The sequence below is a fragment of the Streptomyces sp. NPDC096324 genome, assembly GCF_044763015.1.
GTDB lineage: Bacteria > Actinomycetota > Actinomycetes > Streptomycetales > Streptomycetaceae > Streptomyces.
Map to the genome: position 1 here is coordinate 1 of NZ_JBIWFK010000008.1, position 115343 is coordinate 115343.

The following is a 115343-nucleotide window of genomic DNA, read 5'->3' on the forward strand; positions in this document are numbered from 1 at the left end:
CCAGTACCGACACGATGTCCTCGACGGCTGCCTCATCGGCACCGGCCTCCGACGCCAACCACCATGACGACATCACGCATTCAAGGTCAGTAGGTGTCCATAAGGACGGGCTCGACGCTACGGCGCCTTCGCGATGAGTCGATATCGGTGGGGGTCTCGTCGGGGTGCGACTGCGGTCCCACGGGCAAGATGACTCCTTGAGGCTGGCCTGAGCCTGATCGCGGCAGCAGTTCGCGTTCTGCTCTGGTCGAATTCCAAACGTCCGTGACGCCCGCCCTGTGCCACTGCCAAGAGTCACCGGACGAGCCACAGCCATGGTCGTGAGAATCACCGGTTTGGCCAACCGGCGATCCGCCGCTATGTTGCCGCGCTGCTTCGGCCACCCAGACCCATGGAGCTGTGGCGCCTCCTCCTTGAGGCGGGATACGAGGGGCCTGGGCCAGCTGACCCATGGCGGCGCGTGGTCCGACTTCCGGTCGAGAGCCTTCGCTCCTGACTGCCGTTCAGACCGTCTGAGTGACGGTGATCACGGACGTCCTTCGGGGGTGCTGCGTAGGCTTGGGCGGTCGCCCCGGTGGGGTCCGCGTGAGTGGACGAAGTCCTCCCCGGCTACCTGACGGGACGTCAGAAAAGTCAGCAAGTGGTCAGCATGAGTCCTGAAAAACCTGGGGACAGCTGCCCGAACATGCGACTGGTTGTAGGGTGCGGAAACAGCCCTTGACCTGCAAAAATGCAGGCAGGGAGCCTACTTGTGGGAGTGCCTCGATGTTGCGTACAATGTTCAAGTCCAAGATCCACCGTGCCACGGTCACCCAGGCCGACCTGCACTACGTCGGATCCGTCACCATCGACGCCGATCTGCTCGACGCCGCCGATCTGCTGCCCGGCGAGCTCGTTCATATCGTCGACATCACGAACGGCGCCCGCCTGGAGACGTACGTCATCGAGGGGGAGCGGGGCTCCGGTGTCGTCGGGATCAACGGAGCCGCGGCGCATCTCGTGCACCCCGGTGACCTGGTGATCATCATCAGTTACGCTCAGGTGACCGACGCCGAGGCGCGGGCGCTGCGGCCGGCGGTCGTGCACGTGGACCGTGACAACCGGATCGTGTCCCTCGGCGCGGACCCGTCCGAGCCGGTACCGGGCTCGGACCAGGAGCGCAGCCCGCAGGCCGTGCCCGTCACCGTCTGAGCGACGGCGCGGCGGTATCGCAGGACCCCAGGACTCAAGGACCCGAGGAGTGCCCGTGAGCGACATCGAGATCCGCGACGACCGGCCGGCCGGCCGCCTCGAGGCGTTCGCCGGAGGCCAAGTGGTCGGGCACATCGAGTACTTCGTCCTGGAGGAGCCCGCGCGGGCCCTCGTCCCGGTGCACACCATCGTGGAACCGGAGCACGAGGGCCGGGGCATCGCCGGCTCCCTCGCCCGCGAGCTGTACGGCATCGCCGCCCGCGAGGGTGTCGTCGTGGCGCCGCTCTGCCCGTACGTCGTGAAGTGGGCCGCGCGGCACCCCGAGGAGGCTCCGGCGGCCGACCCGGCGCTGCTTGAGGCCGCCATGGAATGGCTCACCGCACACCCCGGCCGCTTCTGATGACACCGGACCCGGTCCGGCCCTCGATGCGGGCCCCTGTCTGGTCCGGCGCACAGACTTCGGTTCAGTCCGGCGCCCAGACTTCGGTTCAGCCCGGGATCCAGGCCCCGGTCCGGTCCGGGGCCCAGGCTTCGGTCCAGTCCGGCGTTCAGGCGTCCGTCCAGTCCGGCGTTCAGGCCTCGGATCCGGCGTCCACACCGGCCCCGGCCCCTGTCCCACCCCGGTTCGGGCCCCTCGCCCTGTTGCACACGTCGTCGGCTCACATCCCCGTCTTCGACGCCCTGCGCGACGCGGACCACCCGGGCCTGGAACTGCGGCACCTCGTCGACGAGGAACTGCTCGCGAGGGCCCGACGCGAAGGGCCCGAAGCCGTGGCCGACGAGGTTCGGGCGCTGCTGGCCGACGCCGTCGCCGACGGTGCCCGGGCCGTCCTGTGCACCTGCTCGACCATCGGCGCGATCGCCGAACGGACCGACGCCGGCGTGCCCGTGCTGCGCGTGGACCGCCCGATGGCCGCCGCCGCGGTGGCCGCGGGCTCCCGGGTCGTCGTCCTCGCGACCGTGGCCAGCACCCTCGAACCGACCGTCGCCCTGGTCGAGGAGGAGGCCCGCCGCGCGGATCGTCCCGTCGAGGCCCGTACGGCCCTCGTCGACGGCGCGTGGGCGCTGTTCGAGGCCGGTGACACGGACGGCTGCGCCCGCGTGGTGGCCGAAGCCGCCGACACGGTCGCCGACGCCGACGTGATCGTCCTCGCCCAGGCGTCCATGACCGCGGCCGGGGGACTCACCTCTACCGCGGTGCCGGTGCTGTCGAGCCCCCGCCCCGGACTCGCGGCCGCGGCGGACGCGGTCCGCCGGGTGCACGCGGCCGGGTAGCGAAGAGAGCGGGGAGCGAAGAGGCCGGGGAGCGAAGAGGCCGGCGCGCCCCGGCTTCGGGCCTCCCGCCGATCCCCGGCCCGTCGGTGCACCCCCGCTTCGGGCGTCCCCGGCTTCGGGCCTCCCGCCGATGCCCGTCCCGTCGGCGCACCCCCGCTTCGGGCGTCCCCGGCGTCCTTCCCGGCGGCGCCCCCGGCTTGGGCCGTCCAGGCGGCCTTCCCCGCGCGACGGGGTGAGTGGGGGTCCGGGTGCTGGGTACGCGGGAGACAAGTCCAGAGGGCCGACGTACCGACTGGCTGGAGGACGCCATGACGCAGCCGTATCCCGATCCCGTGCCGCCGGCACCCACCCCAGGACCGAGTCCCGAACCCCCGGGGCCGTCACCCTTCCCGGACCCGGTGCCGACCCCGGGCGGCCCCGACCCCGTACCGGGACCGAACCCCGGCGGCCCCGACCCCGTACCGGCACCGCCGGGACCGAACCCCGGCGGCCCCGACCCCGCGCCGGTACCGAAACCCGGACCGCCCCCGGTACCGAAACCCGGCCCCACGCCGGTGCCGGACCCCGGCGGTCCCGGTCCCGCACCCGGTCCTGAGCCCGTACCCTCCCCGTCCCCGATCCCGAAGCCGCCGGGCCCCGATCCGGTGCCGGAACCCCAGCCTCGGCCGGGGCCGCTCACCTGACGCCCCCGGCGGGCCGGCCAACCCCGGTCGCCGGGGTCCTGAGCGATGTCAATACACTCCCGCGCGTGAACGACATACGGTGCACGCAGTGCGGTCATGTGGGGCTGGAGCCGGGCTTCGTCGAGGACTCCGGACAGGGCGCCCGCGGGTTCGCGCGGTGGGTCGAGGGCGTGCTCCAGCGGGGACCGCTGGGCGGCGCCCGACTGATGGGCCGGCCGCGCTGGCAGATAGACGCGTTCCGCTGCCCCAACTGCGCGCACCTGGAACTCTTCGCCGGCCAGCGCGGCTAGGCATCCGCTGACCACCGCGCCCCGGACACGCCGAGGCCGTCACGCGTCCCGTTCCGGGAAGGTGACGGCCTCGGCCGAGCGGGTGTGTCAGGGGCGCCCGGTGACAGCCCGCGGGGCGACCGCTACGCCTCGACCTCCGACCGGTCGCCGCCCCACAGCGTGTGGAACGACCCCTCGCGGTCCGTACGGCGGTACGTGTGCGCTCCGAAGAAGTCGCGCTGTCCCTGGGTGAGCGCGGCCGGCAGGCGCTCGGCGCGCAGGGCGTCGTAGTAGGCGAGGGCCGCCGAGAAGCCCGGGGTCGGTACGCCCTGGAGGGTCGCGGCGACGACGACCTCGCGCCAGTTGTCCTGGGCCGCCGCGATCTCCTGGGCGAACGTCGCGTCCGACAGCAGGCTCGGCAGGTCCGGCCGGGCGTCGTACGCGGCGCGGATACGGTCGAGGAAGGCCGCCCGGATGATGCAGCCGCCGCGCCAGATCGAGGCCACGGAACCGAGGTCGATGTTCCAGTCGTACTCGTCGCTGCCCGCGGTGATCTCGTGGAATCCCTGCGTGTACGACACGATCTTCGACGCGTACAGCGCCTGCTCGACCCGGTCCGCGAAGGCGGCGGCCTCGGACTCGTCGAGCTGCTGTGCCGTCGGACCCCCGAGGTCGCGCGAGGCCTCGCGCAGACCGGCGTGTCCCGACAGCGAGCGGGCGAAGACCGCCTCGGCGATGCCCGACACCGGTACACCCAGGTCCAGCGCGATCTGCACGGTCCAGCGGCCGGTGCCCTTCTGCTCGGCCCGGTCCTGGACCACGTCCACGAACGGCTTGCCCGTCGCCGCGTCCACGTGCGACAGCACCTCGGCGGTGATCTCGATCAGATACGAGTCGAGCCGCCCGGTGTTCCACGTGCGGAAGATGTCCGCGATCTGCGCGGGGGAGTACCCGGCGACGTCGCGGAGCAGCTGGTAGGCCTCGCCGATGAGCTGCATGTCGGCGTACTCGATGCCGTTGTGGACCATCTTCACGAAGTGCCCGGCGCCGTCGGGACCCACGTGCGTGACGCACGGCGACCCGTCGGCGGCCTTCGCGGAGATCTTCTCCAGCATCGGACCGAGCGAGGCATACGACTCGACCGAGCCGCCCGGCATGATGCTCGGCCCGTTCAGCGCGCCCTCCTCGCCGCCGGACACGCCCGTGCCGACGAAGTGGATGCCCTGCTCGCGCAGCGCCCGCTCACGGCGCCGGGTGTCCGCGAAGTGCGCGTTGCCGCCGTCGATGATCATGTCGCCGGGCTCCAGGAGCGGGGCGAACTCCTGGATCACCGCGTCCGTCGGCTCGCCCGCCTTCACCATGATCACCAGGCGTCGGGGCCGCTCCAGCGCCGCCACGAACTCCTTCGCCGTCTCCGCCGCCACGAACGTGCCCTCGTGGCCGAACTCCTCCACCAGCGCGTCCGTCTTCGCCGACGTGCGGTTGTGCACGGCGACCGCGTACCCGTTGCGCGCGAAGTTGCGGGCGAGGTTGCGCCCCATGACCGCGAGACCCGTGACGCCGATCTGGGCTGAAGTGCTCATTCGGTTGGCTCCTAAGAAGTGCGGTAAGTCCGTTGGCCGGTACGGGAACACTTCGGCACAGATGCCGCCGGTCGTGCCCGTCCGTGCCGCTCGCCAGTATTGCCCCAGGCCATCCTGACGTGTCGGACGTGTCCACGCAGGGGAACGTACCGGCGCCGCGAGGGCGGATTTCGGACAGTCCGCGCGGCGCGGCCCCGCCGCGGCGGGCGGACGCGGCGGCTCGTACGCGGTGCTCGCTCCCGGGCGGCCACGTCCGGGGAACGGGCCCGGCGCCCGTCGCCGGACACGGGAACCCGACGTCGGCGGGCCGTGGAGCGGCGGGCGGCGCACCCCGGTCCCGGGCCGTCACGGTCACTTACCGTGGTGCGGGCGTCCGGTCCGGCGCGGGTCCGGGATTCGGTCAACAGCCTTTTCGGAGCGACCGGTTGCCGCCTTGTCCCGGCCTGTTCCCAACGCTTACTTTTGCCGCTCCTGACGCATGTCTAGGGGGGCTCCCTCATGGCCGTACGCGGCCGGCACCGCCGGTATCAGCCGAACAGGATCAACCGCGCGTCGCTCACCGTCACGGCGGGCGGCGCCGGGATCGCGCTCCCGCTGGTCGGGGCAGGAGTGGCCCACGCGGCCGACGTCGGGACCTGGAACAAGGTGGCCGCCTGCGAGTCCAGCGGCAACTGGAGCATCAACACCGGCAACGGCTATTTCGGCGGCCTGCAGTTCACCCGGTCCACCTGGGAGGCGTACGGCGGCAAGGCGTTCGCCCGGCGCGCGGACCAGGCGACGAAGGACCAGCAGATAGCCGTGGCCGAGAAGGTGCTGAAGGGGCAGGGGCCCGGCGCGTGGCCGGTCTGCTCGGTCCGCGCGGGGCTGACCAGAGGGGGCGCGGCCCCCGACATCAGCCCGTCGGGGACCGCGCCGCAGACGGCGAAGCAGCGTTCGGTGCGGGACGTGAAGCCGCAGACCACGCCGCAGTCGCGGGCCGGTACCGCCGAGATGTACACCGTCGTGCGCGGCGACACGCTCTCCGGCATCGCCGACTCCCGGCACGTCCAGGGCGGCTGGCAGGGGCTGTACGCCGCGAACCGCTCCACTGTCGGCTCCGACCCGGACCTGATCCTGCCGGGCCAGCGGCTCGCCCTGGGCGGCAAGGCCCAGGCACCCGCGCACACGCCCGCCAAGAGCCCGTCGAGGACGACCGGGCGGACGCCCGCGAAGAAGGCGCCGACGACGACGCCGGCCAAGAAGTCCACGGGCGGCAGGACGTCCTCGCACACGACGACCCCCGCCAGGTCCGGGACGCACACGCTCGTGGCCCCGGTCCACGCGGCGACGGGCACGCCCTACCACGCCACCGGCTCGCACTGGTCGAAGGGCTACCACACGGGCGTCGACTTCCCCGTGCCGACCGGCACCTCCGTCGCGGCGGTGGCCGCCGGGCACGTGGTCAGCGCGGGCTGGGGCGGCTCGTTCGGCTACCAGGTGGTGATCCGGCACGCCGACGGCCGCTACACGCAGTACGGCCACCTCTCCGCGATCTCCGTGAAGGAGGGGCAGAGCGTGGTGGCCGGCCAGCGCCTGGGCCGCTCGGGGTCCACGGGCAACAGCACGGGCCCGCATCTGCACTTCGAGGTGCGGACCGGGCCCGGCTTCGGTTCGGACATCGACCCGTTGGCGTACCTCCGGGCCGGCGGCGTCAGGATTTGACTCGGGTGCGGTGGTGGCTGACGAACGGGATCGGCACGTACGGCACACCGAGCATGACGGTCAGGTGAGGCAGCTCGTCTTCGCCCGCCGGCGGGCGGGGGGCGACGACCTCCCTCGCCGGCACCGCGGCCTTCGCCGGAGCCGGCACGAACGCCCCCGCGATCACTGGCTGCGGTACCACCTCGGCCCGCGGAACCGGGGGGAACGCGGCGTCGTCGCCCGCCCGCGGAACGGGTGCCGGGTGCCCGGCACCCGTCGGCGACGCCGGTACGAATCCGTCCGCGTCCCCCGTGGGCTCGGGCAGTGCGGCCAGCAGTTCCGCCACGGCCGCCTCGGCGGGCGTGAGAGTGCCGAGCCCGGCGACGGCCGGCTCCGCGAGGCGCGGCCGTGCCACGGCCGGTTCGGGGAGCCGCGGCTCCGACGGGGCCGCGAGGGCCACGGGAACCGGGTTCGCCGCGGGCCGGTGCTTCGCGTCGGCCTGCTGCCCGGCGTCCGCCTCCGGCAGGGCGGCCGCCGGCTCGGCGGCGGGCTCGGCGGTGGCCACGGGTCGCTCCCCGGCGGCGATCCGCTCGGTCGTCAGCAGGATCAGACCGCCGGCCGCGACGACGCCGCAGCCCAGGGCGAGCGCGGTGCCGGCGGTGCCGTAGCGGAAGGTCTCGCCGAACATCGTGATGCCGACGGCCGCCGCCACGACGGGGTTCACGACCGTCAGCGTGGCCAGCGGCGCCTCCAGGCCGGCGCCTCGGTACGAGGCCTGGGAGATCAGCATGCCGGCCGTCGCGAACACACCGATGGCCGCGAGGCTCGACAGGTCGGCGAGCGAGACGTGCCGCGACCAGTCGACCGCGACGGTCTTGGTGAACACGGAGGACATGCTGAAGGCGACACCCGCCGCGACCGCCAGCAGCACACTGCGCACGGCCGGGTGCCGGTGCGCCGCGCGCCCCGCCACCATCAGGGCCGCGACCGCCGCGCCCGACACCACACCCAGCGCGAGGCGCTGGGCATGGCTCAGGGACTGCGCGTCGGACGCCCCGACCAGGGACAGCAGACCCGCGAGACCCACGGTGGCCATGATCGCGCCGCGCCAGGCGGCGGCTCCGGCCCTGCGGCCGACGAACAGCGCCGCCATCGGCAGCGCGAAGACGATGGTGAGCGCGCCGAGCGGCTGTACGAGGCTCAGCGGGCCGAAGGCGAGGGCGACCACGTGCAGCAGGCCGCCCAGGCCGGTCAGCCCGACGGCCGCCCACCAGCCCGGCCTGCGCAACGGAGCGTAGGTCTGGCTGGGAGAGGTCACCGCGACCTGCTCCTGGATGATCGCGCCGCCCGCGTACGCGACGGCTGAGACGAACGAGAGCACCACGGACAAAGCGAGGGCACTCATGAGTCCCTCCTCTGCGTACGGCGCGGAGCGGCGGCCCGGCGCGACGAACGGTCGGCTTCCATGCAAACAACGATGCCGTGCGATTTAGTTCTCGTCGTCGTCCCTGAGCAGTCAATGGGTCCTACTGCCGATGGAGTACGAATCGCCCGGTGTCCTCCCCAGGGTGGGCGACACCACGGACCGATCCACTGGTGGTCACCCCTAGGGGGCTTGGTACTACTGGTCTTCGTGGACCTCGACCCCCGCCTCTCGGCGCTCGACGCGCTCGGCGGCTTCTCCGTACTACGCACCGGCGTACCGCCGGGCGCCGCCCTGCCCACCTTCGCGAGCGCCTGCGCCGAGCCCGGATCCGGGACGCCCGCGGAGGTTTACGGAGATTCGATGACTTTCCGCGTCCTCGAGGTCGCGCAGAGCATCCGGGCGCCGGAGGCGCGGGTCGCGGTCTCGGTGGCGCAGCAGGGTCTCGCGGCCCGCTTCTGGTCGATCGCCCTCGGCGCCGCCGCGCTCTGCGGCCGGCTGCCCGACCTCGATCCGGAGCTGCTGCACTGGAACCCGGCCGCCGGCGCCCCGGACGACCTGTGGCTCCGCGAGGTCCGCTTCCGGCCCGTGTCCGATCTCGACGCGATCGTGCGCGCCGGGCTCCTCGTACCGCTGAGCGCGGCCCTGCGCGCACGCCACCGGGTCTCACCCGCCCTGTTGTGGGGCAACGCGGGTTCCGCCCTGGCCGGGACCGTGCGCCAGCTCGACCGCTGGGCGCTCGCGCACGGGCGCCCGGACGTGGGGGAGCGGGCCAGGGCGCTGGCCGGCCCGCTCTTCGCGCACCCCGACCTCGCCGGCACCCTCGACCCCGGGACCCTGCGCCGCCGGAGCTGCTGTCTCTACTACCGGGTGCCCGGCGGCGGAGTCTGCGGCGACTGCTGCTTCGAGCGTCCACCGCGTCCGGCGCCCCGCCCCTCCTGACCGCCCCGGTCCGGCTCGGCCCGACCGGATGTCAGGGCCGACCCGACCCGGGTGTCCGGCGGACCCGACGCCCACGCCCCGCCGGACCTGACACAGGGGTGCTTCTCGCGGTCTTCCGTATCGGCTTCAACTGAGTGACCATGAGGGGCACCAACCGGCTAGGACGGGGGTTCTGTGTGCGCGTGGGACTGCTGACCCGGGAGTATCCGCCGGACGTCTACGGCGGTGCGGGCGTCCATGTCGAGTTCCTCGCGAGGGAGTTGCGGGCCCTCACCGAACTGGACGTGCACTGCTGGGGCGAGGGCGCCGCCGGCGGGGTCGTCCGCCACCGGCCCTGGAACGCGCTCGACGGTGCCAACGACGCCCTGCGCACCTTCTCCGTGGACCTCTCCATCGCCGCCGCGCTCGAAGGCCGCGACCTCGTCCACTCCCACACCTGGTACGCCAACCTCGCGGGACACCTCGGAAAGCTCCTGCACGGCATTCCGCACGTGATGACCGCCCACTCGCTCGAACCGCTGCGGCCCTGGAAGGCCGAGCAGCTCGGCGGCGGCTACGCCCTCTCCGGCTGGGCCGAGCGCACCGCCGTCGAGGCCGCCGACGCCGTGATCGCCGTCTCCGGCGCCATGCGCGACGACATCCTCGGCTGCTACCAGGGCCTCGACCCGGCCAGGGTGCGCGTCGTGCACAACGGCATCGACACCACCCTGTACCGGCCCGACCCCGGCACCGACGTCCTGGAGCGGATCGGCCTGGACACCGCTCGCCCGTACATCCTGTTCGTCGGCCGCATCACCCGGCAGAAGGGGGTGCCCCATCTCCTGCGCGCGGTACGGGACATCGACCCGGCCGCCCAGGTGGTGCTGTGCGCGGGCGCCCCCGACACCCCGGAGATCGACCGCGAGTTCCGCGAGCTGTACCAGGAGTTGAGCGCGGTGCGGCACGGCGTGCACTGGATCCCGCAGATGCTGCCGCGGCCTGATGTCATCCAACTCCTCACCCACGCCGCCGTGTTCGTCTGCCCCTCGGTGTACGAGCCGCTCGGCATCGTCAACCTGGAGGCGATGGCCTGCGGAACGGCCGTGGTGGCCTCGCGCGTCGGCGGCATTCCCGAGGTGGTCGAGCACGGCGAGACGGGCCTTCTCGTGCCGCTCCAGGGCGACTTCGAGGCGGAGCTCGCGACGGCTCTGGACTCCGTGCTCGCGGACCCCGCCGCGGCACGGCGCATGGGCGAGGCCGGACGGCGGCGCGCGGTGGGGGAGTTCGGCTGGGACGCCGTGGCGCGGAGGACCGTTCGGTTGTACGAGGAAGTCCTCAAAGCGGGGTAACCGTTCAGACAGGCGAACTTCGGAACGCGGGGCGGGGCCCGGGCAGCCGGGCACGGCCCCACCGGGCGTAGAGGGGCGGCGGCATGCGGCGCGGTGGGCGCGGTGGACCTTCGGTGCTGGGAATCGTACTGGCGGGCGGTGAGGGCAAGCGGCTGATGCCGCTCACCGCGGACCGGGCGAAACCGGCGGTGACCTTCGGCGGCACGTACCGCCTCGTGGACTTCGTCCTCTCCAATCTCGTGAACGCCGACATCCTGCGCATCTGCGTGCTGACGCAGTACAAGTCGCACTCGCTGGACCGGCACATCACCACCACGTGGCGGATGTCGAGTTTGCTCGGCAACTACGTGACCCCCGTTCCGGCCCAGCAGCGGCTCGGGCCCCGCTGGTATCTCGGCAGCGCGGACGCGATCCTCCAGTCGCTCAACCTGATCCACGACGAACAGCCCGAGTACGTCGCGGTGTTCGGCGCCGACCACGTCTACCGGATGGACCCCCGGCAGATGCTCGCCCAGCACATCGAGAGCGGGGCCGGCGTGACGGTGGCCGGAATACGCGTGCCGCGCGCCGAGTCGTCGTCGTTCGGGGTCATCAGCCCGGGGTCCGACGGCCAGAGCGTGCGCGGTTTCCTGGAGAAGCCCGCCGACCCGCCGGGCCTCGCGGACGACCCCGAGTGCGTCTTCGCCTCGATGGGCAACTACCTCTTCACCACCAAGGCGCTGGTCGAGGCGCTCCAGCGGGACGCCGAGGACGACGACTCCGTCCACGACATGGGCGGTTCGATCCTGCCCGCGCTCACCGAGCGGGGCGAGGCGCGGCTCTACGACTTCAGCGACAACCACGTGCCCGGCGAGACCACCCGCGACCAGGGTTACTGGCGTGACGTGGGCACCCTCGACGCGTACTACGACGCCCATATGGATCTGATCGCCGAGCGTCCCGCGTTCAACCTGTTCAACCGGAGCTGGCCCGTCTACACGAGCTCGGGGCAGCTCTCGCCGGCGCGGTTCAACGCGGGCGGCATCGCCAGCGAGTCCATCATCAGCGCGGGGTGCCTGATCCGCGGGCAGGTGACACGGTCGGTGCTGTCACCGGGCGTGGTCGTCGACCCCGGAGCGGTCGTGCAGGGCTCGGTCCTGCACGACAACGTCAAGATCGGGCGGGGCGCCGTGGTGCGCGGCGCGGTGCTCGACAAGAACGTCGAGGTACCGCCGGGCGCGACGATCGGCGTCAATCCGGAACGCGACGCCGACCTCTACACGGTCTCCAAGGCCGGGGTGATCGCCCTGGGCAAGGGCCAGCGCGTGCCCTGACCGGCTTCACGTGCCGGCGCGTGCCTCGACCGGCTCACGGGTCGGCGCGTGGCTTGACCGGCTTCACCGGGCCAGGCGCGTGCCGTCACCGGCTTCACGGGCCTCGCGAGAGGCGGTACGGGGCCGGGAGCCGGCACGCGTCCCGGGGCACCGCGCCGCGCGCCCGGCGCCACGGCGACTTCCGGCCGTTGTCGGACCCCGCTTGTCATGTCCCTGGACGGGCCGCGGAATCCCGTGCTGGGATGCCAACTGCCGCCGATGACAACGTTGTACAACCTGACAACGATGTCATCGTTCGGACGGTCCCGGCGTACAGCGCCCCGGCGCGACGCGTCCCGCGGGATTCCCTCCGGTTGCCCGGAAAGCCGGTCCCCCGCCCCGACCATGCATGAGGACAACGATGTCGATCACCCACCGGAGGTCTCCCGCATGAGATGGACCCGGCGCCTGCGCCTGTGCACGGCGGGACTGGTGACAGCGTCCGCGCTGTTCGCCCTGCCCACCGCACAGGCCGCCGAGCCGCGCGACGGCCAACTCACCGACCTGGTCAACCCGTTCATCGGCACCCAGAACGAGGGCAACACCTACCCCGGCGCCGCCGTGCCCTTCGGCATGGTGCAGTTCTCGCCGGACACCGGCCACAACACGGGCTACGACCACTCCCAGAACCACGTCCGCGGCTTCTCCCTCGTCCATCTCTCGGGCGTCGGCTGCGGCCTCGGCGGCGACCTGCCCGTGCTGCCCACGACGGGGGACATCACCCGGACGGACGACGCGCAGTACGCGGCGGAGTTCGGCCACGAGACGGAGGAGGCCCACCCCGGCTACTACCGTGCGGACCTGAAGTCCGGGATCGGGGCCGAGCTGACGGCCACCGCGCGCACCGGGGTGCAGCGCTACACCTTCCCGGCCACCGACAAGGCCAACGTGCTGCTGAACGCCGGGCAGTCGCTGCACAAGACGGTGGCGACGAAGGTCGAGGTCCTGGACGACCGGACCGTCCGCACGGCGATCACCGGCAGTGGCTTCTGCCAGGCCACCAAGCCCTACACCGTGTACACGATCACCCGCTTCGACCGGCCGTTCACCACCTCGGGCACCTGGAACGGCGACACCGTCACCGGCGCCGCGAAGGCGGCCGGCACCACCGGGCGCACCGGGGCCTTCGTGCGCTTCGACACCACGAAGGACCGCACGGTCGAGGCGACCACCGCGCTCTCCTACGTCGATGCCCGCGGAGCGGCCGTCAACCTCCGTTCCGAGGGCGGCCGTTCCTTCGACGAGGTCCGCTCCGACGCCCGCCGCGCCTGGGAGGACCGGCTCGACGACGTCCGTGCCAAGGGCGGCACCGACACCCTGCGCCGCACCTTCTACTCGTCGCTCTACCGTTCCTTCCTCGCGCCCAACATCGGCAGCGACGCCGACGGCCGCTACACCGGCTGGGACCGGCGGATCCACCGCGCCAAGGGCTTCACGTACTACCAGAACTGGTCGCTGTGGGACACCTACCGCACCCAGTCGCAGCTCCTCTCCCTGCTCGCACCCCGCGAGGCCCGGGACATGGCGATCTCGGTGATCAGGATCGACGAGGAGAGCGGCTGGCTGCCCAAGTGGGGCTACGGCACGGTCGAGACGAACATCATGACCGGCGACCCGGTCACCCCGTTCCTCACCAACGCCTACCAGCAGGGCCTGCTCGGCGGGTACGAGGAGCGGGCGTACCGCGCGTTGAGGAAGAACGCCGACGGCGTGCCCCCGGCCGACTCGCCCGCGGTGGGCCGCGAGGAGAACCGCGAGTACATCGCGAACGGTTTCGCCCCGCACGTCAGCGGCCGTCCGCACCAGAAGCCCGGTGACTCGGACTACGACCACGGCGCGTCCGTGACCCTGGAGTACGCCCTGTCGGACGCCGTGCTCGGCGCGATGGCACGGGACCTCGGCCACACCGAGGACGCGGCGCGCTACCTGGCGCGTTCCCAGAACTACCGCGCGATCCACGATCCCTCGACCGGCTTCTTCCGTGCCCGGGACGCCTCCGGTGCCTTCACCGGACCCGTCGACCCGGCCCAGGGCGTCGGTTTCCACGAAGGCACGGCCTGGCAGTACCAGTGGCTCGTGCCGCAGGACCTGCCGGGCATGGTCGGCCTGATCGGCGGCAAGCAGGCCGCGAACGACCGGCTCGACGCGTTCTTCGCCTACGACCGGCTGCTGGCGGACCCCGCGAAGACGGCCCGCGAGGTCTGGGTGAACGGCCCGTACGCCTACTACAACGCCGACAAGTACAACCCGCAGAACGAGCCCGACCTGATCGCCCCGTACACCTACCTGTCCACCGGACAGCCGTGGAAGACGACCGACGTCGTGCACGCGGCGCTGACCCTCTTCACCGACGCGCCGACCGGCATGACCGGCAACGACGACCTCGGCACGATGTCCGCCTGGAACGTCCTGTCGTCCATCGGGATCTTCCCGGTGCAGCCCGGATACGACACCTGGGGCCTGTCCACGCCCGTCTTCGAGCGGGTCGACCTCACCCTCGACCGGCGCTACTACCCGCGCGGCGCCCTGACGGTCACGGCGCCGGGCACCTCGGACACCGACCGGTACATCCGGTCGGCCAGCCTCGACGGTTCGCCGTACGGCCGTACGTATCTGACGACCGGCACGCTGAAGGGCATCCGCTCCCTCCGCTTCACGGTCGGCCCGGAGCCGTCCGAGTGGGGAACGGCGGCCTCCGCCGCGCCGCCGGTCCTGAAGTGACACCCGGAGCGCACTGAGGAGAATGAGTCCCGCCCCTCCCCGGAGGGGCGGGACTTAATACGCTGTTAACTGTGCGTAACTTGATCGTACTTGACCGTAATCACCTGTCCGGGTTTGACTGCACGTCCAACCCGTCGTCGACGCGAGAGCAATCCCTTGATCTCCGACCTCCTCGCTCCACTCGACCTGGCGTTCTGGAACATCGAGTCCGACCGGCACCCGATGCACCTCGGAGCACTCGGTGTCTTCGCCGCGCACTCGCCCACCGCAGGCGCCCACGCCGCGGACCTGCTCGCGGCCCGCGCCGCCGCCGTCCCCGGGCTGCGCATGCGGATCCGCGACGTCTGGCAGCCCACCGCACCGCTCGCCTTCGGGGGCGCCGCCCGCGAGCCCGCGCCCGACTTCGAACCGCTGGACCACGTCCTGCTGCACAAGCCGACCGCCGACTTCCACGCCGAGGCCGGGCGGCTCATGGAACGCCCGCTGGAGCGCGGCCGGCCGCCGTGGGAGGCGCATGTGCTGCCCGGCGAGGACGGCACGTCCTTCGCGGTGCTGTTCAAGTTCCACCACGCGCTCGCCGACGGGCTCAGGGCGCTGATGCTCGCCGCCGCCATCATGGACCCGATGGACCTGCCGGAACCCCGCCCGCGCCCGGCGGAACCGCCCCGGGGGCTCTTCCCGGACGTCCGCAAGCTGCCCGGACTGGTCCGCGGCACCCTCTCCGACGTGAGCCGCGCCCTGGACATCGGCACCTCGGTGGCCCGCGCCACCCTCACCGCGCAGTCCTCGCCCGCCCTCACCTCCGCGCCCACGGGCACCCGGCGCACCGCCGGCGTGGTGGTCGACCTCGACGACGTGCACATCGTCCGCAAGACCGTGGGCGGCACCGTCAACGACGTCCTGATCGCCGTCGTCGCGGGCGCCCTGCGCCGCTGGCTCGACGAGCGCGGCGACGGCAGCGAGGGAGTCTCCCCGCGCGCCCTGATCCCCGTCTCCCGCCGTCGGCCGCGCACCGCGCAGCCGCAGGGCAACCGGCTCTCCGGCTACCTGATACGGCTTCCCGTCGACGACCCGGACCCGCTCGGGCGACTGCGTGCCGTACGGACGGCGATGGACCGGAACAAGGACGCCGGACCCAACCGGGGCGCGGGCGCCGTCGCGCTGCTCGCCGACCACGTCCCGCCGCTCGGACACCGGCTCGGCGGGCCCGTCGTGGGCCAGGCCGCCCGGCTGCTGTTCGACATCCTCGTCACCAGCGTGCCGCTGCCGAGCCTCGGTCTGAAGCTCGGCGGCTGCCCGCTCACCGAGGTCTATCCGTTCGCCCCGCTGGCCCGCGGCCAGGCCCTCGCGGTGGCCGTCTCGACGTACCGGGGAAAGGTCCACTACGGCCTGGTGGCCGACGCCGAGGCCGTCCCCGACCTCGATCTGCTGACCCGTTCCCTGGCCGAGGAGGTGCGCGTACTGATCACCGCCTGCACGCCATGATCACGACGGGTTTGGTGCCGCGCGCGATTGGTCCGTAAAATTCCGCCTTCGAAAGCGAGCGCGGTTCGAACGCGGCGCACCACCCGAGGAACGGCAGCAGCGATGACGGTGACAGAGGACGGCCGGGAGACCCCCGTCGTGGACACGACAGATGTGGCGGACGTCGCGTTCGGTCCCGGCATCGACCCGGAGCGGCTGGCGGTCTGCCTCGGCGTGCTCGACGAACTCGAGAAGATCGAGGTCGACCACCCCGACGCGATCGCCGTGCGCCGCGCCACCGCCGGCATCTACCGGATGGTGAAGCAGCGCCGCCGCCAGGAGCGCCGTGCCGCCAAGACGGCCCACGACAAGCTGGTCACCGAGTCCACCGCGACCGGCTCCGCCCAGCGCATCGACGACGAGACCGAGGGCATCCTGCCGTCGTCGGTGACGGAGGAGGGCAAGATCGCGGGCATACTCCAGCGCCCGCGCTCCTGCTACACGTGCAAGACGCGGTACGTCGAGGTCGACTACTTCTACCACCAGCTCTGCCAGGACTGCGCCGCCCTGAACCGCTCGCGCCGCGACGCCCGTACCGACCTCACCGGCAAGCGGGCGCTGCTCACCGGCGGCCGCGCCAAGATCGGCATGTACATCGCGCTGCGCCTGCTGCGTGACGGTGCCCACACCACGATCACCACGCGCTTCCCGAACGACGCGATCCGCCGTTTCAAGGCCATGGACGACTCGGCGGACTGGATCCACCGCCTGGAGGTCGTCGGCATCGACCTGCGCGACCCGGCCCAGGCCGTCGCCCTGGCCGACCGCGTCGCCGAGCAGGGCCCGCTCGACATCCTGATCAACAACGCCACGCAGACCGTGCGCCGGCTGCCCTCCGCCTACGCCGCGCTCGTCGAGAGCGAGAGCGCCCCGCTGCCGGCCGGTGAACTGCCCGCCCAGCACGTCATCGGCGCCTTCAACTCCGGCGCGGTCGACGGACTGCAGGCGCTGCCCGTCGGCGTCTCCGGTCTTGAGGCGCAGAAGGTGGCCGACCTCGCCCTGGTCGCGGGCAACGCCAGCGTGGTCCGCCACCGCGAGGGCACCGCCATCGACGCCGGCGGCCTGCTCCCCGACGTCGTGGACAGCAACACCTGGGTGCAGACCATCGAGCAGATCTCCCCGGTCGAACTGCTCGAGACCCAGCTCTGCAACTACACGGCACCGTTCATCCTGATCAGCAAGCTGCGGCCGCAGATGGCCGAAGCCGCCCGCACGGCGTCCACCGGGCGCGCGTACGTCGTCAACGTCTCCGCGATGGAGGGCGTGTTCGGCCGCGGCTACAAGGGCGCCGGTCACCCGAACACGAACGCCGCGAAGGCCGCCATGAACATGGTGACCCGTACCAGCGCCCAGGAGATGTTCGAGACCGACGGCATCCTGATGACCTCGGTCGACACCGGCTGGATCACCGACGAGCGCCCGCACTACGACAAGCTGCGCCTGGCCGACGAGGGCTTCCACGCCCCCCTCGACCTCGTCGACGGCGCAGCCCGCGTGTACGACCCGGTCGTCCGCGGCGAGCTGGGCGAGGACCTGTACGGCGTCTTCCTGAAGGACTACGCGCCGGGCAAGTGGTAAACGCCCCGGCCTGCGCGGACCCGTCCTACGGCGCGGACCCTCGTACGCCGGGGGTCCGCTGCCGCAGCCGTTCCTGGACCGGTCCGGCGGGGGAGCCGGAGTAGGCCGCCCTCACCCGTGTGCCCCCGTCGACCAGCAGGTCGGCGCCGGTGATCCACCCGGCCGCGTCGGAGACCAGCCAGGTCACGGCGGCGGCGACGTCCTCGGGCCGTCCGATGCGCCCGAGCGGGAGCGAGGCGCCCAGTGCCGCCTCGGCGTCCTCCCACACGAAGCGGGCCATCTCGGTACGGACGAGGCCGGGGGAGACCGAGTTGACCCGTACCTTCGGGGCCAGCTCGCCGGCCAGTTGCCGGGTCAGATGGAGCAGGGCGGCCTTGCTGGTGCCGTACGCCCCGATCCGGGGGCCGACGTGCGCGGCGCCCTCCGTGCAGACGTTGACCACGGACCCGCCGTGCTCGCCCATCCAGGACCGCCAGGCGTACTGCACCAGTCGCAGCGGTGCCTCGACGTTCACGGTGAAGGCTTCGCGCCAGTGTTCCGGGTCGGCTTCCATGAGCGGGCCGTAGGGCTGGTTGGTCGCCGCGTTGTTGACCACGATGTCCAGGCGTCCGAAGGTGCGGAGCGCCAGGTCGGTCAGTTCCCTCAGATGTGCCGCGTCGGTGACGGAACCGGCGAGCCCGATGCCGCCGACCCGCTCGGCCGCGCGCCGCACCGCGTCCGGGTCCCGCGCGCTCACGCACACCCGGACACCCGCTCCGGCGAGGGCCTCGGCGACGGCGAGACCGATTCCGCGCGAGGCGCCGGTGACGACGGCGGCCCTGCCCTGAAGTCCGTACGGCGACGTCATCCGCGTACCGTCTCATGACGGTCCGTCAGTCGACAGACCCCCGCACCGACCGCTGCCGCCCGCCGCCACCGCCTCGGCCCGCCGCCACCGCCGTCGCCCGCTGGACGCCGCGGGCACGGGCCGCGCGGAGCCCAGCCGTCAGTCCGCGGTGCCCAGCCGCGCGGAACGTTCCGCCCGTCCGGCCGTCGGACCCGGGTGTCGCGGATGCCGTGCGCCGACGCGGTCGCCCGCCCACGCGGAGCGTTCCGCCACCAGCTCCAGCAGCGTGCGCCAGTCCTCCATGTCCCCGGCGTACAGGCCGGGGACCCGGCCCGCGTCGTCCGCCTGCCGCAGGGTCACCGCGTCCTCGGCCAGCGGGTCGTGCCCGAACGCGGCCGCCTCCCGGCGGGTCATCGGGCCGCCCGGGACGGCCGGGGTGAGGGGCCCGCGCGCGGCCGGTCCGTGGCCCGTCGAGCCGGCCGCGAGGTAGCGCTCCGCCGCGACGTGCAGCCGGACGATCCCGGAGACCCGCTCGCCGAGGAGCGGCCGCACGGCGTCGGCGGCGAGACCGGCGTGCCCGGCCTCGTCACCGGGCCTGAGCAGATGTCCGATGTCGTGCACCAGGCCCGCGACCTGGAGCTCCTTGTCGCTGGGGTGGCCCCGGCGCAGCAGCGCGGCGGTCTGCAGGGCGTGGTCGTGCAGATCGACGGTGTCGCCGGCGGGCGTTCCCGCGCCCGGGCGGAGCCGGGAGTGGGCGAGCCCGGGGGTGTCGTGGACGCCCCGGCCGGCGTGCAGCAGGTCCATCAGCTCCTCGACGCTGCGCAGCTCCATGCGTCAGTCCTCCCGCGAGAAAGGCCGTTGCCGTGCGACAGCACAGCATGGCCTCCTTGCGAACCGGCCAACGGGACCTGAACTGCGTGACGTCTTCGGGCCGGCCGCGCGCGACGGCCGTCGGCCGATGGTGACTCAGTACTGCCCCTGGGCGGCGTCGACGCCCCCGTCCAGGGGCGATATTGAGCCGAATGGGTGGTCGCGAAGAGGGCATCATGTTTCAAATCGCCGCAGATCGAGGCTTGATGGAGCCTGGATGACGTGTGACAGTAACCTCACGTTTTCAGCCCCATAGAGCGGGGGCCTGCTCATTTGGTTAGGCTGTAGCCGACGGACAGACTTACTGGGGTCCACCCACACCCACGGTCCGTCCCGGGACTTGCCGGTCACCACGGCCTGCTCTCACCCGAGTTACCGGCGCCACCGCGTCCCTAACTGCTTCGACTCAGACCCGAGCGGACGTCAGGCGACCCGAGAGCACCGGGCCCTAGCGTCCCGAGGGTGACCCGACACATAAGGAGTGCGCGGTGACACCAGAGAAGACGAAACTCGATCAGGGCCCCAAGGAACGCAGGGACCGCCTCGGTGGTGGGTCCGACACCAAGCTCGGAAGCCTGGACGTGTGGGCCAGGTCCGCTCCCATCCGCCTCGCGGGCTACGAGGACGACCTCGCCGAGCCCCACATCCTGCCGAGCGTCGACTGACCGACACCAGGAGCCGGCGCGAGCGAGGACGGCACGGGAGTGCCGGACCGGCGTTCGCGCCGAGCGGGAGAAGCCGCGGCCGACGACCGGCCGCGGCTTCGGCATGTGACGCCGCAGGCGACGCCACCTCCCGGGGGCCGCCTCCTGCTCGGCGGCGGCCTCCGGCCGGGCGTCCCCCCGGCCTCCTAACCGAGCGGAGCCGTCCGCCGCCACGGGTGGAGTACCTCGAGTTGCCCGGCCACGTCGAGCAGTGCCTCCTCCGAGCCGGGCATGCCGACGAGCTGGACGGCGCCGGGCGCACCGCTCGGCAGCTTGCCGAACGGGACGGACATCGCGGGCCAGCCGGTGAGGTTCCAGGGCGGGGTCATCGGCGAGTAGTTGGTGTTGGCCAGGACATTGCGCAGCCAGCCCCGCTTGTGCCAGTCGACGGACGCGGGGCTGCGCCGGGCGAGCGCCGGGGTGAGCAGCACGTCGTACTCCGCGAAGAACGCCGCGAGGCGTCCGCGCAACTGCTCACGGCGGTCCCCCTTGCGCACGCCCGTCACGAAGCGGCGGCCGACCGCGGCGTGCACGCGGGTGCGCCGGGCCAGTCGGCGTGGGTCGAGATCCTCCGCGTCCACCGCGGTGCCCGCCGTCCAGTGCGCGAGCGAGGTCGTGCTCAGCCACAGCGGGTACGGCGGATTCGCGGTCCGCACCCGGTGACCCGCCTCGGCCAGCAGCGCGGCGGCCTCCCGGGCGGCGTTCGTATACGGCCGCGTGACGTGGATTCCGGCCAGCGGGCTGCGTACCGACAGGGCGATCCTGCGGGTGGCGGGCTCCGCGGGCGGGGCCGGCTCGATGTCCGCGAGGAGGGCGAACATGAGCCGCGCGTCCTCGACCGTCGTGGCCAGCGGGCCGTTCTCCGACATGCCGAACCAGTCGCCGTGGCCGATCCCGGCGGGGATCACCCCGTGGCCCGGCTTCAGGGTCACCAGACCGCAGTTGGCGGCCGGGATGCGCAGCGAGCCCATGCCGTCGTTGCCGAGCGCGATCGGCACCATCGCGGCGGCGACCGCGGCCGCGCTGCCGCCCGAGGAGCCGCCCGCCGTACGGGACAGGTCCCAGGGGTTGCGCGCGTTGCCGTACACGCCCTCCGTGGTGCCGAAGACGCAGAGTTCGGGCACGTTCGTCAGCCCCACCACGACGGCTCCCGCCGCGCGCAGCCGGGCCACGGTGACGTGATCCTCGTCGGCGAGGGCGTCCGGGGTCGCGGCGGAACCGTTGCGGGTCTGCTCCCCGCGCACCGCGAGGTTGTCCTTCACCGCCACCGGCACGCCCGCCAGGGGGAGCCGGGCGAGGTCCCGGCCGGCCAGCTCGTCGGCCTCCGCCAGGGCGGCCTCGGCGCGGACCGTGCGGAAGGCGCCGACGCGCCCGTCGAGGCGTTCGATCCGCGCGAGGTGTTCGGCCACCACCTCGCGGGGGGTGACCTTCTTCTCGCGTACGGCTGCGGCGATCTCGGTGGCGGTCCGGCCGGCCCAGGTGGTCACGGGCGCTCCTCACTCGTGTCGTACTGGTGAGTAGTTACGGGGAGCACTCTGCCCGCAGCGCGGGCGCCGCGTCGAGGGTCCGCGCCCCCCGACCTTCGGTCCGGCCTCCCGGTTCTCGCGTGACGCGGCGGCCGGAGTGCCCTCCCGAGGGCGACCGGTCTGCTCCATGAGGACGATCGGCGCGCCCCGCCGGGTCGACCGGCCTGCCCCCGCCAGGTCGACCGGCGTGCCCCGAGTGCGGCGGGACCGGTCCCGCGCGATCCCGGCCGGCGGCTCGGCCGTCGGACCGGAGCGTGCCCGAGTGCGGCCGGATCGGGCCCCGGCGTGTTTGGTCGGCGACCCGGCCGTCGGATCGGAGCGTGCCCGACGCTGTACGCGGACGGGTGGGCGGGGAGATCCTCGGGACCGAGCACTCCTCCGCACCCGGCCCTGGACCCCCTGTCGCCGACGGAAAGGCCCGCCGTGCCCCCGACCTCCGCCCGTGTCGTCGCGGTCGACACCCACGACATCCGCTTCCCCACCTCGCGCGAGCTCGACGGCTCGGACGCGATGAACCCGGACCCCGACTACTCGGCCGCGTACGTCGTGCTGCGCACCGACGCCCCCGAGGGAGCCGAGGGGCACGGCTTCGCCTTCACCATCGGGCGGGGCAACGACGTCCAGGTCGCCGCGATCGACGCGCTGCGGGGACATGTCCTCGGGCGGTCCCTCGACGAGCTGTGCGCCGACCCCGGCTCTCTCTCGCGCGACCTGGTCGGCGACAGCCAACTGCGCTGGCTCGGGCCCGAGAAGGGCGTGATGCACATGGCGATCGGCGCCGTCGTCAACGCGGTGTGGGATCTGGCCGCGCGGCGCGCACAGCGTCCGCTGTGGCGACTGCTCGCGGAAGCCGAACCCGAATGGCTCGTCTCCCAGGTCGACTTCCGCTACATCACGGACGCGCTGACGCCCGACGAGGCGCTGCACCTGCTGCGCCGGGGCAGGGAGGGCGCCGAGGAGCGCGCCGCGATCCTGCGCGAACGGGGCTACCCCGCGTACACCACCTCGCCCGGTTGGCTCGGCTACAGCGACGAGAAGCTCACCCGGCTGGCCGTCGAGGCCGTCGCCGCGGGATTCCGGCAGATCAAGCTGAAGGTGGGCGCCGACCTGGACGACGACCTGCGCCGCCTCCGCGCCGCCCGGGCCGCGGTCGGCCCGGACATCCGCATCGCGGTCGACGCCAACCAGCGCTGGAACGTGGACGAGGCGATCACCTGGACCACGGCGCTCGCCGAGTACCGGCCGTACTGGATCGAGGAGCCGACCAGCCCCGACGACATCCTCGGCCACGCCGCCGTGCGCGCGGCGGTCGCCCCGGTCAAGGTCGCCACCGGCGAGCACGCGCACAACCGTGTCGTCTTCAAGCAGCTCTTCCAGGCGGGCGCCATCGACATTGTGCAGATGGACGCGGCACGGGTCGGCGGTGTCAACGAGAACCTCGCCATCCTGCTCCTCGCCGCCAAGTTCGGCGTCCCGGTCTGCCCGCACGCCGGAGGGGTGGGGCTGTGCGAACTCGTCCAGCACCTCGCGATGTTCGACTTCGTCGCCCTGTCCGGCACCACCGACGACCGCGTCATCGAGTACGTGGACCATCTGCACCACCACTTCACCGATCCGGTGGTGATCCGCGACGGCCACTACACCGCGCCCACCGCGCCGGGCTTCTCCGCCGCGATGCGGCCCGAGGCCATCGCGGAGTTCGGCTATTGCGGCGGCACCTTCTGGGCCGCCGACCTCGCCCGGCAGCAGGCCGACGAACCGAAGGAGCAAGCCGTATGACGGACTCTCAGGAACTGGACGGGCTCAGGGCGCTGGTGACCGGAGGCGCCTCCGGGATCGGCAGGGCGACCGCCGGTCTCCTCGCCGCGCGCGGCGCCCGGGTCGCCGTCCTCGACCTCGACCCGTCTTCCGTCGACAGGCCGCTGACCGGCCACCGGGCCGACGTCACCGACGACGCCTCCGTGCGCGAGGCCGTCGCCGCCGCCGTCGCGGACCTGGGCGGCCTCGACATCCTGGTCAACAACGCGGGTGTCGGCGCCCGCGGCACCGTCGAGGACAACGACGACGCCGAATGGCACCGGGTCCTGGACGTCAATCTCCTCGGCGTCGTGCGGACGACCCGCGCCGCCCTGCCCCATCTGCGGGAATCCGCGCACGCGGCCGTCGTGAACACCTGCTCCGTCGCGGCCACGGCGGGACTGCCCCAGCGGGCGCTGTACTCGGCGTCCAAGGGCGCCGTCCTCGCGCTGACCCTCGCCATGGCGGCCGACCACGTCGGCGAAGGCATCCGCGTCAACTGCGTCAACCCCGGCACCGTGGACACCCCTTGGGTCGGCCGGCTCCTGGACGCCGCTCCTGATCCGGCCGCCGAACGCGCCGCGCTGGAGGCCCGCCAGCCCACCGGCCGGCTGGTGTCGGCGGCGGAAGTCGCGGGCGCCATCGCCTACTTGGCGAGCCCGCTGTCCGGATCCACCACCGGCACCGCGCTCGCGGTGGACGGCGGGATGCAGGGACTGCGGCCGCGTCCGGTGGTCCGGTGAACTCCCTAGGCGCCACCGGCGTCCCCGTCAGCGCGCTGTCCTTCGGCGCCGCCGGCATCGGCAACTTGTACACCGAGGTCACGGACGAGCAGGCGTACGAGGCCGTCGGCGCCGCCTGGACGAGCGGCATCCGCTACTTCGACACGGCCCCGCACTACGGCCTCGGCCTCTCCGAACGGCGCCTGGGCGCGGCCCTGCGCGACCTGCCCCGCGCGCGGTACACCGTCTCGACCAAGGTGGGGCGCCTGCTGGAGCCCGCCGACGCGGGCGGCGACGACCGGGCGGACGGCTTCGCGGTGTCCGCCACCCACCGCCGCGTCTGGGACTTCAGCGCCGACGGCGTACGACGGAGCCTGGACGCCAGCCTCGAACGGCTCGGCCTCGACCGCGTGGACGTCGTCTACCTCCACGATCCCGACGACCACGCCGAACAGGCCTTCCGCGAAGGCTTTCCCGCACTGGCCGACCTGCGCTCGCAGGGCGTGGTGCGCGCGATCGGCGTGGGCATGAACCAGACGCGGATGCTGACCCGGTTCGTCCGCGAGACCGATGTCGACGTGGTGCTCTGCGCGGGCCGCTACACCCTCCTGGACCACGACGCGCTCACCGAACTGCTGCCCGCCGCCCAGGCCCGCGGCACCTCCGTCGTCATCGGCGGCGCCTTCAACTCCGGTCTGCTGGCCGACCCGAGGCCCGGAGCGACGTACGACTATGCGGTGGCATCGGGCGAGTTGCTGGACCGCGCTCTGCGGCTCAAGGAGATCGCGGGACGCCACGGCACCACCCTGCGTGCCGCCGCCCTGGCCTTCCCCGCCGCCCATCCGGCGGTGGTGAGCGTCCTGGCCGGGGCCCGCTCGGCGGACGAAGTCCGTGACTGCGCCGAGCGGTTCGCGGAGCCGGTGCCCCCGGACTTCTGGCGGGAACTGCGCACGGAGGGCCTGCTCCCCGACACCGCGCCCGTCCCCGACACCAAGCCCCTTCCCGTCACGGAACCTCACCCCTCTCCGGATCAGGGTGGCACCCCCGGCTCGGCGGCCCCTTCCAGCCGGGTCGGCGGGAGGAAGTCGCGCACGTAGGTCCGGTGCCAGCACGCGCCCGTCTCGCGCAGCTCGCTCCAGGTCGTGTAGCGGTAGCGGAAGAGACGGGCGCGGACGTAGCGCGGCGGCGCGTCGGCCGGGAACGGGGAGCGGCGCAGCAGCCGCAGCGTGTCGGGGTCGTTCTCCAGCAGCCGCTCCACGAGACCGGAGAACCAGGTGCCGGCGTAGCCGGGAGACAGCCCCACGAACCACATCAGCCAGTCGAGCCGCAGATGGTACGGCGCGAACTGGCGCGGCCAGTGCCGTGGATCACCCGGTTTGCCCTTGAACTCGTACTCCCGCCAGTCGGCGTCCTCGCGCGGCACCGCGTCCGCCGTGCCCTCGACGACCACCTCGTGGCGCATCCTGCTGACGCTGCCGAACGCCCCGTAGGTGTTCACCAGATGAAGCGGGTCGAAGGAGCGGTTCATGACCTGCCGCCGGGAGATCAGATTGCGTGCCGGGCGGTAGCCGAGGGCCAGCAGACCCGCGGCCACCACCAGCACGACCACCTCGTACCACAGCGGTGTCGCCGGGGTCCGCGGCGCGGTGACGGGGAATTCGGTCACGCTCAGGGCGAGCACGATCGTCGTCCAGTTCAGCCAGGCGAAGTTGCCGGAGAGCACCAGCCAGAGCTGGGTGAGGATCATCAGCGAGGCCGCCGCCGTCGCGATCGGCTGCGGGGTGAACAGCAGCACCGGAATCACGAGTTGGGTGACGTGGTTGGCGGCCGCCTCGATCCGGTGGAACGGTCCCGGCAGATGGTGGAAGAACCAGCTCAGCGGGCCTGGCATCGGCTGGGTCTCGTGGTGGTAGTAGAGGCAGGTCAGCTTCCGCCAGCAGGCGTCCCCCCGCATCTTGATCAGCCCCGCGCCGAACTCCACACGGAACAGCACCCAGCGCATCAGGAACAGCACGACGACGGGCGGGGCCACCTCGTCGTTGCCGAGGAACACCGCGAGGAAGCCCACCTCGAGCAGCAGCGACTCCCAGCCGAACGCGTACCAGGTCTGGCCGACGTTGACGACCGACAGGTACAGGGCCCACGGCACGAGCCAGAGGAGCATCGCGCCCCAGAGCGGCAGCAGCCCGTCGAGTCCGGCGGCCAGAGCCAGCGACACCGCGCAGCCCGTCCAGCACCAGGCGGCGTAGAAGCGGTCGGAGTAGCGCCAGTGGAACACGCTCGGCGCGTCCCGGAACGCCACGTGCCGCACGAAGCGGGGCACGGGCAGCATCCCGCGCTCCCCGGTCAGCGCGCGGAACTGCCGGGCCGCGCCCAGGAACGCGACCAGATACAGCACGGCCAGCCCCCGCTGGAACACCAGCCGGCTCAGCTCGTACCCGGGTGCGACGAACCACTCCATGGCGGGTGCTCCTCTCCCCTCCATTGTGACGCTGGGTGACCGCTTTCCGCTTGCGTGCGCCAAGAGGGTGACGCAGAGAATGAGGCACGAACAGCCCGGGACGAACGGGAGAACGCGTGCACATACCCACCAGGACCTTTGCCGCGGCCTGCGCGCTCGCGGCGGCACTCCTCGTCGTCGCGGCCTGTGGCGGCGGGGGCGGGCACACGGCGCCGAACGGATCCACCGGCGGCGACGTGCTTCTCCAGCCCCTCGCGGTCCGGGGGCCCGACCCCTTCACGGCGCCCACCGACACCACCCCCGCGTCCCGGCCGCCCGTCACCCGAACGCCGCAACCCACGGCCACCGGCACACACGGCGCGCGCACCGTGTCGGGCGCCACCCCGGGCCTGTACGGCGGCACCCGCAACGCCGGGAGCTGCGATGTCGAGAAGCAGATCCGCTACCTCGCCGCCGACCCGGCCAGGGCCCGTGCCTTCGCCGAACTCTCCGGCGTCTCACCGGGGTCCGTCCCCGGCTATCTGCGGCAGCTCACCCCGGTCGTGCTGCGCGCCGACACCGGCGTCACGGACCACGGCTTCGCCGCCGGACGGGCGACGGGCTACCAGGCCGTGCTCCAGGCCGGTACGGCCGTCCTCGTCGACGACCGGGGCGTACCCAGGGTCCGCTGCGCCTGCGGCAACCCGCTGGGCCGGCCCACCGCGCTCGACGAGAACCCGGACACCCGCGGCACGCCCTGGAGCGGGTACCGGCCCGCCCGGGTCGTCACGGTGACGCCGGCGCCCGACGCGATCACCGCCATCACGATCGTCGACGACGGCGACGACACCTGGATCGAGCGGCCGGTCGGACACGACGGCCACCGCCACGACCACGCCGTACCGCCGCCCGACGGCTCGGTCCCCGTGCCGCACGACTCCGCTCCCGCGCGGGAGCCCTCCGCGGGCACCTCGCAGGGCGGCCGGAGCCCGTCCCCCGACACCTCCGACTGCGCCACACCGACCGCGACGGTGACCCCGACACCGGGCACCGGCGAGGGAACCCCGGGCGAGAGCGCCGGGCCGCGCACCGCGCCCACCGGCAGTCCCACAATCAGCGGCACTCCCACGCCCACCGGCAGTCCCATGCCCAGCGGGATTCCCACGGACGACACCGCCATGGACGTCGGCGCCCCGGGCCGCGCCGCGCGCCCGAGTGCCGAGCCCCCGCACTGCCCGAGTCCCACCGTCACGGCATCGCCGACGACGGGGCCCGGGACCACCCCACCCCCCTCGGGCGGCACCACGGCCCCGCCGACAGGCCCGGCCGCCCCCGACCGCTCCGGCTCCCCGGAGCCCCCGGAGCCGCGGGTCCCGTCCGACGAGCCGGGCACCCCCACCGAGGACACCGGCCCGGACAGCCCCGACGCCCCCGACGGCGGGCTGATCCCCGACGTGCCGACCGGTCCCGACAGCGTCTTCGAGGTCTCGGCCGACACCCCCGGCACGTGAACACGTCCGCGTCCGGGGGCCCCGGAACCAGGCCCTCCAGAAGTCGAACAATCGGGCAAATGCTGGCATGGTGGCCCCATGGTTGATCGGGGAGCGAGCGCCCTGTCACTCCCGGACGACTGGCCCGCCCACCCGGATCCGATCCTGGCGCTCAACCGCATGGGCAGCTTCGACTGGGACCTGGACACCGGTCTGATGCAGATGGACGCCCAGGCCCACGAGGTCTTCGACGTGCGCCCGGACGAATACGACGGGCACCCCGCCACCCTGTCCATGCGCGTCCCGCCGGGGGAGTCGCGCCGCCTCGACACGATGGTCTCCCACGCCCTCAAGGACGGCAGCGAGAACTACGGCGCCTACTTCCGTATCCGCCGCCGCGACGGCGCCCTGCGCTGGACCCACACCCAGGGCTACATCCGCCGCGACGAGAACGGCCGGCCGCGCCGGATCATCGGCATCGTCCGCGACGCCACCGACGAGCTCGACGAGAGCGCGGCACGCCGCGAACAGGCCGCCCAGAACGAGGTACGGCGCCAGCAGACCAGCGTCGTCCAGCTCACCACGGCCGCGCTGGCCCACGCCGTCACCGTGCAGGACGTCATCGACGTGCTCCAGGACACCCACGGCCTCACCCACCTCGGTGCGGCCAGCCTGGTCATGGGCCTGGTCGAGGCCGGCCGCATCCGCATGGTCGCCACGGGACCCGTGGACAGCTATGTCCCCGGCACCCGCGTCACACGCCTGGACGCGCAGTACCCGATGAACGAGGTCGTCCGCAGTCTCGCGCCGCACTTCATCGAGTCGCCCGAGGAGTTCGCCGAGTCCTACCCCCTCCTGTGGCCCAACATCACCGATCTGAAGATCACCTCGGCCGCGTATCTGCCGCTCATCGTGCAGGCCCGGCCCATCGGCGCGATCGGCCTGCTCTACAACGACCGGCACGGCTTCTCGGAGGACGAGCGCAACGTCCTCGTCGCGCTCGGCAGCAGCATCGCCCAGAGCCTCCAGCGGGCCATGTTCTTCGAGCAGGAGAAGGACCTCGCCCAGGGCCTCCAGCAGGCCATGCTGCCGCGCTCCATCCCCAGCGTGTCCGGCGCCGACATCGCCGTCCGCTACCGCTCCGCCTCGCTCGGACGCGACATCGGCGGCGACTGGTACGACCTGATCCCGCTGCCCGGCGGCCGCGTCGGCGCCGTCATCGGCGACGTCCAGGGCCACGACACCCATGCCGCCGCCGTCATGGGCCAGCTCCGCATCGTCCTGCGCGCCTACGCGGCCGAGGGCCACACCCCGGCCACCGTGATGGCCCGCGCCTCGGTCTTCCTCCACGAACTCGACACCGACCGCTTCGCGACCTGCCTGTACGCGGAGATCGACCTGTCCACCGGGGTGACCCAGCTCGTCCGGGCCGGCCACATCGACCCGCTCGTCCGGTACGCGGACCGGACCTGCCGGCGGCTGCTCCTCGAAGGCGGCCTGCCGCTCGGCCTGTCCGCCGAGTTCGGACGGCTCGAATACCCGGTCGCCACTCTCGAGCTCGACCCCGGCCAGACCCTGCTCCTGTGCACCGACGGGCTCGTCGAGGAGCCGGGTGTCGACCTCGACGAGGGCATGCGCATCCTCGGTGACCTCATCCGCGGCGGCCCGGACGACGTCAGCGATCTCGCCGACCGGCTCATCGACATGGCCGAGGACCGCGGCGGCGACGACGATGTCGCCCTGCTGCTCCTGCGCCGCCACGGACTGATCGACCAGCGCTCGGGCGGACGCCTTCAGCAGCATGTGGCGCCCGGCGACCCGGAGGCGCTCAGCGAGGCCCGCCACATGATCCGGGCCGCCGTGCGCGCGTGGGGAGCCGGGGACCGGGCCGACGAGATCGAGCTGGTCGCGGACGAACTGATCACCAACGCCCTCATGCACACCGAGGGTTCGGCCATCGTCACCCTGCGCGTCCTGGCCGGATCCGAACGCAGACTGCGCGTCGAGGTCGAGGACTCCTCCAGCGCGCTGCCGCGCCGCCGCGAGGCGGGAGAGTCCGGTGTCTCGGGCCGCGGTCTGCTGCTCGTCGACCGCCTCACCGACGTCTGGGGGGTCGAGGCGCGCGGCGGCGGCAAGGTCGTGTGGTGCGAGTTCATGGTCCGGGAGCACGCCTGATCCCCGGCGCCGCCGGTGCCGGATGGCACTCTGGACGTATGCCGGAACTGCCCGAGGTCGAAGCGCTCAAGGATTTCCTGGCCGAGCATCTCGTCGGCCGCCGGATCGTGCGCGTGCTGCCCGTCGCCGTCAGCGTCCTGAAGACGTACGACCCTCCCGTCTCCGCGCTGGAGGGACGCGAGGTCACGGCCGTCCGCCGGTTCGGCAAGTTCCTGGACATCGGCACGGACGGCCCGCACCTCGTCACGCATCTGGCCCGCGCGGGCTGGCTGCACTGGAAGGACACGCTCCCGGACGGCCCGCCCCGGCCCGGCAAGGGGCCGCTCGCGCTGCGCGTCGCCCTGGAGACCGGCGAGGGCTTCGACCTCACCGAGGCGGGCACCCAGAAACGCCTCGCCGTGTACGTCGCCGAGGACCCGGAGCAACTCCCCGGCGTGGCCCGGCTCGGCCCGGACCCCCTCGCCGACGACTTCGACGAGGAGCGGTTCGCCGGGCTGCTCCAGGGCGAGCGGCGCCGGCTCAAGGGCGCGCTCCGCGACCAGAGCCTGATCGCCGGCGTGGGCAACGCCTACAGTGACGAGATCCTCCACGCCGCCCGGATGTCCCCCTTCAAGATCGCCTCCTCGCTGACCCCCGAGGAGACCCGGCGGCTGTACGAGGCGCTGCGCGGCACGCTCACCGACGCGGTGGAGCGCTCCCACGGGCTGGCCGCCGGGCGGTTGAAGTCGGAGAAGAAGAGCGGTCTGCGGGTGCACGGGAGAACGGGGGAGCCCTGTCCCGTGTGCAGCGACACCATCCGCGAAGTCTCCTTCAGCGATTCCTCGTTGCAGTACTGCCCGACCTGCCAGACGGGCGGCAAGCCGCTGGCGGACCGGCGGATGTCCCGGCTGCTCAAGTAGGCGGACCGAACGGGCGGATCGCGCACGGGTCCGGTCGGGCGGATCGCACGGGAGGTCCGGGCGGGCGGTCGCCCGGTGTCCCCGGCGGCGGGACCGTTTCGCTCAGGGGGAGTTGAGCGTCACGAGGTGTTCGCCGTCCGCCGTGCGTACCTCGAAGCCGCGGATCTCGTCGGTCCGCATCGACGACCCGCCCTGCATGGTGATGGCGGCCTCGTTGTGCGCGGGCTCCATCCAGCTCGTCACCGACTGCTCCGAGCCGTCCTTGCCGATCGCGACGAGCTCGCAGGAACGGGGACCCTTGGCGTCCTTGACCTCGACCTCGATGTCGCTGCCCCAGAGCCGTTCCCGGGTGGTCACCTGGGCCCACACCCCGGTCTCCGCGTCGGTCCTGGCCATCTGGCTCGACGGCGGGCCGTCCGCGACGACCCTGTCCCCGGGGGAGTCGTCGCCGGCCATGAGCGCGAGCGCCGGTCCGCCCGCCGCGAGGACCACGGAGGCGGCCAGGGCGAACAGGAAGCGCCGGCGTCCGGCCCGGTTGCGGGTGGCGACCTCGCCGAGCAGCCGGTCGAGCAGTCGCGGCCCGGGGGCGGCGAAGGGGTGGACGCTGCGCGGCGTCGACCGCCGGTACAGCATCAACTGCCGTGTGGCGGGGCGGTACTCGCTGACGAACGCCGTGCACTGAGCGCACTCCACGAGGTGGTCCTCGAAGCGGAAGGCTTCCGCCTCGCCGAGCACGCCGAGCGCATAGGCGCCGACGTCGCGATGCCGTTCCAGGGACCTCATACCGAATACCGAATCCTCGTGGCGTTGGTGCGGACTGTGAGTGGTGTTGCTGTTGCCCACGGGTACGCAGCAGACCGTCGAATCACTCAAGACTCGTCAGGAATCGGGGTGAAGACATTCGGAGCGGGGGCGCTCGCGGATTGGTGCGAGCCCCGGAAAATGTCCCGGGACCGGTCGCGGCCGCCGCCGGAAGCCGTTCCGGCGCGGTCACGGCCGTCGTCAGAAGAGGTGGATGGCCAGGTGCCCGAGCGGCAGCCCCAGCCGCCAGGCCGCCGTCCACACCTGGGGACCGTCGTCCTCACCGGGCACGGAGCCGCCGCCGGGCACCGCGTCGAGGTCCGGAGCGAGGAGCTCCGTCTCCTCCAGCCACCGCCAGGCCGCGGACGCCAGCTCCAGATCGGGATCGGGCGCGGCGCATCCGGTGGCCTCGGCCGCGCGCAGCTCCAGGTGCTCGCGCACCCAGGCGTGCCAGGGCTGGTCGTACGCGGTCAGCGAAAGCCAGGTCTCGAGCTGGGTGATGACCCGGATCCCGGAGAGTTCGCCGCCGCTGTCGGACAGGAAGATCGTCAGCGCGAGGGCGTCGCGCCCGGCACGGAACTCGAAGGAGGTGGGCGGCATCAGGTCGCCCGTCCGCAGCAGTTCGTCCGCGATGTACTCGGCGTACAACCAGGCCATGGGGACGGTGAGTTCGCCCCCGCCGGTGCCGTCCGTGCTCTCTTGACCTCTGTGCAGCATCCCTTCCTGCCTTCCTCCGGTGCGTGCGCGTCGCCCGACCCCGGGCCCCAGTCCGGAACACGGATGAGGCAAGCTGATTGCTCAACCATGGTCCTCAGCAAGGCGCTTTACGGAGGTTTGACTAAGCCTTCGGTTTCACCGCAGGTCGGCCGCATATCCGGGAAGAACCCGGCGCAGGGCGCGCAGCGCGTAGTAAGCGCGGGATTTCACCGTACCGGGTGGAATGCCCAGCGCCGCGGCGGCCTCCGCCACACTGGCCCCCTGGAAGTACACCAGCACCAGGACTTCGCGGTGTTCGGGAGTGAGAGTCTTCACAGCCTCCCGCACATCGAGCGTCGCCGTCGACCGTTCGGCGTGATCGGCGCAGATCCGCGCGTTGTCGAGGACGTGGTCGCCGACCTCCGGGGGCCGGGCCTGACGGGCCCGCCGCGCGTCGATGGCCAGCCGCCGTCCCACGGTCAGCAGCCAGGGCCGTACGGAGTCGAAGTCGTTCGCACGCAGGGCCTCGGGATGCTGCCAGGCGCGTACGAACGTCTCCTGCACCAGGTCCTCCGCACGCTGGCGGTCGCCGTCGGACAGCCGCAGCAGCAGCGCGAACAGGGGGCGGCCGTGGTCGCGTTGCAGCGCGGCCAGTTCGTGCTCGGCGGTCGTCCCGGGGGTGATGGTGGTGGTTCCGGCCGTCATGGCGTGTATGTCAGCGCCCCGCGCCCCGCGCGGACAGACCGGGAACACGGTCGTGCGGTGGACGGTCGAAGCGCTCGGCGAACGGTGCGCCGAACGGTCGGCCGAGGTGGAGCGCCGCGTTCCGGGGCCGCCGTGTTCGTACCGCTGTTCGTCCGGCGGTCAGGTCGGCGAACGCCGGACGGGTGACCCGCTGGGGTGTCTCCTTGACTGGCGGCGGCCCGTGTACGTGGATGCGTATCTATGGGTAGGTAAATACGACCGCATGGGGCCCGGCATGATCACACGCGCGCGACAGATCAACCTGGCCCTCGCGGCCGCCCTCATCGCGGCCGCGGTGACCAGCCAGGCCCACGTCACGGCCACCCGCCACCGCGACGGCCGGCCCGGTCCCGCCGCTGCCGCCCGCGGCTTCACCCTCGTCGCGGGCGGTGACGTCCTGCCGGACAGCTCGGTCCTCGAACGGGCCGGCTCCGACGCGGGAGGGGCCGGATACGACTTCCGGCCGATGCTCGCGGGCGTCCGGCCCGTGGTCTCCCGCGCCGATCTGGCGATCTGTCAGCTGCGGACCGTGTACGACACCGACGGCGCCCCCACCGGCACGTACGCCTTCAAGACCCCTCCCCAGGTGGCCGAGGGGCTCGCCGCCACCGGCTACGACTCCTGCTCCACCGCCTCGAGCCACACCCTCGACGACGGCGCCGACGGCGTCCGGCGCACCCTGGACGCGCTGGACCACGCGGGCCTGCGGCACGCCGGATCGGCTCGCTCCGCCCAGGAGGCGAACAAGGTCACGCTGATGAAGGCGGGCGGGGCCCGCGTCGCCCACCTCGCCTACACGGACGACACCGACGGCCTCCCGCTCCCGCAGGGACAGCCCTGGGCGGTCGGCCTGATCGACCCCGCCCGGATCGTCGCGGACGCCCGCGCCGCCCGGAAGGCGGGCGCCGACGTGGTCGTCGTCTCCCTCGACTGGGGCACCGAGTGGCAGGACGGGCCCGACGAGCGCCAACTGACCCTGAGCAGGCGACTGACCGCCTCCCGCACCGGCGGGCGGCCCGACATCGACCTGATCCTCGGCACCCACTCCCACGTCCCGCAGGCGTACGAGAAGGTCAACGGCACCTGGGTCGTCTACGGCACGGGCGACCAGATCGCCGGCGAGATGTACGACGACCGCGGCGTCCAGGACCCGCGCGGCAACCAGAGCACCCTCGGCCGCTTCACCTTCTCCCCGCCCACGCGGCCCGCCGGGCGGTGGGAGGTGACGAAGGCCGAGTTCGTCCCGCTGGCCTTCGACCTCGACGCCGGCCGGGTCGTCGACCTCGACGCGGCGCTGGAACAGGGCGCCGCCGTCGGCGCCGTACGCGACCGGATCCGCGACGTCGTCCTCGGCAGGGGCGCGGGCCGCGCCGGCCTCGTCATGGCCGAATGACCCGCGCCGGGACCGACCGGAACGGGACTCAGTGGAACGGGACCGACCGGAATGAGACCGACCGGAACGGGACCGACGAGAACCGGGACGACCGCGACGGTCCCGATCGGAACGGGACCGACAGGCACCCCCCGGCACCCGCTACGGCACGACCGTGACCGGCCAGCGGCCCGCCTTCACCAGCCGGATCGCCACCGAACCGATGATCCGGTGCCCCGACTGCTCGGAGGCCCCGACCACCACGGCGTCCGCCTTCAGCTCGTCCGCGGCGGTGACCAGACCGTTGTAGGGGTCACCGCGGAAGGTGTGGAACTCCCAGCGCACATCGAATATGTCCTTCACCCGCTCGGCGGCGTCGCGGATGTACTGCACCAGATCCTCGGCGATCTCGTCGGTCGTGTCCGCCACCGGCACCCCGAGCGCCGCCCCCGCCGCCATCACCGGCTTGACGTAGACCACGGCCAGCAGTGCCCGCTGCCGCCGGGCCAGACCACCGGCGTACGCCGCCGCGCGCAACGAGGAGTCGGAGCCGTCCACCCCGACGACGATGACCTTGGGACCGTCCGTCCCGCGCTCGAACCGATGCGCGTGCTGCTCTTCCGTCACGGCTGCGAGGCTATCGGAACCCCCGCGTCCCCCGCCCCGGGGGAGCGGCCGGGATCCGCTCGACGGGCGGGGCGCCGCCGATCTTCCTACAGTCGGAACCATGAGTGCCACCGTGGAGGCCCGCCCCCCGAAGACCGCCGGCGGCCGGCCACGGCCGCCCCGGAGCGGCTTCCTGAGCAAGGTGCCCGAAGGCTTCGCGGCCTTCTTCGTCGCCATCGGCCTGCTCTGCACCCTGCTCGCCTTCATCCCCCCGCTCCGCAGGCTCCTGCGCCCGGTCGTGCGGTTCCTCGACCTTCTGATCATCCCGGTCAGCGCCAACCTCGCGTACGCCGTCTTCCTCTTCCTGCTCGCCGCCGCGACGGCCGCCCGCAAGAAGATCGCCTGGTGGCTCGTGGTCGTCTACCTCGGCCTGCTCGTCCTGACCGACGCCCTCGGGATCCTCGCCGGCCTGTACGCCGCATCGATCCCCTCACTGATCGTCTGCGGGCTCCTCCTCGCCCTGCTCATCGTGGCCCGCCGGGAGTTCTACGCCGACTCGCGGCGCGCCGCCGTACGACGCGCCCTGCTCGTCCTGGTCGCCGGCCTCGTCGTCGCGATCCTGCTGGGCTGGGGCCTGGTCGCGCTGTTCCCCGGCACCCTGACGGAGAGCCAGCGGCTGCTGTGGGCCGCCAACCGGGTCTGCGGCGGACTCGTCTCCGCGCGCTCCTTCGACGGCCGTCCGCCGCGCTGGCTGTTCTTCGTGCTCGGCCTGTTCGGCGCGCTGGCCCTGCTCAACGCGGCCGCCACGCTCTTCCGCTCCCAGCGTCTGGTCGCGGCCCTGCACGGCGACGAGGAGGCCCGGATCCGCGCCCTGCTCCAGGCGTACGGCGGCGGCGACTCCCTCGGCTACTTCGCCACCCGCCGCGACAAGGCCGTCGTCTTCTCGCCCAGCGGCAAGGCGGCCGTCACCTACCGCGTCGAGGCCGGGGTGTGCCTCGCCAGCGGCGACCCCGTCGGCGACCGGGAGGCCTGGCCGCACGCGATCGCCGCCTGGCTGGACATCGCCCGCCGCTACGCCTGGGCACCGGCCGCGATGGGCGCCTCCGAGGAGGGCGCCAAGGCGTTCGCGCGCGCCGGGCTCGGTGCGCTCCAGCTCGGCGACGAGGCGATCCTGCAGATCGCCGGCTTCGACCTGTCCGGCCGCGACATGCGCGTCACCCGGCAGGCCGTCAACCGCGTCAAACGCTCCGGCGCCACCTGCCGGGTCCGCCGGCACTCCACCCTGTCCGACAGCGAGATGGAGGAGATCGTCAGCCGGGCGGACGCCTGGCGCGACACCGAGACCGAGCGCGGTTTCTCGATGGCCCTCGACCGGCTCGGCGACCCCGAGGACGGAGACTGCCTGCTCGTCGAGGCGATGGGGTCCGACGGCAAGCTCCTGGCGCTGCTGTCCTTCGTGCCCTGGGGCCGCGACGGCATCTCCCTCGACCTCATGCGCCGCGACCGCAGCGCGCCCAACGGCGTCATGGAGTTCATGGTCGCGGAGGTGTGCGCGGTCGCCGGCAAGTTCGGGGTCCGGCGCATCTCCCTCAACTTCGCCGTGTTCCGCTCCGTCTTCGAGGAGGGCGCCCGCATCGGCGCCGGACCGGTGCTCCGGCTCTGGCGCAGGCTGCTGCTGTTCTTCTCCCGCTGGTGGCAGCTCGAGGCCCTGTACCGCTCCAACGCGAAGTACCACCCGGAGTGGTACCCGCGCTTCATCTGCTACGGCGACACCGGCGCCCTCGCCCGCATCGGCATGGCCTCCGCGATCGCCGAGGGCTTCGTCTCCGTACCCTCGCTGCGCAGTCTGTGGGGCAAGGGACACCCCAGGGGCGGACCCGCGCCCGCCACGACCGCGGGACTGCCGTCGCTGGCCGCCCTCGGCCTCGACGCGGACGGCGGGGCCGCGGCCGACGATCCCACCACCGGCCTGCCCGACCAGGTCCGCGTGCGGCACCGCAAACTCGACCGGCTGCGCGCCGAGGGCACCGACCCCTACCCGGTCGGCATCCCGCCGCGCACCCATGTGCTGGCCGACGTCCGCGGCGGGGAGGACGTGACCGTCGCCGGACGCGTGATGCTCGTACGCGACTTCGGCGGCATCCTCTTCGCCGTGCTGCGCGACTGGTCGGGCGACCTCCAGATCGCCCTCACCCGGGACGGGGCCGGTCCCGCGCTCGACCGCTTCCGGCAGGTGATCGACATCGGCGACCACATCAGCGCCGACGGGCTCGCGGGCGCCAGCGACACCGGCGAACCCACGGTCTTCGTCACCTCCTGGCAGCTCACCGCCAAGTGCCTGCACCCGCTGCCCGACAAGCGCAAGGGCCTCGCCGACCCCGAGGCCAAGGTCCGCCGCCGCTATCTCGACCTGGTGTCCAGCCCCGCCGCCCGCGAGGTCGTACGCGCCCGCTCCACGGCCGTCCAGGCGCTGCGCCAGGGACTGCTCGACCGTGGCTACCTGGAGGTCGAGACCCCGATGCTCCAGCAGATCCACGGCGGAGCCAACGCCCGGCCCTTCACCACCCACATCAACGCCTACGACCTGAACCTCTATCTGCGCATCGCGCCCGAGCTCTACCTCAAGCGGCTGTGCGTCGGCGGCATGGAGAAGGTCTTCGAGCTGGGCCGTACCTTCCGCAACGAGGGTGTCTCCTACAAGCACAACCCCGAGTTCACGATGCTGGAGGCGTACCAGGCGTTCGCCGACTACGACGTGATGCTCGACCTCGTCCGCGAGCTGATCCAGGGCGCCGCGACCGCCGCGTTCGGCACACCGATCGCCCGCAAGGACGGTGTCGAGTACGACATCTCCGGGGAGTGGCCGGTCAAGACGGTGTACGGCGCGGTCTCCGAGGCGCTGGGCGACGAGATCGACGCCGACACGACCCTGGAGAGGCTGCTGCGGCTGTGCGACCGCGCGGGGGTGCCGTACACGGCGGACGACGGACGCGGTGACGTCGTGCTGGAGATGTACGAACGTCTGGTCGAGGAGAAGACCGGGCTCCCCACGTTCTACAAGGACTTCCCGACCGACGTCTCCCCGCTCACCCGGCAGCACCGCACCGACCCGCGGCTCGCCGAACGCTGGGACCTCGTCGCCTTCGGCACGGAACTTGGCACCGCCTACTCGGAGTTGACCGACCCGGTCGAACAGCGCCGGCGGCTCACCGCGCAGTCCCTGCTGGCCGCCGGGGGAGACCCCGAGGCGATGGAGCTCGACGAGGACTTCCTGGACGCGCTGGAGTACGCCATGCCGCCCACCGGCGGACTCGGCATCGGCGTCGACCGGCTCGTCATGTTCCTCACGGGTCTGACGATCCGTGAGACGCTGCCGTTCCCGCTGGTCCGCCGCCGCTGAATGGGCCGGGCGGGTGCATTCACGGGGCCCCACCGGTGTTGCTCGGCGTGGTGGGCCCTCCGCCGGGTGACTGATTGGTCATGAAAAAGGATGAGCTGATTACCCGGCGCCGGGCGTTGATCGCCGGCGCCGCTGTCCTGGGGGCGGCCGGAGCGGCGGGCACGGCCCATGTCCTGACCTCCGGTCGGGCCGCGGAGCCGGCGGGCGGTCTGCCGCTCTCCGGCGCGCAGGCGAACCGGGCCCTCAAGCCCTCCGCCTACCGCCTCCAGCCGCTCGCCGGGTACGGCCCGCCGCTGCACGGCCCGCAGCTACGGACCCTCGTCCGGCACGAGCCCTTCATGCGCGTGTCCGGCCCGGGCCGGACCTTGGTGCTGACCTTCGACGACGGCCCGGACCCGACGTACACCCCGGAGATCCTGCGGACCCTGCGCGCCTACGACGTGCACGCCATGTTCTTCGTGTGCGGGCAGATGGCCGCCGAGAACAAGGACCTGCTGGGCGAGATGGCCGACGACGGACACCTCGTCGGCAACCACACCTGGAGCCATCCGCTGCTGACCAAGCTCTCGCGCTCGGCGATCCGCTCCGAGATCGAGCGCACCAGCGAGGTCATCGACGAGGCCTACGGCGAGCCGCCGACCTGGTTCCGCGCGCCGTACGGGGAGTGGAACCGGGCGACCTACCAGATCGGCGCCGAACTCGGCATGGAGCCGATGGCCTGGACCATCGACACGAACGACTGGGCGAGGCCCGGGACCCGCGCGATCGTCGGCACGATCCAGAAGCAGGCCGCCCCCGGTGTCGTCGTGCTCTCCCACGACGCGGGCGGCGACCGCTCGCAGAGCGTGCAGGCGCTGCGCACCTATCTCCCGCGCCTGCTGGACGCCGGCTACCACATCACGGTGCCGCGCCGGAGAGACGCCTAGAACCGAAAGAGCCCCGCGCGCCGTGTGTCGCGGGGCTTTCGGCCGGACCGGCCGGCGGGAGGAACGACGCCCCGCCGACCGACTTTTCGCGGACCCGGTCCGCAAAGGCTCAGCGCACCTCGGAAAGGCGCGCGAAGACGACCACGTTCCCGTCGTAGCCGTGCTGCTTGGAGAATCCGCCCCCGCACGTGATGACGCGCAATTCGGGAGTTCCCTTGCTGTTGTAGACACGGTCGCCGGGGAAATTGCTCTTCGCGAAGACCTCGATGCCGTAGATCTCGAACACCGCGGTCTTCCCGTCCTTGCGCAGGACCTCGACCTTGTTCCCCTTCTTGAGTGCCCCGAGCCCGTAGAAGACGGCGGGACCCTGCATGTTGTCGACATGGCCCACGACCACGGCCGTGCCCTTCTCGCCGGGCGAGACCGCGCCGGTGAACCAGCCGGCGAGATTCGGGTCGTCGGGCGGCGGCGCGTCGACCCAGCCGTCCACGTCCAGGCCCACCGGCATCACCGGGGCGTCGACACGGATCGCCGGGATCCGCACCCGGTCGGCCACGGAGTACGGCAGCGCGGCGGGAGTCTTCGAGAACGTACCGCCCGGCGTGCGGGTGTCCGCCGCGGCCGCCGAGGCCGGCTGCGGGGGCCCCACGTCGAACTCGCCGGAACCGTTCCGAATGAGTGCGAGGCCGGTCAGCAGAACAAGCGCTATGACGCCCCAAGGAGCGCGCTTCCTCCGCCGCTCCTCCTCTTCGGCCAACTCGTCGGACGCAGACATTCGCAATCCCCTCTCGACGCGGCCGTCGCCTCGTCATCCGCGCATATGAGCACGCTAATGGCAGCCAGGCCGCCCGGCGACGGGGCACGGGCGAACGGGTGGCCGGGGGAATGCCTCGTGCGCCATCCGAGTTGCCGTGACCAGGAATTTTCTGACAGTCCGTGACCTGCGGCAATATCCGATTGTGTGGAATTCCTTCGGCGTGTCCTCTCACCAGGACGGACCATTCCCGAAATGCGGCCCCGCGCACGGCATCTGAGGGTCTGACTGGGAGGCGCTTTCTCGCCGATCCACCGGGGACGGTTCCCGGGGCGCCCCCGCGGAGGATCACATGCGTACAACTCGTGCCCTGGCGGTGTCCGCCGCCGCGGTCGCCGCCGTGGGGCTCGCCGCCCCGATGGCCGCGGCGTGGAACACGCCGAGCAACATCGTCGCGCAGCCCAGCGTCATCGCCCGGGGCGGCCAGCTCGCCGTGACGGTCGACGGGTGCCCGAGGGGAGGCACGATGACCTCTCCCGCGTTCCGTCAGGCGAGACTCTCGCCGCTCCTGGGCAGCCGCACCGAGGCGTCCAGCGGTACGGCCACCATCAACCAGGACGCCGCCCCCGGCTCGTACGACATCACCGTCAACTGCGACGGGACGGGCCCGCTGACCCGCCCGGCCGCCTTCACCGTCATCGGCGGTGTGCGCGGTGGTCTCGGCGGCAGCAGCACCACCGGTGCCACGCCCACCGACATGGCGATCGGCGGTGGTCTGGTGGCCGCGGCGGCCGTCGGCGGCGGGGTGTTCTGGATGCGGCGGAGGTCGGAGCGGCACATCTGACCGTTCCGCCGGTGAGCGGCCGGTCCCGCCCCCTTCGGAGGCCGGCCCCCGCCGCGCGGAGTCGCACGTGACAGCCCTTCGCTCCGGACCCGCCCGACCGGGTCCGGGGTGAAGGGCTGTGCCGCTGTGTCAGGTCTCGTCGGAGGAGGTGCGCCGGCGGGACAGGTACCAGGCCGCGCCGACCGAACCGGCGATGAGCGCCGTGCCCAGCCCGATCTGCTTCAGGTCGAAACCGCCGGCACTGCCGCCGACACCGGCCCGCACGCCCCGCTGCAGGGGCACCGGGGTCGGCGTGACCGGCCGGCGGCCGGCGATGGTGAGACCGGTGCTGCCGCTCGCCCCGCCGCACGAGAACGTCACGTCGTACACGGCCCCGGGCCTGGCGTCCCAGTCGACCGTCGCGCTGGCCGAGGACTGCCCCGGCGGGATGCTGACGGTGTCGAAGACTCCGGAGGTGACCGTGGCGGTCCCCCGGCACTGGCCGTCCCGCTTCAGGAGCAGCGACACCTGGCCGCCCGCCGCGACGGTCGAGGGCTGCACGCTGAAGGCGAACGGGGTGATCGGGGTGAGTCCGTGGTCCCCGTCACCGGCGAGCGCGACGGGAGCGGCGAAGGTCAGGGCGGTCACGCCCAGCAGTGCGGCCGAAGCGACGCGTATCGCGCGCATGGTGAGCCTCCAGGTCCCCGAGGAGCCTTGCTGCGGACCTTTTCCGCCTGCGCCAGAAATGCACCTCGATGATCGGAACGCTAGGAAAGGCCGAACAAGGACGCGATCCCAGTAGCGCGAACGGGGCAATTGTGTGGGCCGTCCGGGGGACGGGGTGCGTGCGGACGGGGGACGCGCACGGCGTGGCGCCCGTCCCCCGCCCGCGGAGAGCCCCCGCGGAGAGCCCCCGGGGCGCGCGTCACCCGGGAAGCTGCGGGAACAGCGCCGTGAAGGGCTCCGCCGACGCCGTGATCCCGCGGCTGTAGGGCGCGTCGAAGTCCCAGATCAGGAAGAGCAGGAACGCGATCAGGGCGGAGAACAGCCCGGCCAGGATCAGTTCCCGCGCGGTGCGCCTGATCTGGAGCGCGAAGATCATCCCCACCGTGACCACGGCACCGGTGATCAGCCCGAACCACACCACCCCCGGCATGGTCGCCCCGGTCGAGTCGGCGCGGGCGCCGCGCGCGGTGTCGGCCGCGGTCACCTGGTCGAGGAGCGGCTGGTAGGCCTGCGCCTCGAAGTCCGACTTCGGCTGGTAATCGGTGACGTCGTGCCGGACCCGGTCGAGGAGCCGTCCGCCCTCGTTGGTCACCCGGCCCTGTTCGGCCATGGCCTTCCACTCGGTGGTGACCACGTAGTGGACGTAGGTGTCGACGTCGCCGCGGATCCGGTCGCGGACGTCGGGCGGATAGACCCGGACCCGTTCGGAGATCTCGTGCAGGGCCTGAGCCTCCGTCTGCACCTGGCTCTGGGCGCCGCCGCGGGCCTCCCAGACACCGGCGATGGCCAGTCCGAGGACGATGGCGTACACCACGCCGATCATCATCGTCATGTACTCGATGACGTCCGGCGTCTCGGTGGGGTCCTCGTCCTCACGGGCCCTGCGATGACGCAGGAGCGTCACGACGAGGACCACGAGGCACGCGGCCGCCATCGCGAGGGCGAGAACAAGCCAATCCGACACAGTGTGCCTCCTGGGGTCAGCGCGGGCGCAGCGCCGCGACGGCGAGCACCGCGGGCGCGGTGATGAGCAGGGTGAACGAGACCAGCGAGGGGCCGCCGCGGGGCGCGTGCTTGTGCGCCGGCGCGTGGTACGCCGGATAGCTGACCGGGACCGGCGGCGGAGCGGGACGCGCACGCGGTGTCGGGGTGGGCCTGGGCGCGGGTCTCGGTGCCACGACCGGAGCCGGCGGCGGGGGCGGGGGCTCCGGTCTCGGCTTCGGTTTCGGCGCCGGCGGAGGAGGCGGTGGAGGTGCGGGCTTCGGCGCGTGGGTGGGCGGAGGCGGTGGCGCCGGCTCGGGTGTCGGCTCGGGCCTGGGTGTCGGCTTCGGCGGGGGAGGGGGCGGCGTGGGCGTGGGCGTCGGCGGGCAGGGCGGGGTGGGCGACGGGGGCGGGCACTGGATCGGGTGTCCGGCGACGGCGACCGCCCCGTCGCCCGCCACGGCCACCGCTCCGTCGCCCGTTCCGTCGCCCGCCACGGCCACCGCGGTGATCCCGTCGCCGTCCGGACCGGCCGAGGCGTAGGCGCAGGCGTCGGCCGCGGCCGTTCCGCTCGGCGCGCCGACGAGGAGCCAGGTGAGCGCCGTCAGCGCCAGTACCCGTATGACGAGGGCGGATCGGGTCCGCTGGGGTGCGTGCACGACGGAGATCATGGGGCGCGAGGGGCCCGGCCACGTCGAACTGTCCTGGAATGGCCACGAATTGGGTACCTCGGGCCCCCGGCGGCTTGACGCCTGGGGCCGGAAAGCGCCGCCATCGTTCGAACGTGTGAGCGATGCGCGTCGAACGCGGCACAGTCTTCCGAAAGAAATTTGAGGCCCCTTTGAACGCTCCTGCACCTCCCGCCCGTACCTAGGGCCATGCGCGGCGCTGCAGGGCGCTGCAACACTTATGCGAACAGCGGGAGTTACCAATGAAGACCTCCTGGCGGAGCGCCTCACTCGTAGCGTCAGCTGCGGCCGTGCTGGCGCTCACGACGGCGTGTGGTCAGGAAAATGGCACTGCGACGGGTGCCCAGAACGTTGGTGCCACCGCGCAGGCGGGGGGTTACGGGACCAGCACCACCGCCGGTGCGGGCAACGGTTACGGAGCCGACTCCGACGCGAGCGCCGCCGCCAAGCCGGAAGCCGCGGGCGCGCTCTCCGTGGACGAGAGCGCGAAGCTCGGCAAGGTGCTGACCGACGGTGCCGGATTCACCCTCTACCGCTTCGACAAGGACACGGCCGAGCCGCCGAAGTCGAGTTGTGACGGAGACTGCGCGAAGGCCTGGCCGCCGGTGCCCGCCGAGGGTGCCGAGGCCACCACCGGTGTCGACAAGGCGCTGCTCGGCGAGGTCACCAGGACCGACGGCACCAAGCAGCTCACCATAGGCGGCTGGCCCATGTACCGGTACGCCAAGGACACCAAGGCCGGTGACACCAACGGGCAGAACGTGGGCGGCACTTGGTTCGTCTCGGCGCCCGACGGCAAGAAGGCCACGCTGGCCTCCCTGCCCGGCCTGTCGGTCCGCAAGGACCCGAAGCTCGGCGACATCGTCGTCGACAAGAACGGCATGACCGTCTACCGCTTCATGAAGGACCAGGCCTGGCCCGTCTCCAAGTCGGCCTGCACGGGCGCCTGCCTGGAGAAGTGGCCCGCGGTCGCCCCGGTCGACGAGGCCGACACCAAGGGCGTCAAGAAGAAGGGCCTGATGCCCTTCACGCGCCCCGACGGTGTGAAGCAGATGACGGTCAACTGCTGGCCGATCTACACCTTCTCCGGTGACAGCGCTCCCGGTGACACCAACGGTCAGGGAGTGGGCGGCACGTGGTACGCCGTCTCGCCCGACGGAAAGCCGGTCGGCGCCGCCAAGTAGGGCCTCGACACCCCACGGTCGACCGCCCCGCCCGAACGCGCCGCCAAGGGTCCGCCCCCTCCGCCGGAGGGGGCGGACCCTTGTGCGCTCCCTCCGGCGGACTTTCACGTTCCGGCGGCGAAGCTTTCCGGCCGTCGCCGGAACGTGAAAGATCCGGCTGCCGGCCCGGATGTGAAAGAACGTCACGGCCCGGCGGGAGACTTGACCACGCTTCGTGACTCCGCGGAGCTTTTTGGAATGCTTCGGAGGGATTTCGCGTGGGCGGTGCGTGGCGTGCGCGGTATACGTTCGCAGATGCCAATTCGGCACGTGCCTGAGGCAGTGACCGGGAACGGACGGTCAATTTCCGGTTTGACTCGCTCCTTTGGCGGGCGATCAGTAGCCTCTGCTCGAACACCGGATCGTCCGTGCCGTCGCCTACGCCTTGGAGAGATAGATGGAGCGTCCCGCCTGGGCCCCTCGCAGCATTGACATCTCAGTGCCGAGCGTGTCCCGGATATACGACTACTACCTGGGCGGTTCGCACAACTTCGAGGTCGACCGGGAAGCGGCGCGCAAGGCGATCGAGTTCATGCCGGGACTTCCCAAGACCATGCAGGCGAACCGGGCGTTCATGCGCCGGGCCGTCCGCCACGCCGCCGACGAGGGCATCGACCAGTTCCTCGACATCGGTTCCGGCATCCCGACGTTCGGCAACGTCCACGAGATCGCCCAGGCCGCCCGGCCCGGCGCGCGGGTCGTCTACGTCGACCACGACCCGGTTGCCGTCGCACACAGCGAGGTCGTCCTGCGGGACAACGAGGACGCGGCCGTCGTCGCCGCGGACCTGCTCAAGCCCCAGGAAATCCTGCTGAGCCACCCGGTTCAGCGGCTGATCGACCTGAACCGGCCGGTCGCGCTGCTTCTCGTTGCCATACTTCACTTCGTGGAAGACGCGGACGACCCGTACCGGGCGGTGGCCGAACTGCGCGACGCCCTCGCGCCGGGAAGCATGCTCGTCGTCACGCACGCCTCGTTCGAGGGCATTCCGCTCCTGCGGGAGCAGGCCGAGGGCACGGTCGACGTCTACAAGGACATCCGCAACCCGCTGATCATGCGCACGCGCGACGAGATCGCGCGGTTCTTCGAGGGGTACGACATGGTGGAACCCGGACTGGTGCCGATGCCGAACTGGCGGCCCGACACGGCGTCCGAGGACGAGGATCCCTATTCCTTCTCCGGGTTCGGCGGCGTGGGACGCACGGCGTGAGCGCCGAGCCGGACGGGCCGGAGGACAGACTGCGCCGGTTCGCGACGATCTGGAGCCGCGCGGTCTTCCCCGTCACCTCCACCTCGCTGACCCGGCCGGAGTTCGAGGAACAACTGCTGCCGCTCGCGCGGCGGCTGAGCGAGGCCCTGCGGGCCAGGACCTTCGAGGCGGCCGAGGGACGCGGCGTCGGCGCCGCACTGGTCGCCGCGCACTGCACCGACCCCGAGGCCCTCAGCAGGGCCCTCGACTGCGTCGACGCCTACCTGGTGCTCTACTGCGGCGAGGACGGCCCCAAGGAAGCCCTGCGGACCCGCTCCGCGCGACTCCAGCACGCGATGGCCGCCGGGTACGCCGAGGCGCTGCGCGAGCGGACCCTCTCGGAACAACAGGCCATCTCGCAGGCGGCGTTGACCGCGCGCAGCGCCGTCGCCGAGGCACTGCACGACAGCGAGGCCCGCTTCCGCGCGGTGTTCGAGGGCGCGGCCATAGGCATCGCCATCGCCGACCTCGAAGGAAACATCCTCCAGGCCAACGGAGCCCTGCTGCGGATGTTCGGCGGCTCCGAACAGACCATGCGCGGCCGCAGGGTCCCGGAGTGGACACACGCCGAGGACGCTCCCCAGGTGTGGCGGCTGTACGAGGAACTGGTGCGCGGCGAACGCGAGCACTACCACGTCGAGAAGGCCTTCTACCGCCCCGACGGCACCGCCCTGTGGACCAATCTGACGGTCTCCCTGCTCCGCGACGCGGACGGTCTGCCCCAGTACCAGCTCGCGCTGATGGAGGACACCACCGAGCGGCGGCTGCTCAATCTGCGGCTGCGCTACGAGGCGACCCACGACGCGCTGACCGGACTGCCCAACCGGACCCTGTTCTTCGAGCGCCTGGAGAAGGCGCTGGCCGCGGGGGAGGGACAGCGCTTCGGGCTCTGCTACCTCGACCTCGACGGCTTCAAGACCATCAACGACAGCCTCGGGCACGCGGCCGGCGACCGGCTGCTCGTCGAGGTCGCCGACCGCCTCCAGTCCTGCGCGACCGCCCCCGGCGAGATGGTCGCCCGGCTCGGCGGCGACGAGTTCGTGGCCCTGACCACCGGCCCGCACACCGAGCGCGAGGTCGACGAACTGGCCGGGCGCATCATGAACGCGCTCGTCACCCCGATCAGCATCGACGGCCGTGACCTGACCGTGCGCGGCAGCGTCGGCGTCGTCGAGGGTCCGGCCGGGGAGCGCGGCGCCGCCGAGGTGCTGCGCAGCGCCGACATCACGATGTACCGGGCCAAGTCCGCGGGCGGCAACCGCTTCGAGCTGGCCGACCCCGAGGCCGACGCGCGCGCCATCACCCGCAACGGACTCACCACCGCGCTGCCCGCCGCCCTGGACCGGGGCGAGTTCTTCATCGAGTACCAGCCGCTCGTGCACCTCGGCGACGGCAGTGTGCGGGGCGCTGAGGCGCTGGTGCGCTGGCTGCACCCGCAGCACGGCGTCCTCGGACCCGACCGCTTCATCCCGCTCGCCGAGCACACCGGACTGATCGTGCCGCTCGGCCGCTGGGTCCTGGAGCAGTCGGTGCGTCAGGCCCGTAGCTGGCAGGAACGGGGGTCCGCCGCGGGCCCGCTGCGGGTCAACGTCAATCTCTCGCCGTGCCAGCTCACCCATCCCGGCCTGGTCCAGGACACCGTCGACATCCTGGAGCGCGAGGGCCTCGACGCCCGGGCACTGTGCCTGGAGGTCACCGAGTCCGCGCTGATCGGCGCCGACGACGACCTGCTCAAACCGCTGCGCAGGCTCGCCGAGATGGGCGTCGACATCGCGCTCGACGACTTCGGCACCGGTTACTCGAACCTCGCCAACCTGCGCCGGCTGCCGGTCAGCATCCTCAAGCTGGACCGCTCCTTCACCCAGGGGATGCAGCAGTTCCCGGCGGACCCGGTCGACCTGAAGATCGTCGAGGGGATCGTCTCCCTCGCCCACAGTCTCGACCTCGCGGTCACCGTCGAGGGCGTGGAGACCGGCGCGCAGGCGGAACAGCTTCGGATCCTCGGCTGTGACACCGCCCAGGGCTGGTACTACGCCCGTCCGGGACCGCCCGAGCGGCTGCACGAGCTGGCGCTGGTCGACGCGGTCGGCTGAACCCGTCCGCGCGGCGCGCCTCCCTGACGGGGGCGCGCCGCACGGGGCGGGCATCCCGGGCGCACGGCACGCCTCGCGCCCGCGGCCCTTGGTATGTCTCATGGACGGGGAGCACCTCCCACACATGGAGCTGAGACGCATGAGCACCGAACTTCAGGGCAGGACGGCCGTCGTCACCGGAGCCAGCAAGGGCATCGGACTCGCGGTCACGGAGGCGCTGGCCGGGGCGGGCGCCACGGTGATCGCCGGCTCCCGCGGCACCTCGGCGGGCCTCGACGCCCTGGCCGGCAAGGGGAACGTGACCTGGGTGCCGGTCGACCTCGCCGAGCCGGAGGCCGCGGCCAGGCTCGTCGAGGCGGCGGGCGGGCGGATCGACGTCCTGGTCAACAACGTGGGGACGGCCCCGGCCCGAACCGGCGGTTTCCTGTCGGTCACCGACGAGGAATGGCGGCGCGGCCTGGAGCTGAACCTGCTCACGGCCGTACGGGTCACCCGTGCGGCCCTGCCGTCGATGCTGGCCGCCGGTGCGGGCTCGGTCGTGACGATCGCCTCGGTCAACGCCACGCTGCCGGACCCCCTGGTCATCGACTACAGCGCGGGCAAGGCCGCCCTGGTCGCGTTCTCCAAGGCCCTGTCCAAGGAGGTCGGCCCGCAGGGCATCCGCGTCAACACGGTGAGCCCCGGCCCGGTGAAGACCGACCTGTGGCTCGGCGGCGGGGGAGTGGCCGCCACGGTCTCGGCGTCCGCCGGGCTCACCCCCGACGACGTGATCGCCAAGGCTTCCGACGCGACCGTCACCGGCCGCTTCTCCGAGCCGTCCGAGGTGGCCGACCTCGTGCTCTTCCTCGCCGGGGACCGGGCGCGCAACATCACCGGCAGCGACTTCGTCATCGACGGCGGCCTCATCCCGACCTGGTGAGCCCGGGGCGGCCCGCCGTCAGCGTTCCAGCAGCATCCGCTGCAGTTCCCGGGCCGCCCGGGGCGGCGCCACGTCACTGCGGTGCGCCAGCGCGATGGTCCGCTCCAGTCCGGGCGGCGCCAACGGAGTCACCCGAAGCCCGGACCCGGACCGCGCGGCCACCATCCGCGGTACGACCGCCACGCCGAGGCCCGCCCGGACGAAGCCGAGCACCGCGTCCATCTCACCACCCTCGACCGCGAAGTCCGGTTCGAAGCCCTCGGCACGACAGGCGGCGACGGTCAGCTCCCGCAGGTCGTAGCCGTGCCGGAACATCACCAGACGCTCGCCCTCCAGATCGGCGACCCGCACCGCGCGCCGGCCGCCGCGCCCGCCGGGCGCCGGGGCGTCCGGCGACGACACCACCACCAGGTCCTCGCGCAGCAGCTCCACCGTGGTCAGCGCGGGGGACGGGGTGGGCAGGGGCAGGACGACGAGGGCGAGGTCGAGCGCGCCGCGCGCGAGTTCCCGTACGAGATCGTGCGAGCCGCCCTCCTCGATCAGCAGCCGGATGCCCGGATAGCGGTCGTGGAAGGCGCGCAGGACGTCGGGCAGCAGGCCCGTGCACAGGCTCGGGGTCGCGCCGAGCCGCACCCGGCCACTGCGCAGCTGAGCCAGCTCCTGCACCTCGTGCCGGGCCGTGTCCGCGTCGGCGAGGATGCGCCGGGCCAGCGGAAGCAGCGCCTCACCCGCGTCGGTCAGCGTGATGTTCCCGCGCGCCCGCAGGAACAGATCGGCTCCCAACTCCCGCTCCAGCGCCTTGATCTGCTGGGACAGCGAGGGCTGCGCTACGTGCACCAGATCGGCGGCCCGGGTGAAGTGCCGGGTCTCCGCGACGGCCACGAAGTACTGGAGCTGGTGGAACTGCACCCTTCGACCATAGCCCATGTCTATGGAAACCAGCCGTTTCATGTCTTGGACCGATCGGTACCCCGCGATCTACCGTCTCTTCTCATGGCTTTGGCAACGCGGACGGACCGACGGCCGTCCATGGCGCGCACCGTGTGGGACAGCTCCGTCGGCAAGAAGACCGTGATGGCCGTCAGCGGCCTGATCATGCTGCTCTACCTGGTCGCCCACATGATCGGGAACCTGAAGATCTACTTCGGAGCGGGCGAGTTCAACCACTACGCGCACTGGCTGCGCACCATCGGCGAACCGTTCATGCACTACGAGTGGACCCTGTGGCTCGTCCGCGTGGTCCTGGTCGTCGCCGTGGTCGCGCACGCCACCTCCGCGTACCAGCTCAGCCGGCGCGACATCAAGGCCCGGCCCGCCCGGTACGTGCACAGGAAGCGCGGCGCGAGCTACGCCACCCGCACGATGCGCTGGGGCGGGATCATCCTCGGCCTGTTCATCGTCTGGCACCTCCTCGACCTGACCACCGGAACCGTGCACTCCGGCGGCTTCCAGGAGGGCCACCCCTACCAGAACGTCGTGGACACCTTCTCCACCTGGTACGGCAACGTCATCTACATCGTCGCGATGCTCGCGCTCGGCCTGCACATCCGGCACGGCTTCTGGAGCGCCGCCCAGACCCTCGGGGCCGGCAGCCGCACCCGCGACCGCGCCCTCAAGACCGTCGCCGACGTCCTCGCGCTGCTGCTCACGGCCGGCTTCATCGCCGTACCGGTGGGCGTCATGACCGGAGTGGTGAGCTGAAATGACCACCGAATACGCCCACTTCACGACCGGGGAACCCCTCGCCGACGGCAAGGCACCGGCCGGACCGGTCGAAGAGCGCTGGGACAGGCGCCGCTTCGAGGCCAAGCTGGTCAACCCCGCCAACCGCCGCAAGCACACCGTGATCGTCGTCGGGACCGGCCTCGCGGGCGGCTCCGCGGGCGCCACCCTCGCCGAACAGGGCTACCACGTCGTCCAGTTCTGCTACCAGGACTCCCCGCGCCGCGCCCACTCGATCGCCGCGCAGGGCGGCATCAACGCGGCGAAGAACTACCGCAACGACGGCGACTCCGTGCACCGCCTCTTCTACGACACCGTCAAGGGCGGCGACTTCAGGGCCCGCGAGTCCAACGTCCGCCGCCTGGCACAGATCTCGGTCGAGATCATCGACCAGTGCGTCGCCCAGGGCGTGCCCTTCGCGCGCGAGTACGGCGGCCTGCTCGACACCCGCTCCTTCGGCGGCGTCCAGGTCTCCCGCACCTTCTACGCCCGCGGCCAGACCGGCCAGCAGCTCCTGCTCGGCGCCTACCAGGCGCTGTCCCGGCAGATCGCCGCCGGCAACGTCGAGATGCACCCGCGCACCGAGATGCTGGACCTGATCGTGGTCGACGGACGCGCCCGCGGCATCGTCGCCCGGGACCTGATCACGGGCCGCATCGACACCTACTTCGCGGACGCCGTCGTCCTCGCCAGCGGTGGCTACGGCAACGTCTTCTACCTCTCGACGAACGCCATGAACTCCAACGCCACCGCCGTCTGGCGGGCCCACCGGCGCGGCGCCTACTTCGCCAACCCCTGCTTCACCCAGATCCACCCCACCTGCATCCCGCGCACGGGCGACCACCAGTCCAAGCTCACGCTGATGAGCGAGTCGCTGCGCAACGACGGCCGCATCTGGGTCCCGAAGGCGCACGGCGACCCCCGCCCGCCGAACGAGATCCCCGAGGACGAGCGCGACTACTACCTGGAGCGCATCTACCCCTCCTTCGGCAACCTCGTGCCCCGCGACATCGCCTCCCGCGCCGCCAAGAACGTCTGCGACGAGGGCAGGGGCGTGGGCCCCGGCGGCCAGGGCGTCTACCTCGACTTCGCCGACGCCGTCCGGCGCATGGGCCGCGAGGCGGTCGAGGAGAAGTACGGCAACCTCTTCGACATGTACGCCCGGATCACCGCCGAGGACCCGTACACGGTGCCCATGCGGATCTACCCCGCCGTGCACTACACGATGGGCGGACTGTGGGTCGACTACGACCTCCAGACCACCGTCCCCGGCCTGTTCGCGATCGGCGAGGCCAACTTCTCCGACCACGGCGCGAACCGGCTCGGCGCATCCGCCCTCATGCAGGGGCTCGCGGACGGCTACTTCGTCCTGCCGTCGACGATCAACGACTACCTCGCCCGCAACCCGAACCAGCGGCCCGTCACCACCGAACACCCCGCCGTGCAGGAGGTGCTGGCCGAGACCGAGGACCGCGTCAACCTGCTGCTGTCCGTCGACGGCGACCGCACCCCCGACTCCTTCCACCGCGAACTCGGCGAACTCATGTGGGAGTTCTGCGGAATGGCCCGCACGGAGAGCGGCCTGCGCAAGGCCTTGGAGCGCATCCCGCAGATCCGCGAGGAGTTCTGGCGGCGCATCAAGGTGCCCGGCAGCGGAGAGGAGTTCAACCAGTCCCTGGAGAAGGCCAACCGCGTCGTCGACTACCTCGAACTCGCCGAGCTCATGTGCCTCGACGCGCTGCACCGCGCCGAGTCCTGCGGCGGCCACTTCCGCGAGGAGTCCCAGACCCCCGACGGCGAGGCGGCCCGCCGGGACGAGGAGTTCTCGTACGCGGCCGCCTGGGAGTTCACCGACACCGGCACCGCGCCCGTCCTGCACAAGGAAGACCTCGTCTTCGAGTACGTCCACCCCACCCAGCGGAGCTACGCATGAAGCTCACCCTGCGCGTCTGGCGGCAGAAGAACGCCGACGCCGACGGAGCGATGTCCACGTACGAGGTGGACGGCATCTCGGCCGACATGTCCTTCCTGGAGATGCTCGACACCCTCAACGAAGAGCTCATCCTCGCCGGCGACGACCCCGTCGCCTTCGACCACGACTGCCGCGAGGGCATCTGCGGCGCGTGCAGCCTGGTCATCAACGGCGACGCGCACGGACCCGAGCGCACCACCACCTGCCAGCTCCACATGCGCTCCTTCCGCGACGGCGACACGATCGACGTCGAACCCTGGCGGGCCGCCGCCTTCCCCGTCGTCAAGGACCTCGTCGTCGACCGCTCCGCCTTCGACCGGATCATCCAGGCCGGCGGCTACATCACCGCCCCGACCGGCGCCGCGCCCGAGGCGCACGCCACCCCCGTCCCCAAGCCCGACGCCGACTTCGCCTTCGAGCACGCGGAATGCATCGGCTGCGGCGCCTGCGTGGCGGCCTGCCCGAACGGCGCCGCCATGCTGTTCACCTCGGCCAAGATCAACCACCTGAACGTCCTGCCGCAGGGCGCCCCCGAGCGGGAGACCCGGGTGCTCGACATGGTCGGACAGATGGACGCGGAGGGCTTCGGCGGCTGCACCCTCACCGGGGAGTGCGCGACCGCCTGCCCCAAGGGCATCCCGCTGTTCTCCATCACCTCCATGAACAAGGAGTGGCTGCGCGCCGCCCGCGGAGCGGGCAAACGTTAGGCACAAAGTCGTTCGCCGTACGGTGCGGACGGGCGGGACCGGGTGTGGTGCTCATACCCGGTCCCGTCTCGCTTTTCCGGGGCACCCCTGTCATTCAGCATCCCCACATCCGCCCTCCTGGCACTGGTCACGCAGGCGCCAACCGGCGTCGGAAGAACAGGAGCGCGCAGACCGTTCGGATCCGGCCTGCCTCCCCCCGAGCTCTCGACTCCCTTGGAGCAAGGGGTATCCCCTCCGCCGAACCGGCCCGTGACCAGGAGAGTGCCATGACCGGCGTATCCACCCTCGCCAGCCCGACCGAGCCCGTCGCCCCCACCCGCTACACCGTCGCCCTGGCCCGCGACGAGGCCGATGTCCGGGCAGCGCAACGCCTCCGCCACGACGTCTTCGCCGGGGAGATGGGCGCCCTCCTGAACACCCCGCAGCCGGGCCTCGACATCGATGCCTTCGACGCGTACTGCGACCACCTGCTGGTCCGCGACACGGAATCGGGGCAGGTCGTCGGCACCTACCGGCTGCTGCCGCCCGAGCGCGCCGCGGTCGCCGGACGGCTCTACTCCGAGAGCGAGTTCGACCTCGGTCCGCTGGCCGGAATTCGCTCCGGCCTGGTCGAGGTCGGCCGCTCCTGCGTCCACCCCGACCACCGCGACGGCGCGGTCATCGGACTGATCTGGGCCGGCATCGCCCGCTACATGGTCGACGGCGGCCACGAATGGCTCGCCGGCTGCTGCTCGATACCGCTCGCCGACGGCGGCACCCTCGCCGCGGGCACCTGGGACCGGGTCATGGCCAAGCACCTGTCCCCCGAGGAGTTCCGCGTCCGCCCGCTGCTGCCCTGGCGCCCCGAGGGCGTCGCCCGCCCCGCCCGCACCGAACTGCCCCCGCTGTTGCGTGGCTATCTGCGCCTCGGCGCCTGGGTGTGCGGCGAGCCCGCGCACGACACGGACTTCGGGGTCGCCGACATGTACGTGCTGCTGTCGATGCGCCGGGTCAACCCGCGCTATCTGCGGCACTTCCTCTCGCTCGTCCCCGCCTGATGAGCACGCCCCGCACCGGAGCACCGCGCCTCACCGCCCTCCGCCGTGTCCGGATCGGCGGAGGGCCGGGAGCGGCACTGCTCCCCGGAGCCGTCCCGGCGCAGCGACGGCCGGCCGCCGGCCCGATCCCCGCACCGCAGCCGACCGCCGATACCGTCCGCGCTCCGGCCACACCCGCCACTCGGGCCCCGGCCCTGGCTGCTCCGGCTGCCCCGGCTCCGGTCCAGGGGACCGCTCCGGCCGAGCCCGCCGCTCCGGTTCCGGCCCCCACACCGGTGGCGGCGCCCGCCCCCCGTCCCGTCCGCGAGCCGCCGCCGCAGGCCACCAGTCCCATCCCGGCGCCCCGGCGGCCGGCCGCCGGACCCGTCCGGGGAGGCAGCGCCTGGCTGCCCACCGCTCCCTGCTCGCCGCGCGACTGTGTGGAGTCCGCGCGGCCCTGGACGGGCGTGCCCCGTGCCGTCCTGCGGCTGGCCGCGCTGCTGGCCGTGGTCGTCCTCGGGGTCGCCCTGATCCCGCTCGTCGGACTGCTGCGGGACCGACCGCGCCAGAGGTGGATCCGCCGCTGGTGCCTGGCCGTGGTGCACACGGCCGGGGTCCGGACACGCGTCACCGGGGCGGCCCGGCCCACCGGTGGAGTGCTGATCGTCGCCCACCACGTCTCGTGGCTGGACATCCCGCTGCTCGCCGCCGTCCGCCCGGCGCGGATGGTCGCCAAGACCGAGGTGCGCGGCTGGCCCGTGCTGGGCATGCTGGCCGCCCGTGGCGGCACGCTCTTCATCGACCGCGACCGGCTGCGCGCCCTGCCCGGCACGGTGGACCGGATCGCCGAGACCCTGCGCGGCGGCTCGGCCGTCGCCGCGTTCCCCGAGGGCAGTACCTGGTGCGGCCGGGCCCGGGGCCGCTACCGCAGAGCCCTCTTCCAGGCCGCGCTGGACGCCGGTGTGCCGGTCCAGCCGGTGCGCATCCGGTACCGGTGCGCCGACGGGACGGTGAGCACCGCGCCCGCGTTCGTCGGCGAGGACTCGCTGCTCGCCTCCCTGTGGCGCGTGGTGTCGGCGCGCGGTCTGGTGGCCGAGGTGGGTCTGTGTCCCCCGCTCCCGGCGGACGGCCACCTCGACCGCCGCTCCCTGGCCGAGGCGGCACAGGCCGCCGCGGGCGCTCCCGGCTCGGGCTCCGGGGCGCATCTCTGAGGGCCGGTCCGTGGTCCGGGGCGGGGCCTTGAGACCCAGGGGTTCCGCCACCGGGGCCGGCCGAACGCACCGGTGGGACGAATCCAGGCGGCGCCGGCCCAGGGCCTGTCTGACCATTCGCGTCATCGTCCGAAGGGCGCCGGGCAGACGGGAATTGTCGGACAGGCCCTAGCGGTGTCCGGCGAGTGCGCGGGCGAGATAGGGCGCCGTCCGGCCGGGCGCCGTCGCCACCTGTCCGGGTGGTCCGGCGGCCACGATCCGGCCTCCCTCGTCACCCCCGCCCGGGCCCAGGTCGATCACCCAGTCGGCGCCCGCCACCACCGTCATGTCGTGCTCCACCACCACGACGGTGTGACCGGCGTCCACGAGCCCGTGCAACTGGCCCATCAGCACCTCGACATCGGCCGGATGCAGTCCCGTCGTCGGCTCGTCGAGGAGATAGAAGGTGTGCCCCCGCCGGATCCGCTGCAACTCGCTCGCCAGCTTGATGCGTTGGGCCTCGCCGCCCGACAACTCCGTGGCGGGCTGGCCGAGCCGCAGATAGCCGAGGCCCACGTCGAGCAGGGTGCCGAGACTGCGCGTGACGGCCGGGGTGTCCGTGTCGGCGAAGAACCGGGCCGCCGCCTCGACCGTGAGATCCAGGATCTGCGCGATGTTCCGTCCCCGGTACGTCACTTCGAGCGTCTCGGGGTTGTAGCGCGCGCCGCCGCAGTCCGGGCACGGCGCGTAGGTGCTGGGCAGGAACAGCAGCTCCACGCTGACGAAGCCCTCGCCCTGACAGGTCTCGCAGCGCCCTCCGGCCACGTTGAAGGAGAACCGCCCCACACCGTAGCCGCGCGCCGTGGCCTCCTTCGTCCCGGCGAACACCTTGCGCACGACGTCGAACAGCCCCGTGTAGGTGGCGAGATTGGAGCGGGGCGTACGGCCGATGGGTCTCTGGTCGACACCGACCAGCCGTCCGACACCCGCCAGGTCCTCGGTCAACTCGCCGATCAGCGTGGACTTCCCGGAACCGGAGACCCCGGTGACCGCGGTGAAGACCCCGAGCGGGAACTCGGCGGTGACCCCGCGCAGATTGTGCCGGGTCACCGGGCCGACCGACACCTGTCCCCGGGGCGTGCGCGGCGGGCGCGCCGGTGCGGGGGAGCGGTCGAAGAGGAAACGTGCCGTCGCCGACTCCGGCACCCCCTCCAGCGCGGCGACCGGCCCGCTGTGCAGGACCCGCCCGCCGTGCTCCCCGGCCAGCGGTCCCACGTCGACCAGCCAGTCCGCGCCGCGCACGACGTCGAAGTGGTGCTCCACGACGAACACCGAGTTGCCCGCCGCCTTCAGCCGTTCCAGCACGGTGAGCAGAGCCTCCGTGTCCGCGGGGTGCAGTCCGGCGGACGGCTCGTCGAGGACGTACACCACGCCGAACAGCCCGGAGCGCAACTGCGTGGCCAGCCGCAGCCGTTGGAGTTCGCCCGCCGAGAGCGTGGGGGTGGCCCGGTCGAGGCTGAGGTAGCCGAGTCCGAGTTCCACGACGGGCGCGATGCGGGAGGCGAGGTCCTCGGTCAGGACGCGGGCGGTCTCGGAGTCGCCGCTGAGGGACTTCGCGAGCTCGACGAGCGGCAGCGCGGCCAGCTCGGCGATGCTCCGCCCCGCGAACGTCACCGCCAGTGCCTCGGGCCGCAGCCTGCTGCCGCCGCACACCGGGCAGGGAGCGGCGGTGAGGAAGCGCTCCGCCTTGGCCCGCAGGGTGGCGCTCTTCGTGTCGGAGAAGGTCTTCATCACATAGCGCCGGGCGCTCATGTAGGTGCCCTGGTAAGGGCGTTGGATCCGCTCGGCCTCGCGCACCGGATGCACGGTGACCACCGGCTGCTCGTCCGTGAACAGGATCCACTCCCGTTCCGCGGCGGGCAGTTCGCGCCAGGGCCGGTCCACGTCATGGCCGAGCGTGTCGAGGATGTCCCGCAGGTTCTTGCCCTGCCAGGCCCCCGGCCAGGCGGCGATCGCGCCCTCACGGATCGACAGCGCCGGATCGGGGACCAGCGACTCCTCCGTCGTACGGTGGACCTGGCCGAGACCGTGGCACTCGGGGCACGCCCCGGCGGCCGTGTTCGGCGAGAACGCGTCGGAGTCGAGCCGCTCGGCGCCCGCCGGATACCGGCCCGCGCGCGAGAACAGCATCCGCAGCGAGTTGGACAGATTGGTGACCGTGCCCACGGAGGACCGTGACGTGGGAGACGACCTGCGCTGCTGGAGGGACACCGCAGGCGGCAGCCCGGTGATCTCCCCGACCTTGGGCGCCCCCACCTGATGGATCAGCCGCCGCGCGTACGGGGCGACCGACTCGAAGTACCGGCGTTGCGCCTCCGCGTAGATCGTGCCGAAGGCCAGCGTCGACTTCCCGGACCCGGACACACCGGTGAACACCACGAGGAGGTCCCGCGGGATGTCGACGTCGACACCGCGCAGATTGTGCTCCCGGGCGCCGCGGACGCGGACGTGCGAGTCGAGGGGGCGGCCGTCGGGGCTGGGCATCGGCGGGACTCCTGAGGGCGGCCCGTACCGCGGTCCGTGGGTCGCGGCCCGGCCGTCGGCGGGGGCAGGGGCAAACCCCACGATTCTAGGCCGCGCCCGGTCCCGCTACCCGGGCGCGTGGGGCGGGACCCGGAGGGCCGCCAAGGCCGTCCGGCCGGACGGACGGGCCCGGACGGGCCCGCGCCGGTCGAGCCGCGCCCACGCCGGCCCGGACGCACCCCTGCCCGCTCAGGACGGCACGTTCTCCAGGTCGAGGAGCTGCCTCTTGCGTTCCAGGCCCCCGGCGTAGCCGGTGAGCGCCCCGGTCGAGCCGATCACGCGGTGGCAGGGGCGGACGATCAGCAGCGGGTTGGCCCCGATCGCCGTACCGACGGCGCGGACCGCGGCCCTGGACGCGCCGATCCGCGCGGCGACCTCCCCGTAGCTGACCGTGGTGCCGTACGGGATGGTCTCCAGGGCCTTCCAGACGCGCCGCTGGAAGTCGCTGCCGCTCGTCACGTACTCGATGTCGAAGGCGGTCAGCCGGCCGTCGAAGTACGAACCGAGCTGGGAGACGATCTCCCGGAACGCCGCCGGGTCCTCGTGCCAGCCGTCCTGGACGACCGCGCCGCGCTTCTGGTCCGGCACGGACAGCGCGGCCAGCGCCGTACCGCCCTTGGCGGTGCGGCCAGCGCCGTACCGCCCTTGGCGGTGGCCGACTCCTCACCCACCAGCAGCAGTCGGCCGAGCGGGCTGTCCATGGTCGTGTAGACCGTCATCGGTCGGTCCTTTCCGAGTTCTCGCAGCGTGTTCACCCTCAACAGTGCGCCCTGTGCCGGCTTCCGTCCGGCGGGATTCGGACACGGCGCTGAGGGGGTGGCCCGTCGACGCCGTACGGACGCGCTCGGCGGCGTCGGGCGGCCCGCTGGGGTCGCGCCAAGGCCGGAGCGGGCACACGATCGAAGTCGACCACTCCGCACGCCCCAGGAGTCCTGATGGTCTGGATCCCGCAGATCCCCGACCTCGTCGGCCGGCTCGGCGCCACCGAGCTCGCCGACGCCCTGCGCGACCCGGCGACGGCCACCGTACCCGTCGCCCTGGACGACCCGGAGGCCGGCCGGATCAGCGGCGTCGCCGTCCTGGCGGCCTGGCTGGCCGTGCAGGACACCTGGAGGGCGGAACGGAAGGCGGAGATCGAGGAGGTCGCCACCACGTTCGGCGAGGGGCGGGCCGTGGGGGAGTGGGTCGTCCATCTGGAGGGTGCGGAGGGCGAGCGCGTGGGACTGCCCGTGGCCGTCGCGGTGGACCTCGCCTCCGCGCTCCCGGTGCGGATCCACCACTCCCGCCTGCCGCTGCTCGGCCGGCACGCCGTGCGCCGTCCGATGGTGCCGCCGGACCCGTCGGCCCGCGCCTCCGGCGTGGCGGGCGCCTACCTGGCCGCCCTCGGCGCGGGGGACACCGCGGCGGCCGTCGCCGCCTTCGCGCCGGACGGGACCTTCCGGGGGCCGTCCGCCGACACGGACCGGTGTACCGGGACCGAGGAGCTGACCGGGCTCCACGACACGCTCTTCTCCGCGGGCGGCGGCATTCCGCTCTCGCTGTGCACCGTGATCGAGGACGACGAGAGCAGCGCGTTCGAGTACGTCGTCGACCGCTGGGGCGGTGCCGAGCTGCCCCCGCAGCCGGGCCTCGCGGTCTGCGTTCGCGGCGCCGATGGCCTGATCGCGTCGGCGCGGGTGTACGACGACGTGGAAGCACCCGTGGAGTAGGGCTGCCGGGCCCGTGCCGCGGGCAGGGTTCTGTTCTCGGATCTCCCCGCCCCACCCCCACCGGCACCGAGAGCAGGAGTGAGCATGCGGTACGTGAAGCTCGGTTCGACGGGTCTGGACGTCTCCCGGATCTGCCTTGGCTGCATGAGTTTCGGCCTGCCCGACCGGGGCGTCCACGCCTGGACCCTCGACGAGGAGGCCTCGCGCCCCCTGATCCGCCAGGCCCTGGAGTCCGGGATCACCTTCTTCGACACGGCCAACGTGTACTCGGACGGCACCAGTGAGGAGATCGTGGGGCGGGCGCTCGGCGCGTTCGCGCGCCGCGACGAGATCGTCATCGCCAGCAAGGTCAACGGCGCGATGCACGAGGGCCCCAACGGCCGTGGCCTGTCCCGCAAGGCGATCATGACGGAGATCGACAACAGTCTGCGCCGCCTCGGCACCGACTACATCGACCTCTACCAGATCCACCGCTTCGACCACCGCACCCCCGTCGAGGAGACGATGGAGGCGCTGCACGACGTGGTCAAGGCGGGCAAGGCCCGTTACATCGGCGCGAGTTCGATGTACGCGTGGGAGTTCTCCAAGGCCCAGTACACGGCCACGCTGCACGGCTGGACCCGCTTCGTCTCCATGCAGAACCACTACAACCTCCTCTACCGCGAGGAGGAGCGCGAGATGCTGCCGCTCTGCGCGGACCAGGGTGTCGGCGTCCTGCCGTGGAGCCCGCTCGCCCGAGGCCGGCTCACCCGTGACTGGGACACGGTCACCGAACGCAGCCGAGATGACGCGTTCGGCCGGAACCTGTACCAGGACGGCGACCGCGAGACCGCCCGGGCGGTCTCGCGCATCGCCGCCGAGCGCGGGGTGCCGCGCGCCAGGGTCGCGCTCGCCTGGCTGCTGGGGCGCGACACCGTGACCGCGCCCATCGTCGGCGCCACCAAGGCGGCGCACATCGAGGACGCGGTCGCCTCGCTCGACGTGGAGCTCTCGGACAAGGAGACCGAGGAGCTGGAACAGCCCTACACGCCCAGGGCGATCAGCGGTCACTGACATGGGTGAGCCGGTTGTCGCCGGGCGTGCGTCGCACCCGACGGCGCCCGCGACGGCCGACTCGGGCCGGACCAGGAATTACGTGCGGAATGACGCTCGGATGAGCGCGTGAGAGCGCTCCCATTGCGGAGACTTCGGGCGGAAGGGAGACCCGCGGGGTTTCCGAATTTCTTTTGGCGTGGCCCGGCTGACATTTGGTCAATATTCTCCGCCGGGCCGTATTAGGAGAAAATCCGGGATCACTTGTTCCGGCTCGCCGCCCTGTGCAAAGGTGGGCGTTGTCGGCGTGCAGACAATAGTGGCTTCGTTCTGCACGCGTGCGGCGCGCCCGCTCCCTCTCGCCCGAAAGGGCTGCCGGAGGTGGGCGTTCGTGACGCCGGCCCTCGTGGGCAGACCCTCCGGTTCCGACGGGCGGTCTACATACCCATTGGTATGGACTATTTGCCGCGCTGCCTTTGGAAGGAAAGCGGACGTGAATGACGGAACGCTGCCTCATTCGTCTGACCCCGACCGTGTGTTCGAGGTGTCGGATGAACGGCTCGCGGCCGAGCTGAAGAGGCAGGGCGGCGCAACCGCGAACTATCCGGTCGGGGAACTCCTGGACCGCCACTGGGAGGCCGTGTTCTCTTACGCGCGGCTGTGCACCGGCGGTGTACGTCCCGCCGGAATGCTCACCACCGCGTCATTCACGCGTCTGTTCGGGGATTCGCTGCACCAGGGCGGACCGAGCGCCGCCTGGCGCCCCCAGCTGCTCGTCACCGTCCGCCGCATAGCCGCCGAGTGGCTGACGGACCCGCGGCGCGAACTGCTCGATCCCGGGCTCCTGGCCGAAGCGGACCGCGCGGACCGGGCGGCGGCACGGCTGCTTCCCCCGGAGAACAGGCGCCTGATCTCGCGGGCGTTCCAGCGCCTGCCCGAGCCGGCCCGCTGCCTGCTGTGGCACGGAGAGGTGGAAGGCGAACAACCGGAGGTGCCCGCGGCCCTGTTGGGCATCTTCCCCGAGGACGCGGTCACCGAACTGGAGCGGGCCAGGGAGCGCCTGCGTCAGGGCTGTCTGGAGATCCACCACGAACTCGCCCCCAGCCAGGAGTGTCGCCGCTACCACCGCATGCTCGACGTGTCCTTCCGGCGCGGCGGTCTCGGCCTCGACCCCGACCTGCGGAACCACATGGACGCGTGCGGCCACTGCCGTTACGCGGCCGACCAGTTGAGCCAGTTCAACGGCGAACTCGCCGTCCCGCTCGCCGAGGCGGTGCTCGGCTGGGGCGCGCACGCCTATGTGGCCTCCCGTCAGGCGCGGGCCGCGGCAGCCGCCCACCCGGCCCACGAGCCGCACGGCGACGGGGCCGACGGAGACGCGGGCCGCACCGGGGGAGCGCCGGGTACCGACGGAGGTCCGGCCTTCGGGAGCGCCGACATCGTCGAGTTCCTGCCCGGCGCCGACGGCGCAGGCTCCCCGGGCTTTCCGCCGCCCACCGGGTCGGACGTCCGCCGGTCCACCGGCAACCCGACCCTGGGCCCTGAAGCGGCCGGACTCGGGACGGCCGGTCCGTCCGAACCGGGTGCCCCCGTGCCCGTCGGGGACGACCGGTCCCTCCGCCGCCGGGACGATCCGTCCTTCGGCCGTCCGGACGACCGGTCCTCCAGGCGTCGGGACGACCGGCCCTCCCGCCGTCGGGGCGCGTCCCGGTCCGGTGCCGGGTCCCGCTCCTCCGGTTCCGCGGGAGGCGGCGGGACTCGCGCCACCGGCGCGGCCGGAGGCGCCGAGACCGGGATCTCCGGCTCCGTGGCAGGCACCGAACCCGGCAGCTCCCGCTCCGCGGCGGGCGCCGGGACCCGTGCCTCCCGCAGAGCCGCCGAGCGCAGGGGGGCCAGGCGTTCGCCGGGGCGCCGCAATGTCACCGTCGCCGTGCTGACCCTCAGCGCGCTGATCATGATCCCGCTGGTCCTGTGGGTGTCCGACAACGATGCCGACGGCCGGCAGGACGCGGCCGACGGCGGCCGCTCCGCCGACGCGCCGAGCCGCAGCACGGACCCGTCGTGGGCCCGGACCGGAGAGACGAAGGACGGCACCGTGCGCGGCCGGCTGCGCAATGCCGCGACCGGCCGGTGCGTGGGCTTCGCCGGGACGACACCGGCGAGCGGTGCCGAGGCCCGGCTCGTCCCGTGCTCCTCGGAGTCGGCGACGGAATGGTCGTACGGGACGGACGGACTGCTGCGCGACGCGGACCACTCCGGTCTCTGTCTGGACTCGCACCTGAGCTATTCCGTCCAACTCGCCCCCTGTACCGGCTCGTCGCAGCCGGGGGCGAAGAACGTCCGCTACGACCTCACCCTCCAGGGCCTGCTCGTGCCGCGCTGGAACCCGGATCTGGCCCTCGTCCCGGCGGCGGCCAAGGGGGAGTCGGCGCTCGTCGTCAAACTCCGCGGGAACGAGCCGGTCCAGCACTGGACGTTCGAACCCTCGTCGCCCTCGCTCCAACTGGAAGTCGTCTACTGGGACTCCACGGACGGTGACGCGAAGGGCTCCGGCGCGGGGCGGCCGTCCGCTTCCGCGACACCATCCGCCGGCACCCGGACGCCCACCGCCACGACCGCGACTCCCGGCCAGGCCACGCCGTCCGCGCAGCCGTCCGACACCTCCTGCGCCTCGGTGTCCGCCTTCTGCCCGGGAGACGGGCTCAACGGCTCGCCCCGGGACGGCGGTTACGGCTCCGTCGGCTCCGGCGGGTACGGATCGCTCGGCGGAGGGGGCCACGGAAGCCGCCGGTGACGCGACGGGCTCCACGATCCCCCGAACGCGACGGGCTCTGGCGGTCCCCGCCTCAAGGGCGTTCGTCAGGATGCCGCGGCGCTGGAGGAAGCGGGGGTCGAGTCCGTCGAACCAGCCGTTCCCAGGAACTCGTCCCAGCCGCCGACCGGTGACTGCCCCGGTTCGAGCGTGCGCAACTTCCGCAGGACCGCGGGATCCTGGGCCTCCAGCCAGGTGACGAGCTGGCGGAAGGAGACCATGCGGACGTCGTCGTGCGCCGCCATCCGGGAGAGCGCCTCCTCGACGGCGTCCATGTAGATGCCGCCGTTCCAGCGCTCGAAGTGGTTGCCGATGAAGAGCGGGGCCCTGTTGCTCTCGTAGGCGCGCCGGAAGCCGCCGAGGTAGCTGTCGCGGGCCTGGACGCGCCAGGCGTCGTACCGGGTGCGGTCCCCGAGCGGATTGGCGCCTGACTGATTGGCCATCAGGTTGTAGTCCATCGACAGGACTTGGAAGGAGTGGCCGGGAAACGGGATGGACTGGAGCGGGAAGTCCCAGATCTTGGCGCCCCGTACCTTGGCGGGCCACATCTGGAGTCCGCCGGGCGAACTGGCGTCGTACTTCCAGCCCAGCGCGGCGGCGGTCGGCAGCAGATTCGCCTGACCCTCCAGACAGGGAGTGCGACCGCCGGTCAGCTCCTTCTCGTAGTCGAACGGGAGCGGTTCCAGGTCGGTGAAGCCGGTGTTGGTCCGCCACTCGGTGACGAACTTCTTCGCCTGCGCTATCTCGCTGCGCCACTCGGCGGGCGACCAGAGGCGGACCCCGTCCGTGCCGCAGAAGTGACCGTTGAAGTGGGTGCCGATCTCGTGCCCCTCCAGCCAGGCCGCGCGTATCTGCTGGAGGGTCGCGTGGATGTGCCGGTCGGAGAGATAACCGATGGCGGAGGCGCCGACGGGGTGCCGCGGCGGGTGGTACAGGTGCTTCTTCGACTCCGGCAGGGTGTAGATGCCGCTCAGGAAGAACGTCATCGACGCCCCGTGGTCGGCGGCGACCTTGCGGAACCGGGAGAACAGCTTGTTGCTCAGTTCGCCCGCGCCGTCCCAGGAGAAGACGACGAACTGAGGGGGCCGTTCGCCGGGCTTCAGCCGCTTCGCCTTCGGCTGCCTGGGCTGGGCCCCGGTGTCCGCCGTGGACCCGTCGCCGATCAGCTTGACCGGCCGGAGCCGCGCCGGGCCGTCGCCCCCGCTCCCCACGGACCAGTCCCTCGCCGAGCAGGCCGCCAGGGCTCCCAGCGCGCCCGCCGACGCCGTCGCGGCCAGTAGTCGCCTGCGTGAGACACCGCTCATCGCTCATCCCCCGATGTTCTTGGCACCGGCCCGGGTGCGGGGCCGGTGCCTTCGTCAGAACGACCCACCCCTCGCGGGGTGCGTCAAACGGTGGGATGCGTGAAATTCCGGAAAGGGTCGCAGGAAGCGGGACACGTTGCCGTTCTGTGACAAATCCCGCTGCGCGAGGGGTGGTTGGTGGGCAGAGGGGCGCGGCAGAGGGGCGCCCCCTGCCCGGCGCCGCGAGGCCCGGCGTACGGCCGGGCGTACGGCCGTACGGTCAGGGGGCGCTCCCGGGGCGGACGACCGTCAGGGAGACCGACGACGCGTTGCCGGACACGGGCACCTTGCCCTGGGTCCACGACACGGTGAGCGGGTCCCGCTCGTCCGGCGGTGTGACGATCAGCGAGGCGGGAGTCGCCGTGTTCGCCCCGCTGATCTCCGGGTTGGAGAAGGTCAGTCCGGACCACGCGCTGTGCCCGGGCGCGAGCACGACGGTCGTGGGTGTGCCCGGGGACCGCCGCGGGTCGGGCCCGAGCTGCTTGCCGGACGCGTCGACGAAGGCAGCGCCGGGGAATCCGCGCACGGTGCAGGCACGCTTGGACGTGTTCGTCAGGACGATCGGGAAGTTCTCCTGACCCGCTCCGGGGTCGTTGCGGCCGACGGAGGCGCGCAGTTCCGAGGTGTGGCAGCGCCCGCCGCCCGCGGCGCTCCCCGCGGAGGCCGAGGCGGATCCGCTCCCCGTCCCCGCGCCTGTCCCGGTTCCCGTCTTCTCCGACGGGGCGGCGCTCGTGGACGGATCGGCCGTCTCGCTGGAACCCCCCGTCGAATTCGTGCTCGCGCTCGCGCTCGTGCCGCCGGACGCCGGTCCGGCCGTGCCGGGAAGAGTCTTCGGCGAGCCCTGCGGGGTGCCGTTGCCGCAGGCGGTCAGCAGGCTCAGCAGGGCGACACCCGCGAGCAGCGCGGCCCGCCGGGCCGCGGGTGTCGCGCGGTGCGCGGACCCCGTGCCGGTCCGGTCCGTGTCCGCCGCCGGTTGCGGGAAGGTCGACATGTCACCACTCCTTGCGAATCTCCGTACGAGCTCATCGCACATGCGCGAGGCGCGTCGCGCCCCGTCATTCCTCTTGGATGCGTCCGAGGGCCGAAAAGTTCGCGGGATCGCCGACGGGTTCCGGCGGGACCGCGCGTCCAGGATCAGGCCTTGAGGCGTACGGAGCCGATGACACCGTCGGCCGTGTCGTCGGCGCCGCTCTCCTGGCGGATCTGGACGTACACCTGGGACCGAGTGCCGGTCCCCGTCGCGGTCAGCGCGGCCTCGGTGAGGCGGCCGTCCTCGCCGGGACAGCCGTCCCAGGTCCGTATCAGCCCGTGCCAGCGCGCGCCGGCATAGGAGTGGCTTCCGGCGTAGTGGCAGCCCGGGTGCGTGATGGCGCGGACCGCGCCGGTCACGTCGCCGTGTTCGCTGATGCCGACGAAGGCCCCGTCGACACCGGCGCGGAGGTCCGGCCAGCGAGCCAGTCGGTTCGCGACGACGAGGCCGGGCTCCGTGCCGTCCTTGAGTCCCAGCGATCGCGGATTCCATCCCGAGTCGCGTACCTGACCGCCCCAGGCGGCCGGTACCTCCACCGTGATCCGGCCCGTGCCGTCCTCGACCGCGAGGGTCCTCGCGGCGGCGGGCCCGTGCTCCAGCAGTACGGCGCCGACGCCGACGGAGCAGGCCACGGCGACGCCGGTCACCGCGAGGATCGTGGCGCGCCGGGGTCGCAGGGGTCGCCCGGGGGGCCGGGGCCGCCCGTTCCGCCGGGACGTGGGGACACCTTCGTCCTCGGCCGCCCCGGCCAGCCGTTCGAGCTCCGCGGCGAAGGCTTCCGCGCTCGGCCAGCGCCGCTCCCGGTCGGGTTCCAGGGCGCGCAGCAGCGCCCGTCCGACGTCGGGGCCGATGTCCGTACGGAGCCGGTCGGGGCGTTCGACCTCGCCCGGCGGGCCCGGGACCGAACCGGTGACGAGGTGGTGGCCGAGCGCGCCCAGGCTGTACACGTCGGCCCGCGCGTCGATGCCGGATCCGGGCCTGGCCTGCTCGGGCGGGGTGTAGCCGGCCGAGCCCGCCGCGATTGTGAGTCCGGAGGCCTGGGCCAGACTCTTGGCGAGGCCGAGGTCGGCCAGCAGCACCCGGTCGGGTCCGCCGGGTGTGGTGCGCAGGAGCACGTTGGACGGCTTGATGTCGCGGTGCACGATCCCGGCCGCGTGCAGCGCCGCGGCGGCCCGCGCCGCCCGTGCCGTCAGGCGCAGCGCCTCGGCGACGGGCAGCGGCCCGGCGTCGATCCGGTCGGCGAGGGTGCCCCCGTCGGCGTACTCCATGACGAAGTAGGGTCTGCCGTCCGGCAGTTCACCGATGTCGTAGACCTGGACGACCCTGTTGGAGTCGGCCTTGCGCAGCAGTCGGGCCTCGGAGAGGAAGCGTTCCCTGATGTCCAGGCGGTCGACCCAGTTCTCGGTGAGCACCTTGACCGCGACGGCCGCGTCGAGAACGTCGTCGTGGGCGAGCCAGACCACGCCGAAACCGCCCGCGCCCAGGCGCCGTTCGAGGCGGTAACGGCCGATCCGCTCCAGCGAGTGCATGCGACTATCATGCCTGGCCTCTGGTCGGCATCGAGGGGAGTGCCAGGTGGGCGACGCGGCGGAGACCGAGGAACTCGCGCGGCGGGCCGCGGCCGGCGACCGGCCGGCACTCGACGTCCTGCTCCGGCAGGTCCGGCCCGAGGTCGTCCGCCGGTGCGCGCGCTTCCTCCCCTGCCGTGAGGACGCCGAGGAGGCGGCCCAGGACGTGCTGCTCCAAGTCGCGCGCAGCATAACGGCGTTCGAGGGGCGCAGCCGGTTCAGTACCTGGCTGTACACGGTGGTCGCCAACTGTGCCCGCCAGAAGTACCGCGAGTTGAAGCGGCGGGCCGCCGAGCGGCCGGAGGCCATCGACGCCGCGTGGTACGTCGATCCGCGGACGACGAGTGTCATCGCGGGTTCCCGGGTCGACCTGCTGGAGGCCTTGGAGCGACTGGAGCGCGAACACCCGCATCTGGTGGCGCCGTTGGTCTACCGGGACATCTGCCAGCTCGAGTACGCGGAGGCCGCCGAGCGCGTCGGCGTTCCGCTCGGCACGCTCAAGTCCCGTCTGCACGAGGCACGCAAGAGGGTCAGGCCGTGGCTGTCGGACGCCTCCTGACCCTTTCCCGCCGGATCCGGAGAACCCGGCGGGAACGGGTCAGACGCGCCCATGGCCCGGTCAGCGCCGGGTGTAGATGAAGCCGATCTTGTCGACCTCGTCCCCCGCGCGGCCGTGGAAGCCGGCGATCTGCCGGCCGCTCGGCGCGGTGCGGGTCACGCAGTCCGATGTCGTCGTGCCTCCGGCCAGGCTCCGGCCGAGATTCGTGGTGAACTTCGCGTAGAAGATGCGGGTATGACCGTCCTTCACTCCCTCGCAGAGCTGCGCGGAGGTGACGTACTCGCCGCTGCCGAGCGTCAGTGAGGCGGCGGTGCCGCCGGTGCCGCCGTGCGTCAGCGTGGTGCCGTCGCTCAGGGTCAGCCCCAGCCGGTCGACCCGTGAGCCGCTGCCGATGGACACCACGGACGCGCGGGCGCCGGCCGGTACCCGGACGATGTCGTTGAAGTGGTCGCCGTGCGGCCCGCCGAACTGGTCGCTGAGCTGGAAGGCGCTGTCGCGGGACCAGGTGAACGACGCGGTGATCGGGTCGTGGTCGGAGAGCATGAGGCCGTCGGAGGTCAGGAAGCGTGTGTGTTCGTTGTGGTAGCTCGTCGCGTTGAGTGCGACCGACTTGCTGCCGCGGTAGAGGATCTTGTCGACGACCTCGCAGGTGTCGGGCACGGTGGTGCCGCTCTGGTCGCAGACGAGGGCGTCGCTTCCCTTGGCCGGCGCGGTGCCGCCGCGGACGAGCTGGACCCAGGCGTCCGCCAGTCCGTTGGCGGCGGCGAACTCCGCGATGGTGTCGCCGGACCGGGTGTAGCGGGTGTTCGTGTCGCCCATGACGACGACGGCGTTGCCCGCGGAACGGCTGTTGATGAACGCGGTGAGTTGAGCGAGGTTGTCGGCTCGCGAGGCGAGGTCGCCAGCAGTGGTGCCCGCGTTCGTGTGCACGTTGTAGAAGTCGACGTAGACGCCGTCGGCGAGGCGTTCGCGCGTGAAGGTGAAGCCCTTGGGCGTGAGGCAGTCGCCGGAGTCGAGCTGGCAGGAGTTCCAGCCGACCCGCTCGAAGTCGTCGGTGTCGTACGCGATCTTCGAAAGGGTGTTGAGTCCGCTGCCGATGCCCGCGCCACCACTGGTGGGGGTGCGGTAGGCGTGCGCCGTGTCCGCCGCGTACAGGGCCGCGTGGTAGTTGAAGTCCTCCTCGACGTGGACGATGTCGTAGGGGGCGATGAGTCCTCCGATCGCCGTGGTCGCGCTCTGGCGGGGTGTCGGCGCGCTGGAGATGCCTTCCGGCAACCCGGCGACGTTGTAACTGAGCACGTTGAAGGTGCCGGAGTCGGCTGCCGTGGCGGGGGACGCGGCCGCGGTGAGTCCGCCGAGCGCGGCGGCTGCCGCGGCCGCACCGGCGAGAAGTCTGCGGAGAGGGGACATCGGGGGTGTCTCCAGGGGACGAGGGGACGTCAAGAACCGACCGAGAAGGTGGCGTCGGCCTTGTCTGTGGTGGTGGAGATCGGATCGATGCGCAGCACGAAGTTCGCGTGCCTGAGGTAACGGTCCGGGTAGTTGGAGGAGCGGAAGGATGACCACGACGTGTCGGCCAGGCCCGTCGTACGGTGGAAGGTGGCGTCCTGCGCGAACGTCGTGGTCCCGTCGTCGGCGTCGAGTGCCATCTGGTAATTGCTGTGCCGCAGGTAGCGCGTCGGATGGTTGACCGACCGGAACGAGACGCCGGCCGTGTCGGCGAGTCCGGGCACCAGCGTCCACTGCGCGTCCGCGTACGGATCGAACGGGTACGCGTCGATCCGGCCGACGTAGTTGGAGTGCCGGACGTAACGCGCCGGATAGTTGTAGGACTTGAGCCGGTTCCAGGCGGGGGCGCCCCACGTGGCGAGGAGGTTGCCGTACTCCGTCGTGGTGATCGGCTGGATGCTCGCGTGCTTGGAGTTCAGCGGCTGGGTGTAAAGCCGCTGGTCGACCGCCGTCCAGGTGCCGCTCGCGAGATCGGCCGACTGCCAGGCGTAGAACACCCCGTTGGGCGTGTAGGTGTCGCCCCAGAGGTAATAGGTACCCGTCGACTGGGACTTGACGAGGATCGGTGCCTCGGTGCCGCCGTGGGAGACCGGTGTGCTGAACACCGTGAAGCTGCCCGGGTTCAGAGACGTCGACCGGGCGCCCACCAGCGTCTGGTCCTTCTTGAAATACAGGTAGTTCACGCCGCCGACGCCCACGGCCAGGTCCCCGTCGATCACGTCGTAGCCGGGGTCGAAGAAGACCTGCGCGGCCGACGCGGTCACGAAGTCGGTCGTGTAGTTGACCATGATGACGTTGTGGCCGGTGGAGTCGACCGCGGAGTAGATGATCCCGTACTGGCCCCGCCCCGCGTCCCAGTAGGCCTCGGGTGCCCAGCTGTGGGTGGCCATGTCGTGCAGTTTCAGGCGCCGGTAGCCGCTGAAGGACCGCAGATCTGCGGAGTCCCAGACGTGGACGTACTGGCTCTGCAGACTCCAGTCCGTGCCCTTGAGGTCGGTGGCGAGCACCACGAAGGTGCCGTCCTGTCTGCGCAGGATGAACGGATCGCGCAGGCCGCCGGTGCCGCCGGTCGGTGTCACGACCGGGTTGTTCTGGTTCAGCGGTGTCCACTGGAGCGCGTCGGCGCTGACGGCCAGATGCAGGCCGTAGTCCGCTCCGTCGCCGTTCGGGGACTCGGTGAAGTAGCCCATCACATAGGCGGTCGCGGCCGCGGCGCGGGCGTCCGGGGCGCCGAGGGCGAAGGCGGCGGTGAGGCCGGCCATCGCGCCCAGCGCGACCCGCCGGGAGGGCTGAGCGTGCCTGTCGTTCATGCCGGTCTCCTCGGTGGAGGGGCGGCGGTGGAGGTGTCCCTCCCCTCGGCCGACACCCCGTTCGACATACCGAATGCCGTGCGACATGCTGTGCAGGGCAATACGGTAGGGGCCCGCCAGTGATGTGAACAGAGCTTGTAGAGACGGAAGTTGAGCGTGTTCACGCCTCTTCGCGGTCCCGGGGCAGGGGGTTGTGGTCCGGCTGCTGCCGGAGGTGTTGTCGGAGCCGCTGTCTAGGCTGGTCCGCGTGAAGGAACAGAGCAGCAGACCTCTCGCCGTGTTCGATCTGGACGGCACGCTCGCGGACACCGCACACCGGCAGCGGTTCCTGGAGCGCGCGCCGCGGGACTGGGACGCGTTCTTCGCGGCGGCGCCTCATGATCCGCCGCTCGCGGAGGGCGTCGCGCTCGCGCTGAGCAGCGCGCGGGACTGCGAGGTGGTCTATCTGACCGGCCGCCCCGAGCGATGCCGGCGGGCGACGGTGGAATGGCTGGCCGAGCACGGCCTGCCCGAGGGGCGCATCTGGATGCGGCGCAACGACGACCGCAGGCCCGCCCGCCGCACCAAGCTGGAGATCCTTCGCCGGCTGGCCCGCGACCGGGAGATCCGCGTCCTCGTCGACGACGACGAATTCGTGTGCGAGGAGGCGGAGCGGGCCGGCTTCACGGTCGTACGGGCACGGTGGGCGGCCGCGTCGGCGGCACTGAAGGACGCGCAGGAGCGGGAGGGGCGGACCTGAGGGGATTTCCCGGCGGGCGGGGCCCGGGGGGATGCCCGGGCGTGGGGGAGATCCGAGAGCTCCCCCGCGGGCGGACCTGAGGGGGATTCCCGGGGGCCGGGGCGGACCCGTGGGGCGCGGGTCGGGTCAGTCGGCGTCCTCCAGCCGGAATCCGAGCTTCAGGCCGACCTGGTAGTGCTCGATCCGCCCGTTCTCGATCTGCCCCCTGACCTGGGTGACCTCGAACCAGTCGAGGTTGCGCAGGGTCTGCGAGGCCCGGGTGACCCCATTGCGGATGGCCTGGTCGACGCCTTCGTGAGAGGTCCCGACGATCTCGGTGACCCGGTAGGTGTGCTCGGACATGCGGCTGCTCCTCTCCGCCGTGGCGTGAGTGCCTGGCGTGATTCCACGGTGCCCCACCGGGTGGCGCTCCGCGAGACGGCGGGGGTGTGGAGGGTGACGCGGGGCGCTGGAGCCGGGTGACGCCGGTGCCGGGGCGAGCGTACGCACGGGCGTGGGGTGGGTGCCGGCTTGAGCGCACGCACGGCGTGGGGCCGCTGCCGACGTGAGGGCCGGTGACGGCGTGGCCACTGGCACCGACAGGAGCCTCACGCCGGGCCGAGCCGGGACGGGGCCGCTGCCGGTCCTGGCCGCCGGTCGGTGTGTTTGAGTGATGCGTGGCAAAGGCCCACCTCATCGCTCATGCCGCACTCCTCGGAAGGAACCGGACATCGTGCACGTACTGATCCTCGGTGGTACGACCGAGGCTCGTCGGCTGGCCGAGAACCTGGCGGCGGGGAGGCGGGAGGACCTCAGGGTGACGAGCTCGCTTGCCGGACGGGTGAGCGCACCACGACTGCCGCCCGGCGAGGTGCGGATGGGCGGTTTCGGCGGTGCGGAGGGCCTGGCGCGATGGCTCGGCGAGCAGGCGGTGGACGCCGTGGTGGACGCCACGCACCCCTTCGCAGAAACGATCAGTTCGAACGCGGCATCGGCCGCGGCCACCACAGGCGTTCCCCTGCTCGCCCTGAGGCGCCCCGGCTGGGTCCCGGGACCGGGCGACGTCTGGCACGAGACCGGTTCCCTGGAGGAGGCCGCCGGACTCCTGCCCTCACTGGGCCGCAGGGTGTTCCTCACGACGGGCCGGCTGGGTCTGTCGGCCTTCGCGGCTCTGGAGGACCTGTGGTTCCTCGTCCGCTCCGTGGACGCGCCGCAGGCCCCGGCCCCGGCCCGCATCGAGGTGCTGCTCGACCGGGGCCCCTTCACGCTCCAGGGAGAACGGGAACTGCTCCGGCGCCACGCCATCGACGTACTGGTGACGAAGGACAGCGGAGGCGAGGCCACCGCCCCGAAACTGACGGCGGCGCGGGAGGCGGGCGTGCCGGTGGTCGTGATCCGCAGACCACCGGTACCCACCGGAATCCCGGTCGCACCCGACCCGGAGGCGGCGGCCGCCTGGCTGGACGACCGGATCCACCGGGGCGCGTCCCCGGACATCGATTGAGTCCGACGTGCCTGCGCCCGGCCGACCCACTCGCCCGGGTGCTCTCATTCCTCGGCAACCTTCCCCGGGCGCGTCCCACGCGCCCGGGGACGCGAAGAGCGCGGCCGCGGATTCCCCTTCCGGCACGGTGCAGGGCTGGAGCCGACCCGGATCAGTAGGTCAGTGCGTCCTCGGCGGTGCCGAAGAAGCTGGTGACCTGGCCGTCGTTGACCGTGACGGGGCCATCGTTGATCGGCACGGTCGTCGGATCCTCGGAAGCGGCGAGTGCCACTTCCATTTTGTCGGCGCTCTTGCCGCCTGCGGTGTCGGCGCGCGAGAACAGGATCCCGGCGTACGCGTTCTGGCCGGGCTTCAGAATCCAGTCCTTGCCGTCAGGGCCCATGTGTTCGGCGGCGCCGTCGAGCCCCGGAATCGTGATCACCAGGTCGTTCGCCGACAGCAGGCAGGGGTCGCTGCCCTTGTTGCTCGCGGTCAGCAAGGCGTGGTTGACGGGCCTGGACGCCACGGTGACGTTGTAGCTCAGGTCGGCCGTCTCGCACATGCCCACGCCTCCGTCCTGGCCGTCGTCGGACCCGGGCTTCGACGGTGACGGGGTGCTGGGGCTGTCGGAGGATTTCCCGCTCCCGCTCCCGCTCCCGCTCCCGCTGCCGCTGTCACTCGGGTCGGCCGACGAGGGCGTGTCAGTGCTCTCGTCCGCACGCGTGGCAGAAGGGCTCGCGTGGGTTCCCGGGGCGGCCGCGTCGTTCTCGGCGTCGCCGTTGCATGCGGTCAGGGTCGCCAGGATGCCGAGCGACAGAGCGGCGAGCGCGGCGGTGGTACGGCGTGAACGAGCTGTGTGAGCCATGAGAAGTCCCCCGGGATTCGGAATGTCCCGGTGATAGTGCCTCATGGGAGTGAGGCTGCCGTCTGATCACACAGAGAGGGAGCGATCTCTGAACAGGCTCGTGACAATGTGACGGTGACCGGGGCGACGGAGGACACGCGCGCCTCCCGCCGGTACTGGGAACCGGCAGCTCAGATGTCAGATCCGGCTGGAACACTGCGGACGTGAATCACACGACCCCCACGCGACCTTGGGATGCTTCCGCCGACACCCTGCCGTCCAGGGCACGCGCAGAACTCACCGGTACCAATGGGGAGGAGCTGCCGCACGTCTGCGCGGGCCGGCACAGCGTGCCCGACACGCGGAGCGTTCTCGCCGCGACGCTCGCTGCCGACCCAGGAGACCGGGTGAGGGCCGTGGGCTACCTGTACCGGCTGCTTCTCAATCGTGGGCGTGTGTTCCCGGCGACGGCCCCTGCCGCGCTGATCATCGCCACCCTGCTCGACGATCCACGCACCCTCGCCGCGGCGCGATGGGAGCGCAGGGCGGGCGAGCGGCCACTGCGCGCCGAACTGCTGAACTGGGTGGCCGCGTTCGCGGACCTCGCCCGTCTGGACGCCACGGAGCAGCTTGGGACACCGCAGGACGTGGCCGCGACACGGGCAGCGCGAGTGGCGCTCCACTCCCGAGTCGCGCCCTTCTGCGAGAACGACGATCCCCAGGTGAGGGAGGCCGCCGTCGCCGCCACCGCCCTGCTGCTCGCCGATCCGCTGCTCGCCTCGTCCATACCGCGCCACGCGCCGCTCGTTCGCACCGTCCTGGCCACGAGTGCGGACTCCTCCTACCGATGGATCGCCCGGGAGCGCCTGGCGGCATGGGGCGAGGACGTCGAGGGCCTCGTCGCGGCAGAGGACGAACGCCGCGCAACCCTGGCCAAGGCAGGCGGGGTGGCCGAGGATCCGTGGGACGAAGGCCAGGAGGCGGCGATGAGATGGCTGGCCGAGCAGCCGGTCGACACCGCGGCCGAGGAACTGCCCGGACGCCGGCACCCGGATTGGACCGCGACTGAGCCTGCGCTCCTGTCTGATCCTGCGGCCCCGTCTGAGCCTGCGCCCGAGGAACCCGTCGCTGTCCCGGGAAGCCGGCCGGGACATCAGGGGCCGTGGCGGATCGCGCGGGGCGAGGAGCGCGCAGAGTGGACGTTCACGCCCTTCGTCGGAGTCGGCCCGCTGCACTTCGGCATGACGCTGGAGGAGATCATCGATGCCCTGGACGAGCAGCCGACCGTGACGTCCCACTCCCACGATGGTGGCCGGCAGCAGCTTGTCCACGCCGACTTCGCCGCCACCGGAATCAGAGTCCTTTTCGGCGACGACCGCCTGGGATGCGTGGCCGTGAACGCGCTCGACGGCCCCCAAGTGAGACTCGACGACGTGCCGTTGACCGGCTGCGTGCCGTCCCGGCTGGGGGACTGGCTTCTCCACCGCACCGCGCGGCCGTCCTTCAGCGTCGCAGGTGACCCGATCTGCACCGACCTCGGCCTGGCGATCCGTTCCCAGTGGGCCGGCGACATCATGCTGACCCGACCACTCTTCCTGCTGCACGAATGGCGCGACCTCTGGCACTCGCTGCCCCAAGAGGAATGGAACTTCGCGTAGTGGCGCGCACATCCACTGACAACGGCCCCGACGCCGAAATCCCCACGCCACAGCGCGCTCGAAACATGACCGCCGTTGACGGCACGTCACGGTCCACACCCGCCAGGTGTCCGCGAAACTCCGATCGGCCGCGGATCCGGTCGGGCCCCGGGGCGCGGGGCCGAATCCGGTGGACTGCCCGACCGGACCGATGGCATGGTCATCGATCGTGACGAAGCACGGTTTCCTGGCATTGGCGCCGCAGTACACCACGACCTCCGAGCTGCTCTCGACGTCGGCACGTCGGCGGGGCATGGACGTCGAAGTCCTCCCCACCCAGGGCGGCGCGGGCACCGCTGCGGGGAGACGCGGCGGCCACTACTACGGCGGCCCCGTCTTCGCGGCAGGTGTCGTGGACGAACTCGAGCTCGCGCTCCTGGAGCCCTCCGACGACTGGCTGGTCACCGTGCCCCCCGCGTACACCGGACGCCATATCGCCATGGCGACCCTGGGCGAGGCCCGTCACCTGACCCGACCGGCCTTCGTCAAGCCGCCGACCGACAAGAGCTTCCCGGCCGCTGTCTACGCCGACGGTGGCCGGCTCCCGAGGGGACCCGAGCTGCCGCCCGAGGTCCCGGTGCAGATCAGCGATGTGGTGACCTGGGCGACGGAGTTCCGACTCTTCGTCCTGGACGGCGAGGTCCGCACGGGTTCGCAGTACGCCACCTTCGGCCATCTCGACGCCCGGCCCCTCGACGGCCACCGCCACGAGGACGCCGTCCTGGCGTTCGCGAAGGATTTTCTGGCCGACTGCGGCGACGGTCTGCCCAGCGCAGTGGTGGTGGACGTCGGGCTCCTGACCCCACCCGAGCACGGCGTCGCCGATCAATGGGCGGTGGTCGAGGCGAACATGGCGTGGTTCAGCAACACCTACGCCGCCGACCCCCACCGGGCCCTGGACGTCGTCCTGCGGGCCGCCGGCCCGCGTACCCGGACGGCGGCCCACGACCGCCGCTTCTGTCGCACCCCCGAGACCACTCGTCCCACCGGCTGAGGAGCGGCAGGCAGGGACTTGGGCGTCCAGCCGTGACAGGCGAAGCGGACGAAGTGACCGCGATCGGCAGCCGCAGGCGCCCCCAGTCCCCACCCCGCAAGCACGAGACCTCGATTCGCCACGTGCCGGCCCCTGGCGAGTCCGGGCGACCGGAGGATCTCGAACCTGTGGTCCTCGCCTGGGGACCGGAGTTCGCCAAGGCGCTGGGGTGCCTGGCCGACTCGAAGGACGCCGACGTCTCCCTCGTGGTCGTCCAAGAGATCAGCGACCCGGAGGACCCGCAGCTGAAGGGGCATCTTGCTGAGCGCGGCCCTGCTGGCCTGGCCGGCCCGGGCCGGAGCGTCGCTGGACATCGACCAGTACGTGTATCTCGACTGAGCCGACCGCAGGGGCGGAAGCCGGCCCTGGCCAAGCCGTGCCAGCAGCCGATGATCTGGCCGGGCCGACTGCCGTACGTCGGCCCGGGGAGCCCATACAAAACAGTAGTCGCGAGCTTCTCGACAGGTCATGATCGGTCCATGGAGGAGTACACGTGGCCAGGGCGTCGCCCCGAGGTGCCGGGGCTGTCGGCGGATGAGGTTTGGGCGGCGACGATTGCCGCACTTCCGGTTGGGGCCTCTGTCGTGGGAGAGGTGATCGGGCGTCAGCCATTCGGCGTGTTCATCCGGTTCGACGGCCTTCCGGGAGCCGTGGGGTTGGCCGAGATCATTGCCATGCCCGAAGGGATGGGACTGCCCGTTCTAGGAGCACGCATCCGCGGTGAGGTGGTCGACCACGTCGAGCACAACCGCCAGGTGAGAGTTCGGCTGCACGAGGCGGGGACAGCGATTGGGTGATCACGTCTGTGATGTCCTTGGCGGCGGGGGCTCGGGCCAGTGTGCGGCGCATGACCAGTGACATCCCGGCATGTCCCGAGTGCGGCCGGCTCTTGAAGTCCGGCGGCCTCGTGCTCTGCGTGCGCGAGGACGATGGCCGGCGGACCTGCCGATCGCTGTGGAAGTGTGCCGGTCGGCACGTCTGGTGGAACTGGACGGATCGGCCGGGCGACCCCCTGGAGATCTGCCCAGTCCCGCAGTTGTTCCGGTGACATCCAACGCTGACATCAACGACCACGAACAGCGACCCTCAACTCTCCATCCACCGGACGGTGCCGTTCTTCACCGATTCCGGGCACGCGCCCACTGGCGACATGGAATCAAGGGTGAAATGACGAGGACTTCAAGGTCTCCCTTTTCGGCGGGCCCCTTGAAGTCCTCGTCATCTTCAACGCAGCGATCGGCGCTCATCCACACGGCGGGGTGGGACTCCCAAGAACACGCCGGGCTCCGCGGAACCGTAGAAGATGTTGAACGTCTCCAGCCGGTAGGACCATTCACCGCCACACCTTCCGACGAACCGGTAGTTGATCTGCCACTGAAGCCACTCACCTGGAGCCAGGCGAACGGCGGGTGGGCGTCGGTTGCGTCGAGGCATGCCGAACATGGTCACTTCCGGTGGGTCCGCGCGCAGCAACCCATCCATCTCGCGAAGGACTGTGCCGGGATTCAGTAGATCCCGCACCTGCATGCGAGGCACGAAGGATTCGGACTCGCACATGGAGACCTCGTGCAGAGCAGAATTCAACCCCGGAGGCAACAAGAGGGCCGTGGGAGCGGCGTTCCTCCGGGCAGCTTCAGTACCGCCCCGCGACTTCTTGGTCCACGACGTAAGCACCCGCTGAACGACAGCATCCATGGGCCCGATCATGAGGCAGGACATCCCGCCGGGGCCACAGGAATACCTGCCCTCCCGGAACCGTCATCCGCAGGGCGAGCCGAGGCGCACTACGAGATCCATATCAATCATTGGCAGGCGTATCTGCTCCCTGTGGCGGACTCGGCAGGTTGTGCCACGCGTGGCAGCACCCCTCGGTGCAGTACAGCGTCCGCCTGCGGGTGTCGGCGATGGTGAAGAGGGCGACGAGAAGGCGGAATGACCTGGTGAGTTCGTAGGTCGGGAGCTGGTCCATTCCGAAGCGCCACTTCGTGAGCATCACCGCCGGCGTATGCGTCGGGCGAATGCCGGAACGCGCGATGCTCTCCGGCACGTCGTCCTCGCGAGCGCGGGCCTGCTGGCAGAACAGCACCACCGCGTGCAAGACCTTCCGTTGGTCGTCCTCCGAGAGGCCCTCGAACCAGTCGACACCCTCGGACGTTGGCCTGAGTCCCTGCGCGAGCTCGTTCAGGAGCACCTCGTGCGCGTACAGCACCGGCGTTCACCCCCGTGGTTTTCTCGGCTACTCCTGCTCGCTCGCCATCGCGTTGATCGCCGCCGCCGCCATCGCGCTGCCGCCTCGGCGGCCCCGTACGATCAAGTGGTCCAGGGCGGAGGGGTGTTCGGCCAGGGCCGCCTTCGATTCCGCGGCGCCTACGAAGCCGACCGGGACGCCGATCACCGCTGCGGGGCGGGGGGCGCCCTCCTCCATCAGTTCCAGGAGGCGGAAGAGGGCCGTGGGGGCGTTGCCGACGGCCACCACGGCGCCGTCCAGGTGGTCGCGCCACAGTTCCAGGGCGGCCGCGCTGCGCGTGGTGCCCAGTTTTGCCGCCAGGTCCGGCACCGACGGGTCGGAGAGGGTGCAGATCACCTCGTTGTCCGCGGGCAGCCGCTTGCGCGTGATGCCGCTCGCGACCATGGAGACGTCGCAGAGGATGGGTGCGCCCGAGCGCAGGGCCTCGCGGGCGCGGGCCACCACCTGGGGCGTGTACGCGAGATCGTCGACCAGGTCCACCATGCCGCAGGCGTGGATCATCCTGACCGCGACCTGGCTGACGTCGGCGGGCAGGGCCGCGAGGTCCGCCTCCGCGCGGATGGTGGCAAAGGACTCGCGGTAGATGGCCGCGCCGTCCTTCTCGTAGTCGAACACAGTCTTCTCGCTCATCCGTTGACGTCGTTCCGGGCGCGAGCATACCGATCATGACCCGGACGGCGATTCGGGCAAGGCCGGTCAGGCTGGTACGGCGTCCGGTGCGCGGGCGGAAGACGGGGCGTGGGCCGGGACCACCGGCCCACACCCCACGCCCCGGTCATGCTCCGAGCGCCGGCCCCGCTCCGGGAAGGCGCGGTCCTACGGTGAGTTCTCCACCGCCTCGCTCAGCGACAGCGCGAACCGGCCCTCCGCGTCCGTCCACCAGTGGGAGAGGCCGAAGCCCGCCGCGGCCAGTTCACCGCGGACGCCGTCCTCGCGGAACTTCGCCGAGATCTCGGTGCGGATCTCCTCGCCTTCCGCGAGGTGCACCGCCAGATCCAGGGCCGGGACCTTCACGGTCTGGGTGACGCGCGACCGCAGCCGCATCTCGATCCACTCGTTCTCGGTGTCCCAGAGCGCCACGTGCTCGAACGCGTCGAGGTCGAAGTCGGCGCCGAGTTCGCGGTTGACGACGCTCAGGACGTTCTTGTTGAACGCTGCCGTGACCCCGACCGCGTCGTCGTAGGCGGTGACGAGCACCGATGTGTCCTTGACCAGGTCGGTGCCGAGCAGCAGGGTGTCGCCGGGCGACAGCAGGGACCGTACGGACCTCAGGAACGTCGCGCGCTCGGCGGGCAGCAGATTGCCGATCGTGCCGCCGAGGAAGGCCACCAGCCGCGGTCCGGGGGTGTCCGGGAGCGTGAGACCGCCGGTGAAGTCGGCGATCAGCGCGTGGACGTCCAGGCCGGGGCGCTCGGCGATCAGCGCGTGACCGGCCTGGGTGAGCGCGCTCTCGCTGACGTCCACGGGCACGTACGTGTGCAGGTCCGGCATCGCGTCCAGCAGATGGCGGGTCTTCTCCGAGGATCCCGAACCCAGCTCGACGAGCGTGCGCGCACCGCTCGCCGCGGCGATCTCGGCGGCCCGCGCCAGCAGGATCTCGCGTTCCGCGCGCGTCGGGTAGTACTCGGGGAGTTCGGTGATCTTCTCGAACAGCGCGCTGCCGTGGGCGTCGTAGAACCACTTCGGCGGCAGCGTCTTGGGCAGGTGTCCGAGGCCGAGCAGGACATCGGCGCGCAGTGCCGCGTCCGTGGCGTCCTCGGGAAGGGTGCGGGTCAACAGGAACGGACTCACGTACGGGGCTCCTTGCGCTGTGCGGATGCCATGTCCTCGCTCATGTCCTTGAGCGGGGTGAGCAGTACCTCGGTGTGGTTCGCGGTGAGCAGGGTGCGGTCGGGGACCTCCCGCCAGAGCGGGTCGTCGTCGTACGGCTCGGAGGCCACGAGGGTGCGGCCGGGCTCGGTCAGGTACCAGAGGGTGTCGCCCCAGGCGGTCGCGGTGATCGTCCCGCCGTTGGTGAGCAGCAGGTTGAGCCGCGATCCGGGGGCCGCCTCGGCGACCTCCAGGACGGTGTCGGCCAGTGCCTGGCCCTCCTCGTCACCGGCACGCAGCCGGCGCAGGACCAGGGCCCACACGAACGCCGAGTCGCACCGGGCCTCCAGCGACAGCAACTCGGCCGGAGGCAGGCCCGCCACGAGCGGGGCGAGACTGCCGGGCCAGCCGCGGACGGCGCCGTTGTGGCTGAACAGCCAGGGGCCCGCGGCGAACGGCGCCGCCGCGGCCTCACCGTCGGCGCCCGCCACGGTCGCGTCCCGCACCGCGGCGAGCAGCGCCCGTGTCCCGATCACCCGGGCCAGATCCGCGAACGACTGGTCGCCCCAGATCGGACCGGTGCGCCGGTAGCGGGCCGGTACCGGGTCCCCCTCGGCGTACCAACCCACCCCGAAACCATCGGCGTTGACGGTCCCGTGCCGCTGGCGCCGGGGCGACCACGACTGCCGGAACAGACTGTGCTCCGGTGTCACGAGGAGCGCGCCGAGCCTCTCCTCGCTTCCCAGATACGCCAGATGACGGCACATCAGGCGTTCCCGTCGCGGGCCGTGCGGAACCCGGAGAAGATCTGCCGCCGGATCGGATAGTCCCAGTTGCGGAACGTGCCCCGGCAGGCCACCTGGTCCACCGCGAACGAGCCGCCGCGCAGCACCTTGTACTCCGGACCGAAGAACACCTCCGAGTACTCCCGGTAGGGGAACGCGACGAACCCGGGATAGGGCTCCAGATCGCTCGACGTCCACTCCCACACATCGCCGATCAACTGCCGTACGCCGAGCGGCGAGGCACCCTCCGGGTAGCTTCCCGCCGGGGCCGGGCGCAGATGCCGCTGGCCCAGGTTGGCGTGGACCGGCGAGGGGTCCTCGTCGCCCCACGGGTAGCGCGTGGAGCGGCCGGACACCGGGTCGTGGCGGGCCGCCTTCTCCCACTCGGCCTCGGTGGGCAGCCGCCGCCCGGCCCAGCGCGCGTACGCGTCTGCCTCGTACCAGCTCACGTGCAGCACCGGCTCCTCGGGCGGTACGACCTCGGTCACCCCGAAGCGGCGCCGCAGCCACTGCCCGCCCTCGCGCCGCCAGAACAGCGGCGCCTCGATGTCATGGGCGCGGATGTGGTCCCAGCCGGCCGGGGCCCACCAGCGCTCGTCGCCGTAGCCGCCCTCCTCGATGAAGGCCTGGTACGCGGCGTTCGTCACCGGAGTGGTGTCGATGAAGAACGACGGGACCGTGCGCCGGTGCGCGGGCCGCTCGTTGTCGAGCGCCCACGGTTCGGTGGAGGTACCCATCACGAACGGGCCCCCGGGCACCAGGACTTCGGCGGGACCGGTGAACGGCGGGGCGGGAGCGGGGTCCGGCGCCGTGAGGGCGACGGGTCCTCTGCGGAGCTGATGGGTGATCAGCATCGTCTCGTCGTGCTGCTGTTCGTGCTGCGCGATCATGCCGAACGCGAATCCGGACCGGGTCAGCCGGGTGCCCTCGAACGCGGCGTTCTCCAGGACGTCCAGCGCCCGGCCGCGCACCTCGGCCGCGTACGTACGGGCCTCGGCGGGCGGCAGCAGGGGCAGCGAGGGGCGTTCGGCGCGCGAGTGCTCGAACGCGTCGTAGATCCCGTCGATCTCGGGCCGCATCGCCTCACGCCCCGCGACCGCTCGCAGCAGCCACAGTTCCTCCTGGTTGCCGATGTGCGCGAGGTCCCAGACGAGCGGGGACATCAACGGCGAGTGCTGCGCGGTGAGATCGGGGTCCTCCACGCAGGAGGTGAGCAGGGCGGTGCGGTCGCGGGCGGTGGTGAGCGCGTCCAGCGCGCGCTGCCGGAGCGACTCCGGATCCGTGCGCGGCCCGGAAGCGGTCGTGTCGGAAGCGGTCGTGCCGGTCATGTGTTCAGATCCTTCCCGTCGGACAGGCCCTGCCGGGGGCCGGCCGGGCGCCGCCCGGACCGGCCGTCGTGATGAGCCGCGGCCGTGCCGGCCAGGTCGTCGGCGGGGCAGCGGCCCCGGGCCACATAGCGGTCGGTGAACTCGGCCACCGCGTCGAGCACCTCGGTGGTGGCACCGAGCCGGGGCAGCGCCTCGTACGCGGCCGCGAAACAGACCGCCGCGGCCTCGCGCAGCTCCGGATCGGCGAGGCCGAACCGCGCCGCGTCCTGCCACAGCGGGTTGCGCGGCGCAGGTGCGGGACCGGCCCGCTCCGCGAGCGGCTTGACCGTCCGGTAGGCGGTCTCGGCGGCGTCCGGGTCGTCGAACAGCGCCGCCGTCACCGCGAGCGGCACGATCCAGCCGTCCTCACCCGGCTGCGCGTCGATCATGCGGAGCTCCAGATGACCGCGCGGCCGCACCGGCGGGAACAGCGTGGTCATGTGGTACGCGAGGTCCTCCCGGTCCGGTGGCGCGGCGGACCGCGTCCAGTCCCGGAAACTGAGGCCTTTCGGGACCTCCCAGGGCCCCTCGGAGGCGCGTACGCACATCACCGGCGCGTCCAGGACACGCCGGGCCCAGGCCGCACGGGGGTCGCCGTCCAGGGGCGGCGCGTCGGTGCGTCCGGGGTCCATCGACGCCCAGAGCGACTGCCGGGTGGAACGCCAGCCGGTGTGCCGCCCGCGGGCCATCGGCGAGTGGGCGAACGCGGCCACCAGGACCGCGCCGAGCTGATGGGCCAGCCACCAGCGGCGCCCGTGCCCGAGCGGGCCCGGTTCCTCGTACCCGGCGTCCACGCACACCTGGACCGAGGCCGAGGTGCACATCATGGCGCGGCCCTCGGGACCCGCGCGGTCGAGGTACCGCTCCATGGCGTCGTATCTGGGCTCATGGAGGTAGCGGCTCGGGGGGTTCCAGGGGTCCTGGCCGAAGCCGCTGAGGCCGAGGCCCGCCTCACGCAGGGCGGCGCGTACGGCGTCGAGGTCGGCCGAGACGGATCGCACGCACTCCATCAGGGAGGCGGCGGGGGCGGAGCTGAGTTCGAGCTGCCCACCGGGTTCGACGGTGAGCGCCGAATTCAGGGCCAGGGTCCGCACCGCGGCGTACGCCGCTTCGAGTCGTTCAGGGGGTATCGGGAGCCGCGGTTCACGCAGCTCGTGGACGAGCCATTCCACCTCGACACCGAGGAGGCGGGGCGGACCGGTCTTGAAGCAGATGCCACGGACCAGTGCCTCCACCTCGGCCTCGGTGACGGAGGAGCGTCGTCGCTCCGTACAGTCACTCACCGAATCGGACATGTCTGGATCCTCCTGAGATTCCACCATGCCGCCGGCCCGTGGCCTGGTGGGCCGGACCGGCAATGACTGTTCCACCCAAGACCCTTTCGGCGGCTCGCACAAGGGTGCAAATCGTTTCTTTGGGGACCGGGAGGCACTGTTCGCGGGGCCGCGAAACTCTGTTGCGCCGCAGGACCAGCATCACTCACGATGCGTTCATGGGCACGACGGGGGAGCACACGCAGGCCGCGCCCGTGGCGCGTACGGGGGTCGCGCCATGAGCGCGCGCCTGCGTGCGATCGCCCGGGAGACCGAGGAGATCGTGGCGGCCGGGGGCTACCGCGGACCCTCTGGGGGCGCGGTGTCCATCGCCGAGGCGATCGAGGCCGCGCGGGCCGGGACGGTGCTGCACGGACCGGAGCCGGTGGGGATACCGTCGGTGACGCCGGTCGTGACGTCGTTCGAGGTCACGGGCGAGAGCAGCCTGGAGGCGGCCCGCCGGCTGGTCTCCGGGGGCGGGGACCCGGTCGCCGTGCTGAACTTCTCCTCGGCGCGCAACCCCGGCGGCGGCTACCTGAACGGCGCGCAGGCCCAGGAAGAGGCTCTCTGCCGGGCCTCGGCGCTGTACACCTGTCTGCTGCGGGCCCGCGGTTTCTACGACCATCACCGCGCCCATCGTGACGCCTTCTACACGGACCGTGTCATTCACTCGCCCGGCGTACCGGTGTTCCGGGACGACCGCGGCAGGCTCCTCGACGAACCGTTCCGGGCCGGTTTCCTGACCGCGGCGGCACCGAACGCCGGGGTCGTCCTGCGTACCGCCCCGGGGCGGGCGGCCGACCTGCCGGGCGCGCTGGCGGTCCGGGCCGAACGCGTCCTGGAGACGGCCGCCGCCCACGGCTACCGCCGCCTGGTCCTCGGGGCCTGGGGCTGCGGGGTGTTCCAGAACGACCCCGCGCAGGTGGCGAGGGCCTTCCAGGGGGTGCTGGCCGGGGGCCGTCTGGAGGGGTACTTCGACCAGGTGGTGTTCGGCATCCTGGACCGCACACCGGGCGGGACGACTCGCGCGGCGTTCGAGCGGGTGTTCGCACCGGAACCGCGCCTGGCGTGAAGCCTCGTCCGGCGTGAAGCCCGGGCCGGGCATGAAGCCCCGCCGGCGTGAAGCCATTGCCGGGCGTGAGGCATCCGCCCGGCGTGAAGCCCCGGTCGGGCATGGAGCCCCGCTGGACCTGAAGCCCGGGCCGGGCGTGAAGCCCCCGCCCGGCGTAAGCCCTCGCCCGGCGTCGAGCCCCCGCCGGCGTTCCGCACGCACCCTCCCGGCCGCCGCCCGGTGACGCGCAGTCGCGCCGCTCGGGCGTCCCTCGCAGCGGCGAGGTGGGCCACCTCGCCGCACGGCCGTCACGGGGGAGCGGGGGAACCGGGGAACCGGAGAGCCCGGGAACCGGGGGAACCGAGACGCTCAGCGCCAGCCGTACCGTTCGCGCAACCGGTGTACGACGGAGTTGAACCGCATCCGGTCCAGCGCGCACGCCTCCCGCCGCATCCCGTCCTCGTGCAGCCGCAGCACGCGGTCCACGTTCACCCAGGAGTCCCGCCCGGTCCGGTCCCACGGTCCGCTGCCGATCGGCACCCATTCGCGGTCGCCGTTGTGCGCCTTGCTGGAGAGCTGGACGGCGAGCAGAGTGCCCCCGGCCTCCCGGGCCACGACCAGCACCGGGCGGTCCTTGCCCCGGCCGTCGTTCTCCTCGAAGGGGACCCACGTCCAGACGATCTCCCCGGGATCGGGGTCGCCGTCGTGCGCGGGGGCGTACTCGGTCTTCACGGGGCCGACGTCGCGGGGCTCGGCCTCGGTGGTGGCGGAGGGGCCGTAGCGGCCCGGGACGGCTTCTTCGGTGTCATCGGTAAAGGCAGTCACGCGGGCCACCGTAAAGCCTGCGCGCCAGGTCGCGACGGGCGGGTCCGGGGCCGGAGGGCTCGGCACGGCTCCGAGGCGGGCCCAACTTCCCCGAGGCTCCCGCCCCATGGAGTGCGGCGCGCCGGGGGAGACGGCGACGGGCGTACGGGAGTCGTGGTCCAACTCCCGTACGCCCGCGCCCTACTGATCAGAACAACCGGTGACGGTACGCCTCAGCGCACCGATCCCACCCCTAGGGCCTGTCGTTTGGATCACGCGGCGGTACGCGGGGCAGGGCACGCACATCTGCGGCGTTGTCGTCGGTTGCCGACGCTCCGCGTCGTCGCCCTCCTTCGCCTTGCAGCTGAACGCACCCTGCCCCGCTCGGCCCCATCGACAAGGCATCGCACCTCGGCGCCGACTGATCCAAACGACAGGCCCTAGTCCTTCTCCACAGGCACCTTCTCACTGACCGGCGGCACGACCCCGTTGAGCTCCGCCGCCGGGTTCTTGGCCGGGGTGCCCTCGGGGTTCATCGAGGAGAGCAACTGGCGTGCCAGGCCGAGGCCCGTGCCGCCCATGGTGAGCGCCTTGGCGAACAGGTCCGACATGCCGTCGGCGCCGTTGAGCAGCACCATGTGATCCACGTTGCCGAACGCGCTCGCGCCCGCCTGGACGATCTCCGGCCAGTTCTCGGCGAGTTGCTGGGCGACCACGGCCTCCTGGTTCTCGGCCAGCGCGGCGGCGCGGGCCTGGATGGCCTCCGCCTCCGCGAGCCCCTGGGCCCGGGTCGCCTCGGCTGCCGCCAGACCCTTGGCCTGCGCGGCGGCGGCCTCGGCCTCACCGGTGGCACGGGTGGCCTGGGCGGCCGCGGCACCGCGTGCCTTGGTCGCCTCGGCCTCGGCGTTGGCCGCCGTCTTGACCCTGGTCGCCTCCGCCGCCGCGGCGAGCTCGGTCTCCTTGGCCTTGGCCTGCGCCGCCGAGATCCGGGCGTCACGATCGGCCTCGGCCCGTGCCCGGATCTCGTAGGCCTTGGCGTCCGCCGGCTTGCGGACGTCCGCCTGGAGCTGCTGCTCGCGGCGATGCGCCTCGAGCTCGGCGACCCGTGTCTCCTGGACGACGACGTCCTGCTGAGCGGCGGCCGCCGCGAGCGGACCGGCCATCTGGGCCGTCGCCGCCGCCTTGTCCCGCTCGGCCTGGTAACCGGCCTGCTGGATCTCGCTGTCCCGGGTCGCCTCCGACATCCGCGCCGCGGCCTTCTGCTCGGCCTCGGTGGCCAGCCGGTTCGCCTCGGCCTGCGCGATACGGGCGTCACGCTGGACGGCGGCGGCGTGCGGCATGGCCAGGTTCCGGATGTAACCGGTCGGGTCCTCGATCTCGTGGATCTGCAGCGAGTCGACGATCAGGCCGAGCTTCTCCATCTCCGTACCGCAGGCGGCCCGGGTCTGACCGGTCAGCTTCTCCCGGTCGCGGATCATGTCCTCGACGGTCAACCCGCCGACGATGGACCGCAGATGGCCGGCGAACACGTTGTGCACCCGCTCCGCCATCATCTTCTGCTGGTCGAGGAAGCGACGCCCCGCGTTGGCGATCGACACGAAGTCGTCGCCCACCTTGAAGATGACCACGCCCCGCACCTTGAGCGGAATGCCCTGGGTGGTCACGCAGTCCACGTGCAGTTCGGTCTCGTTGAGGTCGAGCGAGATCTTCCGCACCGCCTGCACGCCGGGGACCACCAGCGTGCCGCGCCCCGTCACGATGCGGAATCCCATGCCTTCCTCGAGACCTTCGGTCCGATGCTTCGAACCGGAGATGATCAACGCTTCGTTGGGCTCCGCGACCCGCCACATGAGCTTGAAGACCACAACGATGAAGATCAGTGCGAGGACAACCGCCCCCGCCACGACGCCGACAACCATCGGCATACGCCCCCTTTGGATGGTGCCCTTTCGGCACCGAACGAACGGGAGTGTGCTCCTCGCCGACACCGGAATACAGAGGTGCGTGAATCCTTGTTGCGTTCTTGACGCATACGGCTCTCACCTGGGACGAGGGCAGCTCAACTGTCGATGGGAAAGCGCGAGTTCGCCCTCCAGGAGGGCAGCCGGAGTCCCGAGCCGGCGCGGGGCGCGCTCAGCTCTCGTACGCGGGCGAGACGTACACCGTGCGCGGCGGCAGGTACTCCACCACCATCACCACCGTGCCCCGCTCGATACGGTCCTTCGGCGCGGCCGGATACGCGAGGAAGTGCTCGGCGCCGCCGCGCACCCGGACGATCACCTCGCCGACGAGCCCGGGTCCGACCGTGCCGGTGACGCGTCCCATCAAACCGACCATCGAGGCATCGTCCATGGCCACAGCGTAAGGCCGGAACTCCCCTACGCGGCCGGTGAGTCCACGGCGGCCTCGTGCGGAGGCCACCGTTCGTGCCAGCGCAGGTCCGCCTCCAACTGCGCGGCCAGCGACACCAGCAGTGGCTCGCTGTCCGCCGGGCCGAGCAACTGCGCGCCGACCGGGAGCCCTTCGCCGACGAAGCCCGCGGGGACGTTGACGCCCGGCCAGCCGAGAACGTTCCACGGCCAGGCGTACGGGCAGGCGGCGATCATGGCGCGGTCGGTGCGCAGCCCGCTCAGGCCGAGCATCGCGCCGATGGCCGGCGGGGGAGCGGCGGTGGTGGGCGCGAGCACCACGTCGTAGGTGTCGAAGAGCGCGCCGACGCGCCGTCGCAGCCCGGCCTCGGCCCGGCGGGCCGCCCGCAGCGGAGCGCCGCCGAGCAGCCGGCCGAAGCGCGCCGCGCCGTGCGTGCGCCGGTCGAGGAGTTCGGGGAACGGTACGGCGCGCACATGTTCGGCGATGCCCGCCGTGGCGCGCGGGACGAACGTGAGCCCGATGGGCCCGTAGCGGGGATCGGCCTCCTCGACCGTGTGCCCGAGCGCGGCGAGCCGCTCCGCGAGCGCGAGGACCTTCGCCCGTACGGCGGGGTCGAGCCGGGCGGGCTGCGCGGTGAAGGGCGGTTTCAGTGACAGCGCGATGCGCAGCCGGCCCGGATCGCGGCCCACGGCGTCGTGGACGCGCAGCGTGGCCGGCCGGTGCAGATCGCCCGCGTGGCTGCCGCTCGCCGCGTCCAGCAGCAGGGCGGCGTCCGCGACCGTGCGGGCGAGCGTGCCGTTGACCGTGATGCCCTGGAAGGACTCGGGGCGCGGCCACGTCGAGATCCGGCCGCGCTGCGGTTTGATGCCGACCAGATGGGTCCAGGCGGCCGGGATGCGCACGGATCCCGCCCCGTCCGAGCCCAGTGCCGCGGGCACCAGGCCCGCGGCCACGGCGGCCGCGGAGCCCCCGGACGAGCCGCCGGGGGTGTGTCCGTGATGCCAGGGATTGCGGGTCGCGCCGAAGGCCGGGCCCTCGGTGAAGGGCCACTGGCCCAGCTCGCAGGTGTTGGTCTTGCCGACCACGACGGCCCCGGCCGCGCGCAGCCGGCGGACCGCCTCGCCGTCCTCGGGCACCGGCGGGAAGTCCCCCGCGCAGCCGAACGCGGTCGGCTCGCCCGCCACGTCCATGTCGTCCTTGACCGCGAGGGGTACCCCGAGAAGCGGCCGCCGTCCGCCCGCGGCCAGTTCCGCGTCCGCCGCGTCGGCCTCCGCGAGGGCGGCCTCGGCGCGCACCAGCCGGAAGGCGTTCACCGTGGGCCGGGCCGCCTCGATCCGGGCGAGCGCCCGCTCGACCAGCTCGCGCGAACTCACCTCGCCCGCGGCCAGCGCACGCGCGCTCTCCGTCAGCCCTGGGGCACGGTCGGGATCCATCCGGGTCACCTCCGAAGCGGTTGTCTACCGAACGGTAACCTCTGGGGTCGCGGGGCGGTACCGGACCCTCAACCTCCTTTACGGAGGCGGGAGTTCCGTAAACGGCGGGCCCGTTCGGGTGCCCCGGCGCGAGGCGGTGTCCGAGCCCTCTGCAAGGATGCGTCGCGTCATGGCGCAGATACCGAAACAGTCCGCCGGCCGGCCGGCGCCCGCACGACGTCCCGTACCGACCAGTGCCGACGTGGCACGCTTCGCGGGTGTCTCCCGCGCGACCGTCTCGTACGTCCTGAACAACACGAGCGCGGTCCGTATCAGTGAACCGACCCGGCGCCGGGTCCGCGAGGCCGCCGAGGAGCTCGGATACGTTCCGCACGCGGCCGCCCGTAGTCTGCGCGCCGGACACAGTCGCATGGTTCTGATGCCCGCCCCGACCGCCCCCGTGGGTCCGCTCTACCACCAGTTCTTCGCCGAACTCCAGTCCGAGCTGGGGCGGCTCGACTACACGGTCGTCCAGCACGGCAGTGTCGGCCTGCGCGGCGACGAGGCGGCCCGCGCCTGGGCCGAGCTGCGCCCGGTCGCCGTCCTGGTGCCCGGCAGCGGCCTCGGCCCGCAGGGTGTCGCGGTGCTCAAGCGGGCGGGCGCCCGCGCCGTGGTCACCCTCGGGCCCGAACGGGTCGAGGGCGCCCACGCGCTGCTCATGAACCACGACCGGGTCGGCCACTGCGCCGGTGTCCATCTGCTGTCCGGGGGCCGCCGCCGCATCGGTGTGGTGATGCCCGGGGAGAGCGGTCTGGAGATCTTCTCCAGGCCCCGCCTCGACGGCGTCCGGCGGGCCGTGCGCGGCACGGACGCGACGGTGACCGAACTGCCGCTGGCGTACGAGGAGGAGGCCGCCGCCCGGCTCGCGGCGCGCTGGCGCTCCCTCGGTCTCGACGCGGTCTTCGGGTACAACGACGAGTACGCGATGCTCCTCATGCGCGCCCTCCAGGACGAAGGCGTCGCCGTGCCGGAGGAGACCGCCGTCGTCGGCGCCGACGACCTCATGCTCGGCCGGCTGCTGCGGCCCCGGCTGAGCACCGTGCATCTCGATCTGCCCTCCGGCCGCGACCTCGCCGAGCTGGTCGACCGCGTGGTCCGCGAACCGGGCGCCGAGCCCGAGACGCACGAGGTGCTCGGCGCACGAGTGGTGCACCGCGCGTCGAGCTGAGAGAGGCTGGTGCCGCAGCAGGCAGAGGGTTGCCGCCTCGCGACACCGGGCCTGCTCGCCCGGCCCGCGCACGGCGGGGCGGTCGCGTGCCGGAGTGCGGACCCGGCGGCAGCGGACACGGGAGGCACGTCATGCGGACCACGGTCGGCATCATCGGCGCGGGCCCGGCAGGACTCCTGCTGGCCCGGCTGCTGCACCGGACGGGGATCGACTGTGTCGTCCTGGAGAGCAGGGACCGCGCCTACGTCGAGCGCCGCCAGCGGGCGGGCATGCTGGAGCAGGGCACGGTCGACGCCCTGCGCGAGTGCGGGGCGGGCGAGCGGCTGGACGCCGAGGGCCTGGTCCACCACGGGATCGAGCTGCGCTTCGAGGGCGAGCGCCACCACATCGACTTCCCCGGGCTCACGGGCGGGCGGACCGTCACGATCTACGCCCAGACGGAGATCGTGAAGGATCTCGTCGCCCTCCAACTCGCGGACGGGCCACCCCTGCTGTTCGGGGCCGAGGCACTCGCCGTGGAGAAGCCGGAAAGCTCCTCGCCCGTCGTGCGGTTCGCGCACGAGGGACACGAACGCACGCTGGACTGCGACTGGGTGGTGGGCTGCGACGGCGGCCACGGCGTCGCGCGCGCCGCGTTCCCGGCCGGGACGGGCCGCTCGTACGCGCACGACTACCCGTACTCCTGGCTCGGCATCCTCGCCGATGTGCCGCCCTCCTGCGAGGAGTTGATCTACGCCCGGGGTGACACCGGCTTCGCCCTGCACAGCATGCGCTCCCCGTCGGTGTCCCGGCTCTACCTCCAGGTCCCGAACGGCACCGACGCCGGCGACTGGCCCGACGAGCGCGTCTGGGGCGAACTGGACGCGCGTTTCGCGGTCGACGGGGACTGGCGCCTGGAGCGCGGACCCGTCACCGCCAAGTCGGTCACCCCGATGCGCAGTTGGGTCCACGAGCCGATGCGCCACGGACGGCTGTTCCTGGCCGGGGACGCCGCCCACATCGTGCCGCCGACCGGCGCCAGGGGGCTCAACCTCGCGGTGTCGGACGTACGGCTCCTGGCCCGCGCGTTCGCCGCACTGCATCGCACCGGTTCGACGGAACTCCTGGACCGCTACTCGCGGACGGCCCTCGAACGTGTGTGGCAGGCCACCCGTTTCTCGTACGACATGACTAAGATGTTGCACGCTCAACCAAATGAGGATGCCTTCGAACGCCGGATGCAGCTCGCGCGACTGCGCCGGATCACGGCATCGCGTTCCGCCGCCGCCGAACTGGCAGCGAACTACACGGGACTTCCGCTGGCCCCCCGGCCGCAGGAGTCCGCGGAGTCCCGCTGGTGATCAGTGACCGATCGGAGAGCCGACATGCCGCTGCTCGACCCCACGACCTGGCAGTCCCGCCCCCTCGCGGGCGATGAGTACACCGTCACCGAACCCGCCACCGGCGAGAGCCTCGGCACGGTCACCCTCGCCGCCGCCGAGGACGTCGCGAGCACCGCGCGGACCGCACGCGCCGCACAGACCGAGTGGGCCACGGCCCCGCACTTCGTCCGTGCCGCCGTACTGCGCCGGGCGGGTGACCTCTTCGCCGCGCACGCCGACGAGCTGCGCGACTGGATCGTACGGGAGTCCGGCTCCATCCCGGGCAAGGCGGACTTCGAGCTGCACGTCGCCGCCCAGGAGTGCTACGAGGCGGCCGCCCTCGCCTCCCGCCCGACGGGCCAGATCCTGCCGTCCGAGGCCCCGCGGCTGTCGTACACGCGACGCGTCCCGGTCGGTGTCGTGGGCGTGATCGCGCCCTTCAACGCGCCGCTGATCCTCTCGATCCGCTCGGTCGCCCCGGCGCTCGCGCTCGGCAACGGCGTCGTCCTGAAGCCGGACCCGCGCACCGCCGTGTGCGGCGGCCTCGCGCTCGGAGCCGTCTTCGCCGAGGCGGGACTTCCCGACGGGCTGCTCCAGGTCCTGCCCGGCGGCCCCGAGGCCGGCCGCGCCGTCGTCACCGACCCGCTGATCCCGGTCATCTCCTTCACCGGCTCGACCGCCGCGGGACGCGCGGTCGGTGAGGCGGCCGGACGTCATCTCAAGCGCGCGCACCTGGAGTTGGGCGGGAACTCCGCCCTGGTCGTCCTGGAGGACGCCGACATCGAGGCGGTCATCTCCACGGCGGCCTGGGGCTCGTTCTTCCACCAGGGCCAGATCTGCATGACCACCGGCCGCCACCTGGTCCACGCCTCGCTGTACGAGGAGTACGTCGAACGGCTCGCCGCCAAGGCCGACTCGCTCACCGTCGGCGACCCGCACCGCGAGCAGGTCCACCTCGGACCCATCATCGACGACGCCCAACTCGCCAAGATCCACGGGCTGGTGGAGTCCAGCACCGCGGGCGGCGCGAAGCTGGCCGCGGGCGGCACGCACGACCGGCTGTTCTACCGGCCCACCGTCCTCGCCGGAGTCGACGACACGACCCCGGCGTACGCGGAGGAGGTCTTCGGCCCGGTCGCCCCGGTCCGCTCCTTCGGCACCCTCGACGAGGCGGCGGCCCTGGCCTCGGCGGGACCGTACGGCCTGGCCCTGGGCATCGTCACCCGGGACACCGCCCGCGGCCTCGACCTCGCCGAACGCGTCCCGACCGGGATCGCGCACATCAACGACCAGACCGTCAACGACGAGGCCGTCGCACCCTTCGGCGGCACGGCCGCCTCCGGCACCGGCGCCCGCTTCGGCGGCGAGGCCAACCTGGACGCCTTCACCGACCTGCGGTGGACGACGGTGCGCGGGGACGTGGCGGGCTACCCCTTCTGAGGGGAACCGGTCTGAGGGGAACCGGCCGCTTCCAGGGGGCGGCGGTTTCTACCGGGAACCGGCGGCGCGGCGCGCCGAGGGCCTACTGGGCGTCCTCGGCCCGCTCGGCGCCGGTGCCCTGCTCCTTGGCCGCGGCCTGCTGGGCCGCGACCGACTTGCGGACCTCGTCCATGTCCAGCTTCCGGGCCTGTCCGATGACGTCCTCCAGGGCGGCGGCGGGCAGCGCCCCGGGCTGGGCGAAGATCGCGACCTGGTCGCGGACGATCATCAGGGTCGGGATCGACTGGATCTCGAAGGCCGCGGCCAGCTCCGGCTGCGCCTCCGTGTCGACCTTGGCGAAGACCAGGTCCGGGTTGGCCGCGGCGGCCTTCTCGTAGACCGGGGCGAACTGACGGCACGGCCCGCACCACTCCGCCCAGAAGTCGATCAGGACGAACTCGTTGTCCGTGACCGTCTGGTCGAAGTTCTCCTTGGTGAGTTCAACGGTGCTGCTCATTCCACTTCCCTCTTCCTCGTGTCCGGGTCATGCCGATCAGCACAACGTCACCCACCGGGGCCCTATTCCGGGTGCGTACCCGTGTGGCCACGGCGCACACCAGCAACCAGACTGGCCCCATGACGGAAACGGAATCCATCGCCTACGACGTCGTGGTGCTCGGTGCCGGACCCGTGGGGGAGAACGTCGCCGACCGCGCTCGCGCCGCCGGCCTCTCCGCCGCGGTCGTGGAGAGCGAACTGGTCGGCGGCGAATGCTCGTACTGGGCCTGCATGCCCAGCAAGGCCCTCCTCCGCCCGGCCATCGCCCGCGCCGACGCCCGCCGCGTACCCGGCCTGTCGGCCGCCGTACAAGGCCCCCTCGACGCCTCCGCGGTGCTCGCCCACCGCGACTACTTCACCTCGGACTGGAAGGACGACGGCCAGCTCGCCTGGCTGGACGGCATCGGCGCCGACTTCCACCGCGGACACGGACGGCTCGCCGGACCGCGCACCGTGACGGTCGACGGGCCCGACGGCGAGCGGCGCACGCTGACCGCCCGGCACGCGGTCGCGGTCTGCACCGGCACCCGCGCCCTGCTGCCCGACCTCCCGGGCCTCGCCCAGGTCAAGCCATGGACGAGCCGGGACGCCACCTCCGCGCACGCCGTGCCCGGACGGCTGATCGTGGTGGGCGGCGGTGTCGTGGCCGCCGAGATGGCCACGGCCTGGCAGGCGCTCGGCTCCCGGGTCACCCTCCTGGTCCGCGGCAAGGGCCTGTTGCCCCGCATGGAGCCCTTCGCCGGAGAACTGGTCGCCGAGGCCCTGACCGAGGCGGGCGCGGACGTCCGTACCGGCGTCTCGGTGACGGCCGTCTCGCGCGAGAACTCGGCCGTGGTCGCCCTCACGGACACCGGTGAACGCTTCGAGGCCGACGAGATCCTGTTCGCCACCGGCCGCGCGCCTCGCACCGACGACCTCGGTCTCGAGACGGTCGGCCTGGAGCCGGGCAAGTGGATCGAGGTCGACGACAGCCTCCGGGTCGTCGGCAGCGACTGGCTGTATGCGGTCGGCGACGTCAACCACCGTGCGCTGCTCACCCACCAGGGCAAATACCAGGCCCGGATCGCGGGTGCCGCCATCGCCGCCCGCGCCGCGGGCGTGCCGATCCTGGAGACGGACCCCTGGGGCGCGCACTCCGCCACCGCCGACCACGCGTCCGTCCCGCAGTGCGTGTTCACCGACCCGGAGGCGGCGGCCGTGGGCCTCTCCCTCGCGGAGGCGGAGCAGGCCGGTCACCGGGTCAGGGCCGTGGACGTCGACATGGCCTCGGTGGCCGGTGCCGGACTGTACGCGGACGGCTACCGGGGCAAGGCCCGCATGGTCGTCGACCTCGACCGCGAGATCATCCTCGGTCTCACCCTGGTCGGTCCCGGCGTCGGAGAACTCATCCACTCCGGGACCATCGCCGTCGTCGGCCAGGTCCCGGTCGATCGCCTGTGGCACGCCGTCCCGTCGTACCCGACGGTCAGCGAGGTCTGGCTGAGGCTCCTGGAGGCGTACCGGGACGCGTGAGCCGGACTGTCCGGTGTGCCCGTCCGGGACCGGACGGGCACACCGGGCACGCGCCCCCGGACGACCGGACGACCGGATGCCCGGTGTGCCCGTTCCTGCCCCCGGCGGCCGGTGTCAGGACAGGGACACCAGCTCCCGGTACTCCTCGCTCCACAGGTCCTCGTCCGCGTCCGGGAGCAGCAGCACCCGGTCCGGGCGCAGGGCGTCGACGGCCCCCTCGTCGTGGGTGACCATGACGAGGGCACCCGGATACGTGGCCACCGCGGCCAGGACCTCGGCGCGGGAGGCGGGGTCCAGGTTGTTGGTGGGCTCGTCCAGAAGCAGCACGTTCGCGCCCGAGTGGACCAGCCCCGCCAGGGCCAGCCTGGTCTTTTCGCCCCCGGAGAGGACGCCGACGCGTTTGCCGGCGTCGTCGCCCGTGAACAGGAACGAGCCGAGCACCCGCCGGACCTCCCCGTCGTCGAGGTGCGGCGCCGCGGCGGCGAGGTGGTCGCGGACCGTTCCGGCGGGGTCCAGCGTGTCGTGTTCCTGCGCGAAGTAGCCCACGCGCAGCCCGTGCCCGCGCACCACCCGCCCGCTGTCCGGATCGTCGTGACCGGCGAGCAGCCGCAGCAGTGTCGTCTTGCCCGAGCCGTTCGGGCCGAGGATCACCAGGCGGCTGCCCCGGTCGACGGCGAGATCGACGCCGCCGAGGACGCGCAGATCTCCGTACGACTTGGCCAGCGCGACCGCGCCGAGCGGCACGCGTCCGCACGATGCCGGTTCGGGCAGCCGGATCCGGGCCACCTTCTCCGTCCGCCGGACCGGTTCGAGACCGGCGACCAGACGGTCGGCGCGGCGGTCCATGTTCCTGGCGGCCACGGCCGTCGACACATGGGCGCGCATCTTGTCGGCCTGCGCGTGCAGTGCCGCCGCCTTCCGCTCGGCGTTGGCACGCTCGCGGGCCCGCCGTCGCTCGTCGGCGTCGCGCTGGGTGAGGTAGGCCGCCCAGCCGGTGTTGTGGACGTCGAGCGTCGCGCGGTGCGGGTCCAGGTGGAAGACCCGGTTGACCACGTCGGCGAGCAGGGAGGTGTCGTGGCTGATGAGGACGAGCCCCGTCCGGCGGCTCGCCAGGAACCCGCGCAGCCAGACGACCGAGTCGGCGTCCAGGTGGTTCGTCGGCTCGTCGAGGAGCAGGGTGCCTTCGTCTGCGAACAGGATGCGGGCGAGTTCGGCACGCCGCCGCTGCCCGCCGGACAGGGTGCCGATCGGCTGGTCCATCACCCGGGCCGGCAGACCGAGCCCGGCGGCGACCCGGGCCGCCTCGGCCTCGGCCGCGTACCCACCGCGTGCCTGGAACTCGGACTCGGCACGCGCGTAGGCGTTCATGGCGCGTTCGGATCCGTCGGCCATCGCGGTCTCGGCCGCCCGCAGGTCCCGTACGGCACGGTCGAGACCGCGGGCCGACAGGATCCGCGCGGTGACCGTGACCGCGGGGTCCGCCGCAGCCGGGTCCTGCGCGAGGTGACCGACCGCCCCGGCACGGGAGACGGAACCGGCGGCGGGCCGCGTCAGCCCCGCGAGGGTGCTGAGGAGGGTGGTCTTGCCGGCGCCGTTACGGCCGACCAGGCCGATGCGGTCGCCGGGGGAGACGGTGAAGGAGATGCCGGACAGCAGCAGGCGCGCGCCGGCGCGCACGTCGACACCGCGAACGGTGATCATGGGAAAACGCTCCAGAAGTCAATCGGCTCAAGGACACACGGGTGGCGTGGAAGCGGGTCCTGGAGCTAAGAGACGCGGGGCGTAGACATACCGGCAGGCTAACGAAACCGGCGCTGAAGCGCCTGCGAATTTCCGCCGGTGCCCGGCGGGGGCGCCTGGGAGCGGCCCGGACGGCACCAGGCGGGGGCTCGTACGGCACCGGGTGCGGCCCGGCGGGGGGCCGAGGCGAGCGGGTCACGGCACCCTCGCGAGTGGGGGCGAGGCGAGGGCCTGCCTGGCCCTGGCGGACCGACGGTGGGCGGGCATGCATCCTGGCCAGCGCCGACCAGCTACGGGCGTGAGCTGGCCCCGACAGCCCCGACAGCCCCGACAGCCCCGACAGCCCCGACAGCCCCGACAGCCCTGCGGCGAGCGGGTCCGGGCTCCTGGTGAGGACCCGGCGCGGGCGCAAGTGCCCCGATGCGGCCCCGACCTGGGCGCGGCCCGGCGCCAGCGTGAGTGCCCGGCTCCGCACATGTCGGGTGGCCCGGCAAGCGGCCGGCGAGGAGCCTCGGGATCAGTCCGGCAGGGTGAAGCCCAGGGCCTCGGCCGCGTGTTCCGGAGTGGGCTGGGACCAGAGCTCCGCTGCCGCCTGGTTCGAGGACAGCGAGCGCAGCTCCGCGCGGTCGAGGTAGAGCATGCCGTCCAGGTGGTCCGTCTCGTGCTGGACGATCCGCGCGGGCCAGCCGCGGAACACCTCGTCGACCGTTTCCCCGTGCTCGTCGAGCGCCGTCAGCCGCACCTCGTCGTGCCGGGCCACCACGGCCTGCCAGCCCGGAACGCTCAGGCAGCCCTCGAAGAACGCCGGCCGCCCAGGGCCGATCCCCTCGTACGAGGGATTGACCAGCACCCTGAACGGCTGCGGTACCCGTCCGCGGGCCAGGCGGACCTCGTCGGAGACCGGCGCGGGGTCCTCGATGACGGCGATCCGCAGGGGCACGCCGACCTGCGGCGCGGCGAGTCCGACCCCCGGCGCCGCGTGCATCGTGGCGCGCAGAGCGGCCACGAACCGGGCGAGGAGCCCCGGGTCGAGCTGCCCGTCGAACGGCTCCGTGCCCCGGCGCAGCACGGGGTCACCGGCCGCGACGATCGGCAACGGGCCCTCGTGGTCGAGGAGTTCCTCGACCAGGTCGCTCAAGGGGATGCGCGGGGCGCTGCGGTCACGTTCGGATGCCATTACGCCAGGATGCCAAGCCGGCCGGGGGCGATCGAGGCGGCACGGGGCGAGTCCCGCGACTTTCCCCTGTGGCTCGGGACACACACCGGTCGGGCCGCCGCCCTGCGGCACACCGGTCCGTCCGTGCGGCGTGCGGAAGGCCGGTCACCGAGGTGACCGGCCTTCCGCGAGAGACCCCGGACCCGGAACCGCCGAGGCGGGCCCCGGAACAGGACCGGGATCCCGATCCCGTTCCTGGCCTCCTGGTCCGGATCAGGCGCTCTCGAAGTCGCCCCCGAGCGCGGACGCGATCCGCAGGTGCGACGCGGCCTCGTCCGGCCGGCCGAGGCGCTGAAGCGTACGCCCGAGCATCAGCCGGGCGTAGTGCTCGACCGGGTCGAGCTCCACGAGCGTGCGCAACTCGGCTTCGGCTCGGCGCAGTTGGGCCGAGTGGTAGTAGGAGCGCGCCAGCAGCAGCCGGGGTCCGGTCTGCTCCGGCACCTCCTCGACCAGCCCGCCCAGCACGCGTGCCGCCGCGGAGTATTCCTTGGCCTCGAAGAACATCCGCGCCCGCTCCCAGCGCTCCGCGGCCGTCCCGTGGTCGTAGTACGTCGTGTCCACCACTGACCTCCTTCGACGGGCCACAACAGAGCCAGTTGGTTGAATATTCCACGAACCCGGCGAGGCGTCCGAGGCGGCGGCCGGGGCCCGCGGCTCCGCGTTCGCAGCGGTGCTCCGGACCGCCAGTGCACTGGACGCTGGCGCTCCGGACGCCGATGCTCCGGACTGCCGGACTGCCGGACTGCCGGACTGCCGGACTGCCGGCGCTCCGGACCGCTACGCGCCGGCGAGTTCCGCCTCGGCCCGCTCCGTGACGAGGGCCAGTACGCGCCCGGCGGCGGCCAGGTCCTCGGCCGGGATCCCGGCGTACACCCGCGCCGCGATCGCGTCGCCCGCGGCGCGGATCGACGTGAACAGCTCCCGGCCGCCGTCCGTCAGGGACACCTGCCCGGGCGACGGCTCCTCCAGGAGCCCGCGCGCCGTCAGCTCGTCGACGGTCCGCCGGGCCGCCGACTCCTCGATCTTCAGACCGGCGGTGAGCCGGCCCACGACCCGCGCCGCTTCGACGGTCCCGCCGTTGTCGGACACGGCCCGCAGGGCCACCGACTCTTCGAACGTGGTGCCGCTGCGGGCCAGCACCCGCTCCAGGGCGGCACGGCTCGCGTAGTGGGCGAGGCCGATGATCTGGCCGTTGACAGGGGGAACAGAGGTGGTCATGACTACTCCTCGGGTGAATCCTCTTCGTATGGGGGTGAAGCCTCACCGGGACGGCGCCCGGCTTCGGTGCGCGCGTCGAGCGGTACGTCGAGCAGGACGGCCAGCTCGTCGCTGAACGCCCGTGTGCGTTCCCCGTCGAGGCCGCCCAGTGGTTCGAGAAGCCGCTCCAGAAGGCCCTGGACCACGGAGACGGCGCGGCGGGTGACCTCGCGCCCGTCGTCGGTGAGGGTGAGCCGCACCGCCCGGGGGTCCACCGGATCCCGGGTGCGGTCGAGAAGGCCGGCCGCCTCCAGGGAACGGGCCAGCTTCGAGACGTAGAGCGGTTCGAGTCCGGTGTGGTCGGCGAGTTGACGCTGACTGGGGTGCCGTCCGTCCCGGTGCATGCCGTACAGCGAGGCCACCAGCGAGTACTGCGCGTGCGTCAGGCCCAGCGGGCCCACCGCGCGGTCCACCGCGACGCGCCACTTCATCGACAGGCGCCAGACGAGGAAGCCGGGCGTCGCGTTCTCGGAGAACGACCTCGCTGTACTCATGCAAGAAAGAGTACATGGCTACTATGTCCATGGCTACTGTTTCCCCGCGGACCGCCGCGCCGGTTCTGGGTCATGTGCCCCTCAATGGGCGGATAGATGGACTGACGAGAGGCCCCCGGCGGGACTAGGTTGTGCGCCATGAGCAATCTTGATCGGGAGGCGGTTCCCGCCCCCTGCGGCGGCCGCGGGTTCGTGGTGGCCGAGCCGGTGCGCGAACTCCTCAGCCCCCGCCGGGTCAAGCTCGGCGAGTCGACCGAGGTCCGCCGTCTGCTGCCCAACCTGGGCCGGCGCATGGTCGGCGCGTGGTGCTTCGTCGATCACTACGGGCCCGACGACATCGCCGGCGAACCCGGCATGCAGGTTCCGCCGCATCCGCACATGGGTCTGCAGACCGTGAGCTGGCTGCACGAGGGCGAGGTGCTGCACCGCGACTCGACGGGCAGCCTCCAGACGATCCGCCCGCGCGAACTCGGCCTGATGACCTCGGGCCGCGCCATCAGTCACTCCGAGGAGAGCCCCCGCACGCACGCCCGCCTGCTGCACGGCGCGCAGCTCTGGGTCGCGCTGCCGGACAGTCACCGGCGCACGGACCCGCACTTCGAACACCACGCCGAACTGCCCGTCGTCACCGCCCCCGGCCTGCGGGCCACGCTCCTGCTGGGCACGCTGGACGGCACGGCCTCGCCCGGCACGACGTACACGCCGATCGTCGGCGCCGACCTGGCCCTGACGGCCGGTGCGGACGTACGCCTGCCGCTGGAGCCCGACTTCGAGTACGCCGTCCTCGCCATGTCCGGCGAGGCCCAGGTCGACGGCGTGCCGGTGCTCCCCGGCTCCATGCTCTACCTCGGCTGCGGCCGCACCGAACTCCCGCTGCGCGCCACGTCGGACGCGGGCCTCATGCTGCTGGGCGGTGAGCCGTTCGACGAGGAGCTGATCATGTGGTGGAACTTCATCGGCCGCACCCAGGAGGAGATCGAGCAGGCCCGCGAGGACTGGGCCAAGGGCGCGCGCTTCGGCGAGGTGAGGGGGTACGACGGCGCACCGCTCTCCGCGCCGGAACTGCCCCCGCTTCCGCTGAAGCCGCGCGGAAGGGTGCGCTGACCGGAGCACCGGAGCACCGGAGCACCGGAGCACCGGAGCACCGGAGCACCGGTGTGGCGATCGCGGCGGCGGCGAGCGGGCTGGTGCCCCCGATCGCGGCCTCGTTCGCCGGGACTTCACCGCGGCGGCTCGGCTGGGGACTCGCAGCCGAGCCGCCGCTCACACTGCGCGCGGCTTGAGCAACTCACCGCGTCTCGCGACGATCCCTCGTGGCGCGGTCCAGCGTTGAGAGCCGCAGCTACGACGGTCTGCCTTTCCTGTCGAGACCGGGCTGCGATCCCCTTCGCAGGGGCGGCTGGACCGTGCGGCTCGATTCACGGGCCCGACCCGAGGCCCCGCGAACCAGCCTGGCCCGCTGTACGAGGGACGCAGCCGCCCCCTCCCACTCGGGATACGTGAAAGCGAACCCGGCCGCGCGCAGCCGCCCCGGCACCACCCGACGGCTCTTGAACAGCAGCTCCGTGTCCGAGCGCAGCGCGAACGCCCCCAACTCGGCCATCCAGCGCGCCGCCGGCAGCCCCACGGGGACGCCCCAGGCCGCACGCAGCGCCCGCATGAAGTCCCGGTGCGGAAGCGGTTCGGGCGAGGCGAGGTTCACCGGTCCATCGAGGTCGTCCCGGGCGATCAGGAACTCCACTGCTCGCACGAAGTCCGTGTCATGGATCCAGGAGACGTACTGCGCGCCGCCGGCGACCGGACCGCCCAGCCCGAGGCGCGCCAGCCGCGACAGTACGTCGAACACACCGCCCCGATCCGGGCTCATGACCATCGCCGAGCGCAGCGCCACCTTGCGGGTCGCCGGAGTCCGCGCCTCGGCCTGCGCCCGCTCCCAGTTCCTGGCGATCTCGACGCTGTACGCCCAGTAGTCCGGCACCCCGGCCTCCGAGCCGCCGATCACCCCGGTCGCCTCGTCGTGTGCCGCGTCGAGGCTGTGCGCGTAGACCGTCGCCGTACTCATCTGGAGCCAGACGCGCGGGGGTCGCGCGGCGGCGGCGATCGCCTCGCCGACCACCCGCGCCGAATCCACCCGGGAGGTCATCATGGCTCGCAGGTTCTCGGCGGTGTAGCGGCAGGAGACGCTGCGTCCGGCCAGGTTGATCACGGCATCGCAGCCGTCGATCGCCGAGGCCCAGCGGTCGAGCGTGGCCCCGTCCCATCCGATGTCGTGCGCTCGCACGGGATGCCGGGTCACCACCGTGACCTCGTGGCCGGCCGCCGTCAGCGCGCGGTCCAGAATGGTGCCCACCTGTCCGGTTCCCCCGGGCAGCACTACCTTCATCGAACCCCCTCGGCTTCGCTCGGCAGCAGCGTACTCCCTGATTTTGAACGTGTTCAACTTGGGGATCCGGTGCGTGTCGGAGCGAGGCGGCCGGCCGTCCGGCGTGGATGGCCGGCCGGGCGTGGAGCGGGCCCCAGTGGATCTACTCGGCCCAGGCGCGCTCCAACTGGGTGCGGAAGGTGGCGGGCTGGCGCCCGATCAGCTCGGCCAGCGTCGGGTCGACAGCGGTGAACTCGCCGTTCCGCGCCGCCGCGAAAATACTCAGCATCAGGTCCGCGATCGGGGCCGGGGCGCCGTGCGCGAGGACCTGTTCGCGGAAGGTGCCGTCGGGGACGACGGTGCGGGTGAAGGGCCGTCCGGTGGCTCGGGTCGCGATCTCCGCGACGTCCCCGAAGTCGAGCGCCGCCGAGGCGGTGAGCGGCGGAGTGGCCCCCTCGAAGCGGGCGTCACCGAGGAGGATCGCGGCCGTGGCCTCGGCGAGGTCGTCGTGGCCGGTCCAGGTCACGGGGCCGTCGGCGGGGAGGGCGATGTCGCCGGCGTGACGGGCGGGCTCCAGGAACTGCAAGGCGCTGGAGGCGTAGAAGCCGTTGCGCAACGCCGTCCAGGGCAGACCCGTGGCGCGCAGCATGTCCTCGGTCCGGGCGTGGTCGCGGCACGCCTGGAAGCGGGAGTCGTGGGCGGCGCCCATCTGGCTGGTGTAGAGGATGCGGGCGGCGCCGGCCTTCACGGCGGCGTCGATGGCGGCGCGGTGGCCGGTGACGCACTCCTCGCCCGTGCGGTCGAGGGAGACGAGGAGCAGTTGCTCGGCCCCCTCGAAGGCGTGCGCGAGCGAGGCGGGGTCGTCGAAGCTGCCCTGCCGGACACGGACGCCGCGGTCGGCGAGCTCCCGGGCCTTGCGGGGGTCACGGACGCTGACGCCGACGCGGTCGGCGGGGACACGTTCCAGGAGGCGCTCGACGGTGCGGCGGCCGAGCTTTCCGGTGGCTCCGGTCACGATGATCATGGAGTTCTCCCAGTGATGGTTCCAGTGGAATCGCTTCAACGGTAACACTGATACTTCCGGTGGAATCGCATTGTCGATATCATCGATACATGGTCAGACGCGACTCCACCGACAGTCCTCGTCTCCGCATCGTCGAGGCGGCCGTCGAGCTGCTGGAGAAGGGTGGCCCCGACGCGATGAGCACCCGCGCGGTCGCCGCCGCGGCCGGGGTGCAGCCGCCGGCGATCTACCGCCTGTTCGGCGACAAGGAGGGGTTGCTGGAGGCGGTCGCCGAGTACGGCTACGGGCAGTTCCTGGAGAGCAAGCGCGCGCAGCTCGACCTGGCCCCCGAGAACCCGGTGGAGGAGCTGCGCAGCGGCTGGGACCTGGTCGTGGAGTTCGGGGTCTCGCGCCCCGAGCTGTTCGCGGTGATGAACGGGGCCACCGGTCGGGGCGTGGACATGGCACACCGCGCGGGCCTGGAGATCCTCTACGGCCGGGTGCGCCGACTGGCGGCCGGGGGGTGGCTGCGGGTCGACGAGGAACTGGCCGCCCAGATCATCCAGGCCACCGGGCAAGGCGCGGTCACCACCTGGCACTCCACTCCCGCGGAACGCCGTGCTCCAGAGCTGCTGGCCGTCCTCCGCGAGGCCATGGTCGCCGCCGTCACCCGCGTCGAACCGACGGTCCCGGCCACAGAGTCCGGCCCTGCCGCGGCGGCCCGCGCGCTGCGCGCGGCTCTCCCCGACGCCGCCGATGTGCTGAGCGACGCCGAGCAGCACCTTCTGCGCGAGTGGCTCACGCGCCTGGCATCGGACGGTGGCAATCCGCGTTCCTGATCGTGCGGCACGCGCCCTCGCGCACGTGAGACCTCCGGAGAGATCGTTCGATGAAAAACGGCGTCCACGAGTGAACGGCGACGCCACGGTTGCGGCGGAGCCCGGTCGCGCGACACCGTTCGGGTGCCGCGCGACCGGGCTCGTGCGACGGGGAGGAACGGGGCCCGGCGCCTCCCTCGGCTCGTGGCGGACCGAGGAGTGCGGCGCGCGGTCCTGTGTCCGTCGGATCAGACGGTGGGGACCGCGCCCACGGAGTCGTCCTGGACGTCGCGCCGGGACAGGGCGAGGTAGGCGACGAAGCCGACGATGGCGACGGTCCAGGACGCGGTGACCGGGCCGAGGCCGAGCCCGAGACCGCCGCGCGCGTGGCCGAGCGCCATCCAGTCGGCGACCGACGCCCCGAGCGGGCGCGTGATGACGTACGCGGTCCAGAAGGCGGCGACCGCGTTCAGGGAACCCCAGCGGTGGGCGACGGCCGGCACCGCGATGGCGACGGCGTACAGGACGGCCGAGCCCAGGTAGCCGAGGCCGGCCGTGGCCGAGAGGTCCCCGGCCGCCGTGCCGAGCGCGAACGTGGCGAGCACGGTCGCCCAGTAAAAGGCCTCGCGGCGCCGGGTGCGGATGCTGTGGATCGAGAGCGTGCGCTCACTCGCGTACCAGACGGCGAACACGGCGCCCAGCGCGGCCAGGAAGAGCGGCGTGGAGATCGTGTACGGAACGCCGAGACCGACGTGGAGGACGTCCGCGGCCATCGTGCCGAACACGCTGACCATGACGATCGCGGTCCAGTAGATCCAGGCCACGTAGCGCCGAACGGCGAACTGGAGCGCCAGCGAGGCCGCGAGAGCCAGCCCGCCGAGCCCCACGGCGGGCACGGGCCCGAGCCGCTGGGCCAGGAGGTCGGAGGCGGTCTCACCCATTCCGGTGGTCAGCACCTTGATCACCCAGAAGTACAGCGTGACTTCCGGGACCTTGCTCGCCAGGACGGCGGCGGGCGGGACGGCTGGGGCATGGCGGGTGAGGTGCTCGGTGCTCATGCGCGGCACCATGACACGCCCGGACCCCCGCGCCACAGAGGGCTTTGCCATGGCTTGGACGCTTCTGGGGGAGGACTTGCCGGGAGTCCCGACGAGCCTGAACACAACCTGAACGGCGCGGCGGAATGCCTGGTCAGCCCCGTGATCCCGGTGATACGAAAGGGGGTCGCGGGAGTTCGCCGTGCCGCGGCCCGTCCGTCACCCCTCCCGCACCAGCACGACCTCCAGGGTGCGCGGCCCGTGCACGCCCTCCACCCGGTCCAGTTCGATGTCGCTGGTGGCGGACGGGCCGGAGATCCAGGTCGACGGGCGTGCCGGGTCGAGGCGTTCCATGGCCTGGGGGACCGAGGCCACCACCTGGCCGGGGACCCGGACGACACAGACGTGGTGGTCCGGGATCAGGGTGATCCGGCGGCGGCCCTGGTCCGGTCCGCCGTCGAGGACGATCGTGCCGGTCTCCGCGATGGCGAGGGCGCAGCCGGTCACCACGCTCTCCACCTCGTCGAGTTCACGGGGAGTGCTCCCGGCACGGTCGTGGACCCGGGCGGGATCCGCCGCCGACAGCCACGCGGGCGGGAGCCCGGGCGGCACGAGCACGTGCCGGGATCCGCGTGCGGCGAGCAACCGCCCGACGACGTAGGGCAGTTCGTCCTCGGTGGCGCGGTGCACGATCGCCCGGTAGTCCGCCAGGTTCTCCGCGAGCAGGTCCACCGTCTCCGCGGCACTCCGCGCGCCGTGTTCCCGCAGATAGCTCCGGCCGACCGCCCGCTCGTACCGGGCGTCTGCCCCAGGCACTTCGGGCACGGGGGGAGTGTCTTCCCGGGGCACGTCCGCGAGGGCCCGCCGCACCCGGCCGAGGATCAGATCCCTGCTGCTCACTTCGTCATGTCCTTTCCGCCCCGCGTGCGTTGCCACCACGCGCGGAACGACTCCGCCGGAACGGTGGGCAGTTCACGGGTCGCGCTCCACGCCCTGCCGGGGCCCGGCAGGGTCCGCGGATGGAAGCGCCGTGTCCCGGACGCCAGTCGCTGTCCGGCGCGCAGGGCGCCGGGACGGCTGAACGCCCAGCGCGCCGCGCGCATCGCCGCCCGCTCGGCGGCGTGTCCCCCGGCCGGCTTCAGCACGACCTTGTTGCCGTCCCGGGTCGCCGGCCCGCCCTGAACGATCCTCTCCCGCAGATGGACGAGGACTTCGGGGATGTCGATCGCGACCGGGCAGACCTCGTAACAGGCGCCGCACAACGAGGAGGCGTACGGCAGGGAGGCGTCGATCTCGCTGGCGGTGCCCCGGAGTTGAGGGCTGAGGATCGCGCCGATCGGGCCTGGGTAGACCGAGCCGTAGGCGTGGCCGCCCGCCCGCTCGTACACCGGGCAGACGTTGAGACACGCCGAGCAGCGGATGCAGCGCAGCGCCTGGCGTCCGACCTCGTCGGCGAGCGTGTCGGTGCGGCCGTTGTCCAGCAGGACCAGATGGAACGTCCGGGGGCCGTCCCCGTCCGTGGTGCCCGTCCACATCGAGGTGTACGGGTTCATGCGCTCGGCCGTCGAGGAGCGCGGCAGGGTCTGGAGGAACACCTCGAGGTCCCGCCAGCTCGGGACGATCTTCTCGATGCCGACGACCGAGATCAGGGTCTCGGGAAGCGTCAGACACATCCGGCCGTTGCCCTCGGACTCGACGACCACGAGCGTGCCGGTCTCGGCGACCATGAAGTTCGCGCCGGAGATGCCGACCTTGGCGCGCAGGAACTTCTCGCGCAGATGCAGGCGTGCCGCCTCGGCCAGTTCCGCGGGCGTGTCGGTGAGCGCCTCGGGCGCGGGCCGGCCCCAGGCGCTCATCTCGCGGGCGAAGATGTCACGGATCTCGCCGCGGTTGCGGTGGATGGCCGGGACGAGGATGTGCGAGGGCCGGTCCTTGCCCAACTGCACGATGAGTTCGGCGAGATCGGTCTCGTACGCGCGGATGCCCGCGGCCTCCAGCGCCTCGTTGAGCCCGATCTCCTGCGTGGCCATCGACTTGACCTTGACGACCTCGCGCTCGCCGGTCGCCCTGACCAGCTCGGTGACGATCCGGTTGGCCTCCTCGGCGTCGGCGGCCCAGTGCACGACGCCACCGGCCGCGGTCACCGACTCCTCCAACTGCACCAGATAGCGGTCGAGATGACGGAGTGTGTGGTCCTTGATCCGCTTGCCCGCCTCGCGCAGCTCGGCCCAGTCGGAGACCTCGGCTACGGCCTTGGCCCGCTTGGCGCGGATGGTGTGGGTGGCATGGCGCAGATTGCCGCGCAGGGTGGCGTTGCCGACCGCCTCGCGCGCGGCCTCCGGGAAGGCCGGCATACCGACGAACGTTCCGCTCATGCCGTCGACTCCTCGGCCGTGCTCGCCAGGATCTCCGCGATGTGCACCGGCCGCATCCCCGTGCTGAGGCGGCCCATCGTGCCGCCGATGTGCATCAGACACGAGTTGTCCGCGGCGCACAGCACCTCGGCGCCCGTCGACTCGGCGTTGCGCACCTTGTCGGCGCCCATCGCCGCGGAGACGTCGGAGTTCTTGAGGGCGAAGGTGCCGCCGAAGCCGCAGCACTCCTCGGCGCCGGGCAGCTCTCGCAGTTCCAGTCCTTTGACGGCCCGGAGCAGCCGGAGCGGCCGGTCGCCGAGTCCCAGACCGCGCAGCCCGTGGCAGGTGGGGTGATACGTCACGGTGTGCGGGTAGTACGCGCCGACGTCCGTCACCCCGAGGACGTCGACCAGGAACTCGGTGAGTTCGTACGTTTTCGGCACGACCGGCGCCAGCGCCCTGGCCAGGGTGTCCCCGCGGCCTTCCGCGCGGGCCCGCTCACCCATCCGCGGATACAGCTCCCGCACCATCGCCCCGCACGATCCGGACGGCGTCACGACGGCGTCGTACTCCTCGAACACCTCCGCGAAACGCCGGGCGAGCGGCTCGGCCTCGTGGCGGTAGCCGGTGTTGTAGTGGGCCTGGCCGCAACAGGTCTGCCCCATCGGGAAGTCGACGTCGACCCCCAGTCTGGTCAGCAGGTTCACCACGGCGCGGCCCGTGTCCGGATACAGCGTGTCGTTGACACAGGTCAGGAACAGGGCGACACGCATCGCGGCTCCTCGGGGTCGGTCATGGACGGTTGCAGGGTACGTCGCGGGTGTGCGCGGGGAAGGCGGCGCGCGTCCGCCGTCCGGGCGGCGCGTTCCACCGAACGCCCCACGGCGTGCGGCACTTCACGGCGTACCGAGCCGTGCCTCGGCCGCCCGCCACGCCGCCGTGTCGCCCCGCGGTTCGTAGCGCCGGAGCGACTGGGTGCGCGCCACCAGATCGCGCATCTCGGCACGGTCGCCGACCAGCCCGTGCGCCCGCGCCTGGACGAGGACGTTGCCGAGCGCGGCCGCCTCCGCCGGGCCCGCCACGACCGGCAGCCCGCAGGCGTCGGCCGTGAGCCGGCACAGCAGCTCGTTGCGGGCGCCGCCGCCGACGATGTGCACGACGTCGACCGGATGTCCGGTCAGGGACCGCGCCTCCTCGATCGCCCGGCGGTGCGCGAGCGCGAGCGAGTCGAGGATGCAACGGGTGATCTCGGCGCGGGACTCCGGAACCGGCTGGCCCGAGGCCCGGCAGGCGTCCGCGATCCGCGACGGCATCCGGCCCGGCGCGAGGAACGCCGTGTCGCCCGCGTCCACGACGGACCGCAGCGGCGCCACCTCGGCGGCGGCCGCGAGGAGTTCACCCAGATCGGGGCCGCCCCACTCCCGTACGCACTCCTGGAGCAGCCACAGGCCCATGATGTTGCGCAGATGGCGGACCGTGCCGTCCAGCCCCAGTTCGTTGGTGAAGTTGGCGGCCCGGCTCGCCTCGGTGAGGACGGGCGCCTCCAGCTCAAGACCCGCCAGGGACCAGGTGCCGGTGCAGATGTAGGCGAACCGCTCCCCGGTCGCGGGGACGGCGGCCACCGCCGAGGCCGTGTCGTGCGAACCGACCGTCGTCACCGGCACCGGGCCCCTCGTCCCGGTCTCCTCCAGCACGCGCGGCAGCAGCGTTCCGGCCGGGTCGCCGGGACGGCGCAGCGGCGGGAACAGCCCCAGATCGATCCCGAGCCGCTCCGCGAGGCCGTACGACCAGTCGCGGGTCCTCGGATCGATCAACTGCGTGGTGGAGGCGTTGGTGAGCTCGGTGCCCATCTCGCCCGTGAGCCAGTACGCGAGCAGGTCCGGGACGAGCAACAGATGCCGGGCCGCCTTGAGTTGGGCGGAGGAGCGGGCCGCCGTGAGCTGGTACAGGGTGTTGAAGGGCGCGTACTGCAGCCCGGTCGCCGCGTACAGTTCGGCGGCGGGCACGCTCGCCCACACCTTCTCCGCGACACCCTCGGTGCGGGCATCGCGGTAGTGCACCGGATTGCCGAGCAGTGCTCCGTCGGCGTCCAGCAGACCGTAGTCCACCGCCCAGCCGTCGATGCCGACCGAGTCGACCCGCCCGGCCGCGCGCAGCCCGTCGAGGACACCCGCGTACAGCCCGAGGACGTCCCAGCGCAGCCCCTCGGGGACACGGGCCGGCCGGTTCGGGAAGCGGTGCGCCTCGGTCAGGTCGAGTGTGCCCGGGCCGACACGGCCGACCATGACACGCCCGCTGGACGCGCCGAGGTCGACCGCGGCGAACTTCTTGGAGCCCGTCATCGCAGGAAGGCGGCGGCGACGCCGGCGTCGACCGGGACGTGGAGCCCCGTGGTGTGCGTCAGGTCCCCGCCCGTCAGGGCGAACACGGCGGCCGCGACATGCTCCGGGAGCACCTCCCGCTTGAGGATGGTCCGCTGGGCGTAGAACTCGCCGAGCTTCTCCTCCTCGACGCCGTACGTGGCCGCCCGCTGCGCGCCCCAGCCGCCGGCGAAGATGCCGGACCCGCGCACGACACCGTCCGGATTCACACCGTTGACCCGGATGCCATGCGCACCCAACTCGGCTGCCAAGAGCCGTACTTGATGGGCCTGGTCGGCCTTGGTCGCGGAGTAGGCGATGTTGTTCGGGCCCGCGAAGACCGCGTTCTTGGACGCGATGTAGACGACGTCGCCGCCCAGGTTCTGCGCGATCATGACCCGGGCCGCCTCGCGCGAGACGAGGAAGGAGCCGCGCGCCATGATGTCGTGCTGGAGGTCCCAGTCCTTCGCGGTGGTCTCCAGGAGCGGCTTGGAGATGGAGATGCCCGCGTTGTTGACCACCAGGTCGACACCGCCGAAGGCCAGCACCGCGCTCTTGAAGGCCTCGGCGATCTGCTCCTCGGAGGTGACGTCCACGGCGACGGCCACGGCCTTGTCGGGGCCCCCGAGTTCGGCGGCGACCCGCTCGGCGCTCCCGGTGTCGAGGTCGGCGACCACCACGCACGCGCCCTCGGCCACCAGCCGCTCCGCGATCGCCCGGCCGATCCCGCTGCCCGCGCCCGTCACCAGGGCGACCCGGGTGGCGAGCGGCCTGGGCTTCGGCATCCGCCGGAGCTTCGCCTCCTCCAGGGCCCAGTACTCGATGCGGAACTTCTCCGACTCCTCGATCGGCGCGTACGTCGAGACGGCCTCGGCCCCGCGCATCACGTTGATCGCGTTGACGTAGAACTCGCCCGCCACCCGTGCCGTCTGCTTGTCCTTGCCGAAGGAGAACATGCCGACCCCGGGGACCAGCACGATCGCCGGGTCCGCGCCGCGCATCGCGGGGGAGTCGGGCAGCGCGTGCCGCTCGTAGTAGGCGGCGTACTCCACTCGGTACTCGGCGTGCAGCTCCGTGAGTCGCGCGACCGCCTCGTCGAGGGAGGCGGCCGGCGGAAGGTCGAGCACGAGCGGCCTGACCTTGGTGCGCAGGAAGTGGTCCGGGCACGAGGTGCCGAGAGCCGCGAGGCGTCCGTGTTCGGCGCGGGCGAGGAAGTCGAGGACCTCCTCGGAGTCGGTGAAGTGGCCGACCTGTGGGCGGTCCTGGGAGGCGACGGCGCGGAGGTGCGGGGCGAGCGCGGCGGCCCGCTCACGGCGTTCCGAGGGGGCGAGCGCCTCGTACCCCTCGACGACCGGTCCGAACGGCTCCGCCTTCCCCCGTTCGGCGAGGAAGGCTTCGGCGGTGCGGATGACGTACAGCGAGTTGCGCTCGCACTCCTCGGCGGTGGCGCCCCACGCGGTGATGCCGTGGCCGCCCAGGACGCAGCCGACGGCTGCCGGGTTGGCCTCCTTGACCGCCGCGATGTCCAGCCCGAGCTGGAATCCGGGCCGCCGCCAGGGAACCCACACCACGCGGTCGCCGAAGCACTCGGCGGTCAGCTTCTCCCCGTCGGCCGCGCAGGCCAGCGCGATCCCCGAGTCGGGGTGCAGATGGTCGACGTGCGGGGCGTCGACGAGCCCGTGCATCGCCGTGTCGATGGAGGGAGCGGCGCCGCCCTTGCCGTGCAGGCAGTAGTCGAACGCGGCGACCATCTCGTCCTCGCGCTCGACGCCCGGGTACACCGAGGTCATCGCGCGCAGCCGGTCGAGCCGCAGCACCGCGAGTCCGTCCTCGGTGAGGGTGCCGAGGTCTCCGCCGGACCCCTTCACCCACATCAGTTCCACGTCACCGCCGGTCACCGGGTCGGTGTCGGTGCCCTTCGCGGAGGTGTTGCCGCCCGCGTAGTTGGTGTTGCGGGGATCGCCACCGAGCCGGCGCGACCGGGCCAGCAGAGCATCGGCTTCGGGATGGGGTGCCATGTTCCAGGTCCTTTGAAAGAGGGGGAGAGGGAGTACCCCGTCAGGGGCGCGGGCCCGCAGGGAAGAGAGGCGAGAAGGAGCCCCCGCCAGGGGCGCGGGGAACCGCGCGACCGGCGGATCACGGAGCCGGCCCGCGTGGAAGAGGAGGGGACGGACAGCGCCCTCCAGGGGCGCGGGGAACTGCGCGACCGGCCACGACGATTCGCGCGCCCCGCGGATCACGGAGTGGGGCAGACGCGACACGGGTTCGCGTGGAAGAGGAGGGGACGGACAGCGCCCCTCCAGGGGCGCGGGGAACTGCGCGACCGGCCACGACGATTCCCGCGCCCCGCGGACCACGGAGTGGGGCAGACGCGACACGGCGGGGCTGACCGAGCCGACGGGGCGACCGAGCCGGCCCCGCCGAGGAACCCGCCCTCGGGAAGCGGCCCCAGGGAAGCGACCCCACGCAAGGGGCTAAGCCCCCCACCCGGCCTGGGTCCCCCCGACCCGCTCCGCCGCGATCCGCTCCGCGTACCCGGACCGCCGGTACGCGGCCACCGGATCCGGGTCGAGCCCCAGCTCGGCGCGAACCTCCGCGAGCAGCGGCCGTACGTCCGTGTTGTAGGCGTCCATGAGCACCGCGTTGGCGGCCAGCACATCCCCGCTCCGCTGCGCCTCGGCGAGCGCGGCCCCGTCGACGAGGAGCGCCTTGGCGGTGGCCTCCTGCACGTTCATCACGGACCGGATGATCGCCGGGATCTTCGCCTCGATGTTGTGGCACTGGTCGAGCATGAAGGCGACGTCCGGGGTGAAGCCCCCGCCGCGGATCACCTCGTACATGATCCGGAAGAGCTGGAAGGGATCCGCCGCGCCGACCATCAGGTCGTCGTCGGCGTAGAAGCGGGAGTTGAAGTCGAACGCGCCGAGCTTGTTCTCGCGCAGCAGCGTGGCGACGATGAACTCGATGTTGGTGCCGGGGGCGTGGTGCCCGGTGTCGACCACGACCTGCGCCTTGGGTCCGAGCTTGAGGCAGTGCGCGTACGCCGTGCCCCAGTCGGGGACGTCCGTCGCGTAGAAGGCCGGCTCGAAGAACTTGTACTCCAGGAGCATCCGCTGGTCGTCGCCGAGCCGCGCGTAGACCTGGGCCAGGGCCTCCGCCAGCCGGTCCTGGCGCGCGCGGAGGTCGTCCTGGCCGGGGTAGTTCGTCCCGTCGGCGAACCAGAGCTTCAGGTCCCGCGAACCCGTCGCGTCCATGATGTCGACGCATTCGAGCAGGTGGCCGACGGCCTTGCGGCGCACGGCGGCGTCCGGGTGGCAGACGGAGCCGAGCCGGTAGTCGTCGTCCTGGAAGGTGTTGGAGTTGATCGCGCCCAGCCTCAGACCGCGCTCCTCGGCGTGCTTCGCCAGCGCGGCGTAGTCGTCGGTCCTGTCCCAGGGGATGTGCAGCGCGACGGTCGGGGCCGCGCCGGTGAACTCGTGGACCGTCGCCGCGTCGTCCACCTTCTCCCACGGCGTCCGGGGCACGCCCGGTTGCGCGAACACCTTGAATCTGGTTCCCGAGTTCCCGTACGCCCACGACGGCGTCTCGACGGCCTGGGTCTTGAGCGCGGCCTTCACCGCGGCGAACTCGGTCACTTCGGGGCTCCTACGACTTCGGATGCGACAGCTTCATGGAAAGAGCTGCTCTGAAACGATTCAGAAGCGAAGTTATGAGCCCTCCGAAGGGCTGTCAACCCCTCCGGCGCGGACCGATCGCCGTGACCCTCTTGTGACACCGGACTGTCGAAGAATTTCGACTCGAACCCATTGACGCGACCTGGGTGGCATGCCTAACGTCCCGGCAATCCAATTGAAACCTTTCACGACGCTGTGGGCCGTCCCGTCGGCGTCGTCGAGGAGCCCCTCATGACCCACCCGTCCGACACGGGGCCGGCCCCGGTGCTGGCGCTGAAGGACCTCTCGAAGTCCTTCGGTGCCGTGCGCGCCCTGCGGGACGTGTCCCTGGAACTGTTCGCCGGCGAGGTGCACGCGCTCGCCGGAGAGAACGGCGCGGGCAAGTCGACCCTCATCAAGACGCTCGCCGGCGTGCACCGACCGGACGCCGGCCAGGTGCTGCTGGACGGCGAACCCACCGTCTTCCACGGCCCCGCCGACGCCCGCGACGCGGGCATCGCGGTGATCTACCAGGAGCCCACGCTCTTTCCGGACCTCTCCATCGCCGAGAACATCTTCATGGGCCGTCAGCCCCGGCGGGCGCTCGGCCGCATCGACCACAAGGCCACCCACGCGGCGACCGCCGCCCTCATGAAGCGCCTGGGCGTCGAACTCGACCCCGAACGGCCGGCGCGCGGACTGTCCATCGCCGACCAGCAGATCGTCGAGATCGCCAAGGCGCTCTCCTTCGACGCCCGCGTCCTGATCATGGACGAGCCGACCGCCGCCCTCACCGGCAGCGAGGTGGCCCGGCTGTTCGGCGTCGTCCGGGCGCTGCGCGAGCAGGGCTCCGCGGTGCTGTTCATCTCGCACCGGCTGGAGGAGATCTTTCGGATCTGCGGACGCGTCACGACCCTGCGCGACGGGGCCCTGATCTCCAGCGAGCCGCTGGAGGGCATGACGGAGGACGACCTC

The 115343-nt window shown here is 72.3% G+C and carries 96 protein-coding genes and 1 pseudogene (1 of these 97 running past the window's edge); 48 read left to right on the plus strand and 49 right to left on the minus strand.

Going from position 1 to position 115343, the window contains the following annotated elements; translation table 11 throughout:
* Positions 1-765: 765 nt before the first annotated feature.
* The 4 genes from panD to ACIQ7M_RS22530 all read left to right on the plus strand — a co-directional run bounded on the left by panD (position 766) and on the right by ACIQ7M_RS22530 (position 3439).
* Positions 766-1191, plus strand: coding sequence for an aspartate 1-decarboxylase (gene panD / locus ACIQ7M_RS22515; RefSeq protein WP_355767909.1), 426 nt, complete (start codon positions 766-768; stop codon positions 1189-1191).
* Between the two features lie 55 nt (positions 1192-1246).
* A complete protein-coding gene (locus ACIQ7M_RS22520; protein ID WP_403647018.1) occupies positions 1247-1591 on the plus strand; it encodes a GNAT family N-acetyltransferase in 345 nt (114 codons plus the stop codon).
* Positions 1592-1833: 242 nt separating this feature from the next.
* Entirely contained in the window at positions 1834-2466 is a 633-nt protein-coding gene (locus tag ACIQ7M_RS22525; protein ID WP_403647021.1) for an aspartate/glutamate racemase family protein, read from the plus strand.
* Positions 2467-3214: 748 nt separating this feature from the next.
* Positions 3215-3439 carry a hypothetical protein gene (locus ACIQ7M_RS22530; RefSeq protein ID WP_355767913.1) on the plus strand — a complete coding sequence of 75 codons (225 nt, stop codon included), beginning with the start codon at positions 3215-3217 and terminating at the stop codon, positions 3437-3439.
* Between the two features lie 122 nt (positions 3440-3561).
* On the opposite strand, the gene gndA is transcribed toward ACIQ7M_RS22530, so the two are convergent.
* Positions 3562-5001, minus strand: a complete 1440-nt coding sequence (gene gndA / locus ACIQ7M_RS22535) for an NADP-dependent phosphogluconate dehydrogenase (RefSeq protein ID WP_403647025.1) — start codon at positions 4999-5001, stop codon at positions 3562-3564.
* A gap of 498 nt (positions 5002-5499) precedes the next feature.
* On the opposite strand from gndA, the gene ACIQ7M_RS22540 reads away from it, so the two are divergent.
* Positions 5500-6702: a transglycosylase family protein gene (locus tag ACIQ7M_RS22540; RefSeq protein ID WP_403647028.1), complete on the plus strand. Its 1203-nt coding sequence runs from the start codon at positions 5500-5502 to the stop codon at positions 6700-6702.
* Here ACIQ7M_RS22540 and ACIQ7M_RS22545 read toward each other — a convergent pair.
* Positions 6692-8086 carry a DMT family transporter gene (locus ACIQ7M_RS22545; RefSeq protein ID WP_403647030.1) on the minus strand — a complete coding sequence of 465 codons (1395 nt, stop codon included), beginning with the start codon at positions 8084-8086 and terminating at the stop codon, positions 6692-6694. The two genes, ACIQ7M_RS22540 and ACIQ7M_RS22545, sit on opposite strands and share 11 nt — an antisense overlap.
* 210 nt (positions 8087-8296) lie before the next feature.
* Between ACIQ7M_RS22545 and ACIQ7M_RS22550 the strand changes: the two genes are divergently transcribed.
* The 6 genes from ACIQ7M_RS22550 (at position 8297) to ACIQ7M_RS22575 (ending at position 17549) form a co-directional block, all read left to right on the plus strand.
* On the plus strand, positions 8297-9046 hold the full coding sequence (locus ACIQ7M_RS22550; protein WP_403647033.1) for a (2Fe-2S)-binding protein: 750 nt from the start codon (positions 8297-8299) through the stop codon (positions 9044-9046).
* Positions 9047-9222: 176 nt separating this feature from the next.
* Positions 9223-10374, plus strand: a complete 1152-nt coding sequence (gene glgA, locus ACIQ7M_RS22555; protein WP_403648172.1) for a glycogen synthase — start codon at positions 9223-9225, stop codon at positions 10372-10374.
* A gap of 83 nt (positions 10375-10457) precedes the next feature.
* The gene (gene glgC / locus ACIQ7M_RS22560) at positions 10458-11687 is read left to right on the plus strand and encodes a glucose-1-phosphate adenylyltransferase (RefSeq protein WP_355767930.1); all 1230 of its coding nucleotides are present in this window, start codon (positions 10458-10460) and stop codon (positions 11685-11687) included.
* A gap of 429 nt (positions 11688-12116) precedes the next feature.
* On the plus strand, positions 12117-14447 hold the full coding sequence (locus ACIQ7M_RS22565; RefSeq protein WP_403647036.1) for a GH92 family glycosyl hydrolase: 2331 nt from the start codon (positions 12117-12119) through the stop codon (positions 14445-14447).
* Positions 14448-14603: 156 nt separating this feature from the next.
* Positions 14604-15932 carry a wax ester/triacylglycerol synthase family O-acyltransferase gene (locus ACIQ7M_RS22570; RefSeq protein ID WP_386982938.1) on the plus strand — a complete coding sequence of 443 codons (1329 nt, stop codon included), beginning with the start codon at positions 14604-14606 and terminating at the stop codon, positions 15930-15932.
* A 102-nt stretch (positions 15933-16034) separates the two neighbouring features.
* On the plus strand, positions 16035-17549 hold the full coding sequence (locus tag ACIQ7M_RS22575; RefSeq protein ID WP_355767939.1) for an SDR family NAD(P)-dependent oxidoreductase: 1515 nt from the start codon (positions 16035-16037) through the stop codon (positions 17547-17549).
* A gap of 25 nt (positions 17550-17574) precedes the next feature.
* Here ACIQ7M_RS22575 and ACIQ7M_RS22580 read toward each other — a convergent pair whose 3' ends face one another.
* Both ACIQ7M_RS22580 and ACIQ7M_RS22585 read right to left on the minus strand, forming a co-directional pair.
* Entirely contained in the window at positions 17575-18396 is an 822-nt protein-coding gene (locus tag ACIQ7M_RS22580; protein WP_403647040.1) for an SDR family oxidoreductase, read from the minus strand.
* Positions 18397-18534: 138 nt separating this feature from the next.
* Entirely contained in the window at positions 18535-19206 is a 672-nt protein-coding gene (locus tag ACIQ7M_RS22585; RefSeq protein WP_403647043.1) for an HD domain-containing protein, read from the minus strand.
* A 527-nt stretch (positions 19207-19733) separates the two neighbouring features.
* Between ACIQ7M_RS22585 and ACIQ7M_RS22590 the strand changes: the two genes are divergently transcribed.
* Complete coding sequence (locus ACIQ7M_RS22590) at positions 19734-19910, plus strand: hypothetical protein (RefSeq protein ID WP_355767948.1); 177 nt, start codon at positions 19734-19736, stop codon at positions 19908-19910.
* Between the two features lie 185 nt (positions 19911-20095).
* On the opposite strand, the gene ACIQ7M_RS22595 is transcribed toward ACIQ7M_RS22590, so the two are convergent.
* Positions 20096-21436 carry an amidase family protein gene (locus ACIQ7M_RS22595; protein WP_355774013.1) on the minus strand — a complete coding sequence of 447 codons (1341 nt, stop codon included), beginning with the start codon at positions 21434-21436 and terminating at the stop codon, positions 20096-20098.
* Positions 21437-21898: 462 nt separating this feature from the next.
* On the opposite strand from ACIQ7M_RS22595, the gene ACIQ7M_RS22600 reads away from it, so the two are divergent.
* The 3 genes from ACIQ7M_RS22600 to ACIQ7M_RS22610 are packed head-to-tail and all read left to right on the plus strand — an operon-like array spanning position 21899 to position 25091.
* Positions 21899-23254, plus strand: a complete 1356-nt coding sequence (locus ACIQ7M_RS22600) for an enolase C-terminal domain-like protein (protein ID WP_403647047.1) — start codon at positions 21899-21901, stop codon at positions 23252-23254.
* A complete protein-coding gene (locus tag ACIQ7M_RS22605; protein WP_403647050.1) occupies positions 23251-24015 on the plus strand; it encodes an SDR family NAD(P)-dependent oxidoreductase in 765 nt (254 codons plus the stop codon). The genes ACIQ7M_RS22600 and ACIQ7M_RS22605 overlap by 4 nt, the downstream gene beginning before the upstream one ends.
* On the plus strand, positions 24012-25091 hold the full coding sequence (locus tag ACIQ7M_RS22610; RefSeq protein ID WP_403647053.1) for an aldo/keto reductase: 1080 nt from the start codon (positions 24012-24014) through the stop codon (positions 25089-25091). Before ACIQ7M_RS22605 ends, ACIQ7M_RS22610 begins: the two co-directional genes overlap by 4 nt.
* Here the strand turns inward: ACIQ7M_RS22610 and ACIQ7M_RS22615 are convergent.
* A complete protein-coding gene (locus tag ACIQ7M_RS22615) occupies positions 25025-26455 on the minus strand; it encodes a lipase maturation factor family protein (protein ID WP_403647056.1) in 1431 nt (476 codons plus the stop codon). The two genes, ACIQ7M_RS22610 and ACIQ7M_RS22615, sit on opposite strands and share 67 nt — an antisense overlap.
* A 116-nt stretch (positions 26456-26571) precedes the next feature.
* On the opposite strand from ACIQ7M_RS22615, the gene ACIQ7M_RS22620 reads away from it, so the two are divergent.
* The 3 genes from ACIQ7M_RS22620 (at position 26572) to ACIQ7M_RS22630 (ending at position 30998) form a co-directional block, all read left to right on the plus strand.
* Positions 26572-27945, plus strand: coding sequence for a DUF6777 domain-containing protein (locus ACIQ7M_RS22620; protein ID WP_403647059.1), 1374 nt, complete (start codon positions 26572-26574; stop codon positions 27943-27945).
* 78 nt (positions 27946-28023) lie between these two features.
* Positions 28024-30099 (plus strand): SpoIIE family protein phosphatase, encoded by a 2076-nt coding sequence (locus ACIQ7M_RS22625; RefSeq protein WP_403647062.1) that lies wholly within the window; start codon positions 28024-28026, stop codon positions 30097-30099.
* 38 nt (positions 30100-30137) lie between these two features.
* Positions 30138-30998, plus strand: a complete 861-nt coding sequence (locus tag ACIQ7M_RS22630; RefSeq protein ID WP_403647065.1) for an Fpg/Nei family DNA glycosylase — start codon at positions 30138-30140, stop codon at positions 30996-30998.
* Positions 30999-31100: 102 nt separating this feature from the next.
* Here the strand turns inward: ACIQ7M_RS22630 and ACIQ7M_RS22635 are convergent, their stop codons facing one another.
* The 3 genes from ACIQ7M_RS22635 to ACIQ7M_RS22645 all read right to left on the minus strand — a co-directional run bounded on the left by ACIQ7M_RS22635 (position 31101) and on the right by ACIQ7M_RS22645 (position 33200).
* On the minus strand, positions 31101-31781 hold the full coding sequence (locus ACIQ7M_RS22635) for an anti-sigma factor family protein (RefSeq protein WP_389840209.1): 681 nt from the start codon (positions 31779-31781) through the stop codon (positions 31101-31103).
* Between the two features lie 219 nt (positions 31782-32000).
* A complete protein-coding gene (locus ACIQ7M_RS22640) occupies positions 32001-32516 on the minus strand; it encodes a hypothetical protein (protein WP_386984797.1) in 516 nt (171 codons plus the stop codon).
* Between the two features lie 135 nt (positions 32517-32651).
* Complete coding sequence (locus ACIQ7M_RS22645) at positions 32652-33200, minus strand: sigma-70 family RNA polymerase sigma factor (protein WP_403647068.1); 549 nt, start codon at positions 33198-33200, stop codon at positions 32652-32654.
* A 274-nt stretch (positions 33201-33474) separates the two neighbouring features.
* On the opposite strand from ACIQ7M_RS22645, the gene ACIQ7M_RS22650 reads away from it, so the two are divergent.
* Complete coding sequence (locus ACIQ7M_RS22650; RefSeq protein ID WP_403647071.1) at positions 33475-34632, plus strand: CapA family protein; 1158 nt, start codon at positions 33475-33477, stop codon at positions 34630-34632.
* 141 nt (positions 34633-34773) lie between these two features.
* On the opposite strand, the gene ACIQ7M_RS22655 is transcribed toward ACIQ7M_RS22650, so the two are convergent.
* Positions 34774-35238, minus strand: a complete 465-nt coding sequence (locus ACIQ7M_RS22655; RefSeq protein ID WP_386984793.1) for a universal stress protein — start codon at positions 35236-35238, stop codon at positions 34774-34776.
* Between the two features lie 100 nt (positions 35239-35338).
* Between ACIQ7M_RS22655 and lysX the strand changes: the two genes are divergently transcribed.
* Entirely contained in the window at positions 35339-38617 is a 3279-nt protein-coding gene (lysX, locus tag ACIQ7M_RS22660; protein WP_386984791.1) for a bifunctional lysylphosphatidylglycerol synthetase/lysine--tRNA ligase LysX, read from the plus strand.
* A gap of 80 nt (positions 38618-38697) precedes the next feature.
* Positions 38698-39543 carry a polysaccharide deacetylase family protein gene (locus tag ACIQ7M_RS22665; protein WP_403647076.1) on the plus strand — a complete coding sequence of 282 codons (846 nt, stop codon included), beginning with the start codon at positions 38698-38700 and terminating at the stop codon, positions 39541-39543.
* Between the two features lie 109 nt (positions 39544-39652).
* Here the strand turns inward: ACIQ7M_RS22665 and ACIQ7M_RS22670 are convergent, their stop codons facing one another.
* Positions 39653-40318 carry a class F sortase gene (locus ACIQ7M_RS22670; RefSeq protein WP_386984787.1) on the minus strand — a complete coding sequence of 222 codons (666 nt, stop codon included), beginning with the start codon at positions 40316-40318 and terminating at the stop codon, positions 39653-39655.
* A 331-nt stretch (positions 40319-40649) separates the two neighbouring features.
* Here ACIQ7M_RS22670 and ACIQ7M_RS22675 point away from each other — a divergent pair, with 331 nt between their 5' ends.
* Complete coding sequence (locus ACIQ7M_RS22675; protein WP_386984785.1) at positions 40650-41141, plus strand: hypothetical protein; 492 nt, start codon at positions 40650-40652, stop codon at positions 41139-41141.
* A gap of 129 nt (positions 41142-41270) precedes the next feature.
* On the opposite strand, the gene ACIQ7M_RS22680 is transcribed toward ACIQ7M_RS22675, so the two are convergent.
* The 3 genes from ACIQ7M_RS22680 to ACIQ7M_RS22690 form a co-directional block, all read right to left on the minus strand.
* Entirely contained in the window at positions 41271-41807 is a 537-nt protein-coding gene (locus ACIQ7M_RS22680; protein ID WP_389840198.1) for a hypothetical protein, read from the minus strand.
* 238 nt (positions 41808-42045) lie between these two features.
* On the minus strand, positions 42046-42810 hold the full coding sequence (locus ACIQ7M_RS22685) for a hypothetical protein (protein ID WP_403647081.1): 765 nt from the start codon (positions 42808-42810) through the stop codon (positions 42046-42048).
* A 16-nt stretch (positions 42811-42826) separates the two neighbouring features.
* Complete coding sequence (locus tag ACIQ7M_RS22690; protein WP_403647084.1) at positions 42827-43486, minus strand: hypothetical protein; 660 nt, start codon at positions 43484-43486, stop codon at positions 42827-42829.
* A 272-nt stretch (positions 43487-43758) separates the two neighbouring features.
* Here ACIQ7M_RS22690 and ACIQ7M_RS22695 point away from each other — a divergent pair, with 272 nt between their 5' ends.
* From ACIQ7M_RS22695 to ACIQ7M_RS22710, 4 genes are all read left to right on the plus strand, one after another.
* Entirely contained in the window at positions 43759-44700 is a 942-nt protein-coding gene (locus ACIQ7M_RS22695; protein ID WP_386984777.1) for an SCO0930 family lipoprotein, read from the plus strand.
* A gap of 436 nt (positions 44701-45136) precedes the next feature.
* Positions 45137-45949: an SAM-dependent methyltransferase gene (locus ACIQ7M_RS22700; RefSeq protein WP_386988132.1), complete on the plus strand. Its 813-nt coding sequence runs from the start codon at positions 45137-45139 to the stop codon at positions 45947-45949.
* Positions 45946-48081 (plus strand): putative bifunctional diguanylate cyclase/phosphodiesterase, encoded by a 2136-nt coding sequence (locus tag ACIQ7M_RS22705; protein WP_389840190.1) that lies wholly within the window; start codon positions 45946-45948, stop codon positions 48079-48081. The genes ACIQ7M_RS22700 and ACIQ7M_RS22705 overlap by 4 nt, the downstream gene beginning before the upstream one ends.
* A gap of 139 nt (positions 48082-48220) precedes the next feature.
* Positions 48221-49000 carry an oxidoreductase gene (locus tag ACIQ7M_RS22710; RefSeq protein WP_386988137.1) on the plus strand — a complete coding sequence of 260 codons (780 nt, stop codon included), beginning with the start codon at positions 48221-48223 and terminating at the stop codon, positions 48998-49000.
* Between the two features lie 18 nt (positions 49001-49018).
* Here the strand turns inward: ACIQ7M_RS22710 and ACIQ7M_RS22715 are convergent, their stop codons facing one another.
* The gene (locus tag ACIQ7M_RS22715; protein WP_384787767.1) at positions 49019-49909 is read right to left on the minus strand and encodes a LysR family transcriptional regulator; all 891 of its coding nucleotides are present in this window, start codon (positions 49907-49909) and stop codon (positions 49019-49021) included.
* A gap of 120 nt (positions 49910-50029) precedes the next feature.
* On the opposite strand from ACIQ7M_RS22715, the gene ACIQ7M_RS22720 reads away from it, so the two are divergent.
* The 5 genes from ACIQ7M_RS22720 to ACIQ7M_RS22740 all read left to right on the plus strand — a co-directional run bounded on the left by ACIQ7M_RS22720 (position 50030) and on the right by ACIQ7M_RS22740 (position 55628).
* Positions 50030-50701 carry a succinate dehydrogenase gene (locus tag ACIQ7M_RS22720; protein WP_386988163.1) on the plus strand — a complete coding sequence of 224 codons (672 nt, stop codon included), beginning with the start codon at positions 50030-50032 and terminating at the stop codon, positions 50699-50701.
* A 1-nt stretch (position 50702) separates the two neighbouring features.
* On the plus strand, positions 50703-52655 hold the full coding sequence (locus tag ACIQ7M_RS22725) for a fumarate reductase/succinate dehydrogenase flavoprotein subunit (RefSeq protein ID WP_403647089.1): 1953 nt from the start codon (positions 50703-50705) through the stop codon (positions 52653-52655).
* Positions 52652-53401, plus strand: coding sequence for a succinate dehydrogenase/fumarate reductase iron-sulfur subunit (locus ACIQ7M_RS22730; protein WP_403647092.1), 750 nt, complete (start codon positions 52652-52654; stop codon positions 53399-53401). Before ACIQ7M_RS22725 ends, ACIQ7M_RS22730 begins: the two co-directional genes overlap by 4 nt.
* Before the next feature lie 266 nt (positions 53402-53667).
* Complete coding sequence (locus ACIQ7M_RS22735; RefSeq protein ID WP_403647096.1) at positions 53668-54438, plus strand: GNAT family N-acetyltransferase; 771 nt, start codon at positions 53668-53670, stop codon at positions 54436-54438.
* Positions 54439-54770: 332 nt separating this feature from the next.
* Entirely contained in the window at positions 54771-55628 is an 858-nt protein-coding gene (locus ACIQ7M_RS22740) for a lysophospholipid acyltransferase family protein (protein WP_403648175.1), read from the plus strand.
* 168 nt (positions 55629-55796) lie between these two features.
* Here ACIQ7M_RS22740 and ACIQ7M_RS22745 read toward each other — a convergent pair whose 3' ends face one another.
* Both ACIQ7M_RS22745 and ACIQ7M_RS22750 read right to left on the minus strand, forming a co-directional pair.
* A complete protein-coding gene (locus tag ACIQ7M_RS22745; protein ID WP_403647099.1) occupies positions 55797-58151 on the minus strand; it encodes an ABC transporter in 2355 nt (784 codons plus the stop codon).
* A 228-nt stretch (positions 58152-58379) separates the two neighbouring features.
* Positions 58380-58909, minus strand: a pseudogene (locus ACIQ7M_RS22750) (methylated-DNA--[protein]-cysteine S-methyltransferase).
* A gap of 216 nt (positions 58910-59125) precedes the next feature.
* Here ACIQ7M_RS22750 and ACIQ7M_RS22755 point away from each other — a divergent pair.
* From ACIQ7M_RS22755 to ACIQ7M_RS22765, 3 genes are all read left to right on the plus strand, one after another.
* Positions 59126-59899, plus strand: a complete 774-nt coding sequence (locus ACIQ7M_RS22755; RefSeq protein WP_403647102.1) for a nuclear transport factor 2 family protein — start codon at positions 59126-59128, stop codon at positions 59897-59899.
* An 84-nt stretch (positions 59900-59983) separates the two neighbouring features.
* Positions 59984-60952: an aldo/keto reductase gene (locus ACIQ7M_RS22760; RefSeq protein WP_403647105.1), complete on the plus strand. Its 969-nt coding sequence runs from the start codon at positions 59984-59986 to the stop codon at positions 60950-60952.
* A 514-nt stretch (positions 60953-61466) separates the two neighbouring features.
* Complete coding sequence (locus ACIQ7M_RS22765; protein ID WP_403647108.1) at positions 61467-63725, plus strand: ricin-type beta-trefoil lectin domain protein; 2259 nt, start codon at positions 61467-61469, stop codon at positions 63723-63725.
* Positions 63726-63790: 65 nt separating this feature from the next.
* On the opposite strand, the gene ACIQ7M_RS22770 is transcribed toward ACIQ7M_RS22765, so the two are convergent.
* The 3 genes from ACIQ7M_RS22770 to ACIQ7M_RS22780 all read right to left on the minus strand — a co-directional run bounded on the left by ACIQ7M_RS22770 (position 63791) and on the right by ACIQ7M_RS22780 (position 67645).
* Entirely contained in the window at positions 63791-65047 is a 1257-nt protein-coding gene (locus ACIQ7M_RS22770) for a hypothetical protein (protein WP_403647111.1), read from the minus strand.
* Between the two features lie 259 nt (positions 65048-65306).
* Entirely contained in the window at positions 65307-66077 is a 771-nt protein-coding gene (locus tag ACIQ7M_RS22775) for a DUF4232 domain-containing protein (protein ID WP_403647114.1), read from the minus strand.
* 143 nt (positions 66078-66220) lie between these two features.
* The gene (locus ACIQ7M_RS22780) at positions 66221-67645 is read right to left on the minus strand and encodes a serine/threonine-protein kinase (protein WP_403647117.1); all 1425 of its coding nucleotides are present in this window, start codon (positions 67643-67645) and stop codon (positions 66221-66223) included.
* A gap of 46 nt (positions 67646-67691) precedes the next feature.
* Here ACIQ7M_RS22780 and ACIQ7M_RS22785 point away from each other — a divergent pair, with 46 nt between their 5' ends.
* Positions 67692-68243 (plus strand): RNA polymerase sigma factor, encoded by a 552-nt coding sequence (locus ACIQ7M_RS22785; protein WP_403647120.1) that lies wholly within the window; start codon positions 67692-67694, stop codon positions 68241-68243.
* Between the two features lie 60 nt (positions 68244-68303).
* Here the strand turns inward: ACIQ7M_RS22785 and ACIQ7M_RS22790 are convergent, their stop codons facing one another.
* Together ACIQ7M_RS22790 and ACIQ7M_RS22795 are read right to left on the minus strand one after the other, a co-directional pair.
* A complete protein-coding gene (locus ACIQ7M_RS22790) occupies positions 68304-69653 on the minus strand; it encodes a jacalin-like lectin (RefSeq protein ID WP_403647123.1) in 1350 nt (449 codons plus the stop codon).
* Between the two features lie 29 nt (positions 69654-69682).
* Positions 69683-71062, minus strand: coding sequence for a glycoside hydrolase family 43 protein (locus tag ACIQ7M_RS22795; protein ID WP_403647126.1), 1380 nt, complete (start codon positions 71060-71062; stop codon positions 69683-69685).
* A 247-nt stretch (positions 71063-71309) separates the two neighbouring features.
* Here ACIQ7M_RS22795 and ACIQ7M_RS22800 point away from each other — a divergent pair, with 247 nt between their 5' ends.
* Entirely contained in the window at positions 71310-71801 is a 492-nt protein-coding gene (locus ACIQ7M_RS22800; RefSeq protein WP_403647129.1) for a hypothetical protein, read from the plus strand.
* Positions 71802-71927: 126 nt separating this feature from the next.
* Here ACIQ7M_RS22800 and ACIQ7M_RS22805 read toward each other — a convergent pair whose 3' ends face one another.
* Positions 71928-72143 (minus strand): dodecin, encoded by a 216-nt coding sequence (locus ACIQ7M_RS22805; RefSeq protein ID WP_103547697.1) that lies wholly within the window; start codon positions 72141-72143, stop codon positions 71928-71930.
* 370 nt (positions 72144-72513) lie between these two features.
* Here ACIQ7M_RS22805 and ACIQ7M_RS22810 point away from each other — a divergent pair, with 370 nt between their 5' ends.
* Positions 72514-73284: a cobalt-precorrin-6A reductase gene (locus tag ACIQ7M_RS22810; RefSeq protein WP_403647133.1), complete on the plus strand. Its 771-nt coding sequence runs from the start codon at positions 72514-72516 to the stop codon at positions 73282-73284.
* Positions 73285-73435: 151 nt separating this feature from the next.
* Here the strand turns inward: ACIQ7M_RS22810 and ACIQ7M_RS22815 are convergent, their stop codons facing one another.
* The gene (locus ACIQ7M_RS22815) at positions 73436-74128 is read right to left on the minus strand and encodes a DUF4232 domain-containing protein (RefSeq protein WP_403647136.1); all 693 of its coding nucleotides are present in this window, start codon (positions 74126-74128) and stop codon (positions 73436-73438) included.
* 434 nt (positions 74129-74562) lie between these two features.
* Here ACIQ7M_RS22815 and ACIQ7M_RS22820 point away from each other — a divergent pair, with 434 nt between their 5' ends.
* The 3 genes from ACIQ7M_RS22820 to ACIQ7M_RS22830 all read left to right on the plus strand — a co-directional run bounded on the left by ACIQ7M_RS22820 (position 74563) and on the right by ACIQ7M_RS22830 (position 77634).
* Positions 74563-75765, plus strand: a complete 1203-nt coding sequence (locus ACIQ7M_RS22820) for a hypothetical protein (protein WP_403647139.1) — start codon at positions 74563-74565, stop codon at positions 75763-75765.
* A gap of 190 nt (positions 75766-75955) precedes the next feature.
* Positions 75956-76798: an ATP-grasp domain-containing protein gene (locus ACIQ7M_RS22825; protein WP_403647142.1), complete on the plus strand. Its 843-nt coding sequence runs from the start codon at positions 75956-75958 to the stop codon at positions 76796-76798.
* Between the two features lie 518 nt (positions 76799-77316).
* Positions 77317-77634: a hypothetical protein gene (locus tag ACIQ7M_RS22830; protein ID WP_403647145.1), complete on the plus strand. Its 318-nt coding sequence runs from the start codon at positions 77317-77319 to the stop codon at positions 77632-77634.
* A 1001-nt stretch (positions 77635-78635) separates the two neighbouring features.
* Here the strand turns inward: ACIQ7M_RS22830 and ACIQ7M_RS22835 are convergent.
* The 6 genes from ACIQ7M_RS22835 to egtA form a co-directional block, all read right to left on the minus strand.
* Complete coding sequence (locus tag ACIQ7M_RS22835; RefSeq protein WP_403647148.1) at positions 78636-79046, minus strand: DUF5958 family protein; 411 nt, start codon at positions 79044-79046, stop codon at positions 78636-78638.
* A gap of 27 nt (positions 79047-79073) precedes the next feature.
* Positions 79074-79715 carry a precorrin-8X methylmutase gene (locus ACIQ7M_RS22840; protein WP_403647151.1) on the minus strand — a complete coding sequence of 214 codons (642 nt, stop codon included), beginning with the start codon at positions 79713-79715 and terminating at the stop codon, positions 79074-79076.
* A gap of 186 nt (positions 79716-79901) precedes the next feature.
* On the minus strand, positions 79902-80876 hold the full coding sequence (egtD, locus tag ACIQ7M_RS22845; protein ID WP_403647154.1) for an L-histidine N(alpha)-methyltransferase: 975 nt from the start codon (positions 80874-80876) through the stop codon (positions 79902-79904).
* Complete coding sequence (gene egtC / locus ACIQ7M_RS22850; protein ID WP_403647157.1) at positions 80873-81661, minus strand: ergothioneine biosynthesis protein EgtC; 789 nt, start codon at positions 81659-81661, stop codon at positions 80873-80875. Before egtC ends, egtD begins: the two co-directional genes overlap by 4 nt.
* A complete protein-coding gene (egtB, locus tag ACIQ7M_RS22855) occupies positions 81661-83007 on the minus strand; it encodes an ergothioneine biosynthesis protein EgtB (RefSeq protein ID WP_403647160.1) in 1347 nt (448 codons plus the stop codon). The genes egtC and egtB overlap by 1 nt, the downstream gene beginning before the upstream one ends.
* On the minus strand, positions 83004-84341 hold the full coding sequence (gene egtA, locus ACIQ7M_RS22860) for an ergothioneine biosynthesis glutamate--cysteine ligase EgtA (RefSeq protein WP_403647163.1): 1338 nt from the start codon (positions 84339-84341) through the stop codon (positions 83004-83006). Before egtA ends, egtB begins: the two co-directional genes overlap by 4 nt.
* A gap of 256 nt (positions 84342-84597) precedes the next feature.
* Here egtA and ACIQ7M_RS22865 point away from each other — a divergent pair, with 256 nt between their 5' ends.
* A complete protein-coding gene (locus ACIQ7M_RS22865; RefSeq protein ID WP_403647166.1) occupies positions 84598-85431 on the plus strand; it encodes a TIGR02452 family protein in 834 nt (277 codons plus the stop codon).
* Positions 85432-85779: 348 nt separating this feature from the next.
* Here the strand turns inward: ACIQ7M_RS22865 and ACIQ7M_RS22870 are convergent, their stop codons facing one another.
* From ACIQ7M_RS22870 to ACIQ7M_RS22885, 4 genes are all read right to left on the minus strand, one after another.
* The gene (locus ACIQ7M_RS22870) at positions 85780-86235 is read right to left on the minus strand and encodes a type II toxin-antitoxin system PemK/MazF family toxin (RefSeq protein WP_403647169.1); all 456 of its coding nucleotides are present in this window, start codon (positions 86233-86235) and stop codon (positions 85780-85782) included.
* 419 nt (positions 86236-86654) lie between these two features.
* Positions 86655-88139: an SPFH domain-containing protein gene (locus ACIQ7M_RS22875; protein ID WP_403647172.1), complete on the minus strand. Its 1485-nt coding sequence runs from the start codon at positions 88137-88139 to the stop codon at positions 86655-86657.
* A 208-nt stretch (positions 88140-88347) separates the two neighbouring features.
* Positions 88348-88572 carry a hypothetical protein gene (locus tag ACIQ7M_RS22880; protein ID WP_386982356.1) on the minus strand — a complete coding sequence of 75 codons (225 nt, stop codon included), beginning with the start codon at positions 88570-88572 and terminating at the stop codon, positions 88348-88350.
* Positions 88573-88592: 20 nt separating this feature from the next.
* On the minus strand, positions 88593-90017 hold the full coding sequence (locus ACIQ7M_RS22885; protein ID WP_403647175.1) for an amidase: 1425 nt from the start codon (positions 90015-90017) through the stop codon (positions 88593-88595).
* Positions 90018-90174: 157 nt separating this feature from the next.
* Here ACIQ7M_RS22885 and ACIQ7M_RS22890 point away from each other — a divergent pair, with 157 nt between their 5' ends.
* From ACIQ7M_RS22890 to ACIQ7M_RS22900, 3 genes are all read left to right on the plus strand, one after another.
* Positions 90175-91224: a LacI family DNA-binding transcriptional regulator gene (locus ACIQ7M_RS22890; protein ID WP_403647178.1), complete on the plus strand. Its 1050-nt coding sequence runs from the start codon at positions 90175-90177 to the stop codon at positions 91222-91224.
* 131 nt (positions 91225-91355) lie between these two features.
* A complete protein-coding gene (locus ACIQ7M_RS22895) occupies positions 91356-92564 on the plus strand; it encodes a 4-hydroxybenzoate 3-monooxygenase (protein WP_403647181.1) in 1209 nt (402 codons plus the stop codon).
* Positions 92565-92588: 24 nt separating this feature from the next.
* Positions 92589-94025, plus strand: a complete 1437-nt coding sequence (locus ACIQ7M_RS22900; protein ID WP_403647184.1) for an aldehyde dehydrogenase family protein — start codon at positions 92589-92591, stop codon at positions 94023-94025.
* Between the two features lie 82 nt (positions 94026-94107).
* On the opposite strand, the gene trxA is transcribed toward ACIQ7M_RS22900, so the two are convergent.
* Positions 94108-94521, minus strand: coding sequence for a thioredoxin (trxA, locus tag ACIQ7M_RS22905; protein WP_389840127.1), 414 nt, complete (start codon positions 94519-94521; stop codon positions 94108-94110).
* 119 nt (positions 94522-94640) lie between these two features.
* Between trxA and ACIQ7M_RS22910 the strand changes: the two genes are divergently transcribed.
* Positions 94641-96074 carry a dihydrolipoyl dehydrogenase family protein gene (locus ACIQ7M_RS22910; RefSeq protein WP_403647187.1) on the plus strand — a complete coding sequence of 478 codons (1434 nt, stop codon included), beginning with the start codon at positions 94641-94643 and terminating at the stop codon, positions 96072-96074.
* Between the two features lie 114 nt (positions 96075-96188).
* Here the strand turns inward: ACIQ7M_RS22910 and ACIQ7M_RS22915 are convergent, their stop codons facing one another.
* From ACIQ7M_RS22915 to ACIQ7M_RS22935, 5 genes are all read right to left on the minus strand, one after another.
* Positions 96189-97775 carry an ABC-F family ATP-binding cassette domain-containing protein gene (locus ACIQ7M_RS22915; RefSeq protein WP_403647190.1) on the minus strand — a complete coding sequence of 529 codons (1587 nt, stop codon included), beginning with the start codon at positions 97773-97775 and terminating at the stop codon, positions 96189-96191.
* 556 nt (positions 97776-98331) lie between these two features.
* A complete protein-coding gene (locus tag ACIQ7M_RS22920; RefSeq protein WP_403647193.1) occupies positions 98332-98991 on the minus strand; it encodes a peptide deformylase in 660 nt (219 codons plus the stop codon).
* 252 nt (positions 98992-99243) lie between these two features.
* A complete protein-coding gene (locus ACIQ7M_RS22925) occupies positions 99244-99591 on the minus strand; it encodes a tetratricopeptide repeat protein (RefSeq protein WP_403647196.1) in 348 nt (115 codons plus the stop codon).
* Positions 99592-99807: 216 nt separating this feature from the next.
* Complete coding sequence (locus tag ACIQ7M_RS22930; RefSeq protein WP_403647199.1) at positions 99808-100248, minus strand: MarR family winged helix-turn-helix transcriptional regulator; 441 nt, start codon at positions 100246-100248, stop codon at positions 99808-99810.
* A gap of 2 nt (positions 100249-100250) precedes the next feature.
* Positions 100251-100781 (minus strand): MarR family winged helix-turn-helix transcriptional regulator, encoded by a 531-nt coding sequence (locus tag ACIQ7M_RS22935; RefSeq protein WP_403647202.1) that lies wholly within the window; start codon positions 100779-100781, stop codon positions 100251-100253.
* A gap of 138 nt (positions 100782-100919) precedes the next feature.
* Between ACIQ7M_RS22935 and ACIQ7M_RS22940 the strand changes: the two genes are divergently transcribed.
* On the plus strand, positions 100920-101885 hold the full coding sequence (locus ACIQ7M_RS22940) for a pirin family protein (RefSeq protein ID WP_403647205.1): 966 nt from the start codon (positions 100920-100922) through the stop codon (positions 101883-101885).
* Positions 101886-102123: 238 nt separating this feature from the next.
* Here ACIQ7M_RS22940 and ACIQ7M_RS22945 read toward each other — a convergent pair whose 3' ends face one another.
* Both ACIQ7M_RS22945 and ACIQ7M_RS22950 read right to left on the minus strand, forming a co-directional pair.
* Positions 102124-103164: a TIGR01777 family oxidoreductase gene (locus ACIQ7M_RS22945; RefSeq protein WP_403647209.1), complete on the minus strand. Its 1041-nt coding sequence runs from the start codon at positions 103162-103164 to the stop codon at positions 102124-102126.
* A 142-nt stretch (positions 103165-103306) separates the two neighbouring features.
* The gene (locus ACIQ7M_RS22950) at positions 103307-104167 is read right to left on the minus strand and encodes an SDR family oxidoreductase (protein WP_403647212.1); all 861 of its coding nucleotides are present in this window, start codon (positions 104165-104167) and stop codon (positions 103307-103309) included.
* Between the two features lie 89 nt (positions 104168-104256).
* Here ACIQ7M_RS22950 and ACIQ7M_RS22955 point away from each other — a divergent pair, with 89 nt between their 5' ends.
* The gene (locus ACIQ7M_RS22955; protein ID WP_403647215.1) at positions 104257-104985 is read left to right on the plus strand and encodes a TetR/AcrR family transcriptional regulator; all 729 of its coding nucleotides are present in this window, start codon (positions 104257-104259) and stop codon (positions 104983-104985) included.
* Between the two features lie 227 nt (positions 104986-105212).
* On the opposite strand, the gene ACIQ7M_RS22960 is transcribed toward ACIQ7M_RS22955, so the two are convergent.
* From ACIQ7M_RS22960 to rhaI, 7 genes are all read right to left on the minus strand, one after another.
* Positions 105213-106022, minus strand: coding sequence for a hypothetical protein (locus ACIQ7M_RS22960; RefSeq protein ID WP_403647218.1), 810 nt, complete (start codon positions 106020-106022; stop codon positions 105213-105215).
* 198 nt (positions 106023-106220) lie between these two features.
* The gene (locus ACIQ7M_RS22965) at positions 106221-106901 is read right to left on the minus strand and encodes a lactate utilization protein C (RefSeq protein WP_403647221.1); all 681 of its coding nucleotides are present in this window, start codon (positions 106899-106901) and stop codon (positions 106221-106223) included.
* Complete coding sequence (locus tag ACIQ7M_RS22970; RefSeq protein ID WP_403647224.1) at positions 106898-108376, minus strand: LutB/LldF family L-lactate oxidation iron-sulfur protein; 1479 nt, start codon at positions 108374-108376, stop codon at positions 106898-106900. Before ACIQ7M_RS22970 ends, ACIQ7M_RS22965 begins: the two co-directional genes overlap by 4 nt.
* Positions 108373-109128 carry a (Fe-S)-binding protein gene (locus ACIQ7M_RS22975; RefSeq protein WP_403647227.1) on the minus strand — a complete coding sequence of 252 codons (756 nt, stop codon included), beginning with the start codon at positions 109126-109128 and terminating at the stop codon, positions 108373-108375. The genes ACIQ7M_RS22970 and ACIQ7M_RS22975 overlap by 4 nt, the downstream gene beginning before the upstream one ends.
* A 123-nt stretch (positions 109129-109251) precedes the next feature.
* Positions 109252-110697, minus strand: a complete 1446-nt coding sequence (locus ACIQ7M_RS22980) for a rhamnulokinase family protein (protein WP_403647230.1) — start codon at positions 110695-110697, stop codon at positions 109252-109254.
* On the minus strand, positions 110694-112733 hold the full coding sequence (locus tag ACIQ7M_RS22985; RefSeq protein ID WP_403647233.1) for a bifunctional aldolase/short-chain dehydrogenase: 2040 nt from the start codon (positions 112731-112733) through the stop codon (positions 110694-110696). The genes ACIQ7M_RS22980 and ACIQ7M_RS22985 overlap by 4 nt, the downstream gene beginning before the upstream one ends.
* Positions 112734-113189: 456 nt before the next feature.
* Positions 113190-114350, minus strand: a complete 1161-nt coding sequence (rhaI, locus tag ACIQ7M_RS22990; RefSeq protein WP_403647236.1) for an L-rhamnose isomerase — start codon at positions 114348-114350, stop codon at positions 113190-113192.
* A gap of 270 nt (positions 114351-114620) precedes the next feature.
* Between rhaI and ACIQ7M_RS22995 the strand changes: the two genes are divergently transcribed.
* Positions 114621-115343: the 5' portion of a sugar ABC transporter ATP-binding protein gene (locus ACIQ7M_RS22995; RefSeq protein ID WP_403647239.1), read on the plus strand. 795 nt of this gene lie beyond the right edge of the window; the window shows 723 of its 1518 coding nt (coding positions 1-723); the start codon lies at positions 114621-114623; its stop codon lies off the right edge, out of view.

Bases quoted from the DNA above. Each gene is read 5' to 3' on its own strand.
- ACIQ7M_RS22700 (WP_386988132.1), top strand. From the start codon at position 45,137: ATGGAGCGTCCCGCCTGGGCCCCTCGCAGCATTGACATCTCAGTGCCG.
- ACIQ7M_RS22695 (WP_386984777.1), top strand. From the start codon at position 43,759: ATGAAGACCTCCTGGCGGAGCGCCTCACTCGTAGCGTCAGCTGCGGCC.
- ACIQ7M_RS22970 (WP_403647224.1), bottom strand. From the start codon at position 108,376: ATGAGCGGAACGTTCGTCGGTATGCCGGCCTTCCCGGAGGCCGCGCGC.
- egtA (WP_403647163.1), bottom strand. From the start codon at position 84,341: ATGTCCGATTCGGTGAGTGACTGTACGGAGCGACGACGCTCCTCCGTC.
- ACIQ7M_RS22615 (WP_403647056.1), bottom strand. From the start codon at position 26,455: ATGGAGTGGTTCGTCGCACCCGGGTACGAGCTGAGCCGGCTGGTGTTC.
- ACIQ7M_RS22735 (WP_403647096.1), top strand. From the start codon at position 53,668: ATGACCGGCGTATCCACCCTCGCCAGCCCGACCGAGCCCGTCGCCCCC.
- ACIQ7M_RS22725 (WP_403647089.1), top strand. From the start codon at position 50,703: ATGACCACCGAATACGCCCACTTCACGACCGGGGAACCCCTCGCCGAC.
- ACIQ7M_RS22770 (WP_403647111.1), bottom strand. From the start codon at position 65,047: ATGAGCGGTGTCTCACGCAGGCGACTACTGGCCGCGACGGCGTCGGCG.
- ACIQ7M_RS22645 (WP_403647068.1), bottom strand. From the start codon at position 33,200: ATGACGGCCGGAACCACCACCATCACCCCCGGGACGACCGCCGAGCAC.
- ACIQ7M_RS22955 (WP_403647215.1), top strand. From the start codon at position 104,257: ATGGTCAGACGCGACTCCACCGACAGTCCTCGTCTCCGCATCGTCGAG.
- ACIQ7M_RS22630 (WP_403647065.1), top strand. From the start codon at position 30,138: ATGCCGGAACTGCCCGAGGTCGAAGCGCTCAAGGATTTCCTGGCCGAG.
- ACIQ7M_RS22710 (WP_386988137.1), top strand. From the start codon at position 48,221: ATGAGCACCGAACTTCAGGGCAGGACGGCCGTCGTCACCGGAGCCAGC.
- ACIQ7M_RS22745 (WP_403647099.1), bottom strand. From the start codon at position 58,151: ATGCCCAGCCCCGACGGCCGCCCCCTCGACTCGCACGTCCGCGTCCGC.
- ACIQ7M_RS22890 (WP_403647178.1), top strand. From the start codon at position 90,175: ATGCGTCGCGTCATGGCGCAGATACCGAAACAGTCCGCCGGCCGGCCG.
- ACIQ7M_RS22790 (WP_403647123.1), bottom strand. From the start codon at position 69,653: ATGTCCCCTCTCCGCAGACTTCTCGCCGGTGCGGCCGCGGCAGCCGCC.
- ACIQ7M_RS22780 (WP_403647117.1), bottom strand. From the start codon at position 67,645: ATGCACTCGCTGGAGCGGATCGGCCGTTACCGCCTCGAACGGCGCCTG.
- ACIQ7M_RS22640 (WP_386984797.1), bottom strand. From the start codon at position 32,516: ATGCTGCACAGAGGTCAAGAGAGCACGGACGGCACCGGCGGGGGCGAA.
- ACIQ7M_RS22910 (WP_403647187.1), top strand. From the start codon at position 94,641: ATGACGGAAACGGAATCCATCGCCTACGACGTCGTGGTGCTCGGTGCC.
- ACIQ7M_RS22680 (WP_389840198.1), bottom strand. From the start codon at position 41,807: ATGCGCGCGATACGCGTCGCTTCGGCCGCACTGCTGGGCGTGACCGCC.
- egtC (WP_403647157.1), bottom strand. From the start codon at position 81,661: ATGTGCCGTCATCTGGCGTATCTGGGAAGCGAGGAGAGGCTCGGCGCG.
- ACIQ7M_RS22900 (WP_403647184.1), top strand. From the start codon at position 92,589: ATGCCGCTGCTCGACCCCACGACCTGGCAGTCCCGCCCCCTCGCGGGC.
- glgC (WP_355767930.1), top strand. From the start codon at position 10,458: ATGCGGCGCGGTGGGCGCGGTGGACCTTCGGTGCTGGGAATCGTACTG.
- ACIQ7M_RS22825 (WP_403647142.1), top strand. From the start codon at position 75,956: ATGGCATGGTCATCGATCGTGACGAAGCACGGTTTCCTGGCATTGGCG.
- ACIQ7M_RS22930 (WP_403647199.1), bottom strand. From the start codon at position 100,248: ATGACCACCTCTGTTCCCCCTGTCAACGGCCAGATCATCGGCCTCGCC.
- ACIQ7M_RS22805 (WP_103547697.1), bottom strand. From the start codon at position 72,143: ATGTCCGAGCACACCTACCGGGTCACCGAGATCGTCGGGACCTCTCAC.
- ACIQ7M_RS22975 (WP_403647227.1), bottom strand. From the start codon at position 109,128: ATGCGTGTCGCCCTGTTCCTGACCTGTGTCAACGACACGCTGTATCCG.
- ACIQ7M_RS22635 (WP_389840209.1), bottom strand. From the start codon at position 31,781: ATGAGGTCCCTGGAACGGCATCGCGACGTCGGCGCCTATGCGCTCGGC.
- ACIQ7M_RS22585 (WP_403647043.1), bottom strand. From the start codon at position 19,206: ATGGAGCTGCGCAGCGTCGAGGAGCTGATGGACCTGCTGCACGCCGGC.
- lysX (WP_386984791.1), top strand. From the start codon at position 35,339: ATGAGTGCCACCGTGGAGGCCCGCCCCCCGAAGACCGCCGGCGGCCGG.
- ACIQ7M_RS22670 (WP_386984787.1), bottom strand. From the start codon at position 40,318: ATGTCTGCGTCCGACGAGTTGGCCGAAGAGGAGGAGCGGCGGAGGAAG.
- ACIQ7M_RS22920 (WP_403647193.1), bottom strand. From the start codon at position 98,991: ATGGCATCCGAACGTGACCGCAGCGCCCCGCGCATCCCCTTGAGCGAC.
- ACIQ7M_RS22985 (WP_403647233.1), bottom strand. From the start codon at position 112,733: ATGGCACCCCATCCCGAAGCCGATGCTCTGCTGGCCCGGTCGCGCCGG.
- ACIQ7M_RS22675 (WP_386984785.1), top strand. From the start codon at position 40,650: ATGCGTACAACTCGTGCCCTGGCGGTGTCCGCCGCCGCGGTCGCCGCC.
- ACIQ7M_RS22940 (WP_403647205.1), top strand. From the start codon at position 100,920: ATGAGCAATCTTGATCGGGAGGCGGTTCCCGCCCCCTGCGGCGGCCGC.
- ACIQ7M_RS22865 (WP_403647166.1), top strand. From the start codon at position 84,598: ATGAGCGCGCGCCTGCGTGCGATCGCCCGGGAGACCGAGGAGATCGTG.
- ACIQ7M_RS22960 (WP_403647218.1), bottom strand. From the start codon at position 106,022: ATGAGCACCGAGCACCTCACCCGCCATGCCCCAGCCGTCCCGCCCGCC.
- ACIQ7M_RS22665 (WP_403647076.1), top strand. From the start codon at position 38,698: ATGAAAAAGGATGAGCTGATTACCCGGCGCCGGGCGTTGATCGCCGGC.
- ACIQ7M_RS22895 (WP_403647181.1), top strand. From the start codon at position 91,356: ATGCGGACCACGGTCGGCATCATCGGCGCGGGCCCGGCAGGACTCCTG.
- ACIQ7M_RS22605 (WP_403647050.1), top strand. From the start codon at position 23,251: ATGACGGACTCTCAGGAACTGGACGGGCTCAGGGCGCTGGTGACCGGA.
- ACIQ7M_RS22980 (WP_403647230.1), bottom strand. From the start codon at position 110,697: ATGACGGGCTCCAAGAAGTTCGCCGCGGTCGACCTCGGCGCGTCCAGC.
- ACIQ7M_RS22875 (WP_403647172.1), bottom strand. From the start codon at position 88,139: ATGCCGATGGTTGTCGGCGTCGTGGCGGGGGCGGTTGTCCTCGCACTG.
- ACIQ7M_RS22950 (WP_403647212.1), bottom strand. From the start codon at position 104,167: ATGATCATCGTGACCGGAGCCACCGGAAAGCTCGGCCGCCGCACCGTC.
- ACIQ7M_RS22625 (WP_403647062.1), top strand. From the start codon at position 28,024: ATGGTTGATCGGGGAGCGAGCGCCCTGTCACTCCCGGACGACTGGCCC.
- ACIQ7M_RS22885 (WP_403647175.1), bottom strand. From the start codon at position 90,017: ATGGATCCCGACCGTGCCCCAGGGCTGACGGAGAGCGCGCGTGCGCTG.
- ACIQ7M_RS22935 (WP_403647202.1), bottom strand. From the start codon at position 100,781: ATGAGTACAGCGAGGTCGTTCTCCGAGAACGCGACGCCCGGCTTCCTC.
- ACIQ7M_RS22840 (WP_403647151.1), bottom strand. From the start codon at position 79,715: ATGAGCGAGAAGACTGTGTTCGACTACGAGAAGGACGGCGCGGCCATC.
- ACIQ7M_RS22720 (WP_386988163.1), top strand. From the start codon at position 50,030: ATGGCGCGCACCGTGTGGGACAGCTCCGTCGGCAAGAAGACCGTGATG.
- ACIQ7M_RS22540 (WP_403647028.1), top strand. From the start codon at position 5,500: ATGGCCGTACGCGGCCGGCACCGCCGGTATCAGCCGAACAGGATCAAC.
- ACIQ7M_RS22730 (WP_403647092.1), top strand. From the start codon at position 52,652: ATGAAGCTCACCCTGCGCGTCTGGCGGCAGAAGAACGCCGACGCCGAC.
- ACIQ7M_RS22830 (WP_403647145.1), top strand. From the start codon at position 77,317: ATGGAGGAGTACACGTGGCCAGGGCGTCGCCCCGAGGTGCCGGGGCTG.
- ACIQ7M_RS22565 (WP_403647036.1), top strand. From the start codon at position 12,117: ATGAGATGGACCCGGCGCCTGCGCCTGTGCACGGCGGGACTGGTGACA.
- gndA (WP_403647025.1), bottom strand. From the start codon at position 5,001: ATGAGCACTTCAGCCCAGATCGGCGTCACGGGTCTCGCGGTCATGGGG.
- ACIQ7M_RS22915 (WP_403647190.1), bottom strand. From the start codon at position 97,775: ATGATCACCGTTCGCGGTGTCGACGTGCGCGCCGGCGCGCGCCTGCTG.
- egtB (WP_403647160.1), bottom strand. From the start codon at position 83,007: ATGACCGGCACGACCGCTTCCGACACGACCGCTTCCGGGCCGCGCACG.
- ACIQ7M_RS22575 (WP_355767939.1), top strand. From the start codon at position 16,035: ATGACGGTGACAGAGGACGGCCGGGAGACCCCCGTCGTGGACACGACA.
- ACIQ7M_RS22815 (WP_403647136.1), bottom strand. From the start codon at position 74,128: ATGGCTCACACAGCTCGTTCACGCCGTACCACCGCCGCGCTCGCCGCT.
- ACIQ7M_RS22545 (WP_403647030.1), bottom strand. From the start codon at position 8,086: ATGAGTGCCCTCGCTTTGTCCGTGGTGCTCTCGTTCGTCTCAGCCGTC.
- ACIQ7M_RS22580 (WP_403647040.1), bottom strand. From the start codon at position 18,396: ATGACGTCGCCGTACGGACTTCAGGGCAGGGCCGCCGTCGTCACCGGC.
- panD (WP_355767909.1), top strand. From the start codon at position 766: ATGTTGCGTACAATGTTCAAGTCCAAGATCCACCGTGCCACGGTCACC.
- ACIQ7M_RS22945 (WP_403647209.1), bottom strand. From the start codon at position 103,164: ATGAAGGTAGTGCTGCCCGGGGGAACCGGACAGGTGGGCACCATTCTG.
- ACIQ7M_RS22755 (WP_403647102.1), top strand. From the start codon at position 59,126: ATGGTCTGGATCCCGCAGATCCCCGACCTCGTCGGCCGGCTCGGCGCC.
- trxA (WP_389840127.1), bottom strand. From the start codon at position 94,521: ATGAGCAGCACCGTTGAACTCACCAAGGAGAACTTCGACCAGACGGTC.
- ACIQ7M_RS22760 (WP_403647105.1), top strand. From the start codon at position 59,984: ATGCGGTACGTGAAGCTCGGTTCGACGGGTCTGGACGTCTCCCGGATC.
- ACIQ7M_RS22650 (WP_403647071.1), top strand. From the start codon at position 33,475: ATGATCACACGCGCGCGACAGATCAACCTGGCCCTCGCGGCCGCCCTC.
- ACIQ7M_RS22775 (WP_403647114.1), bottom strand. From the start codon at position 66,077: ATGTCGACCTTCCCGCAACCGGCGGCGGACACGGACCGGACCGGCACG.
- ACIQ7M_RS22795 (WP_403647126.1), bottom strand. From the start codon at position 71,062: ATGAACGACAGGCACGCTCAGCCCTCCCGGCGGGTCGCGCTGGGCGCG.